Raw genomic sequence first — 85,836 nt, 5'->3', positions numbered from 1 at the left:
AAGCGCCCTACACATTCGTTTGTCGAAAATTTTGTTCAGTTTTCAAAGGTCTACATAGAAACACAAACATTTTTGATGAAACAACGAAAATCGTTCGCATATTTAAATCCTTGTGTTCCTTGCCTCTAACAGCAATAACAATTATATAACAGCCAATCTTTCAAGTCAACAAAAACTTTTTAATTGGTAATTGGTATATGTGTTCATGTCATTGAAGCAACGAGTAATATATTATCAGCTATTTGGACTCAGGTCAACAGGTAATCCAAAATTAAACCAATTAATGTGTAAATACAAAGTTTAAAGATTGTTAATACCGGGTCAAATCGTCCCCACTATCCCGCTTAAGCCTGTATACTTGCAGTTGAAATCTTCACGAAAGGAACTGTCATCACTTGGAGAAAATTGTAATTATAGATGCCAAACGATCAGCCATCGGTAAACTAAACGGCTCATTATCTTCTTTAACTGCCGAACAACTCGGATCCACAATCACACGTGCAATCCTAAATGAAACCAAATTGCCCGCAGATAAAATTGATCAGGTTATCTTTGGCAACGCTATTCAGGCTGGTAACGGCCAAAACATCGCCCGCCAAATTGAACTTAATAGTAACATTCCAGAAAGCAAAACTGCTTTTACTGTCAACCAAGTGTGTGGCTCCGGGCTTCAAGCAATTCATCAAGCTCAATCCGCACTATTACTTGGCGAAGCACAAACCATTATCGCTGGCGGAACTGAAAGTATGTCAAACGTTCCTTACTTAAATATGTCCCAACGCAAATTCACTAAGTTTGGTCCGGTGACTCTCTATGATGGCTTGCAACGGGATGGTCTTAACGATTCACAGACCGACGAGCCAATGGGCATGACCGCTGAGAATGTTGCTGACCAATACCACGTGTCACGACAAGAGCAAGATGAGTTCGCATTACAATCACATCAACGAGCAGTCGAAGCCACCCAAAATAATTATTTCACTGACGAGATCGTTCCAATTGAAATTAAGCAGAGAAAATCAACAACTTCTCAACTCATCACCAAAGACGAATCCATCCGCACAGATACAAGTTTGGAAAAATTAGCCAAGCTGCATCCCGCCTTCAAACACAATGGCACGGTCACAGCTGGCAACAGTGCACCATTAAACGACGGTGCTTCAGCATTAATGATGATGACAGAGACGCGCGCGGAACAATTAGGCTTAACACCCATGGCCGAAGTACTGGGATACGCTGAATGCGGAATTGATCCAAACGTCATGGGTTACGCACCCTATCTGGCGATCAATAAACTGGTTAGCCAACTCAAGATGGCGGTTAACGACATCGATCTCTATGAAATCAATGAGGCTTTTGCATCCCAGTCAGTTGCCGTTGTTCGTGATTTGGGAATTTCAATGGATCGAGTCAACATTTCCGGTGGCGCAATTGCACTGGGCCATCCACTTGGTGATTCCGGTGCACGAATCGTCACCACACTACTCCATAATCTCAAACGGACCAATCAAGAATACGGCATCGCCGCTTTATGTATGGGCGGTGGAATGGGTTCAGCTCTGGCCATTAAATCACTATAGACACAAAAATAGGACCGCGGACAAAACATCGACTGTTTTGTGCTCGCGGTCCTTTTGATTTCGATTAAATTTGTGCCTGTTCATCCTCAGGCAAACTGCTTCTAAACGAAGACTGATAGAGCCAGTAGTAAAGATGTTTCGTTGCTTTGGACATCTCCGCGTATGCCGGATTAATGGATTTGACTTCAGGATAAACCCGCATTAGATGGCTGAATGCACTAAACGTCCCTGCTTGAGACATGCCATCATAATCCTTCTTGCCTCTCGCCACCAATCCAATCAACTGATCAACTTGAAAACGAGCTAATGCTGCAACGTAGTCTGTGACCTCTGTTTCAATTTCGGAATTTGGCCCAATCACATTTCGCGATGACGTATACTGGCCATCGGCAATTTGCTGTAGCAATTGGTTTCTGGTTAATGTATACGTCACCATCAAAGGCGTTAAAAAGACGTTCTGCAAGATCTGATGAGTCGTTTCAAAAACGCCATAACTGACTTTAACGGTTTCACCCCGATCGTTAACTGCGGGTCGGTCGTTTTCGAGCACTTGGCTGTACCGCAGCTGGTAATTCTGGTGCTTGGCATTTCTTGCGCTGCCGGCATTACTCAAGTTCAAGACAGCTAATTTTTCTGCAAGGTCGGCCCCCGATTGCGGTAAAGCTAAATAATCCCCAATCTTGGCAATTTCTGCTTGTGTCTTAGAAATAACCGTTGCTTCATCCGTCGAATCCGTGACCGGCGCGCCGACCAAATCATTATTGGTCTGACTAAAATTGGTATCCACAAGGGCATACAATCCCAGTGATGCCAATGAATTCAGCATCCCTGACAATGTATTGTTGACGAACAAGTTGACATCTTCAGTCAGCGAGACTTTGCCCAACGCATCCGTCATCATTTTAGGTAAATCGTGCTCCTCAGAAAAATCATCTTCATTATATGAATAATTTCCGAGCAACGGCTGAGTATCATCACCAACCGGTTGGTTAGTTAAAAAGCCATCGCTGATCTCTTTAGCCACGCCTTCAGCGATCGACTCATCGGACTCAGATGGTTTCTTGGTTTCGTTATTAATGGCTTTGAAAGGAGAAGCCCCGTTCATATACGAATTCACGTGGGTAAACCACTGATTAACCAACGTGCGTTGTTGATTAACATCAAGCTTTTGTAAGGCAGAATTAATTCGAAAGACAACCCCGCCAGTCCCAGCAATTGCCCGAACAAATTGAATCACAGCCGTTTTGTAGCCCACGACAAATTTGTCAGGCGCATTGCTTTGACTCAGGTATTCAGAAAACTCGGTTCCAGCTGCACGGTTCACCACCGAACTATCGTCATCTCCAGTTGCCCAAAGGGACATGTAATTAAATTGATCAATCGTGACATGCTTGAGATCCTTAGCTGCCACCAAATAACCCATTTGCATTGGCTTAGACATTTTGAATTCTGCCAATGAAACGCTTGGCTGCAACGGACTCGGCAAAAATGATCGCAAGCCTCGAGTGATTCGTTCAGAATAAATCGAACTCTTTGCGTATGTATTCTCCCCAAGTACTTTTGACGTCATCAACCCCAGCATGCTGAGTATCTTTTGTTGTTTCGAACGGGTATCGGAATCGTTTACCGATGTATTGGCCTTATTCATTTCGAAACCACCCCCTAGTATTAAGACTATAATATCATAAACCATCACTAATCATGTGCATCAAATGTGGAATTTACTACTATTTAACTTTTTTTGGAATCACAAGCGTTATTTTTGTGGTTTATTTTCGATTCCTGTATTCTTATAGTAGAGATAAGGAAAGGGTGTGAAAATTATGGGAACTCTGAAGAATAAGTCCGATGAAGTTATCGGCAAAGTAAAAGAAACTGTTGGTGACGTAACTGGTAACGACAAGCTGAAGTTAAAGGGTAAAGCCCAGAAAACATCCGGCAAGGCAAAGGACAAAGTTGAAGACGTCAAAGAAAAGGCATCTGAAAAGGTTAATGATGCTTTAGACGACAAGAAGTAACGGTTCATGATCTGAATTTCTTTCAAAAACGATCGATGCAAATTTTAATAAGAAACCCGGTGTCCACAAATTGCGTGGTGCCGGGTTTTTACTTGCGAAAATGAGAATGTAAAACTTTTTACACCGTTGGTATTGCATGGCAAATAAGAATGCTCTATAATTCACTCTCGTGTTATTTTGATCTAATCAATTGAATTAGAAATTTGAACAGGGACGTGATTTAGAATGTCAGCAACTTATTTACGACAAGCAACTAATAAGGATCTTTCAGAAATTAAAAAAATCATTGATGAAGCAAAAGCCTACCTCAAAAAACAAGCCATCGATCAATGGCAAAATGGTTATCCAGCATATGAAGACTTGGAAACCGATGTCAACAATGGCATCACCTATGTCCTGATTGTGGACGGTAAGATTGCCGGTACCGCAGCGCTACATCAAGGCTTGGATGTCAACTACCTCAACATCCACGATGGCGAATGGATTAACGGTGTGCATGGCCGTTATACCGCGATTCATAGAATTGCCATGTCTTCAGACTTTCGTGGACAGCACTTATCTCAAAAAATGATTAGTGGTTTAATTACCATTTCAGGCGTGCTTGGCTACAAAGATATTCGAATTGACACCCATCCCGAGAACATGGGCATGCAGCACGTCATTACCACTAACGGTTTTACCAAACGCGGCACAATTTACATGGCCGAAAGTGACGGCGAGGCATCCCCTCGTTACGCCTACCAACTCGTTATTGGGTAACCAGATAAATTGGGGTACAATGTTGTTAATGAGGTGATATGAATGGCACAAGATGATGCTGCCGTAAAGACCGCACTAATTATAATGTACGTCATCGGCGTGATTTGCTTGGGAATCACATTTTTCGTTCTCAATAAAGTGAACGGAAAATGGTTCACCAAGTTCTCAGTTGGACTTGCCGGAATTGTTTTGGTGATGGGAATTATTTTGATTAATATCATTAATCTAAACTAAATGAGAGTGCGAAAAAAGGCGTTTTGATTCCAGAATTTAAGGGCATCAATCAATTATTCCCGGTCTTGGAATGGTTGATTGATGCCCTTAAATGGCCGGAATCAGCCGATTTGAGCACGCTTTATCTAGGTACCATGGATGCCACTTAAAAAGAGTCGAGACAAATATATGTTTCGACTCTTTTTTGCATTATTTACTAGATCTTCTGAAACGCCTGATCCAAATCCGCAATCAAATCATCGGCATCTTCCAAACCAACCGACAACCGGATCAATTCATCCTTAATTCCCATTTTTAGCCGCTCTGGCTTAGGAATCTCAAAGTGTGACATAAATGCCGGCACTTCAACCAAACTTTCAGCAGCACCTAAACTAACCGCTAAGATGATCAGCTGCAGGCTATTAACGAATTTAGCGGCATCCAAACCATCCTTGATTTCAAAGGACAATACACCACCTGCACCTCTGGCCTCATCGCTGATAATCTTGTAATCCTGACTGGATTTATCCACAGTTGGGTAGTAAATCCTTGATACTTTAGGATTGCTTTCAAGATAGGCAATAATCTTTTCCGCATTTTGAATGTGACGATCCATTCGAAGATTCAAGGTCTGAATTCCTCGGCGTAATAAGTTGGCTTCTTGGGGTGCTAAAACTGCACCAATCGTGTTTTGGACAGCATATACCCGATCGCTCAATTCCTTGGTCTTAGTTACAATCATCCCTGCAGTAAAGTCTGAGTGACCTCCAAGATATTTGGTAGCCGAATGTAAGACAACATCGGCGCCTAAATCCAATGGTTTCTGCAGGTAGGGTGTTAAGAAAGTGTTATCAACGACAACTAAGGCCCCATGTTCATGAGCAACCTTGGCAATTTGTTTGACACTGGACACCTTGAGCAACGGGTTAGTAACCGGCTCAAAGTAGACACCTTTGGTATTTGACTTAAAGGCCGCTGCCACAGCATTTACATCTTGCGTATCGACTTCAGTAAATTCCAAACCCCGGGGCTTCAAGAAATCATTAACCAACCGGAATGTGCCACCGTAAATATTATCACCAATGATAATGTGGTCACCTGGTTTAAACAGGGCCAGTGCTGCATGAATTGCCGCCATCCCGCTCGAAAAGGCAAAACCACGATCACCATGTTCCAGTTCGGCGCAAACGTCTTCAACCGCATCACGGGTGGGGTTACCTGAACGTTCGTAGTCCCATTTAACATCAGAGCCTAATTTAGGATATCTGAACGTCGATGAGTTATAAATTGGGACGTTGACCGCACCAGTAGAGTTGTCGTCAGGTCTGCCGCCGCGGACCAGCAATGTATTAAATTTAACCATTGAAAAATCTCCCGTCTATCTAGATTGATGGTGCTATTGAACCGGAACTAATTGATCTGATGATAACAGATAAAGGTACTTCTTTGAAATCGGCTTGCCAAGAATCTTTGTCAAGGCAGTCGCATACAAGCGCAGCTGACCTTCATATCGTTCACGAATCGTGTCAACGGTGGTCTTCGGTGTCAATCTGTCGGTCTTATAATCAAACAGAATCACCCCGTCCGCCGATTCGACATACCCATCGATAATTCCATGGATCAAGATGCTTTGATCATCATCTTTATCAAAATTCTTAAAGGCATGGGTCGCCTTCATCAGAAGGGAAAATGGCACTTCTCGATAAGTCGTCTCAGGGTTGGCTAATACAACCTGGCCAACCGAACTGGCATAAAACCGTAAAATGCCCTTAATATTGATTTCTTGAGCCACATTTTCCTGCAAAATGCCGTCCTTAACCAAATGGTTAATCAATTCAGTGACATTGTCTTTGGTCGGCTGCTGGTGCAAATCCACCTGCTGCAAGACCAAATGGGTGGCCGTTCCGATCTCGGTTGGCGCTGGTTTGTGGGTCCCATTTTCTGAGATGAAAGTTGGGGTTGCCAAACTGGGCTGCGTGTATCGCCCCGGCTTAATGAGCTGATCGCTGTCGATCCGGGCATAATTACCTAACCGGACGTTATCAGGATCGTCAAATAACCGTTTAATTTCGGAAACAGACTGATAAGCCGTCGTGTGAGTTGCCGCTGTATGCGGATAGTCAAAGGTCATCATATGCTTGACCTGTTGCGTGTTCACATCTGAGGCAGGGGTCACCTGAGCTTGCTGTTCCATCCAGGCATTTGGATCGGCCGCTGCAGTTCCAGTCGCCTTCTGGCCCTCGATCACTTTGGCATTGTCGTAAAATACTAATTTAAAATGACTTGGATCGTCCGCAAGTCGATTAACAACTCGACTATCACCATAATCCTTAATCACATCTGGATGTCTGGAAATTGCCGGTCCGATCCAATCCAAGTAGCTCGTTGCAGAGTTCCGCTCCGCCATTGGTAGGAGTACACGAGATTCCTCAGTCTTTGACTGCCAGCTTTCAACAATCGACTCCATATCGAGAGCCGGCTTCTTGCTGCCGCCTTTGCCTGGAGTAACTTTGCCAACCAAATACAGCCGCTGTTCTGCCCGAGTCAAGGCAACATAAAGTTTTCTCATTTCCTCGGACAACCCCGCATTTTTGGTAACATCCAGTACTGCCTGGCGTTGGAGTGGGTCCTGAATTTCTCGGGTTTTGGTGTCCAAGTATGAAATACCAATTCCCAAATGATCGTTCAGGACTGCCCGGCCTGTAACATCTTGGTTATTGAAATTCTTGCCAATGTCATTTAAAAAGACAATTGGAAACTGTAACCCTTTGCTGCCATGAATCGTCATGACGTGAACCATATTGTCTGAAGTATTTGGGACGGCTGTGGCCAAGTCATCGTCTCGGTCTTGCATCCGCTCGATAAAGAGGACGAATCTGAATAAACCTTTAAAACCATTTTTCTCGTAATCGGCAGCCCGTTCATACAAGGCATGGAGATTAGTCTGACGTTGATAGCCGCCAGGCATCCCGCCAACATAATCTAAGAAGCCGGTTTGTTGATAAATTTCCCAAATTAATGCAACTAAACCGTCTTGCTGAGCGACGTTTTTGAAATGATTCAACTGATTAAAGAAAGTGTCGATCAGTGAATAAATGGTTTGGGCATATTCATTGGGTTCTGAGTGGGGATATTCCCGATAAAACTTTAAAACTGACTCATAGTAGTTCCCGGTCTTCTGGTTAATCCGTAAATAAGCCAGTTGATTCTCATCCAAACCGACAATTGGAGACCGCAAAACCGCTACGAGCGGAATATCCTGGTATGGATTATCAATAATTGACAGTAAAGACAGCATCACTTGAATCTCAGTTGTCTTCAAATAACTCTTGGCACCGGTAATTTCGGCCGGAATGCCGTAGTCTTTGAAAACTTGCGACATGGTAATCTGACTACCTCTGGTTGGTGAAATGACTGCAAAGTCGCCATAGGTTACCGGTCGATAGCCATCCCCATCTGCCACTTGCTCTTGGTTATCCATCATTTGGCGGATTTTTTGAGCAATGATTTGAACTTGACCTTCATCGGCATCCATTGCCTGGTCTTCAGGGACGTTATCGGCTTCTTTCAACGGCTTGTTGGGACTAAATAATAGTACAGAAATATCGGCATTAACGTCTTCAGGATAGTATTTGGCACCAAACTGTAATTTGGCATCTGAGTAATCAATCTCACCGACTTGTCGATCCATGATCTGTTCAAAAATCAGATTGATGAAATTATCAACATTTTCGGTTGAACGGAAGTTATCCGCCAACGTGATCAATTCGTTATCGTTATCACTCAAAGTATAAGTATTCTGCTTATCAATAAACATCTGTGGATCCGCTAACCGAAAGCGGTAAATTGACTGTTTGGCATCACCAACCATGAAGCGGTTGCCGCCGCCATTCTTGGCTAATTTATTTAAAATGGCATCCTGGAGCCGGTTATTATCCTGATACTCGTCGGTCATGATTTCATAATATTGGTTCCGGAGCTTTTCCTGGACTTGTTGGGCCTGCTCACTCTTGTCATTTAAAATCCGGTAGGCTGCCTGTTCAATATCGATAAATTCCATCAAGTGACGCTGACGCTTTGTCGTTTCATAAGCTTTTCGAAAATCTCGAACAGCTGAAATGAGTTTGGCAACCCGCTTTTTAGCTGCTCCCATGAGATCAACGTTGGCTTGTTCATCAAGGCCGAAGTATTCATCACGGAAATTTGTAAAATCTTTTTTATTCTGCTTATTGAGATCACCAATTTGAGCATGGAAAAACTTCTGCTCGCCTTCAGGTTTAGACAACTTAGGTAAGTTGATAAATTCAATTTCCCTCAATGCCTTACGAATATCGTCATACATAGTAAGACCAGAAATTGTCTGTTCCTGGTTCTTAATCATATGCAATTGGTCAGTAAAACCTTTCTCATCCTTATCCAAGAGGCCATGTTGAGCTAATTGAATCATGAATTTATGATTCATTTTCATTTTCGAGAACATTTCAATTAACTTAGGAGCAACGTTAGATTGGTAAAAATCACTGTCGTACAAACTTTTCCCGTCAAGATCATAGAATGCCGTGACATCATTCAGCCAGCCATCCGGATCATCAGTAACATTGGCAAATTCATCCAATCGATAAATTAAATCGGCCAAGCCATCATCACTGCGGTCGTTGGAAAAGTTTTCGGTAAGCCGAGCAAACGAGCCGTCATCATCATTGCCATACAAGTCTTCACGAACCGTGTTCCAAACTTGATCCTTCAGCAATTGCTTTTCGGTATCATCGGCTAAAATCCGGAAGTTGGGATCGATCCCTAATAAATAGTAATATCTGCCGACCAACTTCTGACAATAGGCATCCATCGTTGTGATATCAGCGACCGCGACTTTTTGAATTTGAGTCAGTAATCGGCTTTTTTCGTTTTCTGGTGCTTGATTGAATTCTTCACGGAGTGCCACCTGCAGCCGTTGCCGCATTTCCTTGGCAGCTGCGTTGGTAAATGTAACGACGAGAAGTTGGTCGACATCGACGTGCTGATTTTTGACCATATCGATAATTCGATCGACTAAGACTCGCGTTTTCCCCGATCCAGCCGAGGCGGAAACCAGGACGTTGCCTTCCGGGCGGTCTTTGATTCCCTTTAGCTGATCAGGCGTGTAATTAAATGCCATCCTATTTTTCCTCCCCTAACTTCTTCAAAACATCCTCTTTTGATCCACTACCGACCAATCGGTATTGATTATCCGGCAAAATGGGATCGAAATTCATAATTGCTTTGTATGGAGTGAATTGCATTCCGGTTGACTGTCCCTGCTGAAACGGCCAGAGCCTGACGTCACCATCAAAAATCTTGGTGGCAGCGTTGACAATCAACTTTTCAGTATGGTTCAAGAAGGCGACCAGTTGCAGCGGATTAATCGTTGAACTTTTTTTGGTCATTTCTCCATTAAGCTTGATACCAAATGGGTAAATCTGTGAAGTCCCTTTCTCCAAATCAGTTTCTAAATTATCAATCAGATCAGAGTCATCAACCAAAATGCCTTCATATTTGTGTTTTTTCAACAAAGCATCATCAAAAGTCGTCTTCGCCAAATCGCCCGGCTTGAACACTGAGTTATAAATATGCAAGTAAAGCGCCCCTGCCAGTGCCACGTCCTTATCATCCGGATTCAGGCGTTCCAAGTTATTCTTCAACACATCTAGATACGTCAATAGCTGCATCGACGTGCCATCGTAGGCGGCGTTGAAATCAAATTTCCGGTCAGAGGACTTGTAATCGACAATCCCAAAGTACCGCTTGTCCTTGGTCGTCATTGAATCAATTCGATCAATTCGACCCCGAACTTTGACTTGACGATCATCCGGCAAGTCAAATTCCAAGCCTTCGAGCGCCTGTTTTTGATTAGGCTGACCAAAAATCAGCTCGGTATTTTGCGGCCGCATTGGGGTCAATTGCTGCTGATCACGCAAGGCCCGAACCATCTGCTGAATGGTGGCTTGAAGCTGCATGGAAATGTATTGCATTCGATTGGAACTGGTTAGAATGACATAATCAAAATTCTGTGGGTCATGGATAATTCCTTGGACCGTTTCTTCAACCAGATCTTTGACGTCCTGATCTGACAAGCCTGCTAAATCAATATTTTGGGCATGAATTTGTTTGATAATCCGATCCATGGCATCATGATAAAAAGTCCCAGTCGATGCAGTAGAAAGTTCAAACTTCGGCCGTTCTTGCAATTTCAAACCATATTTGAGGAAATATTCATAGGGATTCTTATAGAAGGTTTCCAGTTGTGAAATCGAAATATTGAGTTCAGACCCATATAACTTCGTAACGATTTGAGAATCTAATGGTTGGGGTTGATTGCTGTATTTAATGCTCTTAAGCAATTTAGAAGTCTTATCACTCACTTCCGGATCATGACTCAGAAATTGCAAAATGGCACTCCAGCCAGCGCTCAAGTCCTGCTTAACCCCAAACTTACTTTGAACCACCTGAATTAAGTGGTGCAGAGTTCCCTGTTTTGTACCGACATAAGGCATCACATCTCGCGCCACGTCGGGGATTGCAGGATTGTTTGTAATTTTAAGATTGAAGAAATGTTGAATCCGTGAAACATACGGTGATAGTTTCACAGCCGATTCATCATTGAGCTTAGTCGTATACGTAAAAATTAATTTGTCAGATGCGGTCATAAATGCCAAGTAGTTCAGGTAAGGCTCAAAGGCCATCTGAACTTCTGCGGGATCATTCAAATACTGATCATCCCCAAGGTTGCTTTGAAGCTGACTAATGTCATCATCCCCAAATAGATTCTCGTTAACTAATCGATCCGGCATATTGTCGTCGTTGGAGCCGATCATAAAAGTAACCTTGTGATCATTCATTTGAACCATTCCGCTTTCAGAAATCGTGACCTGATCCAAAGTGGACGGAATTTGGGAGTAATCTGCACCTTCAAAGCCAGCATAAATTAACGCCCAAAAGTCTCCCGGCACAAACGGTTTATCACCTAAAATCTGCACGCATTCATCCAACAGGGAACAAAATGTTCGCCAAACTTGTTCGACTTGGGCGGAACGGGTCAAATCACCCGCATCAGTCGCAGCATTTCGCCATTCTGTCAGTCGATCAACAACGCCAGCGTCAACTAAAAATTGATAAAGAATTCGGGCAGCATCCTGGTTGGTTTTGGCTTGATAAAATTTCTTGTAGAAGCTTGGCAATAAATCACGAATCAGGTGACGGATCACATTGATTTTCCGTGAAATTTCTCGATCCTGATCAGTAATCTTGGTGGCAGTTTCGCCTTCGTCATTATCTGGCAGCCACACGTATTGCCAGTCTTCTTTTTGCGTCCAGCGACTGTCAGCGTAGTCATTTTTCAACACGAGATTGTCGGTCAACGACACTGCCTGGCGGTAATCGTCGATCGCCATTGCCTTGCCGTCAGTCATTGGTAGGACTAATTCCGACTTCAAAAAGCGCATCACATCGTCATAACGATAGTTACGAGTCCGGCTCGGATCATAGATATCAAAGAGTGAAGCCAGTAACTCCACCAGCGGATGATCCGCCATCGACTGCTGAATATCTTTGAAGTATGGAATCTGCTGGGTGGTGAACACAGGATCCAAAATATTTTGATAGGCATTCAAGTGACGAGTCAAAATCAGAAAGTCCGAGTAACGATAATTGCCAGTCGCCACCATTTGATGAATCATTGTGGCAACTTGATCTAATTCGGAATACAGGTTATCGGCTTGATAAATCTGAACAGATTTCGGTGAAATTTGATTATTAATCTGCGGGGTACCCAAACTACTGGAGGCAATCCAATACTGCTCCAATTTTTGCATATCAGGGTTGGTCCGCGGTTTATCTGCCATCACTGTCTTTAAGTAAGGCACCTGGTTATCGGCAGCGAATCGATAGAGTTGATTGAACAGCTTGGCCGACTGAAAGAAAATATTCGGTTGTTCAGGCAACTCCGTGGTATAAGGTCGGTCCAACGTCAAAGAAACCGTCACCGAGGCGGATTGGTTGATCAAAGTTTGGACTAAGCCACATTCTTGAGCAGTGAATTTTGAAAAGCCGGCAATATAAAAATGGTAGCCTGTCAAATCGATATCTGCGAGTTTGGTACTGAGGAGATTCAAAACAGTATGATTGTCAAAATACTGATCGGTGATTTGTTTCACGTATTGTGAATAAATAATCGCAAAGTCATGCAACTTATCGCGTAAATCGTTGGTAATCGTGCTGTCAGAACTTTCAAGCATTTCCAGCAAATTTTCAGGAAGCACATTGCCAGCCTGCATTTCAGTAATCTGAGAAGCAATTTGGTCGATGAAGCCCGGATTATGAATTTCGTGGGCAAACAGAATTAATTTATCTTCATTATCGATGATGATCTGATACAGCAGCATGTTGATACCGGCGCTGCTGATGCGTTGCTTTTGATATTCGGAAGTGTTCCGTAAAAAGAACCACGCCAATCGAGTAAAGGACAGCACCTGAACGTCACTTTGAGCAGTTGTAATGTCATCGGGGTCGCCGAGTTGTTTTAATATAGTAACTTCTGATTCGAATTTAATATGGTTTGGGACCAAATAAAAAAATTGGTCGTTAGGATTGTCTGATTTTTGTTGCTGAAGAATGTCGATCATTTTTTCTTGATGATCGAGCCCTTCTTTACCTAAGACAAATTGTAGGGTCACTGCTCTCACCTCTTTAAAATTACTTTAATTTTACCATAGTGCATTCCTAATGTTTGCCGAATATTTTCGACCGCTTACACATATAAATCGGTTCATGGTTGCTGTTATACCAGTACTTACATCGATTATCAAAATGATTTGTGAAATTCAGGAACATTATCATTGAACATTAACAAAAAGGGTCTATTATGAGGGTTGGATGTAACTTACATCCATCTATTTGACCTAAATGAAAGCTTTATGCTTGCATTGATCTTGTTAGAGAGCCTACCAGTGCATTCCACGATTAAGTATCGGAAGCAAGAATTTACGATCTACCCCCAATATATCTTTCAAGTTCAAATACTGATAGGCCCTACTCCTAATAACGCCCAGCGAAAACTGGGTGTACATAATAATAGAGTGTGACGAGACCCGTTTTGGCCCCAGAGTGTAAAACGGAATTTCCATTGATGAACGCATTTGGTTCATCAATGGAAATTTTGTTTTACACAGTAGGGGGCAGGGTCGTCGAAACACATTTCGGCTGGAGAAAAGTAACACAGCTCAATAAAATCTTGAGGAATAACAGAGCGCGACAAAGCCCGGTTTGACCCCGCCGAGTAGGCTAGGCATTTCATGGCCGTTGGAGCATAACTAAGAAAAACTAGTGATGAGTGTTTTTTGCTCATCATTAGTTTTTCTTAGTTATGTAGCAGGGGTCTGGGCTATCGGAGCGTATTTTGGAAGCAGCCGGGATCTAAAAATAAAATAAACAATCCAGCTTCAAGAGTGTGACGAGACCCGTTTTGGCCCCGCCGAGTGGGCTAGGCATTTCATGGCCGTCGGAGTGTAAGACAGAAATTCTATTGATGAATGCTTTTCGTTCATCAATAGAATTTTTGTTTTACACAGTAGGGGGCAGGGTCGTCGGAACATGCTTCGGCTAGAGAAAAGTAACACAGTCCCCCAAATCAAACACCACAAGCCAAAAGCTGAGGAGTAAGCCTCAGCTTTTTTGTCTGCCTTTTTACGGATAATTAAAATTCACAATGTTTGTATTCACTATCATAATGTGCTTAAATACAACATATAGAAAGTGCATGATGTCGGTAATGTTATCGCTTACACAGAATGCACATTCTTAACGTTTTGTTTGTGAATTGCATCAACGATATTCCATAGGGGGATAATATTATGACAAGAATCGCAATTGTTACCGGTGCCGGCCAAGGTATCGGAGAAGGAATCGCTCGTCAGCTGGTTCAAGACGGGTTATCAGTTGCCGTTGCTGACATGAATGAGAAAAATGCACGAAACGTTGCTGACGAAATTGGTAACAATTCAAAGGGTTACTATGTTGATGTTTCTGATAAGAAAAGTGTCTTTGACTTAATTGATCATGTAGTTGCGGACTTTGGCAAGCTCGACGTGTTAGTTAACAATGCGGGAATTGCCCAAATCGGGACATTACTGGACACTAAAGAAGAAGATTTTGACAAAATCATGAACGTTAATATTAAGGGTGTGTTGTTTGGCATCCAGGCTGCCGCAGCCCAATTTAAGAAACAAGGAACCGGCGGAAAAATTATCAGTGCCTCATCCATTGCTGGCCACCAGGGATTCGAGTTACTTGGGCCTTATTCTGCAACTAAATTTGCCGTTCGAGGACTCACACAAGTTGCTGCTCAAGAATTAGCTAAAGACAAGATCACTGTAAATGGCTATGCTCCTGGGATCGTTTTGACTAAGATGTGGGACCAAATTGATGCCGAAATGGCTAAAATTTACAACGTTCCAATAGGCGCATCCCTGCAAAAGAACATTGACAGCATTGCACTCGGTCGTGGTGAAACACCTGCAGATGTTGCCAACTTGGTATCATTCTTGGCAGATCCAAAATCAGACTACATTACCGGTCAAACAATTATCGTCGATGGTGGAATCCAATTCATCTAGAAAACATTTAAGGAGGCACCCAAAGCTGGTCGCCTCCTTTTTGCTATCTAAAATTATTCAGCCCGAACCTTATTTTCTTCCATCACTTTATTAGTGTAGAATTCCAAATCATCCACGGCTTGCTCATCCTGATCACCTTGTTGCGTTACGGTGTGCAGATTCTGTTGAGCGACCGCCCAATACACTAAATTAGTGGTGATTGGCAAAATATCTCTGATCACATGGAAGTCAAAATTATCGGCGTTAGTGGACTTCATATTCAGAAAATTATTCCAATCAGTCACCATATTGACACGACTTTGCTCTTGTTTCGAAACAGCAGAGATAATCACAAAATGAGAATTGCGATTTGCTTCTGCCAGTTGATCTTTTAATTGTTGAATTTGTTCTGCTCCCAGCTTAATAGCCATTCTATCGCCCTCCCATCGGTTGTTGATCAATAATTCCAACTGAATGATTGATCCATTTTTGTTCAATCAGCATTTCATATGCCAACTTGGCAACTGCCTGAGGTGAGACAGTGCTAACTGGCATTTTGGTTCCTTCATTAAATAATTCGTAATCGGCAACCTGGTTGTCCTTTAACTGACCCATTCTAATGATAGAATATGGGATTTCAGACTCATCGACAATCTTAATTGCATATCTTTGCTGTTTTATAAACTCTTCTTGATCCTTAACCCCATCATAGTCCACTGAGCCGGTCAATTCATCATCGACTCCGGCATACGACAGCATCACGATGTCAGCAATTGGCGGCTGAACTTCATCCACCGCTTCAAACAGTGATTCCAGATAAAGGTCGGCATCATTGGGGCCAACCGCGATGAATAGCAAATCAGTTTCCGGCAAAACTTTCGCATATTCATCAGCAGATTCCAGATCACCAGAATAAGCGTGAACGTCAATCTCTGAATTTTGTTTCAATAAGTCCGTTAATGGTGGGACTACCGGACTGTTCTGGTTAATGATCAATAATTTTTTCAAATCGGCAGCTTCCTAATCTAAATGTTTTTCAAATTGTGCGTAAAGTACCATAATTAATATGTACCATAATAATTATGGAAAATCAAAGGAGGACGTAAAAATGTCCCAAAATGTAAAAATTGGTCAATCAGATGTTGTCAGTACACCACTCGGTTTTGGCACCAACGCCGTGGGTGGGCACAACTTATTCCCTGATTTGGATGAGCAAGCCGGAATGGATTCAGTTCGCGCAGCCTTGAACAGTGGGATCACCATGCTGGATACAGCGTTTGCGTATGGCTTTGGTCGTTCTGAAGAGTTAATTGGCAAAGTTCTCAAAGACTATGACCGCTCAAAAGTTGTCATCGCAACTAAGGGTGCTCAAATTGTTGACGGTGACCAGGTTTCTATTAGTAATAAGCCTGCCGACCTTGAAAAGTTTGTCAAAGACAGCCTCAAACGTTTAGGTACTGATTATCTCGACATCTTTTACATCCATTTTCCTGATGATCAAACACCTAAAGATGAAGCAATTGCGAAATTAGCTGAACTTAAAAAGCAAGGCTTAATCAAGGCAATCGGCGTTTCCAACTTCTCCTTAGATCAACTCAAAGAAGCCAACAAGAATCATGACGTCGATATCGTTGAAGATCAATACAGTTTGGTCCATCGAGATGCTGAGAAAGAATTATTCCCTTATCTAGAAAAAGAAAATATTTCCTTCGTCCCGTTCTTCCCACTTGCTTCCGGCCTTCTAACTGGTAAATACGATGGAAGTCCGGTTAATTTTCCTGAAAATGATCTTCGAAGTGATGATCCGAACTTTTCCGGCAGCCGTTTCCACGCCATCACTGAATCAGTCAAGAACCTGCAGCCCATCGCCGACAATCACGATGCCACTATCGCCCAGGTTGTCTTAGCTTGGTATATCAAAAATCCTGACATCACGGTTGTTATCCCCGGCGCCAAATCCCCCGACCAAGTCCGCAGTAACGCCAAGGCAATGAACGTTGCGTTATCAGATGAAGAATACAATACCATTGATAATGCCTTCAGACTTTGATTGAAAGTAAAGTCAATGTGCCGCCCAACTGCCTCTGATTTTTCCCCCTCTTCGTATCAATTAATCCAGCCGTTTTGTAAAATACATTTGTGTACCCCCTTTTGCGAACGGTGGTATACTCATGTTGGATTAGAGAACGCTTACAAACGTGTTGTAAGGCTTACTAAAGGGGGTCTTATTTATGAACCGTCTAGATGGTAAAGTTGCAATTGTAACTGGTGGTGTCAGTGGTTTTGGTTTAGCGTCTGCTAAGCTATTCGCCCAAGAAGGTGCAAAGGTCACGATCACCGATGTGAATGATTCAAAAGCAGAAGCAGCCTTAGAAGAAATCGGTAAGGACAACGCAATTTTTGTTCAACAAGATGTTTCTAAAGAATCCGATTGGGACCCAGTTTTCCAAAAGACAATTGATGCATTTGGACCAGTCACTGTACTGCTGAATAACGCTGGTATCCTGGTCTTTGATGATGCAGAACATGTCGACATTGATCAATGGCACAAGATTTTATCTGTTGACTTGGATGGTGTCATGCTAGGTGTTAAATATGGCATCAAGTATATGAAAGACAAAGGCGGATCAATCATCAACCTGGCATCAATTGCCAGCTTGATTGGGATCAGCAATCTGTATTCCTACAATGCAGCCAAAGGTGGTGTTCGACTGATCACCAAATCAGCTGCGTTGTATGCTGCAGAAAACAAGTATCCAATCCGGGTTAACTCAATCCATCCAGGGTATGCACATACCCCAATGGTGGATTCCTATCCTGAACTCAAAGAAAAGTTAGAGAACCTGCATCCAATGAAACGTTTGGCAGATCCAAAGGAAATTGCCAACATGGCTTTGTATCTCGCTTCAGATGAATCATCCTTCTCAACTGGTTCGGAATTTGTTGTTGATGGTGGGTACACTGCACAATAACCAATCAAATGAAATTTAAAATATCTATTAGCTGCTCACACATTAGTGAGCAGCTTTTTTGCGAAAAAACAATGTAACCACTTCCATAATCGAAATGGATAACTATAAACAATTTTCGACTTTACATTAATTTAATTCGTTTATTGAACCTATTTAATGATAATGCTAAAATAAATATGTGATTTTTTATTTATACACGAACAATAGAAGGAGCTATTATATGTTAAATTCAATTGCAAAGTATTTCGAGTTCGATAAACGAAATACCAATTTCCGTAAAGAAACAATCGCCGGCATTACGACTTTTGTTTCCATGGTCTACATTTTGTTCGTTAACCCCAACGTGCTTGGGGTAAGTGGAATGGACAAAGGTGCCGTCTTCACTGCGACCGCCTTGGCTTCCGCATTCGGCTGTTTCATGATGGGCTTTCTGGCCAACTACCCCATCGCGATTTCCGCTAGTTTGGGAATCAACGCCTTCTTCGCCTACTCAGTTGTGATTGGCATGAAAGTGCCTTGGGAGACTGCCTTAGCCGGCGTCTTTGTTGCTTCCATTATTTTCATGATTTTAACGGCACTCAAGCTGCGTGAAAAGATCATTGATTCAATTCCAGTTGATTTAAAAGCTGCGATTGGAGGCGGAATTGGACTCTTCATTGCGTTTATTGGTTTAAGCGATGGCGGTTTGGTTTCTGCCAACAAAGATACGATGGTTGCTCTGGGTTCTCTCCATGTTGGAACAACTTGGTTAACGATTTTTGGCCTGTTAATCACCGTTATCCTGATGAGTATGCGGGTTCCTGGTGCTATCTTTATCGGAATGGTTTTGAACGCCATTTTGGGAATGGCCACCGGCTTAATTCCACTTCCTCATCAATGGTTGGCTGCAATTCCAAGTTTGAAGCCAACTTTTGGTGTTGCGATTTCTCATATCGGCGACATTAACTCTGTTCAACTGATTGTCGTGGTGCTGACATTCCTGCTGGTGACCTTCTTTGATACAGCAGGTACATTGGTTGGTTTGGCCGAACAAGCTGGTTTTATCAAAAATAACAAAATTCCCCGAATCGGTCGTGCTTTGATCGCCGATTCTTCAACCATGTTAGCTGGTTCAATCTTGGGAACTTCACCAATGGGTGCCTTCGTTGAATCTTCTGCCGGAATTGCCGTTGGTGGCCGAACTGGATTTACCGCTATTATCGTCGGTATCCTCTTCATCTTGGGAACTTTCTTCTCACCACTATTGACGGTGATTACCAGTCAAGTGACCGCTCCTGCACTGATTATTGTCGGTGTCTTAATGGCTCAGTCATTGAAAAATGTCCATTGGGAAAAATTTGAAATTGCGGCCCCTGCCTTCATCACATTAGTTGGTATGCCATTTACTTACAGTATCGCCGATGGAATTGCCCTTGGATTTATTACTTACCCAATCACAATGATCGCTGCCCGTCGTGGTAAGGAAGTTAGTGCCATGATGTATGGTTTGGCTGTTGTGTTTGTAATTTTCCTGTGGATCTTAAACAATTAGAGTGTGAGGAGACCCGGGAGATGCGGTTTCTAAGGGTGCTTTGGCTGAAACCCCGGGTTTTGGGGTTTTAGTCAAAGCACCCTTAGAAGTTAGCATCTGGTTCGTCGGAACACATTTCATCCAAATAACAGTCAAGCAACACTTGGGTTTCCAACCAAACACATTTTGACCTCGCACCCCAAAAGCGGTAAGGTATAAAGGTTGTTTAACAACTGAATATTTAACAAGGAAGGAATTTGTTATGAATTCTAAGACTAATTTGTTTGGCATCAGCAACGTTCGTGACCTCACGAAAGCCGCTGTTGTATCTGCACTCTACATCGTTATCACGATGGTCTTTGCAGCCTTGAGTTTTGGCCCAATTCAATTCCGCTTTTCAGAAGGTTTGAACAACCTTGCTGTTTTCAATAAGCGTTACGTTGTGGCGATCACGCTGGGATGCTTTATTTCGAATATGATGTCATCACTCGGGCCACTGGATATGGTTGTCGGAACTGGTGAAACGCTGATTGCGTTGTTGACCATCAACATCGTGACCCGCTTTATCAAGTCACTGCCATTAAAGCTGGCCGCATCCGTTTTGATCGGAACCTTCTATATGTTCATCGTGGCAGCTGAAATTGCTTATCTCGGAAACAGTGCTTTTTGGCCAACCTTCTGGGGTGCCTATTTGACCACTGCTATCGGTGAGTTTGTCACCATGACGATTGGTGCTGTATTGGTTTACATCATCAGTTTGAGATATGATTTGAACAAATAATCATCAAAACAAACAAGGAATCCGCGACTGTATTTTCAAAGTTGCGGATTCCTTGTTTGTTATTTATCTGCTTCAGTGGTCACAATAATTCGACCATCATGCTTCTTACTTAATAACTCATGCCCTTGAATAACGCCTTCAACCGTAAATGGTAACTGATACCCAATTCGGATTGAAAGTTTCTTCCCAGCCATCAATTTCAACAAGGCCGTCAGTGCTTCAGCGTCCGAAATGGCCTTGGTCGGCATGATTGGTTTGAATTGGAATGGCTTATTCGATAATGGTTCGTCGCCGCCAACGGTCGTAATGATCCCATTTTCTTTGACGATTCTGGCATCACCGTCACCACCAGCACCATTCAATGCCGAATTGATGACCACATCAGCTCGATTGGCCAGAACCAACGCAGGATCCTGTTTGTTATATGAAACGTATTCCTGCACACCCAAGGATTTGACGTATGCTTCATTCTTGCTGGAACCGATACCGATGACTGTCGCGCCCAAATTGAGTGACAACTGGGCAGCCAGCGAACCAACTCCGCCGGATGCACCACGCACCACGATGGTTTGGCCGGCTTTCACTTCGCCAAAATGATAAACCGCTTTATATGCTGTAATCCCCGGTGTCACCAGCCCGGCAGCTTCAGCAAATGAAACCTCATCGGGAATAATCACCGTTCGTGCAGCCGCAGCATAGGCATACTCAGCATATGCACCGTGACCGTGGGCAACAACGCGGTCACCAACTTTGAATCCCGTCACATTGGCACCCAGCTTGGCAACTGTTCCGGCAACATCCCGTCCGGGAATCACCTGGTGAGTGGTTTCCTTATATTCGCCAGCCCGCATTGATTTTTCAAAATTGTTCAGGTTAAAGGCCTTCGTCTTGATCAAAATTTGATCATCTGAAATTTCAGGCGTCGGCACGTCGTATTCTTCAAAGACGTCCGCAGCACCATTATGGTCATATCCAAATGCTTTCATTTTTCGCACTCCTATCTGTTAATCTGTCATGGTTTACCAAAATTGTAAGAGTTATCAAATTGGTTATCAAACAAAAGGCTCTTTGAGAATGATCAAGACACACAAAAACAGGATCTCACCGCCCTCTAGGCGATGAGATCCTGTTTGAAACATGTTGTCTGAAAGGTATCGAACCAATCATTGACCAATTCATGGTCGGTATTCGTATCATTAAATATCTTCTGCAGGGTGGAACCGGCAGACTACTCGGATCTAAGCTCGCTGACTTAGCACCTACATTATTTTCGGAAATCCCTCGTCTGTCTTGCAGGTGATTAGTTCATTCACCTTTCACCATTATTATATGATGGATTAGCTTGATGTACAAATAAACTGACTTCAAATCATCCCTGAAGATCGCGGAAGATTTTCTGCATTCGACTTTCAATATCGTACAACTCACTGGCATATTCCTTCAAATTACCAGCATGCTCATCCACTTTTTCCTTAGGCACATCGGTCTTGTATCGCAGTTTGTGTTCCAAGCTGGCCCACATATCCATCCCAATTGTCCGCAGTTGGACTTCAACCGGCACATCAAACACACCGTTGGACTGGAACACTGGCACTGAAACGACCAGATGCAGGCTCCGATAGCCACTGGGTTTAGGATCCTCGATGTAGTTCTTGCGTTTCATCAAGGTCACGTCGGACTGTTGAACCAAGGCTTCCTCAACCCGATAAACATCATCAATATAGTTGGTGATTACCCGAATGCCACCGATATCGTTAATTTTATGATGAATCGTATCTAGATTCAGTGGGTAGCCTTTGCGAACGATTTTGCCAGCCAAACTTCGAACACTCTTCATCCGTTCTTCCATGTGGTGAATGGGGTTGTGATCATAGTTCATCGAATATTCTTCATCCAAGTTTTCCAACTTGGTCCCAATCTCATTAACGCCTGAATGGCGCAGCTGATAAATCTGGGCCAATTCCTTCAAATCGCCAATTTGACCTTTCAGAGGGGACTTTTCAATATCCTTCATAATTTGTTTGACGTCCAAAAAATTACTTCGTTCAAGTATCATATCATTGCACCTCGTGAAATTTTATAAAATCGGGGACAGCAGACGACTAAAGGTTTGCTTGAATTTCAACCACAATGACTGTTGTTCAAACATCTCTGGGGTCTGGAGTTCACTGACATCGATATCATTCAAAAAGATATCGCGTAAATCAGCTGATAATTTCTGATCATAAATAAACGCGTTAATTTCAAAATTGAGTTTAAAACTCCGGTAATCCAAATTGGCTGAACCCACCGAAGCAATTTTGTCATCGATTACCATCGTCTTGGCATGTAGAAAACCATTGCCATAATAGTAGATTTTGACGCCTTCTTCAGCAAGTTGGCGGGCGTAATACTGGGTGGCCCGGTAGACAAATGGGTGATCCGGCATACTTGGCACCATGATCCGAACATCAACGCCGGACATGGCGGCAATCCGCAATGCATCCATGACACTATCGTCTGGAATCAAGTATGGCGATTGAATCCAGCAATATTTTTTTGCCATTGTAATCAATTTGATGTAACCCATTTTAATCTGCTGCAAATCTGAATCCGGTCCGCTGGAAACAATCTGCATGTTGACGTTCCCTTTCGTAGTCGTGACAGGGAAGTATTTGGCTTCAACTTCCTCTTCATCTATTTGGTCGCGGGGACTGGTGGCGTTCCAATCAAGAATGAATCGGGCCTGCAAACCAAATACCCCAGAACCGATAATTCGGATATGGGTGTCGCGCCAGTTACCGAATTTTTTCTTCCGGCCTAAATACTGGTCGCCAATATTGAAACCACCTGTGTAGCCGATGGTTCCGTCGATCACAATAATCTTTCTATGGTCACGAAAGTTAATACGGAAATCCAACAGAACTGAGCGGGTGTTCAAGAACGGAAAGGCTTTGCCGCCAGCGTCAACTAACGGTTGGAAGAATTTTCGGGTAGTCCCCATCGATCCCCATGAATCATAGATGACTCGCACCTCGACACCTTCGCGGGCTTTTTCAATCAGCAGGTTTAAGATCTCATTTCCAATCTTATCATTGTAAAAAGTGTAGAATTCAATATGGATGCTTTTCTTGGCGGCTTCAATGTCACCAATGATTTTATGGAAGAGTGCATTGCCATCGGTAAAGATGTGGACTTTATTTTGGCGGCTCAAAAAAGCGTGATCGGTTGTCATGAACATATCAACGGCGTTTTTTGCGTCGGTAACGACTTCGTCAGCGGGCGTCTTATCGGCATGCCCCAACTGATTTCGCTGTTCGTTCAGCCGTTCATCCAGCTGCATCTGCACGTGTTTATGTAATTTGAATAATCGGTTTTTGGGCAATTTTCGGCCAAGAAAGGCGTAGGCAATAAAGCCGACCAGCGGCAAAAATACCAGCACCAAAAGCCAAGCCCAAATTGCAGCGATATCCCGTTTCTCCCTGAACACAGTGAAAATCGCCAGAACCGCGTTAACCACAACTATGATATTAAAAACCATCGACCAATCAATATTCATTTTTTCCTCCCCGCAGCCTGTTTTAGGCTAAAATAAGAATACATACTGTAAGTATACTAGAAAGAAGCGGAAAAATTATGGATTTATTAAATTTTCTTGTTGTGGGGATTCATGGTTTCCACTCCATTTTCTTTTTTCATTTGATTTTTCGAGAGCAGCCAATTCTTGGGTTCGGGCTGATCTTGGCAATTGTGCTCTATATTATCTATCGTAGAATGAATCGTTAGTAATTATTTTGTTCGTAAATTTATTCAGATTGGAAGTTACTTATGCAAAAACAAACTAAAATTGCCCGTTGGATTGCCCTCTCCGCAATGGGATTGGGCGTCTTCATGGGCCTGTTGGATGTCACAGTCGTCAATGTTGCATTGCCGACGATGGCCAAAGGGTTCAACACTACTTTTACTGATTTACAGTGGGTGCTGAATGCCTATACCCTGGTGTATGCGGTCACTTTGATGATTATGTCCAAACTAGGCGATATGTACGGCCGTAAGAAAATCTTCTTAGGTTCGATGATTCTATTTGTCATCGCCTCGGCAATTAATGGTATGGCGCCAACGCTATTCATCCTCGATATTAGTCGGGGGGTTCAAGCAGTTGGTGGCGCCGGAATGATGTCATTGTCAATGGCATTGGTTGCCTCAAATTTCGAGGGTAAAGAACGGGGCCTCGCGTTGGGAATTCTAGGCTCTATCATTGGTGTCTCATCAGCTTCAGGGCCGCTAATTGGTGGGTACCTAGTAGAACACTTCGGCTGGCCGGCAATCTTCTATGTCAATGTTCCATTTGGGATTATTGCCGTGATCCTGACCTTAATCTATGTGCGTGAAACACCAAGTTATGGTAAAAATCACAAAATTGACCTTATCGGGATGATCCTTTCAGCGATTGGCCTATTTGCGGTAATTTATGGCCTAATCGTCAAGGAGGGCCATCCACACTGGTCATGGACTGATTCCCGTGTTAGCAGTCTGCTAATTGGTGGGATCATCGTGATGGTTGGGTTTGTCTTTGTTGAAATGCGGGTTGAAGATCCGATGGTCGATATTAAGATGTTCAAACGGCCACATTTCCTTGGAACCATTATCGTGGCCTTCGCCTTAGGATCAGGAATCTACGCCTATAATGCCTTTTTAACGGCGCTCATGCAAAACTATATCGGTTATTCCGCCGTTCAAACTGGAGTTAGACAACTGGCAATCAGTGCCTGGTCACTATTTCTCGGTCCAGTCGCTGGAATTCTCAGCTCTCGATATTCCAAGAAATGGATGATTGTCTGGAGTATGTTGGTTGGTGGTGTCGGCTTCTTCTTGATGGCCAACTCAATCAGTCCAACTGTGACTTTCGTTGAACTATGGCCCGGCATGGTTCTGATGGGAATTGCCAATGGCATGGTTAATCCATTGCTAAACACCGCTGGTATGGAAGGCACCCTGCCTCAGGATATGGGCATGGTGTCTGGTTTACTGAACGTGTTCAGGCAATTCGGTACCACAGTCGGAGTGGTAGGATTGGGGCTGATTCAAGACGCCCAATATGAGAGCCACTTGAACGCCCACATGCCCAATCTTGAAATGCCTGCCAAAATTATGAATAATATCAAAGACGTGTTGATTAACGCCGGACCATTTTCTGGTCACACAATTGCCTTCTCAACTAGAATGAACCACATGCCATTTGCTGCACCACTGCAAAAAATCGTCATCCATGCCTATGATAACGGGATGGCGGCAGTTGCGGTGACTTCTGGCATCATTGTCGTGGTTGGAGCAATTGGTGCTGCTATATTGATGAAGAATCATGTTGACAGTGTTCATCTGGAAGTTAAACAGAAAAAATAAAAAAGTTTGATTGCGATCTCAAGTCGTAATCAAACTTTTTTCTATCGATACAATTCCGGTCGTCGATCATCAAACACCGGCATAAACCCACGCGCATCATCAGTTTCTTTGGTGTCAATCGTAAAAGTTTTTAACCGCGGTTGATCATCCAGTGTCAGGAGCTCATCACCCATTGGATTATAAATTCCCGAATGACCACCAAATGGGTTATCCGGATCACTGCCTACTCGATTAACGGCAACCACAAAGCTCTGATTTTCGATCGCTCGGGCTGCTAACAAACGGCGCCATTGTGGAATTCTTGAGGTTGGCCATTCAGCAGGCACAAACAAGATTCGACTATCGTCTAAGCTCAATGTCCGCAGCCATTCCGGGAAACGAATATCGTAACAGATCACACTTGCGGCATTAATCCCGTTAATTTGAAAATGATCTTCTTCTACCCCGGCGGCCAAATAGTCATCCTCATGCATCAAGCCGAAGAGGTGAACTTTATCGTAAGTTGTCAGCAGAGTGCCATCCGGGCCAAAAATATACGTTGTATTGTAAAAAGCCCCATGTTTCGCTGTGGAAACCGAGCCGCCATGCACGGTAATCTGATATTTCTTCGCCAATTCAGATAATAATTGCTGCGTCCGTTGGCCATCCTTGTCCGCAACTTTATCCAGCCGAGTTAAATCGTATCCGGTATTCCACATTTCAGGAAAGACAATAATATCTGCCTGTTGTTCGGCTGCATTTTGAACGTTTGGTTCAATTTGAGCAAAGTTTTTATCTGGATCGCCAAATACAATATCGAGCTGAGCCAGTGCTATTTTAATTTTCATCTCATCGTCTCCTGAGTGATTTTCCAAAATTATACATCAAAAAAGTGCGTTAACCAATCTAATGGCAACGCACTCCCATCATATTTTACATAATAGCTGTGACTGCAGCGATCAACCCAAAGATAACTCCAGGCACATCTGCCACAATCAAAATCCAATCCCGTTTTGGCTTCACCCAGCCATAAGCAACCCACAATGCCGCGTTGATTGACGCACAGAAGGGCTGAATAAATGACGTCGGTTGGCCGTTCAAATTCTGCAGGATTTCTCCTATGTATGAGATATACATAATCATATTCGCGACAGTCGCGATATCCCCGATTACTTTCTCCTCACTAAACATCCGTTTGTTCTCATGTAGTTGACTACCACCAGGGTGACTCAACTGATTTTGCACACTAACATCTCCCAATCTCTCTTATGTACCGTGATACCATATTCCACGGGAGAATACTAGGCATTCTGGAGATTGTATTGAACAATTTTTTTAATGAGTTGAACTGGAAGCGGTTGATCAACTGGTAATTGAATGGCACCGATGCTGGTCTTATAGTCTGTCAGCTGATCTTTGAAAGCGACAATTGCTTTTGGCCCTGGATAAATACCAATATGATTTTTAAAATTCGCAAAATGAATAATGTTTTTATGAAAATGAAAGGTCGGCATACCATATGAAATCTTTTCCTCATAATTTTCCGGCATTTCTTCACTCATAATTTGGTAAAGCTGGTTAAGCTTGGATTGCCTTGCCACGGGCTGATTTTCGATGTATTCTCTGACTAGTTTTTCCACGAAAATGACCACCTTTTTGGATTTTTTTAAATTATTTAATTAAAATCTGTTGACATTTCTATTATAAGGCTCTAATATACAAAGCAACAATTAATTCGTCCATAAAACCGATGAAGTGGAGATCAAGATCATTGTGCACGCAAAGAGAGCTGCCGTTGCTGAGAGTGCAGCCGAACGCAGATGATTAAATGGACCACTGAGGGTTCTTCCGAAAGTTCGCAAGTACGGAGAAACGTGATGGCATACGTCAGTTGCCGGAGGGATGTTAGTCCCTTGCTAAGAGTGATTAATTGGGGAACTTAATAGATGATTTTTATCTACCCTGATTAATTGAACTAAGGTGGCACCGCGGAATAATCCGTCCTTAACAATCAACTTTGTTATGGACGGATTATTTTTTTATCTAATTTACGGAGGTCACACTTATGAAAAAAGAAACTAAACGATGGCAAATCATAGACTGAACTTTAAATCATTGATTCGAACTTACTATAAAGAAAATATTTGGAGGAAACCACTATGATAAAACAAGCCATTGAAAAAGTTGTTAACCACGAAGATCTTACGTTTGATGAAAGCCAATCCGTTCTCGATGAAATTATGAACGGTGAAACATCCGAAATTGAAACTGCCAGCCTCTTAACCGCTTTAACTGCTAAGAACCCAACCATTGATGAAATTGCCGGGGCTGCCTCATCCATGAGAAATCACGCATTGAAGTTCCCTGAAGCCGGCAACGTATTGGAAATCGTTGGAACTGGTGGCGACAAAGCCAACACCTTCAACATTTCCACCACCAGTGCAATCGTAGTTGCCGCTACTGGTACTAAAGTTGCTAAGCATGGTAACCGGGCTGCCTCATCCAAGAGCGGTGCTGCCGACGTTTTCGAAGCACTTGGCTTAGACATCAATGAAGATCCAGCCACCAGCTTCCAAAGTTTGCAAGACAACAACCTTTGCTTCTTATTCGCTCAGGAATATCACAAGTCAATGAAGTATGTTGCTACTGTCCGTAAGCAATTAGGAATTCGTACCATCTTCAACATTCTTGGACCCCTGGCCAACCCAGCGCATCCAAGCAGCCAATTATTAGGCGTTTATGATGAAGACTTACTCGAACCACTCGCTAACGTTTTGAAGAAGTTGGGCGTTAAAAATGCCATGGTAATTCACGGCCGCGATGGTCTTGATGAAATGACGGTCGCTGACGAAACGGCAGTCGTTGAATTACGCGATGGCCAACTTACCAGTTACGTTCTCACCCCTGAACAATTTGGTTTGAAACGGGCAGCTCGACAAGATCTCGTCGGCGGTACTCCTGAAGAAAATGGTCAAATCACTCGTGACATCCTAGCCGGAAAGAAAGGCCCTAAGCGAGATATCGTCTTACTGAACGCTGGTTCCGCATTACATCTGGCTCACCCAGAATTGACAATCCAACAAGGAATTGATTTAGCAGCCAAAGCCATCGATGAAGGCAAAGCCCAAGCAGAACTTGACCGCCTGATTGCCTTCTCCGACAAACGCAAGGACGTGGTTGCATGATTCTTGATGACTTAGTAGCCGCAACCCAACGCCGTTTAAAAAAGCACGAAGCTCAAAAATCACTCACTGAATTAAAAAATGAAGTTGCCCATATGCCGGCCGGTCTGAAGCCTGATTTTCTCGCCGTTTTGAATGAACCTGGTCTGCATGTCATTTCCGAGGTGAAGAAAGCTTCCCCATCTAAAGGAACGATCGTGACTGATTTCCCGTACCTCCAAATCGCCATAAGTTACGACGAAGCGGGAGCCGATGCCATTTCCGTTCTAACCGAACCGGATTACTTTAACGGCCATCTTAACTACCTGAAAGAAATTAGCCAAGCGGTCTCCGCACCCACACTTCGCAAGGATTTCACGATTGACCCTTACATGATTTACGAAGCCAAAGCTAACGGCGCCTCAATCATTCTTCTGATTGTTGCCATCGTCGATGACCAGCAATTAAGATCCTACCGAGAATTGGCGGAGAGCCTGGGCATGCAGGCAATCGTTGAAGCTTACACAGCCGATGAGGTAACCCGAGCATTGAACTCTGGTGCTAAGATCATCGGCATCAATAATCGAAATCTCAAGGACTTCAAAGTTGATTTTCAAAACAGTTTAAAACTGCGGGCGATGGTTCCTGAAGGCATCCCCGTGATCGCTGAAAGTGGTATCAAGACCCAAGCAGATGTTGAAGTCCTGGCCGATGCCGGCTTCAATGGCATCCTGATGGGTGAAACGCTGATGCGATCTGATGACAAAGAAGCACTCATCAAGGAATTCAAGCAAGCAGCAGTCAAATAATCACAGGAGGTGTGACCATGGTTAAAGTAAAAATTTGCGGCCTCATGAGACCCGAAGATATCCAAGCTGTTAATGAAGCAGGTGCTGACTTCGCCGGGTTTGTCTTCGCTCCCAGCCGACACTTTGTCTCATTAGAAACGGCACTTAAATTACAAATCAATTTAAATCCTGATATCAAAAAAATTGGCGTCTTCGTGAACGAGTCAATTGCGGAAATCCTGGCCATTTACCGCGCTGGTGCAATCGACATCGCCCAGCTCCACGGTAAAAGCACCCCTGATGAAATTGCTACATTACAGGCGGTGGGTCTCAAAGTCATCCAAGTTTTTGAACGAAAAGCCATCGATCCCCAATCCTCCGCCGACTATTTAATGGTCGACAGCGGCAAAGGTTCCGGTCAAGTGCTGAATTGGCAATCAATTCCCCACATTGATCGAACAATGATTCTGGCAGGCGGCTTGAATCCTGACAATATCAGTCAAGCAGTCCAAATGGTCAACCCAGACATTGTCGATGTATCATCCGGAGTCGAAACTGATGGTAAAAAAGATCCAACAAAAATGATGAATTTTATAAAAAATGCGAAAGAGGAATATGTCCTATGAAAAATTTAACTGAATCAAAAACAACTAAACGGCCAGGAATTTTCGCCGATACATACGGTGGCCAATACATCCCTGAAACCTTAATGACTGAACTGGAGAAAGTCGACAAAGCCTTCCATACCTTGAAAGATGATCCCGACTTCCAAGCCGAATTACACGATTTATTAATCAACTATGCCAACCGGCCATCGCTTCTCTACTACGCCAAAAACATGACCGAAGACCTTGGTGGTGCCAAGATCTACCTTAAGCGAGAAGATTTGAACCATACCGGTGCCCATAAGATTAACAACGTTATCGGTCAGGCGTTACTCGCTAAACATTTAGGTAAGAAACGTCTAATCGCCGAAACCGGTGCCGGCCAACATGGTGTCGCAACTGCCACCATCGCCGCATTGTTCGGCATGGACTGTGAAATTTTCATGGGTAAAGAGGATACCGACCGGCAAAAATTGAACGTTTACCGGATGGAGTTATTGGGTGCGAAAGTGCATCCCGTTACCACCGGCTCAATGGTTCTCAAGGATGCTATCAACGCCACTCTGCAGGAATGGGCAAGTCGTTCCGAAGACACCTTTTACGTGATGGGTTCAGCCGTTGGACCATATCCATTCCCTGAGATGGTCAAATATTTCCAAAGTGTCATTAGTAAAGAATCCAAGCAACAACTCAAAGCCAAAGAAAATACGCTGCCAGATATGGTCGTTGCCTGTGTTGGTGGCGGTAGTAACGCCATCGGCAGTTTCGCAGATTATATCGACGACCCTAGTGTTAAATTGGTTGGTGTTGAAGCCGCTGGCAAAGGTGTCAACAGTGACAAAACTGCCGCTACGATTGAACGAGGCACGGTTGGAATTTTCCACGGCATGAAATCATTGTTCTTACAAAATGAAGACGGCCAAATCAACCCGGTTTATTCAATTTCAGCAGGATTGGATTACCCCGGTGTCGGTCCTGAACACGCTGCTCTCGCCAAAGAAGGCCGTGCCCAATATGTTGGCATCACTGACGATGAAGCGGTTCAGGCATTTGAATACATTGCTCGCCAAGAAGGCATCGTTGCCGCAATCGAAAGTTGTCATGCGGTCGCTTACGTTGAAAAAATTGCCCCAACCATGTCCAAAGACCAGATTATTGTCTGCACCCTGTCTGGACGTGGTGACAAGGATGTTGCCAGCATTGCCAAATACAAAGGAGTCGATATCGATGAGTAATTTATCAGAAATTTTCAAAAATCATAAAGCATTTATTCCGTTTGTCGTTGCTGACGATCCCGACTTTGATACAACAGTCGCCAACATCATCGCATTAGCCGAAGGTGGCGCAGACATCGTTGAAATTGGCATTCCCTTCTCAGATCCAATCGCGGATGGCGGTGTCATCCAAGCGGCGGACCTGCGTGCATTTGATGCCGGCGTCCGGACTAAAACTGTCTTTGAGATCGTTGAAGCCGCCCGCAAACAAACCAATGTCCCGATTGTCTTCCTGACTTATTTGAACATTGTCTTCAAATATGGATACGACGCCTTTTGTCAAAAATGCCAGGAACTCGGCGTTTCCGGTCTGGTCATTCCTGATATGCCATATGAAAGTCGCGAGGACATCGTGCCAACCGCCGATAAATATGACATCGACATCATTCCATTGATCGCCCCAACTTCCGGCCACCGGGTTGAAAAGATTGCCAAGGCGGCTTCTGGATTCATCTACGTGGTTTCCTCGTTGGGGATCACCGGTGAGCGGAACGAATTCTTCAATGGTTTGAAGGATTTGGTTGCCGAAATTAAGTCATACACCGACGTGCCGACTGCGATTGGCTTTGGGGTCCATACCCCTAAGCAGGCCAAAGCAATGGCTGGTATTGCTGACGGCGTGATTATCGGCAGCGCCATTGTGGATATCGTCGCCAAACAAAAGCAAAACGCCCCACAAGCGATTGAGAAGTATACGCAATCAATTCGGGCAGCTGTTGATGAAGCCCAAACTGAAGAAGCCCATGTATAAAAAAATTCCCAGTGCTATGAATGCACGGGGAATTTTTTATGAATTATTTTCTAAATTTATATAGTATTTCCAAAACAAATCCGGTGTAATTATACTTTGTAGATCTGATAAAATTTGGCCAAAAAAATAACCGCCCATAACTTTAGCGAGTTCGCGGTTATTCATTAACTAAGAATGTGCTACCGTCTTAAACGGTTTCCACAAGGGGAAGTCCTGTTACAATGGGGCTTCCTTTTATGTTTTTATTATACCACGAGTACAATATGGTCGGCAAAAGGAATCCATTAAAAGGCCCCTTCAGAAAAATGTACCCATAATTTATCATTTTAGAAGCAGCCTCAATGCACTTACTGCATGATATACTAAAATGAATGAAGAATTCTATAACTGGAGGACACAATATTGGTAAAAATTGCTGTCATTTTAGGATCCGTCCGCAGTAAACTCGGAGAATCTATTTTCAAATATTTAAAATCTACATTCCCAAGCTCCGACCAAATCACATACGATTGGATGCGATTGGAGGACTTTCCACTGGATTTCTATCACCATGATGAAACACCGCTGTCCAATCCCATCACTGATTTAAAATCCGGTGAGCAAAAGTGGTTGGATCACCTGAAAGACAATGATGGCTTTGTTATTCTGACACCTGAATACGATCACGCAATCCCAGGTGTTTTGAAAAATGCCCTCGATTATGTCGGGCCCGAAGTTGACCACAAACCCATCCAAATCGTGACGTATTCTTATTACAGTGACGGTGGTATGCTCGCGGCTGAATCATTTGTCGAAATCTTACAGATGCTCAAAATGATCGTTCTGCCAACACCCGTGTTGCTCTGGAACGCAAATGATAACTTCACCAAAGATGGCCAGCTAATCACAGACGCAGCCAACAGTGACCATTTTGAACAACGTCTCCAAGAAGCCTTCCATGAGATCGGCTTCTACACCAAACTGCTCCACGACAATCCTTTCAAATAATCGAGGCACTTCATGCGACCAATTTTACCTAATAAAACTGAATTCATCCCACATGCGCCCCAAAATGAACATGAAATCTTCATGGCGATGCGGACGTACCCTGACAACGTCAAAGTGTACCATCCCCATGGCCAAATCGACGCCACTTCGGTGTTCTGGCACAATAAACTCCATCCCAATGCATTGAATTTTGCCGTGTATGTGGACCCCAAAGCCACCGAACAGCCGATTTTATTTAAACGGGTCTTGGGTGATATCCAAAAATTAGCCTGGAAATTTTCTGACGATCGGATGATTACCAGAGATTATGCACCTCAACATCCTTTCAACAACTGGCTGACAAGGCGGCAGTTTCAGTTGGTAAAGTCAACATTTACGGCAAATCTTGAGATGAGGGGTCTCTCGTTAAGTCAAGGTTCAACCAGTCAGGCTGTGAAGACATTTGCCGAGATTTCTTCAGACGCTGCTTTGTATCAACACGTCTTACAGAAAAGCATGGCCGAATACAGTGGCAAACCAACCTTCAATCCCGCCATCGGCGTCCCCATAGATGATTGGCAGGCCTTGATCTCCCATAACCAAATAGTAGATGCCCCATTTGCGGTCATGGATCAAAATGATACTCTTACCGCGTTCAGCTTTCTTTATCAACTTGATCAGGGCACCGCCACTCTTGGCATCATGTCTGCCAACTATGCTGACTCGCTGAATGTGCTGCTGAACCAGCAATTGAAATGGCTACAAGACCACTACCGCACCTTGACCGGCGAATTTGCGACGAATAGTAAACTCGACATGAAGATTTTTGAAAGTCTGCCATTCAAAGACGTCAATAAATACGAAACTTATATGCGTTTATCATAAAAAGGATTCAACCAACGCCAACTGGCACATAGTTGAATCCTTTTTTCACTTTTTTAAATGTATCTACTGGAAATGCTTATATCTAAAATACTTGTACCCAAGCTTATGATTAAACATTGTGTCGGACAGACCAGTGCGGTTGGCCATGAAAATATAAATTTCCAGGGTCATCAAACCAAATACGACACAGTACAAGAATGCTGGAATCAATCGACTTGGCAGGATGAATTGGTGAATGCCCCAAGTTAACGCCATGACGATTGCGAAGAACAATAGGTTCACCAAAACGCTCACCTTGAGTTTACTAAATGGCACATGGAATTCGTACATAATTTCGCCGTAACTCAGCAAACAAATGAAGCCAAAGCCGATGGCGGTGGAAATAATCGCCCCAAATCCCTGCAGTAAAATGACCAGCGGAATCTGGAACAATAGTTTGGCAACCAGCCCAACGACCAGATAGTACATTGCTTTTTTACTGTAATGCAGGGCTTGAAGCAAGGTCAACCCATTGATGGCGAGACCCAACATCAAACTTTGGAGAATGTTGGCAGCCAAATACTTGCCACCCAGCACGCTAAACGAGAAGAAGATCCCGTTGGTTTCATACGATAGCCCACATAGAATCGTCACAATCGGCAACAGTACAAACATTAGCATGTTCACATTTTGAAAGATTAAATCACCAACGTCCGCCTTTTTAGAAGCCTGACTATTCGCCAACAGTGGCAAGGTCGTTTCGGCAACCGCCAGAGCCAGCGAAACTACCACCGTGGTGATCTTAGTCGGATTGGCCGAAAACAACGTGTAAATGTATTGGGTATATTCAGCTGAAAAATGCTGGACACCCTGCATGACCTGTTTGAAAAACAACTGGTCAATCAACTGGCTCAAGGTGATCCCGGATCCCACAATGACGAATGGAATAGACTCATAGGCAATCATCGTAAAAATTTTCTTAATGCTGGTTAAATCAAAAGGCTTACTTTTCTTTGCCAGTTCGGCATAGTTGGCGGTTTGTTTCCGATAATAGAGTGCAAGGTAAATATAGCTGGCTACGGCACCGACAAACGCCGCCATCACACTAAGGTAAACGGCTTCGATATAACTGCGGTGAAGAACATTAATCACAACATAGGTCGAGGCCAGGATAAAGACAATCCGAATGAACTGTTCCCAAAGTTGGGATACCCCATACGGCTTTAAATCCTGGTTGCCTTGAAACCACCCTCTAATACTGCTCATAGACGGTAGAATGACAATTGCTGGTACCAATACTCGAATGGAAGTAATCGCGCTCTGAGTGGAAACCACAGGGCTATTTTTAGCAATCAGCGGTGCAATGAACCACAGAATTGCCCCACAGAGAATTCCAGACAGCAGCATGACAAATGAGCCAACTTTTGCCAGTTGACGTGAGTTCAAAAATTTATTTTGACCATTATAAATCGCCACCCGCCGGGCTATCGCTGACGGAAAGCCAGCAGTTCCCAAGGCAATGAATAAGCCATAAGGGTTATAAGACGCATTAAACAGCGCCATGGCGACGCTCTTGTGCTCCGGTGAACCGATCATATACAGCCAGGGAATCAAATAAATGATGCCGAGTACCCGTGAAAAGATACTACCAAACGATAGCCAGAAGGAACCTGACATGATTTTCTTATTCATGGAGAGACGCACACTTTCTATAATTTCTAGTAAACATTATTATAGTATGTTTGATGAAGGTTTGCTATCACATTAAAAAAGACCAGAGTGCGAAGAGAGGCGCTTTGATCCCAGAGTTTAATGGAATAAACCAATTATTCCCGGTCCTGGAATGGTTGGTTTATTTCATTAAACGGCCGGGATCAGCCGATTTGAGCACGTTTTTTCTATGTAATAATGGAACCACCAAAAGAGGCTGAGGCAAAAGTTCCCACTTTTGTCTCAGCCTAGTCTTGGTGTTTTTGTAGGAAGAATCTGTTTGGAGTTATATCCTTTCTAGATGCTGTTTATCTAGTCATGACGTGTCCCTTGTGCCAGATGCCAACACCGAGAGCGAAATACTACTCTAATCCTCCGACACATTAGCATCCTTTTGAATCTCTGGTGATAGATCATACATCTTGGCTGCTTCCGTTAACATTGCGTGATACGAGTAAGAACCGTCCTTATAAGGTTCGATGACCACCTCGTCCGCGATCTTAGAAAATGGTTTCTTACCATCCTTCACTTGAGCTGAATCCAGTTCTGCAACAATCTTCTTCTCAACATCGGAATAACTGCCTTCGATCTGTTCGGTCTCCAAACTGCCTTGAATAGAAATTTTACTCATATAAATTCCTCACAATCTATCAGTTTTATTTGGTGTAATCATACCGCCTAAATGAAAGCGATATCTCTAACTACATCATACCAATTTATTGACCTCTATTTCATCAAAAATCGAAAGTAATGTCAAATTTAATTTTTATAACGAAAAATAAAAAACATCATCCCGAATTTCGTGTCGGAATGATGTTCTCAATCATTATTTATGATAGAAATAACTGGTCTGCGCTTTGTTAGTATCACTAGACTTGTAATACATCTTCAAAGCGGTCTTGCCATTATGCTTCACATGTTTCAAGTAAACCGGCTGGTTCTCTGAAAGTAAGGTTAATTTCCAGTAGCCATGCTTGTTAGCCTTGTTGGCAACTGTGAAGAGATAACTTTTATTCTTAGTTGAACTGTACTTTTTGACGTTCGCATAATAAGTTCGGGCATCTTGTTGCTCAGACTTCTTCGATGAGCCCTGAAGGAATGAATATTTGGTTAGGCGGTATTTAACCGGCACATTGCCAAATAGGTCATCGTGATATTTGCCAAACCAAGTTCCCTGGAGCGTCTTTGGAACGGCGTGGCTGGTAGCCTTTGCTTGTGCTGGCTGAGCTTCGGTAGCAACGATCGCAACACCAAGTGTAACAGCCAAGAATGATAATGTTTTGGTAAATTTCATACAACTATCCTTTCATTTGCAAAAACGCAATTGGGAGTAGTTTACCAGAAATCTATTGGTGATGCAAAATTGCGAACCGATCTATTGATAGACTTGTGCTAATTTGGCAAAATTAATCGTTCCTAAACCGCTGGCCTGATTGTAGACCGTACCTGGTTGGCCGGTGTAATACAGGTTCGAATTATCAGTTGTGTCGTTCATTGGATGGAATGGTGAATTAGACTGCTGAGCCAATTTGTAAATCTGCCCATTCCAAAAGCCCATTCGTTGACGCCCAGGTTGACTGTTAATGACAGCAGCCATCGCAGCCATTTGTGGTGAGGCAATACTGGTACCGCCTGAGGCTACCCATTTAAGTGTGTCCACTGGATAATAAATCTTGTATCCAGTCATCTCATCAGCATCGGCCGCAACATCAGGGTAATTCCGACCAGTGCTGGTACCGTGCAATAAATCAGAGTCCATCATTGGCTGGTTGAGATTTGATAGGTAATTCCGCGCATTAAATGTATTCACACCCGGAACGCCTTCTTGATACTGCGGTGTGGCGACCAGCTTGTTGAAGCCACCACCACCAGCAGCACCAGTCATGCTTAACAGATCTGGGAGTTGTGCCAACAGGCCGGAATTCTTAAAGGCAGGCCAGAGATAATCGACACCCCAGCTCCGTTCTTTAGCGACTGAGACTTTTCCAAATGGTAATGACCCCGGATTATGTGAGGTTCCAAAATTCTTCGAGAATGGCAACGTGGTGCCACCTACTGAAGTGACCCAAGGGTTGGATTCCATCGGTGGAACAGCATTGGCGGAACGATCTCTCAATGCATGCGTTCCAGAAACGCCTGTGGTTTGGTAAGGTACGGAACCATAGTCGCCAGAAGCACTAAAATCAGAGATTCCCTGCAAAGCACCTTGTGCAAGAATCGTATCCAAAACTTCCAGATAATCGGGTGAAAGGACCTGTCGATTCTTTAACATTGTTAAGAGTGAGCTAGACCCAAGTCCCCAACTGCTGGAAATTGAACTAACTCGATTTTCATTAAATGCGGTGGAATAGGCGTTGACCATATTCATCACCGTTGGAATTGCGTTATGGCTCCAATACAAACGGATATTGGCTTGCGGTGCCACTGACCCGGCGTATTCAACATCCATCGTCGCTTCGGCATCATTTTTGCTGACCATGTTGGAAGCCATCATTGTGCTTGGCACATTTTTAACCGTATAACGGCTCATATCTGTGCTGGCGTGCTCATGCTTCCAGAAATTGTAGGCATTACTCTTCTTAATCGCACCAAAACCAATGATCCCAACCGTTTGGCCTTTACCAGTCATGCCTTGATCGTAGAGTGGCTGGACATTGTAATGATCAACGAATTGCTTGGTATAACCAGAGAATGCGTATGTGTTATCCACTGATTTTGAAATGGCACTGCTGGCATTTGGGAAGACAAATTTTGGATTATGCGTCCCCATGCCTAATAATGTCCACACGCTGTTGGCAAGATCACTTGGAATTGCCGGCGCATGCTTACCAAATTGAAGCGGATTACTATGATAAGTTGCCTTGTTCATGTCAACTTTAAACGTCTTATCAATGTACTTGACCTTACCAGTAACTGTGATCAAAAGACCGTTATCGTACACAAATGATTTCAAATGATGCTTGGCCAGATATGATTTCCAACTGTTCGTAACGGACGTGGACTGACCATATTTATCACGAATTGCACTCGGTGTCAGGAATTTCTTGAAATTCGGATTTCCAGGTGTATTCACATCCAATGCATCCTGCAACATGGCCTGCTGGCAGCGTGGCTTGAGGACAATATCAAAGGATGTCTCGGTATTGGCCTTGACTTTTGTCGGCTTAAATAAGTTTGGCGAAGTTTCAGCACTATATGTATCGCCAATTGGATTGTCATCTTTTGCCTGAGCCGCTTGGTAGCTGACACCCACGCTCAAGAATCCAACCCCAACTAAGATTGATCGTTTAACCCATCGATTCATAACATCTGCTCCCCTCTGAGCGAATTGTATTTTGGATTACAAAATAATCATAGCACTACTAGAGCAGGGAGTGGGTATATGAGCTTGTTCGCTTACTTCCTAGGGGAGTTCTAACAGAAACTCGTAAAATTTTTACTAGCATATATAAAAGCCAATCCACAATCTGGTTGGCTTATACGATGGATAAATATTCTTATTTCACTGTCTGCGATTCAATTATTCTTCCTAGATTACTTAAGTTTTCTGAAAAAGCATGCTTAGCAATCGGTGCAAGTAATTTAATCGGAATTTTCGTGTGCTCCGTATCAACAAAAAGGGTTTCCATAACCTGAGTCAAACTATCTCCACTTTCAATCTGGAATTCAAGATCATATTCTAACCGACCTTTAGTACTACGATAAATAATCTTGTCACCTTTATTCTCCACCTGAATAGTTTCAAAATGATTCAGGGCACCTTTTGCACGATGAACTGTGAATAATGACTGATCAGAATCAATGGAACTAATTTCCGGAACCCATTTGAGAAGTTCACCCGGATTTGCGATTACTTTTCTCACATTCTGCACATTCGCATGAACATCAATAAAATTGATAAAAATTTGGTTTTTCATAAGATAACGCCTCCATATATTTGATGGCTTTACCTTACCAATTTAGACAAGCTATGCACAATAAGAATACTAATATTTAAAATCGGTCAAATGGTTTTTCATGAAACAATTCCGCAAACGTGCGCTCTCTAGTCTCAGCTTCATTACGGAGATTCTCTTCTTCTTTAAGGTCGGCAACTCTAGCAAGTATATGATATAGATTTGCCAGCATGTAATGTGAATTGTGCTCCGTGGCAAAATCTATTCCTTTAAGCACGATATCGATCACGTCATCCCATCTTTGTAATTCAAAGAATAAGAAACCAGACAGATAAAAAATAATGTTGAGATCTTCTTCGTAATTAATATTATGAATGCCCTCAAGAGATTCGTTGACTAATTTATCTGTGGCGTCTCTGTGACCGAGTTTGGCTTCAACCACTGCTAAGGATACATGTCCAAGTCGTGTTAAGACTGAGTTCCCGGTTTCCCTCGCATTTGTTAAAGACATTTTGAAATCATCTTCAGCATCAGTAATAGAATCGTTTATTTGGAAATTGGCCACTCCATGATAGTAATAGTAAGCCTGCAGTTGTTCATCAGTTTCAATATGGTCTAACACTTCCTGCCGTTCTAGAAAAGCAAGCAACCTTTGGTAATCATGAGCATTGCATAGGCTAGCTAAACGTTGATTCAAATTATCTGAAGTGCCGATGGCAAAGTTTTGTGCAAGGCTAATCTTATTTAGACTAATTTTTAGTCGATTACATAATGCAATCAATAACTTTGCATTAGGTGTGTAAGTTCCTTTTTCGATTCCGGAAAGCATTGGTTGTGAACAAATACCTGTTGCCAACTGTTTTTGAGTTAGATGCTGCCGCTTACGTTCATCCTTAATGACTGAGCCGAGATCTGTCTGCATTCATCCTGCCTCTTTTCTTGAAGGGAAACTTTTTGCCAATGAGTATACCATAACGGCCTGCCTTAACTACACATTTTACAAAAACAACCAACAAAAACAGTAATCCGAGTTATTCGCTTGCTGCAAATTAGTCGTAAGATATTGTATAATATATGTAGCAAGTTCGACAAGGAGGAGAAAGTTGATGATTAATATTAAACCAGTATCAGATTTAAGAAACTATAATAAGCTCTTAAGCGATGTTAAGGCAAATAATCCACTGTTTCTAACAAAAAATGGTCGAGGAAAATATGCGATCATTGATATAGAAGAATATGATAAGCTTAAAGCAGGCCTGGAATTATTGAATCGATTGCAAAAAGCACAAAAGGGACCATTTCACAAGTTTGATGATGTGGCTAGGAACTTGGATAAGTGAGTTACGAAGTAGTCATTTCGGATGATGCATCTGTACAGCTAGAGGTAATTAATAATTATTTGCGAGATAACTTTGGGCCGAACGTCAGAAAAAGGGTGATGGATGATTTATTGAAGACCATCAGTTCACTAGGTGTATTCCCAAACAAAGGGCAATCCGCCAAAAATATTTTGGAGTATCTTGATGGATTTAGCTATCTTCATACCAAAAGAAATACAATCTTTTACCAAGTGAATGATTCCCTGCACGAAGTTCAAGTGTTAAACGTCTTGGATAATAGGGAGGATTTAGTCACGAAACTTAGTATTTTTGACATCAAATAGTTTACGTCGTTCAAAAGAGTGGCATTCAAGTAGTCAAGTTATTCAACATAAGTCTAAACAAAGATACCCTACAACAATTTGCCGGATGCAAACTGTTATAGGGTATCTTTGTCTAGTTTGAAATATTCCTAAAGGAATTCATTTAGTGCCTTAGTAATCTTTTTCCGAATTACGTCATCACGATTAGGATTATACTGAAATCTCTTATCTGACCAATATGTAGAGGGATACAGCCAGACAGGCTTTGATAAATATTCAGTATTCTCTGTTGCGTATCTCGGAAAAACATGTGCATGCAAAAAATTATCTGTGTTTCCAAGAATGTCATAGTTAATGCGAGTTGCATTAGTACCTTTCAAAACTGCTTCACCCAAAAAACTCATACTTTGTAAAAAAATTGTTTGGTCCTGCATACTCAGATTATTCAAAGAATTTACATCTTTTTTTGGTAGCAGAACAGAATATCCTGGTAGAAACTGAACATCACCGTATACTGCAAACCCACCAGGAAGTTCGGCCATAACCATTGGATTATTTCCACTGATTGCCGAACCAATACGATCATCTTGCCATTTTTTCATCAAGTCTCCGATCAATTACTTAAAGTATCGTGCAAAAGTTTTTAACAAATATTGCATCTTGTGGAATGATTTACAGAGTACCATCATCTGATTAATGTTCTCTGAAGTCATGGATATGAAAATGAATAGTCCAAGTGTACTTGTTACTTGTATCAATAATAGCTATTTGACACATAACTTTCAAGCACTAGGTTAGGACTGCTTTGTCATCTAGTAACAAAAAATTCACTACTTGTATTCTTCCCCACCCAGCCTAAACTAGAGTCAAATCCCGAGAGGAGTAACACTTATGACAAAAATGAAAGCAATCGGTTTTACAGAGCACCTACCCATTTCTGATCGAAACAGTTTCCAAGAATTCACCGAGGATGTGCCATCCCCGGAAGGCCACGATCTGCTGGTCAAAATCATCTCGACTTCGGTGAACCCCGTCGACATTGGTGTGCGCAGCGGTCACGGCAAACTCGAACAGCCCAAGGTGATTGGCTGGGATACTTATGGCACAGTCACTCAAGTTGGCAAACATGTTTCCTTATTCAACGTCGGCGACAAGGTATTTTACGCCGGTTCCTTCATCCGTCCCGGTTCTGACAGCCAGTATCAACTCGTTGACGAGCGGATAGTTGGTCACGCACCAACCACTTTGAAGGCAGCCGATATTGGTGGCATGGCACTGACAAGTCTGACTGCTTGGGAGGCATTGTTCGAGCGCCTGGAAATTGACCCAGCTGACAAGGAACAAAACGCTAATAAAACTATTTTGATTATCAACGGCTCTGGTGGTGTGGGCTCCATTGCAACCCAATTAGCACACATGGCGGGTTTTAAAGTCATCGCAACTGCATCTCGACCTGAAACCATCAAATGGGTTAAACAAAACGGTGCCGATTACACCGCAAACCACCGCAAGAACCTGGTTACCGAAGTTCGTGCACTTGGTTTCCATTACCTGGACTACATTCTGAATCTAAATGACATTGATGGCCACTGGAATGAGATTGCGGAGCTGATTCGACCCCAAGGAAAGGTTGCCGCAATCACCGAAAACCATCGCAAAATTGATTTGCAACGGCTCACCAAAAAATCTGCCTCATTTAACTGGGAGTGGATGTACACCAAATCTTATTATCACACTGACGACATGATTACCCAACATGAGATTTTAGACAAAGTTGCCGAACTCTTGGATAAACACGTGATTCACCCAACCGTGACCAAAACGTTTAAGCCAATCAATGTTGCCAACTTAAAGAAAGCAACCGAGCTGGTTGAAACGAATCATATGATTGGGAAGGTGACGATTAGTAACGAGTAATCTATTCAAAGTTCTTTGCCAACCCGCTTTTCTTCCACAAACTCAAGGTTCTCAAGATCTTTCCGAAAATCATATTTCTGAGCACTCTGAGTCTCCCAAATGTTCACTTTCTTTTCATCATTATTTTCCATCATTTATTCCTCCCATCTATCCAAATCAGGTCCCACCGGAATCACACGATCAAACGACGTCACCGGATTATCACTGGTTTGGAAGAAGAACTGCTTAATTACGTTGAAGTCCGTATTCTGCCTAAACGCCGGAATCTGGTAACACTCTCTCGCATAACGCCACAAATTTGGATACTCATCCAAACGTTTCTTGTTCAACTTGTTCTTGAAGTAAAACACCAAGTCAAAGCGAATCAAACTGACCACCAGCCAAAAGTCGGGCAGTGTTATGTGATCACCCATCAAGAATCTTTGATCAGCCAACCGGGCATCCAACTTGTCCAATCGATCAAAATACTGGTTAAATAACATCTCATATTCAGCTTGTGAATCGACCTCGCTGATTTTGCCCGGAACTGAAGTAATATCCGTGATAATTTGAGTGTTCATCTGATCAATGTCAATCTTCAAACTATCCGGATACACATCGGGTACATCAGTGGCAAAATATTTTTTCCAGTTACCAGCCAGTTCCGTCATGATATCAAGGGAAGAATCATTGACGACACCGCCCGTTTTCAAATCAATTAATGCCGGAACCGTTGGCCGTGCCGAAAAATTCGGAACGGTCTTTTTGTAGTTCTCTGATAATCTCGTGGTGTGCAGAAGCGAATCCTCATCATCGTCGTTCTTACCAAAGAACCAATCATCAGCGATTCCGGCGTGGCGCAATGGATAAATCGAAAATTTTGAAATGACCTGATTCAAACCCGTGTAATCAATCATGATGGCCCCTGGGGTTGCCCATGGACAGAACTTGGCCCAAACATAATGATACCGGTTCGGTTCAATAGACAGTTCACCGGTTGAAAATTTCTGGGACAATGCAATTTCCTTCTTTTGAGATGGTAATGCGCATGCATCCCCACTATTCACTTTGTTGCTCATCAACCTCACTCCAATCCTAACTGTTTGTTTTTACTTTACACGGCTTTGAAGCGATTGTCAGCCTACAAAAAAGGAACTACTCACCAGAGTAACTCCTCATTTTAATTGTTATTTGTAATTATCATACAACTTCTCAAAGTTCACCGTACCCAGTCCGGTTGCCTGGTTATAAAGCTTACCAGGTTGGCCCACGTAATACAGGTTCGAGTTGTTGCTATCACTATCAAGCACTGTAAATGGTGTCTTGTCTGGATCTTGTGCCAATGCGTAAAGTTGTGGATTCCAGAAACCCATTCGAGTTCCCTTGCCACTGTTGAAGACAGCAGTCACACCATTAAATTGCGGTGCAACGGCACTGGTACCACCAACTGTCTTCCAACCAGTTGCCTTGGTGTAAATCTGGTAACCGGTGAAGGAATCAGCATTTGCCGATACATCGGGATAATTCCGGCCGTATTGCGTCCCACTAACCAGAACCGGGTTAGGACTTGGCTGCATCAAGTTAGAGAGATACTGACGGGCATTAAAGGTATTGACCCCGGAAACGCCTTGCTGGTACGCGGGGGTATCGTAGAGCTTACTGATACCACCGCCGCCAGCGCTAAACAACATCTGGATTGCCGGTAAGCTGGATTGGAAAGCCTTTCGATGCTTAGCATATGCTTTGTACAAGTAGTCGGCACCCCAAGCTCGTTCTTTATCGACGGAAATCTTCACGCCACCGCCAAGATCTTTGGTAAATGGCAACGTGGTTCCACCAGTCGAAGTGACCCACGGGTTATCAGCTGGGAAATCGGCATAGGTGCTGTAATTTGGAATGTTGATTGGGCCGAATGTCCCGCCAACACCCATTCCGTAAGCACCTGAATCACCTGACGCCACGAAAGTTGAGATCCCTTGAAGGGCCCCTTGCGCCATTAACAAGCTCATAGCCTGACCATAAACTGGTGTCAGCAATTTCTTTTGATTCAAATAGTGAGTCACATACTCATTCATGCCCCAACTCATTGAAAGCGAGCTGGCTTTGTTCTCATCAAATGCGGTTGCGTAGGCATTCGTCATCCCTACATCGCTCCAGTTGGCCTGGTAGACACGAACATTTGCCTGGGGTGCAATCGCACCGGATTGCTCAACGTCCAAAGTCGTTTCCAACTGACCAGTGGAACCAGTGGAGCTAGAAGCTGGTGAAGCAATCTTCTTCACGCTTAATCGGTTTGGCTTAACGTCGATGCCTTCGCCCTTCCAGAAGGTTTCAGCATCGCTCTTCTTAAAGCCGGCAAAGGTAATAATTCCCACAGTTTGACCTTGGCCTTGGTAGCCCTTGTCATATAGTGGCTTCAGATTGTAGTGATTAACAAATTTGCTTGGCGCATCCTTGGTGCTCATTTTGCCAGTTGGCGTCTTGCTCTTAGCCTTGCTGGAAACCAAACCGCTACCGGCTTGGTTAAAGGTGGTAATACCCAGAACCGTCAACACTTTATCGGCCAAATTAGTCGGCATTACTGGCTTTTTTGATGAAAACTGAACTGGATTGGAGTGATAGGTCGCCGTCTGCAGGTTCGTTGCGAAAGCCTTGTTAATATCCTTCGCTTTCCCGCTGACCTTGATGATCAAGCCATTGGAAAAGGTACTCGACTTCAAATGATACTTACTCAAAAATGGTTTGAATTGACCAGTAACACTTGCCGGCTGGCCAAATTGGTCCCGGAAGTGCTGCGGTGTGTAGAAATTCTTGAAATTCGGATTACCCGGTGTATTCACCGCATAAATCTGATTGGTAATCTGATCCTCATTTTGTGGCTTCAAAACAATGTCCAACTGAACCTGCTTATTCGGAGACATTTTCTTCTTAGCCGTTAACTGCTTGAGAATCTTTTGAATTCCGTAAGGATCCTTCCCGGCAGATTTCTTGGCGGATGCTGCTTGAGTAACTGGTGTTGCTGACACAAATAATGCTAAGCTGGCGATTCCTACCAGCCAACGATTAACTGTCTTCATTCTTCCCAACTTCTTTCTGTGTGATCAATATGATGTTGGTCGAAGCAAACCCGTTCTGAATAATCCCCCAATTACCAGCCTGGAATATTATGTAAAGGGCGCAATTTGCGAGGCGCCCAAAGAACATCTCCGACTATCTAACTATTGCGAGTGTATACTTTTCAGCCGAATATGTCAAGAATGTTACAGGTTGGATCTGATCGGTTATTTATACAAAGAAACATCCCAAAAGCCAATTGAGGTTTGCGGGATGTTTCTTTAAATCTATCAAGATTGGATTAGATTCAATTCAAACTTATTTAGGATTTGCAGCAGTAAGGGACAAGTTACTCCAGAATTCGTTGTTAGTTGGGGCAACACTGTAACCCTTAACACGCTTGTTAACTGGGCTCCAAGCCATACTGAAGTCTTCAGCAACATAAGCAGCTTGGCTGTTCATGTATCGCTGCCACTTCTTGTATTGTTGAGCACGGTATTTGGCGTTCCATGCCTTGTTGTTGTTCAAACTCTTCATCAACGCTGTGTTCTTCTTAGTTGCGAAGTGACCCATGTTGAATGGTGCATCAACACCATAGATTTGAGTTGGGGTTGGTTCGGTTGAAAGTGACCATGCGGCCAAGAAAACATCAATAGAAGTTTGTTTTGGCTTCTGCAAAGTTGCATAGAAACTGTTCATTTCCATTGGCTTGCCGCCAGTCATCTTAACGTTCAAACCAAGCTTGTGCCATTGTTGCAGGTAGAACTGATACTCAGCTTCGGTAGCAGCTGAACTTTGCATTCCACCGAAGTGAATAACCAGCTTCTTACCATTTGGATCAGTCCGCCATTTACCATCCTTCTTGTATCCAGCTTTATCAAGAAGTGACTTGGCTTTCTTCATGTTGTACTTGAAGCCAGGGTTCTTGGCATCATAAACATCTTTAAATGCAGGTGGAATCAAAGTATTGGCTTGCCATGAAACACCGTTACCAAATTTCTTCTCAACGGCATTGACATTAGCAGCATACATCATGGCCCGACGAAGACTCTTGTTAGCCATCTTGGAATTCTTGTCCATGACATTCAAACCAGTCTTAGTGTCCATGTGACCAACGTTAAAGCCAAAGTAGCCATATCCCATTGAAGGAGTGCCGGCAATTCCGTAATCGCTCAACTTCTTGAACTTAGGATATTGGCTGGATGGCATAACTGAGTTGGCACCACCGGCAGCGAAGTCATATTTCTTTGACTTAAATGCTGCCAATGCGTTGTTGGTTGAAACAACTTGAATGGTAATGTGCTTAACTTTTGGTGCCTTGCCATAGTAATACTTGTTTGGAGACCAACTAGTTGATTCACCTTGAACAACTTTATCAAGCTTGTAAGGGCCGACAAAGATTGGGTTCTTACGAACTTTGCTTGATGAAGCCAACTTGGCAATTGGAATACCCTTGTAGTATTCGTATGGTTCAACAGTTGTCCAAACAAATGAGTTCCCAGCATACTTCATTGAAGGAGACATGTGGCTGTAATGAATAACTGCTGTCCGACCATTTTGACCATCTGGGAAGGTAATTCCAGAAATCGTCTTGGCTTTCCCAGCGTGATAAGCAGCCATCCCTTTAATTTCAGCATAATCTGCGGAATATTGTTGTGAAGTGGTGTTCTTGTTACCGATAATTTCATATGGATATTCAACATCTTTGGCAGTTACCTTGGCACCGTTTGACCATTTAGCATCCTTACGTAAAGTAATGGTGATGGTCTTAGCACTACGGCTAATCTTCTGGTTTGCAAGGCCACCATCAATGATCTTGTAGTCCTTGCCGACATTGAACAGGTTACCTTCGCCACCAGGTGCAAAGACATCCTGATCTTCAGCGTTGGATGCTAACGTAGGTGCGGTGATACCTGCAAATGGTGCATCATTTACTTCGGCAACTTTCAAAGTGCTGTTATTTCCTGCTGTGGTGGCCTTTCCAGGACCACTATATGTAGCTGACATTGATACATGCTTACCAGCGCCTGATTCGCTGCTCTTATTATTAGAGCAGGCAGCGAGAGTCATCACTGACAGCATCGCAATTCCGGCTGTGAGCCATTTCTTTTTGCTCATAAAACATCCCTCCAAATCTATATTTGAATCTGACTACCAACAAAATCTCACCTCAAACTGCAAAAACCGCATCATCTCCTTTAATGCTTATTTCTTACTTTTGATCTTGACCGCGGCGTTGAGCAGCGTTGGTGGTTCGACGCATTACCTGGCCGATGTAACTGATTGACAGACATAAAATAATAATTTCAATAGCGGCGGGCAGCCAGGTCCACCAGTATTGGGTAATGTTTTCAGGATCATTGGCATTAGCGATTAAAGTACCAAGTGATGGGGTTCCCATTGGCAGGCCAAAGCCCAAGAATGAAAGTCCGGTTTCAACACCAATATTTTCAGCGAATGACAACGTCGTATCAACAATGATCAATGAAGAAATATTTGGCATAATTTCTCTGAAAATGATCTTGAAGTTGCTGGTACCGGAAGTCTTCGAGGCGGCCACGTAATCCTTTTGCGACTCGGCCAAGGTCCGTGAACGGATCAGTCGAGAAGTCCCCATCCAATAGAAGATGGACAGAATCAAAGTCAACGTGATGGCGTTGTAATGGGGAATGATGGTGACGATAACAATGATCGTCATCAGCATTGGGATAATCATCATAAAGTCATAGACACGCTGCATTGCGAGGTCGACCATACCGCCGAAGTACCCGGAAACCAGGCCCCAGCAGATACCAAATGTTGAAGAAATAATCGTCAAACCAATCGCAATTGAAATTGAGTTTCGTGAACCAACAACTAACTCTTTGGCAATTGAACGGCCACCGGCATCTGCACCTAGCCAATAATCGGAACTAAACGGCTTGTTGTAATAACCCATGATATTGGTTTCCATCATCTTTGGGACATCAATGAATTCTGATGCAATGATGACGAATAAAATAAAGAATACCAAGAGAAATAGTGAAACCAAAGCTGGTTTGTCAGCCTTGAACTCGCCCCACATGATTTTCATCCGTGAGGGAGTGGCTTCTTCGTTAGCTTCCTTGGTTAATTTAGCAAGATCTTCTTTTGAAATGCTTGTTGCATCTGCAATATCTCGTTTCATCTCAGCACCCCCTACTCAACCCGAACTCGTGGGTCAACAATGCTCAAGACGATGTCTGACAGCAAAGTTCCCAACAAGTTCAGGAAGCCATATAGTAGAACCAAAGCGGTGATAACGGTGTAATCCCGGAAGTTGATGGCGTTCAAGAATAAGAGCCCCATACCAGGATAAGAGAAGACCATTTCGGTAAAGATCGAACCGCCAAGCAAGCCAGTGATTGAATAACCGGCAAATGCGGCGATTGGCAACAGTGAGTTACGGAAGATGTGGTGACGGTAAATATCCTTCATTGGGACACCCTTTGAACGGGCTGTCCGGACATAGTCGGAATGTTTGGCGTCAATCACTTCTGAACGCAGGTACTGGACGATGTTCACAGTTCCGAACAATGCCCCCAGCAATCCAGGTAAGATAATGTGGTCAAGTCGCGACAACATCGTCCCACCAAGGCCACTTGCCTGCGCGGAAACCGAGCCGCTGGTTGGGAACCAGTTCAACGCATAACCGAAGATCCAGATTCCGATAACCAAAACAACGAAGAATGGAATCGACATTGTGACATATGTATATACACGTACCAAAGTGTCTTGAAGTTTGCCTTCGTGATGGGCAGCGTACATCCCAAGCGGCAAGCCAATTCCATAGGTGAGGACCATCGTGAACAGTGCGAGCCATAAAGTATTGGCACCACGTTGTTGAATCAAATCAACAACTGGTTCCTGATATTCATAGCTCATCCCCAAATCACCGTGGAACAAATGGACAACCCAGTTCCAATACTGCTGATACCAAGGATCATACAGACCATGGATTTCCATCAAATGGTGAATCTGGGCAGGATCGGCTCGGGGGTTGATTGATCCGGTAAATGGATCCCCAGGCATTGCCTTTGCGAGCAGGAAAACCAGAATGCTCAAAATAATCAGTTCCGGAATCATAATCAAGACCCGGCGTAAAATTGTTTTCCACATCAGACATTTACCCCCTTACTCTCAGACTGTTGTTCGAATTTTTTGGCCAACTCAGGTGGCAGTGCCACCGAGTGCGTTGGTGAAACTTTGACGAGTGGAAATGCCATGCCGTCTTGATCATAGTATGTGGCCTGCTGCTCTTGATAAATTTTTTCGATTTCCAAACGGTGCTTGCGATGCGCTTCTCGGTGATTCACATTGGTTTCGGGAATTGCCGCTAACAAACGCTTGGTGTAAATGTGCATTGGATTATTGTAAATGTCTTCTCGAGTTCCCACTTCCACAATCCGGCCGCGGGTCATAATGGCAATGTTTTTGCACATATGACGAACCACCCCGAGATCATGGGAAATGAATAGATATGAAATGCCAAATTGTCGCTGAATCTTCTTCATGAAGTTCAGAACCTGTGCTTGAACGGAAAGGTCCAAGGCAGAAACCGGTTCGTCAGCGATGATTAATTTGGGATGGGTCGCCACGGCTCTGGCAACCCCGATCCGTTGACGTTGGCCGCCTGAGAATTGATGAGGATACTTGTATAACGCATCGGCATCCAAACCAACAATGTCGAGCAATTGTAGAACTCGGAGCTTTTCTTCTTCTTTATCCAAATGTTCGAAGTTCCGCAATGGCTCTGCAATCACGTCTTCAATTCGTTTGCGAGGATTCAGGCTTGAGAGTGAATCTTGGAAAATCATTTGAACATCACGGTTGTAATCGAGTTTGCGACGATTTTCAGCTTTCGTGACATCCTTACCGTTATACATAACTGTTCCGGCAGTTGCCTTTTCCAAACCAATAATGGCTTTGGCAGTGGTTGATTTACCGGAACCAGATTCACCAACTAAACCGTATGTTTCACCGGCTTCAATATTGAAGGTGACGCCGTCGACCGCTTTGACGTTATCAACGATTCGGTTCCAGAAGCCGCCGCGAATTGGGTAATGAACCTTCAAGTCATTAATTTCAATTAGACTCATGACCGGCGCCCTCCTTTACTTGATCTGGGAAATAAAAGTCTTTGTAGCAGGTGCATCGGACTAAGTGATTGTCACCAATATCGTGCATTTTCGGTTCAGTTTCATGTGCTGATGCGGGAATCCAAGGAATCCGTGGTGCAAATCGGTCTCCTTGCTTAGGCATCTTCTGCAGTGAAGGCACCATGCCCTGAATCACGTAAAGGTCATCGCTTTCGTTATCTCGCTGTGGCATTGACCGCAACAATGAGCGGGTGTAAGGGTGCTTAGGTTCATTAAAAATTTGTGAAGCCGTTCCCTGCTCGACAATTTGGCCAGCGTACATAACGGCAACCCGGTCGGCAGTTTCGGCAACCACACCCAAATCATGGGTAATCAAGATGATGCCGGCGTGGTTTTCTCGTTGAATATCGCGAAGGACGTCCAGAATTTGGGCTTGAATGGTCACGTCCAAAGCAGTGGTTGGTTCGTCAGCAATAATCAAATCTGGCTTGCAGGCAATCGCAATGGCGATAATAATCCGTTGCCGCATCCCACCGGACAATTGATGGGGGAATTGGTGAGCCGTTCGATCCGGATCCTCAATCCCAACTTGGTTCAGCAGTTCAATCACCCGAGCATGACGCTCTTTTTCGGTCATCTTAGTGTGATAGACCATGACTTCTTGAATTTGATCTTCAATTCGTTTTAATGGATTCAAAGCAGACAGTGGGTCCTGGAAAATCATGCCAATCTTGGCACCTCGAACCTTGTTATAGCCTTTTTCATCCAACTTTAGTAAGTCGGTTCCTTCAAAATCAATTTCCCCCGAGATTTTGGTTTCTTCCGGATCATGGAGTCCCATGATCGTCGTTGCCAACGTACTTTTCCCACAACCGGATTCCCCCACAATTGCTAAAATCTCATCATGTTTCACTTCGAGGTTGACGTTTGAAACAGCATCATAGTATTGACCATTAATCTTGAACGCGGTGCTGACATTTTTGATGTTCAAGAATTGGTCTGTATTTGTCTCAACCACGTGAATATCTCCTTTTGAAAATGTATTTATGTATGACCATTAAAAATTGATAAATGGTGTTATTATTATTTCATTTAAAAAACATTATATTCTCATTGTATTCTCATTTCAAACCATGTTAAGACTTTTTTGTAAATATTTGTTAATCAGTGACAAAAAAGCAGAAGGAACGCCTATCTAGCGCTTCTCCTGCTACTTATTAAGAATGTTAATTTTTAACTGATACTGGGATTTCAGAATGTGATGGCTTCTCTTTAAGTGAGAAATTCGGAACCACGTAGCTCATCCCCAGGCTGCTAATCATCATCCAAGGAATGTAGAAAGCCACCTGGTAACGACTTTGCACCTCAACGGCCATGAAGATCAGCGTCATCCCAATCATCACGATCTCATTGACGAACACACCATTTTTCTCATGAATTCCAGATAAATCATCCATTCTGGACACCAATTGTGGCAGCATGCCGATCAACACTAGTATCAGGACAGCTATCTGAAAACCAGTTACCAAATTTGTCAGTGTGCCAATCTCAAATGGCGTGAGGTCTTCCCACATGTAATTGGGTTTACGAGTATTGTTCCAAAAAAGGACTGGGCCATAGTCTGGCTGCATCAAAATCTCATTTTTTCGAAACAAGAAGTCCTTCCACTTACCATTCTTTGTTAAGGCCTCTGTGTTGGCTTTCAACTGCTTTTTGAGAACTTGATCAAAACCTGCGAATTTTTGGGCAGGTGTCAGCGTCTGATCATGATTATACTTTTCCAACTTCTTAACCAGTTTTGAGGACCACATGCCACCGGTTTTAATAGTTGTTCCCGTTGCCAATGTATATTCTTGGCCGATCGAAGACTTCGCAATTGGCACACCATAAACGAACTGGTCAACTTTAGGCTCAATTTGAGTCAGCCCGAAAAATACCAACACGACTGCTAAAATACCAATCCGAGGCACCCAGACTGCCTTCGGGTGTTCATGACGCTTCAGCGGTTCTTTGAATTTGAACCAGACAAACAACCCATATGCGATCACAATCACCATTGATAATGGCCGAATATTTTGAGCAAAGTACAACGCAACAACTATCCAACCCGCATCTATCCAAAAATGGCGGTCTTTTAACGATCGATAAGTCACCAGCCGATTCAGTAAAGACATGCTCATGAGTAGTGCAAACAGCCAGACGGGCTCGGCTCCCAGAAGAGTGGTATAAATATACCAAGTTGGCAGAAAAAAGAATGTCAATGCAGCAAACATGCCAGTTTGACGATTAAAAAAGTAACTGACAATGTTCAAAATTAAAATCGCACTCAAAACGCTAATCCCAATGTTGAACCATTGAACTACTTTTGGTGAATTTACAACGACTTTATATAAATAGTGATAAAAGTTCCCGATGTGAATCACATGTGGAAAAATGCTGTCCAAATCGAGTGCACGCACATGGTATAACCACTGCCAACTATCACCATTGGCTCTGGATCCACCCAAGACGTTATAGCTCCACATGTCTGAGATGAGGTTCAATCGAAACGAGTAAATCATGATGATCTTGGGAATTGACATGACACTGAGAAACAGCAGCAGCCAGCCAGTAAATCGAGTCGCAAACCATTTCGCCGAGTACCACAAAAGCATCAAGAAGATCAGGCTGCCAAAGATGGCCCCAATCAGTTGATTGGTATTGGCGTGAAACGTATCATACGGAAATTTGTAATACCCGGTCACCGTTCCGGCAAGCAGCCAGCCAGTTGCGATGATTGCTAACACCGTAACGCAAAAATAGGTGATCTTGATGAGTTTTGGCTGCTTAACGATCATCGTCTCACCGCCCCATCTTCGGCGCTGGTCGCTTCGTAAGGTCTACCAAACAACGTAGTTTTGGGAATAGTACTGTGAAGCGGTTTCCGAGCGGTCTTACTTTCGTGAGCAGTTTTCGCCCAGTCACTGCGGTTGGTCATCAGCCGATAAAATGAAATAAAGGCAACGGGTGTCAACATCCATGAATAAAGCAGATTACCTTCAATCATGACAACAACATCCCGGTAATTAAAGTGATAACCTGACTGGCGCATCAATCGATTAGCGACAAAAATCATCAAATAAGTAATCAGCATCCCCAACAACAGTACCGTTCCGGCCGCCAACATTGTCTTTCGAGGGAAGGCAATCAAATGGTAAGCCATCACGATGGTTGCTAAGAATGAACTAAACGTAAACAGCATCGAGAAAAACGGCAGGATCATAAAGATGATTAAATCAGTTTTTAGCTTTGGTGGAATTTTCTTGGAGGAGAAGACTCGTTTACCATATCGCTTGAGACACTGCATCCCGCCTTGACACCATCTGACACGTTGTTTAATTAACGGTTTGTATTGATTGACACCTTCTTGAGGCATGAAGGTGTTGGCGAGAAACCCGCCATTAAAGCCATGCAACAAACCATTGATACTGAATTCCAAATCATCGAGGAGTGAATTGTTCCATTTGATTTGAGTGGCCATTTCCAAGGTCATGAACTGACCATTGCCGGATGCAATCGCACTACCCCAGTCCATCCGGATAATCTGCTGCAAAAAGTTGGGAACACCAAATTCAAATTCCTGCATCAGAGTCAGGAAATTATGAATGTTGCTGATCGAAATCCCAGTTTGAAGCAAGTCATAATCAGAATGGGTGAAACCATTAAAAATGTTCAATAGAATTTTGAAACTTGGTTCTGAATCGCTATCGATCACGCCGACAACGGTATTTTTAAAGTCATGAGTCTGGGTTGTAATCCAATCCAGGCCATCGTTAAGCGCCTTACCCTTGCCTTCGCGGGCGTGCGGTAGTTTCCGAGTCAGGATGTGTACCCGGTTATTGCCTTCGAACCTTTGTAATTTAATATCGGTGCCATCGTCTGAACCATCGTTAATGATAATTAAAGTCGTCTTGCACGGAAGGGGGCTCATTGCCCGCAGTAACCGAGTGACGGTGACTTCAATTTCATTAACTTCGTTGAGCGCCGGCACCATAATATACATATGCTTAATCTTTCGTTGAATATCAACTGAATAATGGGCCTCGGCATCCTTATGACAAAAGATATTAAAGAGATTGAGAATGCCAAATCCTCCTGTACTAAATAAAGAGATGAATAGGAAAACCCAAATGATTGTCCATATGTCCATGTAACCACCTCCGTGCAAGTTTGATTGGTTTACTGTTCACTGTTATCTAGTGGAAACGTGCAAAACGAAGCTGACCCCTGCCATTTAAGCAAATAAAGCAATCATTCCTAAAACCGGGAATAATTGCTTTATTTACTTAAATTCTGGGGTCAAAGCGCTTCGTTTTGCACTCTGGTTTTTACCAGCCCCAGCACGGAATGAAGTGATGACTACGTTTGCTATAAACGTTGATCAAGTTGACATTATTGTTTGCATCTGGTGTTTGTTGACCTGGGGTCTTAGTCTTGTAGCCAAATGGGACATAGTCTTCGGCGACTGTGTACACAAATTTATTTCCTTGATCGTCATATTGTGGCAAGTAATGGAACGTGGTTTCATACCAGTCACAATAGCTTAATGTTCTAAATCTGTAAGGGACACCGTTTTGATACAAGGTCACGTGAACACAAGGTGTGCACTTCCAGAATGGCACGTTCTTCCATGTCTTGGTGACGTGAACGAAGGTGAAGCACTGTGGCTTCTTCTGGTACACATTGGTGAGGGTAACCACGCCGTTGCTATCAGGCGCAACTGGCTTGTTGCCGTCAGGATCACTCTTGTATCCATCGGGAACCGAAGCTTCATTGACGGTGTAGCTGATTGCGTGACCGTCTGTAGCAAATTTAGCTAAACCAGTAAATTGAGCTTGATAAGAATTAGCTTCATTCAAGGTAACCGTCTTGCCGGTATCCTTGCCATCAGCGTACAACTTGGCTGTAACAGCTGGTGTGGTGACACCATCTGGAACATCCTGCCATACTTTTTTGACAGTGACGCTGGTAGTTGCATCGGTATGATCACCGGTTGCGGAACCTTTGCCCATTGTCAGGACAACCGTCTTGGTGTTTGAAGTAGCAACTGGTGTCCCAGCTGCAACGGTCGTGATGTCACTGGCAGTGATCGAAGCAGTATTCGGCAAATCCAATTCGGTACCATAAAGACTGTATTCATTGTCATTGCTGATATCGGATTGATACATAATGTTGATTGCCTTATCAAGTGTTCCATTCCACTTGAAGGTAAATCCGGAATCTGTTGGGGTGATTGTGTAATGACTGGCAGCGATTGTTTGCCCACCAGCATTATCAGTAACCGTGACTGATTTAGGATCAAAATTTTGTGCAGATGTATTGCCTAAAGTATCGTCAACTTGAACATTGTTCAGTTGGTGGTTGTTAGGGTTAACCAAGACCTGCCAGTTAACTTTGGCCAAAGTCCCGTTAGCACGAACGGATTCGTTCTGGCCCCAACCATTCTTGGCAAGGAAGACGTTAACTGGATAGCTCGGCGTGAATGACCGAGTACCAGTGACTGAGAATTCCAGTGAACCGTGACGGTTGGTGTTGTATTTGGCCCAATAGGCTGCGTTACTAAATGTAATTTGGCCGGTTGTGGCCTTTGGATTGGCAACAAATTGACCAACGGTTTCGTTGGTATTGCTTGATTTAATATCGAACTTTTCTGGTGTCCTAAATGTTGCACCAGTAGGTAATGTGACCGTCGCGGTATCCCCGTTATTAACGGTTGTCCCATCAGCGATCTTAAAATCATAATCCAGCGTATGTACTGGACCTGCATACCACTGTTGCGAAACAGCGGGTAAAACGGTCGCTCCGTCTTCCTTTGCGGAAGTGGCGGATAGACCGGTGATTGCAGAATCAATATTGGCAGCACTTGCGCTGTCAGAAATGACAGCTGCTGAAGCAAACGAGCAAAGAAAGATTGCGACGATGCTCAGTAGCTTAAAATGCTTAACAACAAAATCGTGCATCTTATAAAATGTACAACTCATCATATATTCCCCCTAAATATGAAATTTTACCGATCGAATCGGCGTTGATACTTCATTACACATTGATAATGGCTCATAATTCACGTATTCCCAGTACGTTATGGACAAAATCCCCCTTGTGCAACGTCAGTACTATTAAATTGTAACGCTAGAGTCCTGTTATGACAAGGTGTTTAATGAAATGAAATTAATTTCTGAGCGAATTATAACAATATTTCGGTATATTTAATTAGTTATGTATGTGTGCATAATTTTAGTAAGCGACTAAAAACACCCAACTTTTCAAATGAAAAGTTGGGTGTTTATTACACCTTGGTTATTATTTTATGTTGATGTATTTAGTGTTGCCGGTAATATAACCACCAGCAACTCGATATCTCAAAGTTCCATGATGCTTGGTACTGTTTGCTTGGGAATAGTCGAAGCCATAGACTTTGAACGTCTTTCGCTGATTTGCGGAATAATGTTTATTCCGCTTAGTTAAGTTGACATTTGAATACCGATTAATCGCACCTTTAGCGCGAACCCTAGTTGGTGTTACATGTCGACCCATTTGAACTAATTTTCGGTTGGCTGTTACATACTGACCATTGCTCAAAACAAATCGAGTTGTCAGATTGTGGCTCACAACTTTCTTAGCTTTCAACACTGTCCCTTGCTTGTAGTTCTTAACCTTGCCAGTTAAGGAAGCCTTCTTATAGCCGTTAACGCCACGTGGGTTGATCACCGTGATAGTTGCATGACTGTCTTCATAATATACCGGGCGGACATAGTTCCAGCTGGCGGTGATGTAACCTGTCTTACCGCGGTTCTTGGTGAGATGGTTGACATCACGAACTTTATAACGAAGAACGCCGTTACTATCACGGGTATAACCAGTTACTACAAACATCGGTCGGTAAATCCGTGGTTTTTGAACGTACCAAGCTTTTCGATTGTGCTTAGCAAAGTTCTTAGAATCATACAGGCCAATCTTCTTAATCGCATAAACAACGGTTCCCTTAACCGCAACATTGCCAGGAGTGACCGGCCCTGAGGAAGAACTACTACTGCTGCTGTTTGGGGTTGAAGGGGTTGACGGCGTCGATGGTGTGCTTGGTGTAACCGAACTGCCACCACCATGATTATCCGGGATATTTTGTGATGTGATGGTAAAGGATGCCTTCACTGCATTGAAATCAATGTCGTAATTACTATATTTTTCTTCAAGTGCTTTGATCTCAGCGGAAGATAGCGTAATTTCATACGTACCAACTGCTGAGCTGTCATTGCTGATATTGTATTGTCCCGACGATAACTTAATTGTCGCCTTCGTAGAACCCTTGGCATCTCGCACTGTCAGCGTTGGTTGATAATTGCTTGCGCTGACTTTCTTACCATCATAGACTTTACTGCCGCTGGTTAGAGAAGCCGTGGCCTTTTGTTTCGTAATGTTGAAAGTCGCAGTAGACGAGCCACCGACTAATGTAAAATCGCTACCTAGAAGATTACCAATTCTTGTTTTACCAGCCTCACTCAAGTCAACGGAATAATTACCGACATCCGAAACGCCATTGTCATGGCCAGTGATTGTAAGATCAGAGTCTTGCAGTTTGACTTGTTTGCCATCGGTCATCGTAATTGTATAGTCACTAGCAGATGGTTTATGAGTTTGACCGTCGTACCCAATACTGTGTGAACCTTGTATTGTGTATGAAACTTGTTTTTTAGCCAAAATAATATATTCCGAACTTATTGTGCTCAGTCCAGACAGATCATAATTAGAATACTGGTTCTGGATTTTCTTAATCTCATTAGGATTTACGGTGATTTCATATAACCCCACCGCAGAGTCATCATTTTTGACGTCGTATTGGCCAGCTTGTAAGACAATGGTCGCGATGGACTTTCCATTGGCATCAGTAATAGTCAATGATGGGGTGAAGTAGGTATCGTGACTAACATTAAAGCCATCATAGATCTTCGAGCCACCCTCCAAAGTTATAATGGCACCTGTTGCAGGTGTAATGGTATAAGTGGCTTCAACTGTATCCAAATCATTAAACGTATAGTTGGGATACTTTGCTTTAATCGCCTTTATCCCAGCAGTGGTTAATTTGATCTTGTAGCTGCCCGCGTTACTGCCATCGGTTTCAAATCGATAGTCACCAGCCGATAAATCCATTGTTCCAATTGTTTTTCCGGTACTATCGGTTGCAGTAAATTTAGGCTGTGTATAGCTTGAGCTGGCCGATTTACCATCATAGGTCTTTGAACCACCACTCAAGGTACCAGTGGCAGCATCAGTAATGATGAACGAAGCCGAACTAGATCCTTGAGTAAGCTCGTAGGTGTTTCCAAATTGAGAGTTAATATGATCTATTCCAGCTTGTGTTAAATACACTTCGTAAGTCCCTGGAGTTGCCGCATTATTTTTTACAGCAATGTCTCCGGACTGCAAAGTATACGAGCCGCCAGCACTTAAATTGACGCTGTAATTACTTAAAGTCGGTTGTTGGGTCTGACCATTGTAAGCCACCGTCTGAATACCATTAAGGCTATATGTTGCGGATCTCTTCGCAACTGTAACAATGATAGTCGTAGAATCATTTCCGTACGAATAAGTCACAAAATAGTTGCCGGCTTTAGTTGTGTTGACTGTTGGAATTGTATTGCCGCTTGCGTCTTTAACCGTGACTGTCAGCTTATCCAAGTCTTGGCCTCTGTAATTATCCGCCGGCTTCCATGTGTCTCCAATATAAATGGTAGATGAAACTGCGTCGAATTTTGGAATTTCCCGAAAAACGGTGTAACTACCAGAATAGATGGTGTTGCCATTGCTCTGTAATGTCCAACTAAAGCTAAACTGTTTAACACCAGCAGGAATACTAAATTTCCCACTAGTTTTGTCATACGTAACACCATCAGTAAGATTGGAAATATCAATATCCATATTTGTCTTACCATTCGTATTAATTGTAAATAAATCATTGATTGAAAGTGTGGGTTGTTGAGCCGTAATTGTCACTGATTGGCCAATTGCCCCATGTGCTGACAAGGAACCACTTGGATTCGCAATTTGGCTAATTTGGTTTTGAGAAAAGGCATCTGTTCCGACGGCTGAATTGCCCGAAACATTCACCTTTGTAATCAGATTGCCGACAAATGCTTGTATCCCAACGCTTGTGGTACTTTTAGGAATAGTAACTGTGCCATCAATCTTGTTGTATGCAAAGGCTGATGTATCAATCGTTTTGAGTGCTTCATCGAAGGTAACACCAGTTATTTTGTTCCCGGCAAAAGCCTGTGTGCCGATTGTTTCAAGAGATTTCGGAAGAGTGATCGTTGAATCTAAGGCAGAGTATGCGAAAGCGCCATCCTTAATGGTTGTCAAACTGGTTGCAGGTGAAAGATCGATATTTGCCAAGATTTTATTATTAGCAAACGCCCGAGAACCAATTGTTACCAGGTTGGAGTTAAAGTTCACTTTATCCAAATTATCCATTACAGAAAATGCACTTGTGCCAATCTCTTGAGTATTTTTGCCCAATGTTACCTCACTTGTCGCCCCATACACGAATGCATATGCGCCAATTGATGTGACTGAGTCTGGCAGCACAATTGGAGAAGTCTGTTTAAGACCTTGAAATGCGTTATCGCCAATGGTCTTCAAACTGGTTGCCTGTGAGAAATCAACATTTGTCAGATGTTGAAGCGAGCCAAATGCGTTCTTGTCAATTGCTGTCAAATATTTTGGTAATGTAACACTGGTCATATTATCTTGAAATGAAAAAGCATTTTCCCCGATCTCAGTTACCTTATAAGTTTTTCCATCATTAGTTACCGTATCAGGGATCACAACGGTGGAAGAATTATTACCCTGACCGGCCCATATGTTCATGCCGGTGATGGTAGCTGTATCATTTGCATCATTATAAGACCATTTAAAGTCTGTTTGATTATTGGGCTGAGCAGTGTCAGCTGCGTGCGCCTGAGTCGGTGTGAGCATTATGCTCCCCGTACTGACAACCCCCGTTCCAATTACTAAAGTTGCCGTCAATACTGCTGCAGCCAACTTCGTCTTTTTCATACTGCTCCCCCCAATTCAAACTAGTTATCGCGCTTATGTTAACTAGATAAATATAGACCGTTTAACTTAAAACAGCCTTAATAATGTCCTAAATTTTGGTAAAGTTACTTATCCACCGCCGTAAATCGCTCATTATGGTGCGCCGGATGCTCAATCTCATCATTAATCACTTTAGCCATGGTACCGGCTGTGATTTCTGATTTGCCCTCAGCATTTGTCAGCAGAGCATTGTGGCCAAGCACATATTCAGTTGCATCCCCAGGTTTAAACGTTGCACTTGGAGAAACCGCAACCCAATTAACATCTGTCGCATCCGTCAACATCTTATATTCCTCAAACTGATGGCGAGGAATTTCGATAAACGATTCATTATTTGGCATCTTTTCGAGCTTATCGATCAAACGTTGACCGTTGCCCGTTTCCAAACTACCTGCACCTAAAATGAAGAATAGCCGTGGCTTCTCGGCATTCTTGGCAAATTCAATCAGTCGCGCAGCCAAATCGACGTGCTGATTGGCCTTTGTCGAATCATGAGTCGCAAATGCATCAACAACCACGTCCAGATTTTGAATATCTGCGTGTTGAATTTCAAAAGCATCTTTAACAACCAGATGAGCTTGGTCACCAAACATGTCCTTGGCTTTTTCACCATTGCGAACAAATGCGGTTACTTCAAAGCCACGACGAATGGCCTCCTTGGTAATCTCGCTGCCGGCCATTCCGGTAGCACCAATTACACCTACTTTTAATGTCATAGTTAACCCTCATCTCATAATAGATTGTGCATGATAGTATTGCGCTTATGTTTTTCATTCCACCACTAGTATTACGCGATTTGTAGCTATGGTCAACTATTTTGAATCGCAACATTTAGTGCGCTAAAGCCTGTTACAGCATGGTTATTGTAAAAAATAACAACAAAAAATCGAGAGCATTTAGCAACTCTCGATTTCTTCAAAACAGTCATTTACTTAGCTAATTCAACAGGTTTTCCAGCCACATCAATCGTGATTGGGTCGCCACTAATTAATTTGAAATGTGAACCATCTTTGTCAACGTCAACTTCAATCAGACGATCGCGGAAGACTTGCCTAAACGAATAGTGTGACCATTTCTTCGGCAGGAATGGTGCATAGTGCAACTCGCCATTACGAACCCGCATGCCAGCGAATCCTTGGACAACGGCAATCCAGCCACCGGTCATGGCAGTGATATGCAGGCCGTCAACGGTATCGTTGTTGTAGTTGTCCAGGTCAAGCCGAGCAGTCCGTTCATATAATTCGACCGCTTTTTCTTCATAGTGAAGGTCGGCAGCCAGTACGGAGTAAATTGCGGGTGACAAGCTTGATTCATGAACAGTGTATTGTTCATAGAAATCAAAGTTAGATTTCTTCTCCTCAGGCGTGAAATCATCAATGAAGTCCCAGATTCCTTGGAGCACATCGCCCTGCTTGATGTAAGGAGAGCGCAAAATTTTGTCCCATGACCAGTTCTGGTTCAATGGTAATTGATCTGCAGGAATTTCTGAAACCGGCTTAAGATCCTTGTCGAGGAAGCCGTCGTGTTGAACAAAGATATTCAGATCCTTGTCGTATGGCAGATACATATTGTCGACAATGTCTTGCCAGTGCTTCTTTTCATCTTCGCTGACGCTCAATTTCTTGGTTTGTTCAGGTGAAACTTCCTTGAGAATTTCCAAGGTGTATTTCAAAGTCCATTGAGCCAAAATGTTGGTGTACCAGTTATTATCAACGTTGTTCTCGTACTCATCGGGGCCAGTCACACCATGAATCTGGTAGTTCTGGTTGCGTTGACTGTAGTGAACCCGGTCAGCCCAGAAACGTGAAATCTCAGTTAAAACTTTAGACCCTTCATTTAAGACATATGAAGTATCACCGGTGTATCGAGTGTAATTGTAAATCGCGAAGGCAATGTCACCATTCCGATGAATTTCTTCGAAGGTGATTTCCCATTCGTTATGACACTCAATCCCATCAAAGGTCACCATTGGGAACAAGGCACCTTTGAGCCCCTGTTGCTTAGCATTATGATAGGCACCATCCAACTGTTTGTATCGATACATCAACAGGTTACGGGTCACTTTTGGATCAGTAATTCCCAAATATACTGGAACCGCGAAGGCTTCAGTGTCCCAGTAGGTTGCACCACCGTACTTCTCACCAGTGAACCCTTTAGGCCCGATATTCAACCGTGAATCTTCACCATAATAGGTTGAGAAGAGTTCAAACAGATTGAAACGAATGCCTTGCTGAGCTTCGGTATCACCATCAATCTCGATATCCGATTTATTCCAACGGTCAGCCCAGATCTTTTCATGGGCATCAAACAGTTCATCGTATGATTGGCCTGCAACCTTGTCACTTAATTGGTGCATTGCATCAGTCAACGCATCTTGGGTATCGTAATCACGTGAAGTGACCACAATGACCCGTTTTTCGAGTTGGGCAGATTCATTAGGCGCTAATTCGCCTGTGAACTGGTTAACAACTTCTTTTTCATTAGGCTGGGCAACTTTTTCCGCTTTCAAATTAGTGACGTGACGCATTTCCATCCCTGAAGTAAAGCGAGGTGTCCCAAATGGGTTCGGGGTGGTTTCAGCGAGAACATTCCCTGAATCCGTGCCCTGTTCAGTTGAGAGAATTTCCCAGAAACGTTCATCATAGTTGGAATCTTCATTCTTAACATCGCCGTCGATGGCCGAATCGATCACCAAATCCACTTTGCTTGAACCGACGTTTTTAACAGAAAGGCGTTGAACCGATAATTCCTGCTGAGCAACACTCAAGAAACGTTCGAATTTAACAGCAACCTTTGCATCGCCCTTCGTCACAGTGAACGAGCGGGTCAATACGGCCCTTTTCATATCAAGGTTTAATTCAAAATCACTGAATTGATCTTTGGCAAGATCGATGGCTTCCCCATTAATCTTAACGGCCATTTTGATGAAATTAACAGCATTGACAACTTTACCAAAGTAGTCAGGATAGCCATTTTTCCACCAGCCAACCCGGGTCTTGTCTGGATACCAGACACCACCGAGATAAATCCCGTTAAGTGTGTCGCCGCTGTAATCCTCCTCGAAGAAACCGCGCATCCCCATATAGCCATTACCAAGACTGGTCATGGATTCCTGGAGGCGCTTGTCTTCTGGTTTAAAGTCGTGGGTGACAATATTCCAAGGCGCTACTTCAAAAGTTCTTTTCATAAATAAACGTCCTTTCTAAGCTTTGTAAGTTTCTTTGATAAATCCAACTGAGGCTGCACCAAGTGCCATGATGACACCTGCTAACAGGAACATGTTTGGCTGTGCGTTACCCAGCATTGGGAACAAGCCAAAGCTGGCAAGTGATGCGACGATTTGTGGCAGGCAGATTGAACCGTTGAACAATCCAAGATAAGTTCCCATATGTTCACCAGACAATGCATTGGTAACCATTGTTAATGGGTAAGTGTTCATGGATGCCCATGCCATTCCAACTAAAGTGAATGACAAGATCAAAATGTATTGGGTGTGAACGAAGAATACTGAGATAAAGCCGGCAGCACCGAGTGCCAAGCTGATTGAGTACCATAACTTGTGGTGATTGTTAGGCATTTTAGCTAATACGTATGACCAAACAACTGCGGCAATTGATTGAACGGCAGCGAGGACACCATACCAGTTACCGGCAGCCTGATAGCCTGCAGAAGTAGCGTTAGTAGTGTTCCAAACGTTGCTGGCGATGGCACCAGCTGAATATGTCCAAAGGTATTGGAATGAAATCCAGCAGAAGAATTGCACCAAGGTAACTGTCCAGAATACTTTTGGCGCTTTTTTCAGCAATGACCACCAGTTACCACCAGTTGAGTTGGCTTCTTCAGTGATGCCGTGGTATTTTGCATAAGTCTTAGGATCATATTCATGAACCTTGAAGATTGTCAGCAAACTGGTAAGTAACAGAATTGCGGCACCAACATAGAAGGAAACCACAACTGATTGAGGAACAACCCCTTTTTCAGCGGTGTTGGCAACCCCAAATGCGGTGAAGATAAATGGGAAGATAGCCGCGATAACCGCACCACCATTTGATAAGAAGCTTTGAATCCCGTATGCATAACTCTTTTGATCATCATTAACCATATCGCCGACCATCATCTTGAATGGCTGCATGGCGATATTTGACGAAACATCCAACAAGGCAACGGTCACAGCGCCAAATACCAATGCGGTGATCGAAGCGTACCCGAAGCCAAAACTACCCGAATTAGGCAGCAGACACATGACAATAATTGCAATTAACGTTCCTAAGGCCAAGTAAGGAAGACGACGACCGCCCAGCTTAGGTGCCCAAGTTCTATCTGAATAATAACCAATAATTGGTTGAACGATTAAGCCGGCAAGTGGTGGCAAAATAAAGAACCAACCCAACTTGTTGGGATCTGCCCCAATGGTTTGGAAGATCCGGCTCATTTGCGAGCTTTGCAGGGTAAATGCGATCTGCACACCCAAGAAGCCAAAGTTAATCATCCAAATGGTACTGGCCGGAAGTTTGGGCAATCCAGACTTCTTGGTCGCTGCTGCGCTACTTTGTTCATCCATTTCATATTCCTCCAATTCAAAAACATAGCATTAATAATAGCGTTTACATTTTGTATTATGGCACGTTTATTTATTTATTGCAAACGGTTGCATGAAATTAATTGAGCATTTTTATCCTTAATGCGTGATAAATATTGTGATACCGGTTACTTCTGTGATAAATCAGTTTTAATAAAGCTTTCAGATACAATCAAATGATGATTCTTCTGATCTCATCATTTGGAGCGAAAAAAAGTTTTTTACTAATTTTCAGTCAGTGATAACGGACGTGGTCTAGACCTCACTGATAATATGAAAATGCATCATGTAAATTATTTACACCTTTTCATTGCACTTCAATCAAAAATGTTTTATATTGAACAAGCATTCACAAGTAACTTGATGGATTACAACTTCATAAGGTGGTGAGATTTACATGTTATTAGGTAGTGTTGAAGCCGGTGGTACAAAGTTCGTATGTGCTGTTGGTAACGAGGATTACCGAATCTTGGATCGGACGCAGTTCCCTACGACCACTCCAAAGGAGACCCTGCAAAAGACTGTTGATTACTTCAAACAGTTTAAGGATCTCAAGGCAATCTCAATTTCTTCGTTTGGACCGATTGAGCTCCGTAAGAACTCGCCTAAGTATGGGTACATTACTAATACCCCGAAAAAAGGCTGGGCCAATACAAACTTTGTAGGTCGAATTAAAGAGGATTTCGATATCCCAATTAGTTGGACAACTGATGTTAACGGCTCCGCTTACGGCGAATACGTGATGGCAACCCTGTTCAACGAAAAGATCAATTCGTTGGTTTATTACACCATTGGGACCGGTGTTGGTGCAGGTGCAATTATCAATGGTAACTTCGTTGGTGACATTGGACATCCTGAAATGGGACATGTTCGTTTGAAGCGTCACCCAGACGACCTGAACTTTAGGGGAATCTGCCCTTACCATGGGGATTGTTTGGAAGGCTTGGTTTCAGGCCCAACATTCGAGCCTCGCACTGGTAAAAAGGGACAGGACGTACCAATGACCGATCACGTTTGGGACATCATGGCATTTTACGTTGCTCAAGCAGCCATTCAGGTCACCTTGATGATGCGCCCGGCTAAGATTGTGTTTGGCGGTGGCGTTGTCAGCGAGGCGTTCTTGAAGAAAGTTCGGGAACAATTCAATGAATTGCTGAATAACTACATTGACGTTGGCGATCTCGATAAATACATCGTGATGCCATTGGTTAAGGATAATGGTTCAGCAACTGTCGGCGATTTTGCTTTAGCTTTGAAAGAATACAACAAGTAACAACTTATTTTTTTGGAAGGTTCCACAAACGTTTGCGGAACTGAATGGATATTAAAAGGAGATTATTTATATTATGAAAGCACTCGTATTTACTGGAAAACAACACATGGAAATTCAAGACATTGACAAGCCAGAAGTAAAGCCTAACGAAGTCCGTGTTGACACTGCTTACGCTGGTGTTTGTGGTACTGACCATGCCCTTTATAACGGGCTTCCAGGTTCAGCAGATGCTGTTCCTCCAATCGTCTTTGGTCACGAAAACTCAGGTGTTATTTCCGAAGTTGGTTCTGACGTTGATGGCTTCAAAGTTGGCGATCGAGTAACTGTTGACCCTAACATCTATTGTGGCAAATGTTTCTACTGCCACACTGGTCGTCCAGAACTCTGTGACAACCTCTCAGCCGTTGGTGTAACTCGTAATGGTGGCTTGGAAGAATCCTTTACTGCTCCCGCCACAAACGTTTACCCTATTCCTGACAATGTTTCATTGAAGGATGCTGCCGTTATCGAACCAATCTCATGTGCCGTTCATGGTATTGACTTGCTTAAGTTGACTCCATACCAAAAAGCATTAGTTATTGGTGATGGCTTCATGGGTCAATTATTCGCACAAATTCTCCAATCTTATGGTGTCCATCAAGTTGACTTGGCCGGAATCATCGACGAAAAGTTGGATCTTAACCGTGAAAAATTAGGTGTTACCAACACTTACAACACCACTCGTGACCAGCTACCTTCAGATTACGATGTTGTCATTGAAGCCGTTGGATTACCACAAACTCAACAACAAGCTGTTGAAGCTACTCGTAAGGGTGCTCAAGTATTGATGTTTGGTGTTGGTAAGCCAGATGATCATTTTGAAATGAACACTTACGAAATTTACCAAAAGCAATTAACTGTTCAAGGCTCATTTATTAACCCTAACGCATTCGAAGACTCAATCGCCCTTCTCCAAAGCGGTGACTTGAACGTCGATGCCATCATCAGCAACGTCTTTGATTTGGACGAAGTTGAACCATTCTTACAAGGTAAGACTAAGGGAGTTTCAAAAGCAGTTGTTAAAGTAGGTGAATAGTTTGAAGAATAATGAGGAAACCGACAGCCAAGTATTAAATGGCCGGACAATCTCAATGTCTAAATCCATCACCTTCTTCATCATTTCATTGGTGATCAACTCTGCCGGAAATGTGCTGACCTTGGTTACCAGCGCGCAAATCCACCCTTCCTACTTGGGATCGGCTTATTGGACTGCCGCTGAAGCCAACTTGGCCGTCGCATTTGGCTGGAACTTGTTTTGGACATTCTTAATTCTTGGTGTTGTTATTACAATCTTAAACGCAATTCTGGTTGGACACTGGAGTTGGCGCCGAGCACTTGGAAACCTGGTCTTCATGGTTCCCTTCTCTGCATTAATTCAAATCTTTGAAGATTTCTTCCTCGGTAAGTACCCTGCATTGTTCAGCGGGTTTCCACCCGCAAAGACACCGTTCATGATCGGATTCTACATCCTGTTGAACTTCTTGGGTGTCGCAATGATTGGAACCGCCATCTCGATTTATCAACGGGTCAACCTCGTGCTGCATCCCGCCGATGACTTAATGCAGATTCTGCGTTTCAAGTACTTCAAGGGAAATGCCACTACAGCGATGTGGGCTTCATACATTCCACCAACGCTGATGGCAATCTTGGCATTCGCAATCACGCGTCAATTCACCAACTTCGGAATTGGGACCATCTTTGCCTTCTTATTCCAAGGTGGCATTACCGGGATCGCGGATACAAAGGTCTTTCCACACCTCAAGCATCAAGCTTTGGATGTGGGTAAGGATTAGAGTGTGACGAGCAACGGGTGATGCGGTTTCTAAGAGTGCTTTGGCTGAAACCCCGACTTTGGGTTTTAGTCAAAATGCACTTAGAAGTTAGCATCAGTTGCGTCGGAACACGTTTCAACAAAGTAACCAAACGCCTAACCGCACGAACTTTCGCCCGAGGTGCTTTATTAAAAATCAAACTTGGTTTTTACTGGAAGTTCCTTGGGTTTAGGTTTTCTCATAAATGAACACGGTTACAAAATGTTAGTTGTTACAAAAATTTGATACAAAAGAGGACATTAAGCATGGCAATTAAAGATGATATTACTGGAATCCAACACGTTGGTATTCCTTCAGTTGATTTAGACAAAACAATCGCATTTTACGAATCACTTGGCTTTGAAGAAGCCGGCTTATTCCATAATGGCGAAAGCCGTTGCGCATTTATGCGCTTCGGTAACTTAACCATTGAAACTTGGGAAGGCGATCCAACCGCACGTAAGGCTGGTGCGATCAACCATATTTCTTTGAACACACCTGACGTTGAAAAGGCGTTCGCTGACGCTAAGGCACAAGGCTTGCGTTTGGTTGATAAGGAAATTCAATCAATTCCTTCATTCTGGAAACAAGGAATTAAGTACTTCAACATCCTCGGCCCAAATGAAGAAACCATCGAGTTCTGCCAAATTCTCTAGTCCCAGCCGGATTATTTAATTTTCAAGGAACCCTGCATAAGCGGCTGAGATAAAACTTCGGTTTTGTTCCAGTCGCTTTGTGTTTTATAATTAACATAATGTTTGATTCTAAGAAGGGAAGTACTAACACATGGCTCATATTTCTTTTGACAGTTCAAAATTATCAAAGTTCGTTCATGATAACGAACTCGGTGAAATGCAGGCATTGGTTAACGCTGCAGATGCCGAATTACGTAAAGGCACTGGCGCCGGCAGCGATTTCCGTGACTGGCTCACTTTGCCTAAGGATTACGACAAAGATGAATTTACCCGGATCCAGGCAGCTGCTAAAAAGATTCAATCAGATTCAAAGGTCTTAGTTGTCATTGGTATCGGTGGCTCATACCTGGGTGCCAAGATGGCCGTTGATTTTCTAAACGACACTTTCTTCAACTACTTGCCAGATGACCAACGCAAATTCCCACAGGTTATGTTTGCCGGTAACTCACTCAGTTCATCATATGTTCATGACTTGATCAACTTGATTGGCGATCGTGACTTCTCAGTTAACGTGATTTCTAAATCAGGAACCACCACTGAGCCTTCGATCGCATTCCGAATCTTCAAGGAACGCTTAATCGCTAAATACGGCGAGGAAGGTGCCAAAAAACGAATTTACGCTACTACTGACAAAGCCCATGGTGCTTTGCGGAAGGAAGCTGATGCAAGTGGTTACGAAACTTTCATCATCCCTGATGGCATTGGTGGCCGTTACTCAGTTTTGAGCCCAGTTGGTCTCTTGCCAATTGCAGTATCAGGCGCTGATATCGAGCAATTAATGAAGGGTGCCGCAGATGCTTCGGACGAATATTCTGATCCTGACTTAACTAAGAATGAGGCATACCAATACGCTGCTTACCGAAATATTTTGTATCGTAAGGGCTTCACCACTGAATTGCTTGAAAATTATGAACCAAACATGACCTACTTCGCCGAATGGTGGAAGCAACTCATGGGTGAATCAGAAGGTAAAGATCAAAAGGGTATCTATCCTTCATCAGCCAACTTCACCACTGATTTGCATTCGCTGGGTCAATACATTCAAGAAGGTTTGCGTAACCTCATGGAAACGGTTATTAAACTCGACAAACCTAACTATGACGTTGACATTCCTAAAGAAAAGGACAACTTAGATGGCTTAGGCTACCTTGAAGGCCGTACCATGGACTACGCCAACACAGAAGCCTTCCATGCGGTTGTTCTCGCCCACACCGATGGCAATGTGCCAAATATGGCCGTTCACATTCCTGACGAGACCCCTTATACTTTGGGTTACTTGATCTACTTCTTCGAGGTTGCGGTTGCCATTTCCGGTTACCTCAACGGTATCAACCCATTCAACCAGCCAGGTGTTGAAGCATACAAGCAGAATATGTTTGCATTGCTTGGCAAACCTGGATTTGAAGAAAAGGGTAAAGAACTTAAGAAACGCATTTAGTCTTCATTAAAATTTTCCGCAAATAACCCGCTCGCTGACATCGTGTTGATGTTGGCGAGCGGGTTTTTGCTTTGGAGCACCTTTTATAAGTGTATTTAACACTATACATTATACATTTAACACTTTGTAGAAGAATATTGGTTCGAGGCTTCATTTGTAAATAAACAGGAAATAATTGGTGTGCCGATAACGGGTCAGTTTCAATGTTTTCTTGGGTCACCTTTGGCGGTTGATTTACTTTTAGCTGTCATTTACTCATGATCGATGTCTCGTATCATTGCATCTAGATCAACGTCTGGATCATCCTGACGTTTAAGAGCACCGGGCAATTGACCACTCATTGCCAATTCCAATGTTTCTTGCCAGGCATCATAGTCTCGCTTACTCATCAAGACAGCACTTTTCTCGTCGTCACTACCAGCGATGAGCACTGGTTTGGAATCTTGATTGACAGCCTTAATTAAAGCAAATAATTTTGAACGTGCTTTAGTTGGATTGACAATTTTCTCCATAATGATTCCTTCTCTCGATGATTATGTAGTTTGTATGATTTGTTATGTAATACGCTATCCCCGTACGTCAATTGATTCAAGATCATATAATCTACAAATCTAACTTTGGTTACCTCAACGGTATCAACCCATTCAGCCAGGAGTTGAAGTTTACAAGTAAAATATGTTTGCATTGCTTGGCGAACCTGGATTTGGAGAGTCGGTAAGTTCTATATCGAGTAAATATATTGACTCATTTTGAAAAACAATTTATAATTAGTGTATGGAAAAAATAACCTTTGAAGCTTACATTCGCCCCAATGGTCACAACGAATTTCGAGAATTTCTAAGTAGTCTTCCTGATAAAGATGCTCGGAAAGTGCTATACACCCTGGACGCAATCTCTGAAGTAGGCATCCTGGATGCCGCTAAAATGAAGTGGGTTAAACGGCTCAATGATGATTTGTTTGAAGTTCGATCTAAGCTGGGTACAAATATTCAGCGAGTCATTTATTTTCATGTTGTTGCTGGACGCTATGTGATTACCCATGGATTTACCAAAAAATCGCAAAAAACACCTATAACTCAAATTCAGCATGGTGAAAAGATTCGTCAAGAATTCTTGCAAGAACTTAGGGAAGGAAAGTGATCAATATGCCCAAAACTGAAAAACTAGAATCGCTTATCAGAGATTATACGAACAATCCTGAGGAAAAAGCAGAATATGAGCAAGGGAAGGCGCGATTAATTGCTGCTTACAACTTTATGAAGGCACGTGAAGCGGCTGGCTTATCACAAAGAGACTTGGCAGCAGCTGCCGGGGTACCCCAACGTACAGTTGCACGAGTTGAATTAGCAGATAATACGAGTTTGGCTACCTTAGAAAAACTAGCTACTGCCCTTGGAAAGAGGCTGGAGGTCTCATTAAATTAAGGAAATTATTAGTCGTTTATTTAATTATCTGCTCAAAAATATTGTTCAAAAAATTTTTATAAACAGAAAACCACCTCTCACCTTAGCTCCAAGTTTGTGAGGTGGCCTTTTTGTGTTTTCATTTACAGCTATATTTCCTATACCTTCTTTGCTGAAGTGCGCTTTGCTGCTCAGCTTCACACCTAACATTTCTCACAATTTCCGATTCTATTAATCAATCTTTCCAAGCATAACCTTATAATAAGTATGTAAACTAAACTTGAATTGGAGCTGAAATCAATGCTTAACTTAATCTCAGATATATTCGTTGTCCTAGTCGGAATCGAAGCGCTCTTAATCATGGCTTTCGAGATGTTTGGCAGCCAATCTAAGGCCGCTCAGAAGGCTTTCAATGCTTCGGCCAACTACTTAGCGATCCCGGAAACTAAAGCTAGTATGGCCAACCAGGGACTGTATAACGGCTTCATCGGCGTCGGCGTCTTGGTGGGACGATTCCTGTTCCCCGCAAATGCAGTATACCCGATTCTGCTGCTTTTCATCGGTTTTGTTGTGGTAGCAGCTATTTTTGGCGCAGCCACTATCAGTAGACGCATCCTCCTCACTCAGGGTGCCCCGGCGATCATTAGTCTAATACTATTATTGCTCACTCACTAGAGATCATAAAAACCAACCTGACGGATTTGCCAAGCTGGCCCTTTTTAATCTGATTTAAACAATCGCATGACCGACAATCATGTGGTCAACCATTTTTTCATCGTCTGCCGGTTTGTCCAGCAACAGTTTAACTGCTGACTGCCCCATTTCATCTGGGTGAATGTCAACGGAATGAAAATGTTGATCAGTCAGTTCACTTGGTAATGAGTTGTTATAGCCAAGCACTTCGATGTCCTTGGTTGGACGGATCATTTTGTAACGATGGTACATCTGTAAACCGCTATAATCATCGATAGCGACAATGCCGTCCATTTGCGGATTATCCTTGATAAATTGGTCTTCGGCCGCATCGTCTTTATCTTGAGTCGACAAAATAACCGGCTTTTTTTCGGCTTTTTCAATTGCTTCAAGATAACCTTTGCGACGGTCAATTTCATATGGCCAGTCATGATGGGTCTGAACGAAAACCGGGTTTTGACAGTGATATTGATCCATTAAGAAGTTTGTGCCATCCAGTCCGGCTTGAACGTTATCGTTATCAACATACAACCACTTCTGATCGGCTGCCGGTTTCCCGATGGTCACGAAATCAACATCTTCTTTTCTAAGCATCTCGATGACTGGATCATCTTGATGTGAATATAGTAGAATGAAATGTTTGATTTGGGCACGACTAATCATTGATTTGACGTTATCGATCACCTGCTGGGTGCTGTCACCAATGGCGATGGACAGGACATAGTTACGGTGATTCAATTGGGCATTAATGCCTCGCAAAACGCCAACGTAAAAGATGTTATCAACCACTCGGTTATTCACTGGGAAGACAACCCCAACCGTATTTGCTTCATGGTTGGTCAGATTCTTAGCGTTGTAATTGGGTTGGTAGCCCATCTTGTCAGCCATTCTCCTAACTCTGCGCCGGGTCTTGAGACTGATGCGCTTATTATCATTGAGTGCCCGTGAAACGGTCGAAACTGAGAGCCCCAACCTTCTTGCGATGTCGCGAATTGTAACCATTGTGATGCCTCCCCTCCTTTAGATTTTACCCTTTTTGAAGTTGCGATCTTGTTAAACTTTTGTATCAATTATTAATAATGAACCATACTACTAGATTTTGACAGTGTTATGTGATAATTTCAACATATGAGGTGATTATGGAAATGAAAAAGAGCAGATCATTAGCCGTTATTTTGGCGGTTGTTGCAAGCTTTGCACTAATTTTGGCTGGCTGCAGCAGTTCTTCAAATAAGAGTTCAAATAACGACAGCAGCAAGGCCAGCATGCAGAACCAGGTTCAGAATAAATCAGCCAAAGAGGTTTTAACATCCAACGATAATCTTTGGTATATGAACGGTTCAATTAATTATAAGAGCAAGTCAGGCATTGATGCATACAAATTTAACAGCAAAAATCACACTGTGACAATCTACAGTGTGAATAAGATGTACAAAACATACAGTGAAGCTAAAAAAGCAAATGATCTGGATAAGCAGGGAACTTTGAAGTATACCTTCAAGAACGACTCGGCTAATAAACCGGTGATTTATATGAAGGGGAAGCTTTCAGACATCCCAATGCACCAAACGATTTCTGTAAAGAATACCGTTGCCGGGAAGAACCATCAGTCCAAGTTGAAGGTAACTGGTTATAAAGTTGTTCGGAACCTGGATGAAGATCCTGCACCACAAGTATGGGTTACACCTAAAGATTAAATAAGTATCAAGGAGACTGGGACAAAAGTGCAAACTTTTGCCTCGGTCTCCTTTTTTGGTGGCGCCATTATCACCTAGCAAAAACGTGCTCAAATCGGCTGATCCCGGCCATTTAAGGAGATAAATCAACCATTTCAGAACCAGGAATAATTGATTTACCCCCTTAAATTCTGGGATCAAATCGCCTTTTTTCGCACTCTCTTTTTGTTAGTTCTGCTTGGAGTTATGGTAGGATAAAAATATCGAACTTTAAAAAGAAGGTAACTCGAACATGAAAGGCAACAAGCTTTTACGACGATCAATCAGAACATTTTTCAACAACTGGGGTGCCTATGTCAGTTTAGTCATTATTATTAATTTATTATTAGGCATCGTAGTCGTTCCAATCATGCAGTATGTGACCGGATTAATTCTCCAAATCAACCGGATCCCATATCTGTCATACACCAACGCAGTTTGGCTGCTGACACAAAAGCCCCTGGCAGTTGTGGAATTATTCATCTTACTGCTGGTGATTTTTGCCCTCGTCTTCTGGCAGTTTGCTTTTCTGCTTTACGGCATTAACAACATTGCCCTCAAACAGAATATGAGTCTGTGGGAAGTTTTCAAGAACGCGATTCATGACATGCGGCGATTGCGGTTAGGTAGCTTTTTGTTCTTCATTGGCTACTTTATTTTGGTCTTACCCTTCTCAGTTGCCTACCTCAATTCACCGCTGCTTTCCAAAGCCACCATTCCGACATTCATTTTAGATGATTTAGAGAAAAAGCCATTAATAGCTATCTTGATCACCGTTCTGGGTATCGCAATCTTCTATCTAAGCATTCGTTTGATCCAAGTGTTGCCAATGATGATTATTCATCATCAGCGCGGACTTGAGGCTGCCAAAAACAGTTGGCAGCTAACGCGGCATAACACTTGGCAGTACCTGTGGCGAATCTTTGTCTTGGGATTAATCAGTCTGGCCTCGACGACCATCGTCTCTTACCTACTTTATTTCTTGCAAACGTATTTGGATTCGCAGGCCAAGCTGATCGGCTTCGTCGGTGCAATTACCAACATGGGTCTCCTAACCGTCTGGCAGCGGCTGGTCGCCTCATTCAGTGTGGTTGTGTTTATGCTGATCCTGTTAATGGTTCTAGATGAATCCAAATGGCACACTGAATCCGTCGTCACTCGTCTCCCCCGCAAGCGAAGAATTGGCCGGCGGTTGATGGGTGCTGTACTAATTGGTTTATTCTTAATTGGTGATGTCACCTTCAATGCCGTCTACCTTCAAGGTGCTCTATTGAGCCGCCCGGCAACGATTTCTCACCGCGGCGTCAATGATGGCAATGGGGTCCAAAATACCATTCCGGCACTGAACCGAACCAGTAAGGATAAGCCCGACTACGTTGAAATGGACCTGCATGAAACCAAGGATCATCAATTTGTCGTCATGCACGATGAGAATTTATCAAATCTGGCTGGTGTGAATAAGGCGCCCTACCAGATGACCCTCTCACAGATGACGAAGCTAAAAGTTCATGAAAATGGCCACACAGCGCATATTGCCAGCTTTGATCAATATTTAAAGGCTGCTGAGCGCGATCACCAAAAGCTGTTGGTTGAAATCAAAACAACGTCTCATGACAGTCCAGATATGTTAAAACTATTTGTTAAACGTTACGAAACCCGGCTATTAAGTGATCATGACCATATTCATTCACTTGATTATGACGTAATCAGTGGATTGAAGAAACAGGCACCCAAACTATTTGTCAGCTACATTCTGCCCTACAACTTCTCGTTCCCACAGACCAAGGCGAATGCTTACACGATGGAGGAAACCACTCTCAATGACCAGTTCGTCAACGAAGCCCATTTTCGCCGTCAGCAGGTCTATGCTTGGACCGTGGACGATGAGCCCGATATGACTAAAATGTTATTCTTAAACGTCGATGGTATCATCACGGATAATCTGACCCAGCTTAAAGGAACCATCAAATCCACCTTTGATCACCCAAGCTATGCGCAACGCCTGCTGATTTATTCAAATGAATTACAGGATGAGCAAAAATAGTTAGGTTATTTCTATGAGTGTTATGGAATAGCTCCAACAGATGTTACCCAACACTTATGTACTTATGCAGATTACGCTTTTTCCGGTATGATTAAAGAACCGTCAATCTTTCTGATGAGCCTATTGGAAAGGAGGTGATGGAATTGCTTTCTCTACTCACCCAATTTCTTATGGCTGTTTTAGCCGGTATTATTGTTGCTATTTTTAGCAACCGACGATAATTGTTCTTGGCGGTGAACGTAGCCATAAAAAAAGGAACCCCTCACCCGGGTTCCTTTTTTTAGTGATGAAATACTTTCTCTACTTACAAGTTAATCATACATAGGCGCTTAGACGGTGTCAATATTCATGATTCGTTTTTATGCCAACGAATCCCAAGCTGGCAATTCAATTGGCGCCTGTTTCAGCAAGGTTTTCTGATCGTCAGAGAGATACTTTTTGTGAACAACTACTTCATAGACATAGTCATCCATCCAGTCGTCATTCATCGTGAAGTAACCTTTCTCACCATTCTTGTCGCCCCAAGAATTTTCAACTTTCCATTTCGTTGGGGTGTCGCCATCCAAATCAACACCGGTAAAGGTCATGGCGTGGGAAACCTCGGCTTGATGATATTGAAGCCGAGTGCCTTTATCCATTTCCAAATCCGTATCGAACAATTCTGAATAACGGAATAAGTGGCTATCGAGGAAGCCCTTCTTGCGATCCATTTGCTCAAGAACATCATTGCCAAACCAGACAGTTTCACCGTCTTTGAGCTGAGCAATCGTCGCTTTTTTCAGGACATCCATTGGTAAGTTCAGGAACTGAATTTGCTTACCACCGACCACGTTATTTTGACTGGGCAGGGAATACAGCTGGTTATAATCCTTCTCAGGCGAATTCGACAAAACCACGTAGTCGTCCAAATCAACGTCAAAGTATTTGGCATAAAATTCTTTGGGTGTCAGACCTGAAACCTTGTGATATTTCTTATCATCATCCCGATAAGCAAAGTCAACCGTTGTTGGCGGCTCACCGAATGAGTATGCCGTGATTCGATAAACTTCGCTCAACATCTTTTTGCGAGCGGCACTAATTTCGTCATCGGACTTTTCGCCTTTGACCATTTGGCGAAGATTAGCAGCATCGATCCGCAGTTTCCGATTCATAACGATATCAAATGCGCCGGTATTCTCCACGTTGGCAGTTTCAGGGAAGTCGCTCACCGGAACCACGCCGTACTTTTGAACCAATGCGGCTGCCATAGCCCATTGGCCACCATCATCACCAGGAAAGCTCAAATAATTTTCCACTTCACGGTCATCGGCAGGCCGACTGGCGGTTGCCAGAATTCGATCATAGAAAATATTGGCCCGTTCGATTTTGTCCCAGAAGAATAAGTATTTTTGTGAAAGATTAAAATCCTTCACCTTATATTTCGATGCAAATTGGTGACGCAACGTGTTGACCAGAGAAAACAACCAGCAGCGGCCGCTTTGCTTCTGATTAGTCACTGAGCCTGTCTGCAAATCCACCGAAAACACTGGATTCAAACGAACTTGGGCGTCGGGATCCTGGGCAGCTTGGTTAATGCCGTTTTGCTCAATGATTCTCGATAACACATCACTCTTTGGTGCGCTTTTGAAATCATTGTGGAGCTCCGAGAAATCTTTATCAGTTAAAACACTGTTCTTATCAGTCATGCAGACATCCCTCCTATGTAATTGTGTAACATTGTAGATCTTTTCTGATTTAGCCGCAATGGACCTTGTTGATGGCCCTTGTCCAGATGCATTAAATGAGTGTCACGCCTTTCGCCGTGTCTCAGCCCGCCGGCCACGCCTGCTGTAGTGGCTTGGATTTCGAGCCTGTAGTCTCGAAATACCAAGATGCTGTAATCACGACTTTCAGTCGTTTCAACAGCATTGACACTACTGCTGGCAATGCCGGCGAACTGAGACACGGCTACTTTGAAGATGGTTCTAACTTTGATCACCACTAGGACATTAACGACGTTTCCGCAAATATATTAGGAATATGAAAGATGCTTACCTTCCCAAAGACGCATACAATCCGCAAAGTAAAAAAGTCCACAAACTCATTTGTAGACTCAACTCTTTGTAGCCGGATTTTGCTGGCTTGGTATTGCCAGCCGTAGTGAAAGTGTTGTTGAAGCTGATGAAATCAGCGATTACAACACCACGATATTTCGAGACTACAGGCTCGAAATTCGTGCCACTATGGCAGGCGGAACCAAGCCAGCAAAATCTATAGTGTTATGTTTAATCTCCAAGTCAACATAGTTGATTGATTTTATATGCGTTTCCTAAGTCGTGGAGTCACCAGATAAGCAATCAATGCGCCAACAGCCCCTTGAATCAGGTTGGTCCCGATCCCGACATACCCGGCATAAAGGTTATAAAGAACTGAATCAGCCACAAAATAACCGATCACCATGATCACAATTCCAACAGAAACGGCAATCAGCTTGGTCCACTTACGATCAGCATGCTTACCCGCAATCAAGCCGACAATCAGGCCTTCAGCGCCGTGAACAATCAAAGAAAACCACATATATTGACCATAACCTGAAATCAGATCCAGCAGAAACCCACTGGCGCCACCGACAACCCCACCGACTCTGGGTCCCAATAATAAGGCACTAATAAAAATACCAGCATCACACAAGTTAATATTTCCATGAGTCATCGGAATTGGGATGATGAAAAATCGACTGATCGCAACCGTCACGGCGATAAACATTGCCGTTAAGACGACCTTGAAAATATCACTACTTACCTTGCCACCTACACTTTTGCGATCCATTACTTGCTTCCTCCCAATACATAATCTTCCTTATTTGCTTCAGTAAAATCATATTTAGCGCGTTGGCCACCAATGAGTTTTGGTCGTGATGACAGGCAGACAACATTCGCTGCCCCAACGTGACGATTAGTCATCCTCACCGGAATCTGCACGTATTTTACGTGCATTCCAATCTCGGTGCCACCAATATCAATGCCGCCAAACGCGGTGATGTGCTCAACTTCCACCGGGTCATCTAATCGTTCATAGGCGGCAACCTGAGTGCCACCGCCGGCATGCATGGCTGGCACGACTGACACGATTTCCAAATTGTGTCGTTCGGCCACCCTTCGTTCCAACAATAATGCCCGGTTGATATGTTCACATCCCTGAATTGCCAAATTGATATTGCGGGGGATTAAGAAGGTTTCCAAAGTCGAAACCACCGCTTTACCGACATCCAGCCGCGAATTGGTTCCTTTCCAGTCACCTGATATTTCACTAGTACTACAGCCCACGACAAAGATGCCATTTTCTGGGAATTTAACTTTATCAAAATATTCAGTTAAGACGTCCGACAAGTCGCTTTTAATTGTGAGTAAATCCATCTTTTACACTTCTTCCCCTGTTTGCCCTAACGTAAACTTCGCCACATTATACAATGATCTGGTCAAATTCAATCCAAATTTGCGCTGGCCTTTTGGTGCGTGGCTGGTTAAACTAACCGCATCATAAACACCGATCACTGCTTTTTGGATTGCAGTATCAAGATCCAAATCAAAGTTCAAATAACCAATTAAGAGTGCTGAAAATAAGTCACCGGTGCCATAAAAATGACCGGGAATTAATGGGGACCCTGCCCATTTGAGTTTGCCATCATTCATGTAAACACAGCCGATGCCGCCATCTCTCAGCACACCAGTTACAATCACCTGTGCATGGGAATGGTTGGCCACTCGGCATTTTTGAATTGCTTGGCCGATGACACCGTCATTTGCGTCAGCTGCCAAATTCTCACCGCTCAGCAAACCCAACTCTGTGATGTTCGGTGTGATGACATTCGCAATTTTCACTAACCGTTTAATGCTTGCCAGATAGTCATCGTCAAAGCCCGCGTACATTTCCCCCTGATCGCCCATGACGGGGTCGATCAACAGTGTCGCTAAATCAAGAGTCGAAAGATAATCATGCAGAAAATCCACTGTACTGGATTTGCCAACATAGCCAACAATGCCTGAATTGAATTTCAAACTATCCAAGCTATTCCAGTGTGTAACTGCTCTGTGCAGAAAGGCATCAGTACTGAGCGTAGACGGTTGGCCAAAACCTTCTGTCTGAGTAGAAAGAAGTTCTGTCGGTAACGTCGCTGTCTGAATTCCAAATGCGGAAAAGACAGCAATTGCCGCCGTAGCAGAAAGCCTACCGACAGCTGAAAAATCTTCAGCAATTAAGACACTCGATTTGATAATGATCATCCTTCCATAAGATGTGTTACAAACATTGTACCCCATTGACGATTAAAAAGTTAATAGCTTACACATTAAATGTAACATTCTCTCATCAAAAGTATTTTAAGTATACCAAGATTCCCAGAAGAAACAATAGACAGTTTGCTTTTAATGTCGATCACTCTGGTATAGTAGAGCTGTAAACATTTCGGATATAGAAAAGAGTGATCACCATGTCTTTTTTTACGAAACACAGTATTACGACACTTGCCCAGACTTTTATCATGGGTTCCATTGATGCCTATACATTTCAGAATTTTAACGGCTCATTTGTGAGTGCCCAAACCGGAAACCTGGTCATCTTCGCTTATGAATATGCGACCAAGGGTTGGACGACCGCCTACATTCGCGTGCCGGTACTTCTTGGATTTCTGTTGGGCGCATTCATTTCTCAAGGCTGCAAGCATATCAAGCTCAGCCCGAATCATCGTTTTAATCTCCTATTAGGCTTCAGCATTATCTTTCTTGGGCTGCTGGCAATTGCGGCAGTCGCCGACCTACCTGAATTGGATATGCTTTTTAGCCTCGGCCTATTCTCTGGGTATGAATTAACCGTCTTTAACCGCATTGGTGAGACCAGCGTCAATAACGGCATCATGACCGGGAATTTAAAGAACTTCGCCAATAATGTCTACGAGGCAATCTTTAGTCACGACAAAACTGCCATGTTTAAAGCCGGTCATTTTTTGAGCGCAATTGTCATGTTTGTGATCGGCATCATGTGTAGCGCCTACCTTCTCAGAGCAATTGGCGTAGAAGTGTTCATCGTGGCCGCTTTACTGAATCTAATCTTATTGGCAGCCATCCACATCCACTTTCGAATTAGTAAGCGTCATGAAACAATGAGTTGACATTTACTTAGATTTGGTTTAGATTAAAAAGCAATTAGAAGACTTACGAAATTTCAAGCTATGAGGAGAAGAGTAACCACTCGGATCGATTTCAGAAAGCCTGGCAGATGAGAGCAGGTATCGAAACGACGGTGAAGATGAGCTCCAAAAGGCATTAGTCCGTTCACGCGGATTGATCGGTAGGAACCGTTAACTTCCCGGGTATCAATGGGTACCGGTGAGGCGTTGTTTGTGAGAACGACGCGAATTAGGGTGGTAACGCGAGCATTCGTCCCTTGACTGTCAAAATGACAGTCAGGGGACGAGTGCTTTTTTTCGTAAGTTGAACTTTTAAAATTATAGGAGGATTTACACATGACAAAATCAGCTATTCAAACAAAATTTCCATATCGGTACGATGTCGTCGGTAGTCTATTAAGAACTCAAGCGTTAAAGGATGCCCATGCTAAATTTAACGCCGGCCAAATCAACGCCGCGGACTTACAAAAGGTTCAACATGAAGAAACCAGGAAAATCGTCGACAAACAAGTCGAACTCGGCTTAAAAGATATTACAGACGGTGAATTTAACCGCAGCTGGTGGCACTTGGACTTCCTCTGGGGATTAACCGGCGTCGAAAAGTACGATTACCATAAGAGCTATAAATTCCATGGCAGTAAAACTCGAACTGACAACGCCGAGTTATCCGGCAAAATTGCCTTTAATCCAGCGCATCCCTTCTTCGACAGCTTCGAGTTTCTGGAATCAATCACGCCAGATGGTGTCACACCCAAGCAAACCATCCCATCACCAACGATGCTCTTCCGTGATAATCGAAGTGATAACTGGTCCAAGTTCTATGACACATGGGATCAATATTTGGATGACGTTGCCAAAGCTTATCATGAAACGATTTTGCATTTCTATGAACTCGGTGCCCGTTATGTTCAACTCGACGACACCACCTGGGCATTTCTGATCAGTAAGCTAAATGAAACAGCCGATGATCCGAAAGCTCATGCCAAATATGTCAAACTCGCTGAAGATTCAGTCAAAGTCATCAACAAGTTACTCGCCGATTTGCCAGATGACTTAACCGTCACAACCCATATCTGTCGTGGCAACTTTAAGTCAACCTTCCTCTTCTCAGGCGGCTATGACGACGTTGCCGACTATCTGGGTCAGCTCAACTACGATGGTTTGTTCCTCGAGTATGACAGCGAACGCGCCGGTGATTTTTCACCATTAGGCAAAATCTGGAATGGTGACAAGAACAAACGGATTGTCCTAGGGCTGATCACTTCGAAATCTCCTGAACTGGAAGACAAGGACGCCGTCATCAACCGGATCAACCAGGCCAGCAGCAAAGTACCGCTAGAAAATTTGGCACTCTCAACCCAATGTGGCTTTGCCTCCACTGAAGAAGGCAACAAGCTCACTGAACAACAGCAATGGAACAAGCTTAAATTGGTTCGTGACATTGCTCGAGAAGTTTGGGACGTCGACTAAGGATCACAGAATGGAAATGAGGGATTCTCATGGATCAAATTAGAGAAAAGCATCCACAATCTCAGAACACTTATAACCAAGAGAATCATTGGCTGGGATTGTCAATTGGCTTGGTTGTCGGTCTGGCAATTGATGCCCTGTTTAGCTTTCGTACCGGGACCTTCTTCACTTTTGTCGGCATTGTGCTGGGAATGAGTGGTTTCTTGGATTTCAAGAAAAACAAATAGCATTCAATAATCTGTCAGCTTCGTGGAAACCGGCAGATTTTTGCATGTTGCCTCAAGACTTGAAAACAGGTAGACTTTCATTAAATACTTCTCATAATTATGTAAAGGAATGATGAACATGCTCGCTTGGATTAGCTTGCAACACAGCATTTTCGAGATCAACGCACTTCAGTTGTAGATTCTCAAAGATCACATAACTCGGACTTCTTCAAATACACCGAATAGTTATGGATCTTGCATTAACTGGAGTGCAGATAAATGAAAACGAATTATGCTTCAAATATTAATAAAGGTTATACTTACAGCTTTCTATCGTGGTTTGGGATTACCAGCCTGTGGGTAATGTACTTGCAGACAAAGGGCCTGACACTTGTGGAAATCGGCCTGTGTGAGAGTATCTTTCACATTGCCAGCTTTTTATTCGAAGTGCCCTCCGGTGTTTTGGCCGATCGACTCACTTATAAATTTGACTTGGTCATCGGCCGGCTGGCGGCGATTCTGTCTGCCGTAATTATCCTTTTTGGTCAGACATTCTGGCTGTTTGCTTTGGGGTTTGTCATCAACGCCCTGTCTTATAATATGCAGTCGGGAACTTTGGAAGCCCTGTTGTACGACTCACTGGTCAAAGACGACCTAACAAAAAAATATCCCAAGGTTATCAGCCACATTGATGTCATTATCGAATTTGCGGACACCTTGGGGGTTGTCCTTGCCGGCCTCCTAATTCATTGGTATTTTGAATTGACCTATGTCATTGGCATTGTCGTTGGCGTGATGGGACTGATTACCGTCCTATTCTTCAAGGAACCGGTGATCAAAAAGCGGGCAGTTGAAAAACCAACCTCGGTAAAATCAATTGTGGTGAATTCCTACAGAACAATGAAGGGAAATCATCAATTACGAAATCTGATGTTATTTGATGCCTTATACGCCACGGTTTGTACGTCCTACTTTTTCTATTTTCAAACTTTGATGGAAACCAATCACTTTTCGGGTTGGCTGATTTCAGTGTTGATGGTCATGTCTGCCTTGCTTAATATCATCGGCATCCAACTTACCCCGATGATTCAAAAGAAATTCTCAAAGCGGGAATTGATTCTGGCATTAAGTGTCAGCCTTGTCTGCCTACTGATGTTGACATGGCTTTCCTGGCTACCAATATTAATCGTTATGTTTTTAATCTCCCAACTGTTACCATCCCTCATCACCCCCATCTTCAGCAGTTACTATAATGAAATGATCAGCTCCGAAGAACGGGCAACGTTGCTAAGTGTTGCCAACGTCCTCTTCTCAGCAGTGATGATCATCGCATTTCCACTGCTTGGCTGGCTGATCCAAATGAATGGTTTCTCGTTTGGATTTGGGCTTGTGGGCTGTGCCCTCGCAGTTGTCCTGATTGTCATGAGACGAAGTTTTGTGAGTCCTAAATAATTTCAAAACCTAACAATAAAGGAGGCCGTGAGCAAAACGCATGTTTTGTTCACGGCCTCCTTTATTATCATAATTATAGTAATGCTTCACCCTTATCATGATCAACCCGACGTTCACTCTCTGGCATCATACTGCCGCCAGTCGCCCAGACAATGTGGGTGGCATTGGCAGTGTTGAAAGCGG

Annotated in this window: 77 protein-coding genes and 1 other annotated feature (1 of these 78 cut by a window edge); of the genes, 36 read left to right on the top strand and 41 right to left on the bottom strand. The window is 43.2% G+C overall.

Features of this window, described 5'->3' with window-relative positions; translation table 11 throughout:
* Positions 1–395: 395 nt before the first annotated feature.
* Positions 396–1,580 (top strand): thiolase family protein, encoded by a 1,185-nt coding sequence (locus FD05_RS03745; protein WP_039933203.1) that lies wholly within the window; start codon positions 396–398, stop codon positions 1,578–1,580.
* Positions 1,581–1,644: 64 nt separating this feature from the next.
* Here the strand turns inward: FD05_RS03745 and FD05_RS03740 are convergent, their stop codons facing one another.
* A complete protein-coding gene (locus tag FD05_RS03740) occupies positions 1,645–3,228 on the bottom strand; it encodes a hypothetical protein (RefSeq protein ID WP_039933202.1) in 1,584 nt (527 codons plus the stop codon).
* Positions 3,229–3,403: 175 nt separating this feature from the next.
* Here FD05_RS03740 and FD05_RS03735 point away from each other — a divergent pair, with 175 nt between their 5' ends.
* The 4 genes from FD05_RS03735 (at position 3,404) to FD05_RS11895 (ending at position 4,740) form a co-directional block, all read left to right on the top strand.
* Entirely contained in the window at positions 3,404–3,598 is a 195-nt protein-coding gene (locus FD05_RS03735) for a CsbD family protein (protein ID WP_039933201.1), read from the top strand.
* Between the two features lie 225 nt (positions 3,599–3,823).
* Positions 3,824–4,357: a GNAT family N-acetyltransferase gene (locus FD05_RS03730; protein ID WP_020281816.1), complete on the top strand. Its 534-nt coding sequence runs from the start codon at positions 3,824–3,826 to the stop codon at positions 4,355–4,357.
* Between the two features lie 42 nt (positions 4,358–4,399).
* Positions 4,400–4,591, top strand: a complete 192-nt coding sequence (locus FD05_RS03725; protein WP_020281815.1) for a hypothetical protein — start codon at positions 4,400–4,402, stop codon at positions 4,589–4,591.
* A 23-nt stretch (positions 4,592–4,614) separates the two neighbouring features.
* Positions 4,615–4,740 carry a hypothetical protein gene (locus FD05_RS11895; RefSeq protein WP_020281814.1) on the top strand — a complete coding sequence of 42 codons (126 nt, stop codon included), beginning with the start codon at positions 4,615–4,617 and terminating at the stop codon, positions 4,738–4,740.
* 47 nt (positions 4,741–4,787) lie between these two features.
* On the opposite strand, the gene FD05_RS03720 is transcribed toward FD05_RS11895, so the two are convergent.
* The 3 genes from FD05_RS03720 to FD05_RS03710 are packed head-to-tail and all read right to left on the bottom strand — an operon-like array spanning position 4,788 to position 13,278.
* Entirely contained in the window at positions 4,788–5,933 is a 1,146-nt protein-coding gene (locus FD05_RS03720) for a trans-sulfuration enzyme family protein (RefSeq protein ID WP_020281813.1), read from the bottom strand.
* A gap of 33 nt (positions 5,934–5,966) precedes the next feature.
* Complete coding sequence (addA, locus tag FD05_RS03715) at positions 5,967–9,725, bottom strand: helicase-exonuclease AddAB subunit AddA (RefSeq protein ID WP_020281812.1); 3,759 nt, start codon at positions 9,723–9,725, stop codon at positions 5,967–5,969.
* A gap of 1 nt (position 9,726) precedes the next feature.
* Entirely contained in the window at positions 9,727–13,278 is a 3,552-nt protein-coding gene (locus FD05_RS03710) for a PD-(D/E)XK nuclease family protein (protein ID WP_020281811.1), read from the bottom strand.
* A 1,176-nt stretch (positions 13,279–14,454) separates the two neighbouring features.
* On the opposite strand from FD05_RS03710, the gene FD05_RS03705 reads away from it, so the two are divergent.
* Entirely contained in the window at positions 14,455–15,216 is a 762-nt protein-coding gene (locus FD05_RS03705) for an acetoin reductase (protein WP_020281810.1), read from the top strand.
* A 53-nt stretch (positions 15,217–15,269) separates the two neighbouring features.
* Here FD05_RS03705 and FD05_RS03700 read toward each other — a convergent pair whose 3' ends face one another.
* Together FD05_RS03700 and FD05_RS03695 are read right to left on the bottom strand one after the other, a co-directional pair.
* Positions 15,270–15,626 carry a hypothetical protein gene (locus FD05_RS03700; RefSeq protein ID WP_020281809.1) on the bottom strand — a complete coding sequence of 119 codons (357 nt, stop codon included), beginning with the start codon at positions 15,624–15,626 and terminating at the stop codon, positions 15,270–15,272.
* A gap of 1 nt (position 15,627) precedes the next feature.
* Positions 15,628–16,203 (bottom strand): NAD(P)H-binding protein, encoded by a 576-nt coding sequence (locus tag FD05_RS03695; RefSeq protein WP_020281808.1) that lies wholly within the window; start codon positions 16,201–16,203, stop codon positions 15,628–15,630.
* Positions 16,204–16,303: 100 nt separating this feature from the next.
* On the opposite strand from FD05_RS03695, the gene FD05_RS03690 reads away from it, so the two are divergent.
* The 4 genes from FD05_RS03690 to FD05_RS03675 all read left to right on the top strand — a co-directional run bounded on the left by FD05_RS03690 (position 16,304) and on the right by FD05_RS03675 (position 20,458).
* The gene (locus FD05_RS03690; protein ID WP_020281807.1) at positions 16,304–17,245 is read left to right on the top strand and encodes an aldo/keto reductase; all 942 of its coding nucleotides are present in this window, start codon (positions 16,304–16,306) and stop codon (positions 17,243–17,245) included.
* Between the two features lie 181 nt (positions 17,246–17,426).
* On the top strand, positions 17,427–18,167 hold the full coding sequence (locus tag FD05_RS03685; protein WP_020281806.1) for a glucose 1-dehydrogenase: 741 nt from the start codon (positions 17,427–17,429) through the stop codon (positions 18,165–18,167).
* A gap of 220 nt (positions 18,168–18,387) precedes the next feature.
* Positions 18,388–19,698 (top strand): NCS2 family permease, encoded by a 1,311-nt coding sequence (locus FD05_RS03680; RefSeq protein WP_020281805.1) that lies wholly within the window; start codon positions 18,388–18,390, stop codon positions 19,696–19,698.
* Between the two features lie 241 nt (positions 19,699–19,939).
* Positions 19,940–20,458: a QueT transporter family protein gene (locus FD05_RS03675; RefSeq protein ID WP_020281804.1), complete on the top strand. Its 519-nt coding sequence runs from the start codon at positions 19,940–19,942 to the stop codon at positions 20,456–20,458.
* A 59-nt stretch (positions 20,459–20,517) separates the two neighbouring features.
* Here the strand turns inward: FD05_RS03675 and FD05_RS03670 are convergent, their stop codons facing one another.
* The 3 genes from FD05_RS03670 to cls form a co-directional block, all read right to left on the bottom strand.
* Positions 20,518–21,444, bottom strand: a complete 927-nt coding sequence (locus FD05_RS03670; protein ID WP_020281803.1) for an NADP-dependent oxidoreductase — start codon at positions 21,442–21,444, stop codon at positions 20,518–20,520.
* 383 nt (positions 21,445–21,827) lie between these two features.
* Complete coding sequence (locus tag FD05_RS03665) at positions 21,828–22,514, bottom strand: GTP pyrophosphokinase (RefSeq protein ID WP_039933195.1); 687 nt, start codon at positions 22,512–22,514, stop codon at positions 21,828–21,830.
* 21 nt (positions 22,515–22,535) lie between these two features.
* Positions 22,536–23,996 carry a cardiolipin synthase gene (gene cls / locus FD05_RS03660; protein WP_020281801.1) on the bottom strand — a complete coding sequence of 487 codons (1,461 nt, stop codon included), beginning with the start codon at positions 23,994–23,996 and terminating at the stop codon, positions 22,536–22,538.
* A 269-nt stretch (positions 23,997–24,265) separates the two neighbouring features.
* On the opposite strand from cls, the gene FD05_RS03655 reads away from it, so the two are divergent.
* Complete coding sequence (locus FD05_RS03655) at positions 24,266–25,840, top strand: MFS transporter (protein WP_020281799.1); 1,575 nt, start codon at positions 24,266–24,268, stop codon at positions 25,838–25,840.
* Between the two features lie 41 nt (positions 25,841–25,881).
* On the opposite strand, the gene FD05_RS03650 is transcribed toward FD05_RS03655, so the two are convergent.
* From FD05_RS03650 to FD05_RS03640, 3 genes are all read right to left on the bottom strand, one after another.
* Positions 25,882–26,667 carry a carbon-nitrogen family hydrolase gene (locus FD05_RS03650; protein WP_039933193.1) on the bottom strand — a complete coding sequence of 262 codons (786 nt, stop codon included), beginning with the start codon at positions 26,665–26,667 and terminating at the stop codon, positions 25,882–25,884.
* 85 nt (positions 26,668–26,752) lie between these two features.
* On the bottom strand, positions 26,753–27,064 hold the full coding sequence (locus FD05_RS03645) for a SemiSWEET family transporter (protein WP_039933191.1): 312 nt from the start codon (positions 27,062–27,064) through the stop codon (positions 26,753–26,755).
* A gap of 56 nt (positions 27,065–27,120) precedes the next feature.
* On the bottom strand, positions 27,121–27,459 hold the full coding sequence (locus tag FD05_RS03640; protein WP_039933190.1) for an iron chaperone: 339 nt from the start codon (positions 27,457–27,459) through the stop codon (positions 27,121–27,123).
* A 101-nt stretch (positions 27,460–27,560) separates the two neighbouring features.
* Positions 27,561–27,828, top strand: a binding site (T-box leader).
* A 150-nt stretch (positions 27,829–27,978) separates the two neighbouring features.
* On the opposite strand from FD05_RS03640, the gene trpD reads away from it, so the two are divergent.
* The 7 genes from trpD to FD05_RS03605 all read left to right on the top strand — a co-directional run bounded on the left by trpD (position 27,979) and on the right by FD05_RS03605 (position 34,249).
* A complete protein-coding gene (trpD, locus tag FD05_RS03635; RefSeq protein ID WP_020281795.1) occupies positions 27,979–29,004 on the top strand; it encodes an anthranilate phosphoribosyltransferase in 1,026 nt (341 codons plus the stop codon).
* Positions 29,001–29,789 (top strand): indole-3-glycerol phosphate synthase TrpC, encoded by a 789-nt coding sequence (gene trpC, locus FD05_RS03630; RefSeq protein ID WP_020281794.1) that lies wholly within the window; start codon positions 29,001–29,003, stop codon positions 29,787–29,789. The genes trpD and trpC overlap by 4 nt, the downstream gene beginning before the upstream one ends.
* Before the next feature lie 17 nt (positions 29,790–29,806).
* On the top strand, positions 29,807–30,394 hold the full coding sequence (locus FD05_RS03625; protein ID WP_020281793.1) for a phosphoribosylanthranilate isomerase: 588 nt from the start codon (positions 29,807–29,809) through the stop codon (positions 30,392–30,394).
* Positions 30,391–31,608: a tryptophan synthase subunit beta gene (gene trpB / locus FD05_RS03620; protein WP_020281792.1), complete on the top strand. Its 1,218-nt coding sequence runs from the start codon at positions 30,391–30,393 to the stop codon at positions 31,606–31,608. The genes FD05_RS03625 and trpB overlap by 4 nt, the downstream gene beginning before the upstream one ends.
* A complete protein-coding gene (gene trpA / locus FD05_RS03615) occupies positions 31,601–32,398 on the top strand; it encodes a tryptophan synthase subunit alpha (RefSeq protein WP_020281791.1) in 798 nt (265 codons plus the stop codon). The genes trpB and trpA overlap by 8 nt, the downstream gene beginning before the upstream one ends.
* Before the next feature lie 402 nt (positions 32,399–32,800).
* Entirely contained in the window at positions 32,801–33,385 is a 585-nt protein-coding gene (locus tag FD05_RS03610; RefSeq protein WP_039933189.1) for an NADPH-dependent FMN reductase, read from the top strand.
* A gap of 12 nt (positions 33,386–33,397) precedes the next feature.
* The gene (locus tag FD05_RS03605; protein WP_020281789.1) at positions 33,398–34,249 is read left to right on the top strand and encodes a hypothetical protein; all 852 of its coding nucleotides are present in this window, start codon (positions 33,398–33,400) and stop codon (positions 34,247–34,249) included.
* 63 nt (positions 34,250–34,312) lie between these two features.
* Here FD05_RS03605 and FD05_RS03600 read toward each other — a convergent pair whose 3' ends face one another.
* From FD05_RS03600 to FD05_RS03575, 6 genes are all read right to left on the bottom strand, one after another.
* Positions 34,313–35,920 carry a putative polysaccharide biosynthesis protein gene (locus FD05_RS03600; RefSeq protein WP_039933187.1) on the bottom strand — a complete coding sequence of 536 codons (1,608 nt, stop codon included), beginning with the start codon at positions 35,918–35,920 and terminating at the stop codon, positions 34,313–34,315.
* 385 nt (positions 35,921–36,305) lie between these two features.
* Positions 36,306–36,569 carry a hypothetical protein gene (locus FD05_RS03595; protein ID WP_020281787.1) on the bottom strand — a complete coding sequence of 88 codons (264 nt, stop codon included), beginning with the start codon at positions 36,567–36,569 and terminating at the stop codon, positions 36,306–36,308.
* 195 nt (positions 36,570–36,764) lie between these two features.
* Positions 36,765–37,232, bottom strand: a complete 468-nt coding sequence (locus tag FD05_RS03590) for a hypothetical protein (RefSeq protein WP_020281786.1) — start codon at positions 37,230–37,232, stop codon at positions 36,765–36,767.
* 81 nt (positions 37,233–37,313) lie between these two features.
* Positions 37,314–39,242, bottom strand: coding sequence for a S53 family peptidase (locus FD05_RS03585; protein WP_020281785.1), 1,929 nt, complete (start codon positions 39,240–39,242; stop codon positions 37,314–37,316).
* Between the two features lie 193 nt (positions 39,243–39,435).
* The gene (locus FD05_RS03580) at positions 39,436–39,855 is read right to left on the bottom strand and encodes a hypothetical protein (protein ID WP_020281784.1); all 420 of its coding nucleotides are present in this window, start codon (positions 39,853–39,855) and stop codon (positions 39,436–39,438) included.
* A 76-nt stretch (positions 39,856–39,931) separates the two neighbouring features.
* The gene (locus tag FD05_RS03575) at positions 39,932–40,756 is read right to left on the bottom strand and encodes a helix-turn-helix domain-containing protein (RefSeq protein WP_020281783.1); all 825 of its coding nucleotides are present in this window, start codon (positions 40,754–40,756) and stop codon (positions 39,932–39,934) included.
* Between the two features lie 184 nt (positions 40,757–40,940).
* Between FD05_RS03575 and FD05_RS03570 the strand changes: the two genes are divergently transcribed.
* Both FD05_RS03570 and FD05_RS03565 read left to right on the top strand, forming a co-directional pair.
* The gene (locus FD05_RS03570; protein WP_020281782.1) at positions 40,941–41,174 is read left to right on the top strand and encodes a type II toxin-antitoxin system prevent-host-death family antitoxin; all 234 of its coding nucleotides are present in this window, start codon (positions 40,941–40,943) and stop codon (positions 41,172–41,174) included.
* On the top strand, positions 41,171–41,497 hold the full coding sequence (locus FD05_RS03565; protein WP_039933185.1) for a type II toxin-antitoxin system RelE/ParE family toxin: 327 nt from the start codon (positions 41,171–41,173) through the stop codon (positions 41,495–41,497). The genes FD05_RS03570 and FD05_RS03565 overlap by 4 nt, the downstream gene beginning before the upstream one ends.
* 128 nt (positions 41,498–41,625) lie before the next feature.
* Here the strand turns inward: FD05_RS03565 and FD05_RS03560 are convergent, their stop codons facing one another.
* Positions 41,626–42,078, bottom strand: coding sequence for an HIT family protein (locus FD05_RS03560; protein ID WP_039933184.1), 453 nt, complete (start codon positions 42,076–42,078; stop codon positions 41,626–41,628).
* Positions 42,079–42,376: 298 nt separating this feature from the next.
* Between FD05_RS03560 and FD05_RS03555 the strand changes: the two genes are divergently transcribed.
* A complete protein-coding gene (locus tag FD05_RS03555; protein WP_039933221.1) occupies positions 42,377–43,393 on the top strand; it encodes a zinc-binding alcohol dehydrogenase family protein in 1,017 nt (338 codons plus the stop codon).
* Between the two features lie 5 nt (positions 43,394–43,398).
* On the opposite strand, the gene FD05_RS11890 is transcribed toward FD05_RS03555, so the two are convergent.
* From FD05_RS11890 to FD05_RS03485, 15 genes are all read right to left on the bottom strand, one after another.
* A complete protein-coding gene (locus FD05_RS11890) occupies positions 43,399–43,527 on the bottom strand; it encodes a hypothetical protein (RefSeq protein ID WP_020281779.1) in 129 nt (42 codons plus the stop codon).
* Complete coding sequence (locus FD05_RS03550; RefSeq protein ID WP_020281778.1) at positions 43,528–44,451, bottom strand: glutathione S-transferase C-terminal domain-containing protein; 924 nt, start codon at positions 44,449–44,451, stop codon at positions 43,528–43,530. It lies immediately after the preceding gene.
* Positions 44,452–44,559: 108 nt separating this feature from the next.
* Positions 44,560–46,449 carry a S53 family peptidase gene (locus FD05_RS03545; protein WP_020281777.1) on the bottom strand — a complete coding sequence of 630 codons (1,890 nt, stop codon included), beginning with the start codon at positions 46,447–46,449 and terminating at the stop codon, positions 44,560–44,562.
* Between the two features lie 295 nt (positions 46,450–46,744).
* Positions 46,745–48,544 carry an oligopeptide ABC transporter substrate-binding protein gene (locus FD05_RS03540; protein WP_020281776.1) on the bottom strand — a complete coding sequence of 600 codons (1,800 nt, stop codon included), beginning with the start codon at positions 48,542–48,544 and terminating at the stop codon, positions 46,745–46,747.
* A gap of 94 nt (positions 48,545–48,638) precedes the next feature.
* Complete coding sequence (locus tag FD05_RS03535; protein ID WP_020281775.1) at positions 48,639–49,592, bottom strand: ABC transporter permease; 954 nt, start codon at positions 49,590–49,592, stop codon at positions 48,639–48,641.
* 11 nt (positions 49,593–49,603) lie between these two features.
* A complete protein-coding gene (locus tag FD05_RS03530) occupies positions 49,604–50,563 on the bottom strand; it encodes an ABC transporter permease (RefSeq protein WP_020281774.1) in 960 nt (319 codons plus the stop codon).
* Entirely contained in the window at positions 50,563–51,543 is a 981-nt protein-coding gene (locus FD05_RS03525) for an ATP-binding cassette domain-containing protein (RefSeq protein WP_020281773.1), read from the bottom strand. The genes FD05_RS03530 and FD05_RS03525 overlap by 1 nt, the downstream gene beginning before the upstream one ends.
* Positions 51,530–52,561, bottom strand: a complete 1,032-nt coding sequence (locus tag FD05_RS03520; RefSeq protein ID WP_020281772.1) for an ABC transporter ATP-binding protein — start codon at positions 52,559–52,561, stop codon at positions 51,530–51,532. Before FD05_RS03520 ends, FD05_RS03525 begins: the two co-directional genes overlap by 14 nt.
* A gap of 208 nt (positions 52,562–52,769) precedes the next feature.
* Positions 52,770–54,380, bottom strand: coding sequence for an integral membrane protein (locus FD05_RS11765; protein ID WP_020281771.1), 1,611 nt, complete (start codon positions 54,378–54,380; stop codon positions 52,770–52,772).
* Complete coding sequence (locus tag FD05_RS03510; protein WP_039933182.1) at positions 54,377–55,732, bottom strand: glycosyltransferase family 2 protein; 1,356 nt, start codon at positions 55,730–55,732, stop codon at positions 54,377–54,379. Before FD05_RS03510 ends, FD05_RS11765 begins: the two co-directional genes overlap by 4 nt.
* Positions 55,733–55,910: 178 nt before the next feature.
* Positions 55,911–57,566 carry a Cna B-type domain-containing protein gene (locus tag FD05_RS03505; RefSeq protein ID WP_039933180.1) on the bottom strand — a complete coding sequence of 552 codons (1,656 nt, stop codon included), beginning with the start codon at positions 57,564–57,566 and terminating at the stop codon, positions 55,911–55,913.
* A 316-nt stretch (positions 57,567–57,882) separates the two neighbouring features.
* On the bottom strand, positions 57,883–61,632 hold the full coding sequence (locus FD05_RS03500) for an MBG domain-containing protein (protein ID WP_020281768.1): 3,750 nt from the start codon (positions 61,630–61,632) through the stop codon (positions 57,883–57,885).
* A gap of 104 nt (positions 61,633–61,736) precedes the next feature.
* Positions 61,737–62,387, bottom strand: coding sequence for an NAD(P)-dependent oxidoreductase (locus FD05_RS03495; RefSeq protein WP_020281767.1), 651 nt, complete (start codon positions 62,385–62,387; stop codon positions 61,737–61,739).
* Positions 62,388–62,599: 212 nt separating this feature from the next.
* Complete coding sequence (locus FD05_RS03490; RefSeq protein WP_020281766.1) at positions 62,600–64,858, bottom strand: glycoside hydrolase family 65 protein; 2,259 nt, start codon at positions 64,856–64,858, stop codon at positions 62,600–62,602.
* A gap of 15 nt (positions 64,859–64,873) precedes the next feature.
* Positions 64,874–66,232 (bottom strand): SLC45 family MFS transporter, encoded by a 1,359-nt coding sequence (locus FD05_RS03485; protein WP_020281765.1) that lies wholly within the window; start codon positions 66,230–66,232, stop codon positions 64,874–64,876.
* Between the two features lie 415 nt (positions 66,233–66,647).
* On the opposite strand from FD05_RS03485, the gene scrK reads away from it, so the two are divergent.
* The 5 genes from scrK (at position 66,648) to FD05_RS03460 (ending at position 71,506) form a co-directional block, all read left to right on the top strand.
* On the top strand, positions 66,648–67,523 hold the full coding sequence (scrK, locus tag FD05_RS03480; RefSeq protein WP_020281764.1) for a fructokinase ScrK: 876 nt from the start codon (positions 66,648–66,650) through the stop codon (positions 67,521–67,523).
* A 73-nt stretch (positions 67,524–67,596) separates the two neighbouring features.
* On the top strand, positions 67,597–68,598 hold the full coding sequence (locus tag FD05_RS03475) for a zinc-dependent alcohol dehydrogenase family protein (protein ID WP_039933177.1): 1,002 nt from the start codon (positions 67,597–67,599) through the stop codon (positions 68,596–68,598).
* A gap of 1 nt (position 68,599) precedes the next feature.
* Complete coding sequence (locus FD05_RS03470; RefSeq protein WP_020281762.1) at positions 68,600–69,355, top strand: DUF6198 family protein; 756 nt, start codon at positions 68,600–68,602, stop codon at positions 69,353–69,355.
* A gap of 284 nt (positions 69,356–69,639) precedes the next feature.
* Complete coding sequence (locus FD05_RS03465; RefSeq protein WP_020281761.1) at positions 69,640–70,029, top strand: VOC family protein; 390 nt, start codon at positions 69,640–69,642, stop codon at positions 70,027–70,029.
* 130 nt (positions 70,030–70,159) lie between these two features.
* The gene (locus tag FD05_RS03460) at positions 70,160–71,506 is read left to right on the top strand and encodes a glucose-6-phosphate isomerase (RefSeq protein ID WP_020281760.1); all 1,347 of its coding nucleotides are present in this window, start codon (positions 70,160–70,162) and stop codon (positions 71,504–71,506) included.
* 251 nt (positions 71,507–71,757) lie between these two features.
* Here the strand turns inward: FD05_RS03460 and FD05_RS03455 are convergent, their stop codons facing one another.
* Positions 71,758–72,018, bottom strand: a complete 261-nt coding sequence (locus tag FD05_RS03455) for a type II toxin-antitoxin system Phd/YefM family antitoxin (protein WP_020281759.1) — start codon at positions 72,016–72,018, stop codon at positions 71,758–71,760.
* A gap of 262 nt (positions 72,019–72,280) precedes the next feature.
* Here FD05_RS03455 and FD05_RS03450 point away from each other — a divergent pair, with 262 nt between their 5' ends.
* From FD05_RS03450 to FD05_RS03440, 3 genes are all read left to right on the top strand, one after another.
* On the top strand, positions 72,281–72,646 hold the full coding sequence (locus FD05_RS03450; RefSeq protein WP_020281758.1) for a type II toxin-antitoxin system RelE/ParE family toxin: 366 nt from the start codon (positions 72,281–72,283) through the stop codon (positions 72,644–72,646).
* 5 nt (positions 72,647–72,651) lie between these two features.
* Positions 72,652–72,930, top strand: coding sequence for a helix-turn-helix domain-containing protein (locus FD05_RS03445; protein ID WP_020281757.1), 279 nt, complete (start codon positions 72,652–72,654; stop codon positions 72,928–72,930).
* A gap of 279 nt (positions 72,931–73,209) precedes the next feature.
* Positions 73,210–73,584, top strand: a complete 375-nt coding sequence (locus tag FD05_RS03440; RefSeq protein WP_039933173.1) for a DUF1304 domain-containing protein — start codon at positions 73,210–73,212, stop codon at positions 73,582–73,584.
* 54 nt (positions 73,585–73,638) lie between these two features.
* Here FD05_RS03440 and FD05_RS03435 read toward each other — a convergent pair whose 3' ends face one another.
* On the bottom strand, positions 73,639–74,604 hold the full coding sequence (locus tag FD05_RS03435; protein WP_039933172.1) for a LacI family DNA-binding transcriptional regulator: 966 nt from the start codon (positions 74,602–74,604) through the stop codon (positions 73,639–73,641).
* Positions 74,605–74,747: 143 nt separating this feature from the next.
* On the opposite strand from FD05_RS03435, the gene FD05_RS03430 reads away from it, so the two are divergent.
* Both FD05_RS03430 and FD05_RS03425 read left to right on the top strand, forming a co-directional pair.
* Entirely contained in the window at positions 74,748–75,299 is a 552-nt protein-coding gene (locus tag FD05_RS03430) for a hypothetical protein (protein WP_191980528.1), read from the top strand.
* A 271-nt stretch (positions 75,300–75,570) separates the two neighbouring features.
* On the top strand, positions 75,571–77,361 hold the full coding sequence (locus tag FD05_RS03425) for a glycerophosphoryl diester phosphodiesterase membrane domain-containing protein (RefSeq protein WP_020281754.1): 1,791 nt from the start codon (positions 75,571–75,573) through the stop codon (positions 77,359–77,361).
* 359 nt (positions 77,362–77,720) lie between these two features.
* Here FD05_RS03425 and FD05_RS03420 read toward each other — a convergent pair whose 3' ends face one another.
* Complete coding sequence (locus FD05_RS03420) at positions 77,721–79,046, bottom strand: C1 family peptidase (protein ID WP_020281753.1); 1,326 nt, start codon at positions 79,044–79,046, stop codon at positions 77,721–77,723.
* Between the two features lie 95 nt (positions 79,047–79,141).
* Between FD05_RS03420 and FD05_RS03415 the strand changes: the two genes are divergently transcribed.
* Positions 79,142–79,345, top strand: a complete 204-nt coding sequence (locus FD05_RS03415) for a hypothetical protein (RefSeq protein WP_039933170.1) — start codon at positions 79,142–79,144, stop codon at positions 79,343–79,345.
* A gap of 311 nt (positions 79,346–79,656) precedes the next feature.
* On the opposite strand, the gene FD05_RS03410 is transcribed toward FD05_RS03415, so the two are convergent.
* From FD05_RS03410 to FD05_RS03400, 3 genes are read right to left on the bottom strand one after another with little or no spacing between them, the layout of a single operon-like run.
* Positions 79,657–80,169 carry an ECF transporter S component gene (locus FD05_RS03410; protein ID WP_020281752.1) on the bottom strand — a complete coding sequence of 171 codons (513 nt, stop codon included), beginning with the start codon at positions 80,167–80,169 and terminating at the stop codon, positions 79,657–79,659.
* Complete coding sequence (locus FD05_RS03405; RefSeq protein ID WP_020281751.1) at positions 80,169–80,756, bottom strand: TIGR01440 family protein; 588 nt, start codon at positions 80,754–80,756, stop codon at positions 80,169–80,171. Before FD05_RS03405 ends, FD05_RS03410 begins: the two co-directional genes overlap by 1 nt.
* Positions 80,757–80,759: 3 nt before the next feature.
* Complete coding sequence (locus tag FD05_RS03400; RefSeq protein ID WP_020281750.1) at positions 80,760–81,623, bottom strand: PfkB family carbohydrate kinase; 864 nt, start codon at positions 81,621–81,623, stop codon at positions 80,760–80,762.
* Between the two features lie 206 nt (positions 81,624–81,829).
* Here FD05_RS03400 and FD05_RS03395 point away from each other — a divergent pair, with 206 nt between their 5' ends.
* From FD05_RS03395 to FD05_RS03380, 4 genes are all read left to right on the top strand, one after another.
* On the top strand, positions 81,830–82,507 hold the full coding sequence (locus tag FD05_RS03395) for a YoaK family protein (RefSeq protein WP_039933168.1): 678 nt from the start codon (positions 81,830–81,832) through the stop codon (positions 82,505–82,507).
* Between the two features lie 354 nt (positions 82,508–82,861).
* Positions 82,862–83,995, top strand: a complete 1,134-nt coding sequence (locus tag FD05_RS03390; protein WP_020281748.1) for a vitamin B12 independent methionine synthase — start codon at positions 82,862–82,864, stop codon at positions 83,993–83,995.
* A gap of 29 nt (positions 83,996–84,024) precedes the next feature.
* Positions 84,025–84,222 (top strand): hypothetical protein, encoded by a 198-nt coding sequence (locus FD05_RS03385; protein ID WP_020281747.1) that lies wholly within the window; start codon positions 84,025–84,027, stop codon positions 84,220–84,222.
* Between the two features lie 258 nt (positions 84,223–84,480).
* A complete protein-coding gene (locus FD05_RS03380; protein ID WP_020281746.1) occupies positions 84,481–85,653 on the top strand; it encodes an MFS transporter in 1,173 nt (390 codons plus the stop codon).
* Positions 85,654–85,726: 73 nt separating this feature from the next.
* On the opposite strand, the gene FD05_RS03375 is transcribed toward FD05_RS03380, so the two are convergent.
* Positions 85,727–85,836, bottom strand: the final stretch of a protein-coding gene (locus tag FD05_RS03375) for a D-serine ammonia-lyase (RefSeq protein WP_039933167.1). Its footprint extends 1,186 nt past the window's final position; the window shows 110 of its 1,296 coding nt (coding positions 1,187–1,296); its start codon lies off the right edge, out of view; it ends in the stop codon at positions 85,727–85,729.

Origin of the sequence: Lentilactobacillus otakiensis DSM 19908 = JCM 15040 (genome assembly GCF_001434145.1) — a bacterium.
In the GTDB taxonomy this organism is placed as follows: Bacteria; Bacillota; Bacilli; order Lactobacillales; family Lactobacillaceae; genus Lentilactobacillus; species Lentilactobacillus otakiensis.
This window is presented reverse-complemented; position numbering and strand designations above follow the sequence as displayed.

Coding starts and splice junctions, on each gene's coding strand:
- FD05_RS03740 (WP_039933202.1), bottom strand. CDS start 3,228: ATGAATAAGGCCAATACATCGGTAAACGATTCCGATACCCGTTCGAAA.
- FD05_RS03735 (WP_039933201.1), top strand. CDS start 3,404: ATGGGAACTCTGAAGAATAAGTCCGATGAAGTTATCGGCAAAGTAAAA.
- FD05_RS03730 (WP_020281816.1), top strand. CDS start 3,824: ATGTCAGCAACTTATTTACGACAAGCAACTAATAAGGATCTTTCAGAA.
- FD05_RS03725 (WP_020281815.1), top strand. CDS start 4,400: ATGGCACAAGATGATGCTGCCGTAAAGACCGCACTAATTATAATGTAC.
- FD05_RS03720 (WP_020281813.1), bottom strand. CDS start 5,933: ATGGTTAAATTTAATACATTGCTGGTCCGCGGCGGCAGACCTGACGAC.
- addA (WP_020281812.1), bottom strand. CDS start 9,725: ATGGCATTTAATTACACGCCTGATCAGCTAAAGGGAATCAAAGACCGC.
- FD05_RS03705 (WP_020281810.1), top strand. CDS start 14,455: ATGACAAGAATCGCAATTGTTACCGGTGCCGGCCAAGGTATCGGAGAA.
- FD05_RS03700 (WP_020281809.1), bottom strand. CDS start 15,626: ATGGCTATTAAGCTGGGAGCAGAACAAATTCAACAATTAAAAGATCAA.
- FD05_RS03690 (WP_020281807.1), top strand. CDS start 16,304: ATGTCCCAAAATGTAAAAATTGGTCAATCAGATGTTGTCAGTACACCA.
- FD05_RS03685 (WP_020281806.1), top strand. CDS start 17,427: ATGAACCGTCTAGATGGTAAAGTTGCAATTGTAACTGGTGGTGTCAGT.
- FD05_RS03680 (WP_020281805.1), top strand. CDS start 18,388: ATGTTAAATTCAATTGCAAAGTATTTCGAGTTCGATAAACGAAATACC.
- FD05_RS03675 (WP_020281804.1), top strand. CDS start 19,940: ATGAATTCTAAGACTAATTTGTTTGGCATCAGCAACGTTCGTGACCTC.
- FD05_RS03670 (WP_020281803.1), bottom strand. CDS start 21,444: ATGAAAGCATTTGGATATGACCATAATGGTGCTGCGGACGTCTTTGAA.
- FD05_RS03665 (WP_039933195.1), bottom strand. CDS start 22,514: ATGATACTTGAACGAAGTAATTTTTTGGACGTCAAACAAATTATGAAG.
- cls (WP_020281801.1), bottom strand. CDS start 23,996: ATGAATATTGATTGGTCGATGGTTTTTAATATCATAGTTGTGGTTAAC.
- FD05_RS03655 (WP_020281799.1), top strand. CDS start 24,266: ATGCAAAAACAAACTAAAATTGCCCGTTGGATTGCCCTCTCCGCAATG.
- FD05_RS03650 (WP_039933193.1), bottom strand. CDS start 26,667: ATGAAAATTAAAATAGCACTGGCTCAGCTCGATATTGTATTTGGCGAT.
- trpD (WP_020281795.1), top strand. CDS start 27,979: ATGATAAAACAAGCCATTGAAAAAGTTGTTAACCACGAAGATCTTACG.
- trpC (WP_020281794.1), top strand. CDS start 29,001: ATGATTCTTGATGACTTAGTAGCCGCAACCCAACGCCGTTTAAAAAAG.
- FD05_RS03625 (WP_020281793.1), top strand. CDS start 29,807: ATGGTTAAAGTAAAAATTTGCGGCCTCATGAGACCCGAAGATATCCAA.
- trpB (WP_020281792.1), top strand. CDS start 30,391: ATGAAAAATTTAACTGAATCAAAAACAACTAAACGGCCAGGAATTTTC.
- trpA (WP_020281791.1), top strand. CDS start 31,601: ATGAGTAATTTATCAGAAATTTTCAAAAATCATAAAGCATTTATTCCG.
- FD05_RS03605 (WP_020281789.1), top strand. CDS start 33,398: ATGCGACCAATTTTACCTAATAAAACTGAATTCATCCCACATGCGCCC.
- FD05_RS03600 (WP_039933187.1), bottom strand. CDS start 35,920: ATGAATAAGAAAATCATGTCAGGTTCCTTCTGGCTATCGTTTGGTAGT.
- FD05_RS03595 (WP_020281787.1), bottom strand. CDS start 36,569: ATGAGTAAAATTTCTATTCAAGGCAGTTTGGAGACCGAACAGATCGAA.
- FD05_RS03590 (WP_020281786.1), bottom strand. CDS start 37,232: ATGAAATTTACCAAAACATTATCATTCTTGGCTGTTACACTTGGTGTT.
- FD05_RS03585 (WP_020281785.1), bottom strand. CDS start 39,242: ATGAATCGATGGGTTAAACGATCAATCTTAGTTGGGGTTGGATTCTTG.
- FD05_RS03580 (WP_020281784.1), bottom strand. CDS start 39,855: ATGAAAAACCAAATTTTTATCAATTTTATTGATGTTCATGCGAATGTG.
- FD05_RS03575 (WP_020281783.1), bottom strand. CDS start 40,756: ATGCAGACAGATCTCGGCTCAGTCATTAAGGATGAACGTAAGCGGCAG.
- FD05_RS03570 (WP_020281782.1), top strand. CDS start 40,941: ATGATTAATATTAAACCAGTATCAGATTTAAGAAACTATAATAAGCTC.
- FD05_RS03560 (WP_039933184.1), bottom strand. CDS start 42,078: ATGAAAAAATGGCAAGATGATCGTATTGGTTCGGCAATCAGTGGAAAT.
- FD05_RS03555 (WP_039933221.1), top strand. CDS start 42,377: ATGAAAGCAATCGGTTTTACAGAGCACCTACCCATTTCTGATCGAAAC.
- FD05_RS11890 (WP_020281779.1), bottom strand. CDS start 43,527: ATGATGGAAAATAATGATGAAAAGAAAGTGAACATTTGGGAGACTCAG.
- FD05_RS03550 (WP_020281778.1), bottom strand. CDS start 44,451: ATGAGCAACAAAGTGAATAGTGGGGATGCATGCGCATTACCATCTCAA.
- FD05_RS03545 (WP_020281777.1), bottom strand. CDS start 46,449: ATGAAGACAGTTAATCGTTGGCTGGTAGGAATCGCCAGCTTAGCATTA.
- FD05_RS03540 (WP_020281776.1), bottom strand. CDS start 48,544: ATGAGCAAAAAGAAATGGCTCACAGCCGGAATTGCGATGCTGTCAGTG.
- FD05_RS03535 (WP_020281775.1), bottom strand. CDS start 49,592: ATGAAACGAGATATTGCAGATGCAACAAGCATTTCAAAAGAAGATCTT.
- FD05_RS03530 (WP_020281774.1), bottom strand. CDS start 50,563: ATGTGGAAAACAATTTTACGCCGGGTCTTGATTATGATTCCGGAACTG.
- FD05_RS03525 (WP_020281773.1), bottom strand. CDS start 51,543: ATGAGTCTAATTGAAATTAATGACTTGAAGGTTCATTACCCAATTCGC.
- FD05_RS11765 (WP_020281771.1), bottom strand. CDS start 54,380: ATGATCGTTAAGCAGCCAAAACTCATCAAGATCACCTATTTTTGCGTT.
- FD05_RS03510 (WP_039933182.1), bottom strand. CDS start 55,732: ATGGACATATGGACAATCATTTGGGTTTTCCTATTCATCTCTTTATTT.
- FD05_RS03505 (WP_039933180.1), bottom strand. CDS start 57,566: ATGATGAGTTGTACATTTTATAAGATGCACGATTTTGTTGTTAAGCAT.
- FD05_RS03500 (WP_020281768.1), bottom strand. CDS start 61,632: ATGAAAAAGACGAAGTTGGCTGCAGCAGTATTGACGGCAACTTTAGTA.
- FD05_RS03495 (WP_020281767.1), bottom strand. CDS start 62,387: ATGACATTAAAAGTAGGTGTAATTGGTGCTACCGGAATGGCCGGCAGC.
- FD05_RS03490 (WP_020281766.1), bottom strand. CDS start 64,858: ATGAAAAGAACTTTTGAAGTAGCGCCTTGGAATATTGTCACCCACGAC.
- FD05_RS03485 (WP_020281765.1), bottom strand. CDS start 66,232: ATGGATGAACAAAGTAGCGCAGCAGCGACCAAGAAGTCTGGATTGCCC.
- scrK (WP_020281764.1), top strand. CDS start 66,648: ATGTTATTAGGTAGTGTTGAAGCCGGTGGTACAAAGTTCGTATGTGCT.
- FD05_RS03475 (WP_039933177.1), top strand. CDS start 67,597: ATGAAAGCACTCGTATTTACTGGAAAACAACACATGGAAATTCAAGAC.
- FD05_RS03465 (WP_020281761.1), top strand. CDS start 69,640: ATGGCAATTAAAGATGATATTACTGGAATCCAACACGTTGGTATTCCT.
- FD05_RS03460 (WP_020281760.1), top strand. CDS start 70,160: ATGGCTCATATTTCTTTTGACAGTTCAAAATTATCAAAGTTCGTTCAT.
- FD05_RS03455 (WP_020281759.1), bottom strand. CDS start 72,018: ATGGAGAAAATTGTCAATCCAACTAAAGCACGTTCAAAATTATTTGCT.
- FD05_RS03450 (WP_020281758.1), top strand. CDS start 72,281: ATGGAAAAAATAACCTTTGAAGCTTACATTCGCCCCAATGGTCACAAC.
- FD05_RS03445 (WP_020281757.1), top strand. CDS start 72,652: ATGCCCAAAACTGAAAAACTAGAATCGCTTATCAGAGATTATACGAAC.
- FD05_RS03440 (WP_039933173.1), top strand. CDS start 73,210: ATGCTTAACTTAATCTCAGATATATTCGTTGTCCTAGTCGGAATCGAA.
- FD05_RS03435 (WP_039933172.1), bottom strand. CDS start 74,604: ATGGTTACAATTCGCGACATCGCAAGAAGGTTGGGGCTCTCAGTTTCG.
- FD05_RS03430 (WP_191980528.1), top strand. CDS start 74,748: ATGAAAAAGAGCAGATCATTAGCCGTTATTTTGGCGGTTGTTGCAAGC.
- FD05_RS03425 (WP_020281754.1), top strand. CDS start 75,571: ATGAAAGGCAACAAGCTTTTACGACGATCAATCAGAACATTTTTCAAC.
- FD05_RS03420 (WP_020281753.1), bottom strand. CDS start 79,046: ATGACTGATAAGAACAGTGTTTTAACTGATAAAGATTTCTCGGAGCTC.
- FD05_RS03415 (WP_039933170.1), top strand. CDS start 79,142: ATGAGTGTCACGCCTTTCGCCGTGTCTCAGCCCGCCGGCCACGCCTGC.
- FD05_RS03410 (WP_020281752.1), bottom strand. CDS start 80,169: ATGGATCGCAAAAGTGTAGGTGGCAAGGTAAGTAGTGATATTTTCAAG.
- FD05_RS03405 (WP_020281751.1), bottom strand. CDS start 80,756: ATGGATTTACTCACAATTAAAAGCGACTTGTCGGACGTCTTAACTGAA.
- FD05_RS03400 (WP_020281750.1), bottom strand. CDS start 81,623: ATGATCATTATCAAATCGAGTGTCTTAATTGCTGAAGATTTTTCAGCT.
- FD05_RS03395 (WP_039933168.1), top strand. CDS start 81,830: ATGTCTTTTTTTACGAAACACAGTATTACGACACTTGCCCAGACTTTT.
- FD05_RS03390 (WP_020281748.1), top strand. CDS start 82,862: ATGACAAAATCAGCTATTCAAACAAAATTTCCATATCGGTACGATGTC.
- FD05_RS03385 (WP_020281747.1), top strand. CDS start 84,025: ATGGATCAAATTAGAGAAAAGCATCCACAATCTCAGAACACTTATAAC.
- FD05_RS03380 (WP_020281746.1), top strand. CDS start 84,481: ATGAAAACGAATTATGCTTCAAATATTAATAAAGGTTATACTTACAGC.